This window comes from Psychrobacillus antarcticus (genome assembly GCF_029533155.1).
In the GTDB taxonomy this organism is placed as follows: domain Bacteria; phylum Bacillota; class Bacilli; order Bacillales_A; family Planococcaceae; genus Psychrobacillus; species Psychrobacillus antarcticus.
Genome location: NZ_JAIZDB010000006.1, coordinates 115,343 through 230,685 on the forward strand (window position 1 = coordinate 115,343; position 115,343 = coordinate 230,685).

At 37.0% G+C, this 115,343-nt stretch carries 118 protein-coding genes, 1 pseudogene, 1 riboswitch and 1 other annotated feature (1 of these 121 cut by a window edge); of the genes and pseudogenes, 44 read left to right on the forward strand and 75 right to left on the reverse strand.

Features of this window, described 5'->3' with window-relative positions:
* Positions 1-921 carry the 5' portion of an AMP-binding protein gene (locus tag LDK52_RS04640; protein WP_407081782.1) on the reverse strand. The gene continues 711 nt to the left of window position 1, outside the view, so the window shows 921 of its 1,632 coding nt (coding positions 1-921); the start codon lies at positions 919-921; its stop codon lies beyond the left edge, outside the window.
* Between the two features lie 171 nt (positions 922-1,092).
* Here LDK52_RS04640 and nhaC point away from each other — a divergent pair, with 171 nt between their 5' ends.
* Genes nhaC through LDK52_RS04655 form a run of 3 tightly spaced genes read left to right on the forward strand, consistent with a single transcriptional unit; the run spans position 1,093 to position 3,989 of the window.
* Positions 1,093-2,472 (forward strand): Na+/H+ antiporter NhaC, encoded by a 1,380-nt coding sequence (nhaC, locus tag LDK52_RS04645; protein WP_277584780.1) that lies wholly within the window; start codon positions 1,093-1,095, stop codon positions 2,470-2,472.
* A gap of 52 nt (positions 2,473-2,524) precedes the next feature.
* Positions 2,525-3,688: a class I SAM-dependent methyltransferase gene (locus tag LDK52_RS04650; RefSeq protein ID WP_277584781.1), complete on the forward strand. Its 1,164-nt coding sequence runs from the start codon at positions 2,525-2,527 to the stop codon at positions 3,686-3,688.
* Positions 3,689-3,725: 37 nt separating this feature from the next.
* Positions 3,726-3,989, forward strand: a complete 264-nt coding sequence (locus tag LDK52_RS04655) for a hypothetical protein (RefSeq protein ID WP_277584782.1) — start codon at positions 3,726-3,728, stop codon at positions 3,987-3,989.
* Positions 3,990-4,038: 49 nt separating this feature from the next.
* Here LDK52_RS04655 and LDK52_RS04660 read toward each other — a convergent pair whose 3' ends face one another.
* Both LDK52_RS04660 and LDK52_RS04665 read right to left on the reverse strand, forming a co-directional pair.
* Positions 4,039-5,331 (reverse strand): ABC transporter permease, encoded by a 1,293-nt coding sequence (locus tag LDK52_RS04660; protein ID WP_277584783.1) that lies wholly within the window; start codon positions 5,329-5,331, stop codon positions 4,039-4,041.
* On the reverse strand, positions 5,331-6,020 hold the full coding sequence (locus tag LDK52_RS04665; RefSeq protein ID WP_277584784.1) for an ABC transporter ATP-binding protein: 690 nt from the start codon (positions 6,018-6,020) through the stop codon (positions 5,331-5,333). Before LDK52_RS04665 ends, LDK52_RS04660 begins: the two co-directional genes overlap by 1 nt.
* 244 nt (positions 6,021-6,264) lie before the next feature.
* Here LDK52_RS04665 and LDK52_RS04670 point away from each other — a divergent pair, with 244 nt between their 5' ends.
* From LDK52_RS04670 to rsiV, 3 genes are read left to right on the forward strand one after another with little or no spacing between them, the layout of a single operon-like run.
* Positions 6,265-6,762, forward strand: a complete 498-nt coding sequence (locus tag LDK52_RS04670) for an RNA polymerase sigma factor (RefSeq protein ID WP_277584785.1) — start codon at positions 6,265-6,267, stop codon at positions 6,760-6,762.
* On the forward strand, positions 6,759-6,905 hold the full coding sequence (locus LDK52_RS04675; RefSeq protein WP_277584786.1) for a hypothetical protein: 147 nt from the start codon (positions 6,759-6,761) through the stop codon (positions 6,903-6,905). Before LDK52_RS04670 ends, LDK52_RS04675 begins: the two co-directional genes overlap by 4 nt.
* The gene (rsiV, locus tag LDK52_RS04680; protein ID WP_479687885.1) at positions 6,893-7,615 is read left to right on the forward strand and encodes an anti-sigma-V factor RsiV; all 723 of its coding nucleotides are present in this window, start codon (positions 6,893-6,895) and stop codon (positions 7,613-7,615) included. Before LDK52_RS04675 ends, rsiV begins: the two co-directional genes overlap by 13 nt.
* A 190-nt stretch (positions 7,616-7,805) precedes the next feature.
* Here rsiV and LDK52_RS04685 read toward each other — a convergent pair whose 3' ends face one another.
* The 5 genes from LDK52_RS04685 to LDK52_RS04705 all read right to left on the reverse strand — a co-directional run bounded on the left by LDK52_RS04685 (position 7,806) and on the right by LDK52_RS04705 (position 13,129).
* A complete protein-coding gene (locus LDK52_RS04685; protein ID WP_277584788.1) occupies positions 7,806-8,297 on the reverse strand; it encodes a PCYCGC motif-containing (lipo)protein in 492 nt (163 codons plus the stop codon).
* Positions 8,298-8,343: 46 nt separating this feature from the next.
* Complete coding sequence (fumC, locus tag LDK52_RS04690) at positions 8,344-9,720, reverse strand: class II fumarate hydratase (protein ID WP_277584789.1); 1,377 nt, start codon at positions 9,718-9,720, stop codon at positions 8,344-8,346.
* A 14-nt stretch (positions 9,721-9,734) separates the two neighbouring features.
* Complete coding sequence (locus tag LDK52_RS04695; protein ID WP_277584790.1) at positions 9,735-10,670, reverse strand: HD-GYP domain-containing protein; 936 nt, start codon at positions 10,668-10,670, stop codon at positions 9,735-9,737.
* A 404-nt stretch (positions 10,671-11,074) separates the two neighbouring features.
* Entirely contained in the window at positions 11,075-12,592 is a 1,518-nt protein-coding gene (locus tag LDK52_RS04700) for a flotillin family protein (protein WP_277584791.1), read from the reverse strand.
* A gap of 18 nt (positions 12,593-12,610) precedes the next feature.
* Positions 12,611-13,129 (reverse strand): NfeD family membrane protein, encoded by a 519-nt coding sequence (locus LDK52_RS04705; RefSeq protein WP_277584792.1) that lies wholly within the window; start codon positions 13,127-13,129, stop codon positions 12,611-12,613.
* 292 nt (positions 13,130-13,421) lie between these two features.
* On the opposite strand from LDK52_RS04705, the gene LDK52_RS04710 reads away from it, so the two are divergent.
* Entirely contained in the window at positions 13,422-14,042 is a 621-nt protein-coding gene (locus LDK52_RS04710) for a DUF47 domain-containing protein (protein WP_277584793.1), read from the forward strand.
* A gap of 12 nt (positions 14,043-14,054) precedes the next feature.
* A complete protein-coding gene (locus LDK52_RS04715) occupies positions 14,055-15,053 on the forward strand; it encodes an inorganic phosphate transporter (protein ID WP_277584794.1) in 999 nt (332 codons plus the stop codon).
* 117 nt (positions 15,054-15,170) lie between these two features.
* Here LDK52_RS04715 and LDK52_RS04720 read toward each other — a convergent pair whose 3' ends face one another.
* Positions 15,171-15,803 (reverse strand): pentapeptide repeat-containing protein, encoded by a 633-nt coding sequence (locus tag LDK52_RS04720; RefSeq protein ID WP_277584795.1) that lies wholly within the window; start codon positions 15,801-15,803, stop codon positions 15,171-15,173.
* A gap of 105 nt (positions 15,804-15,908) precedes the next feature.
* Between LDK52_RS04720 and LDK52_RS04725 the strand changes: the two genes are divergently transcribed.
* Positions 15,909-18,038 (forward strand): MMPL family transporter, encoded by a 2,130-nt coding sequence (locus tag LDK52_RS04725; protein ID WP_277584796.1) that lies wholly within the window; start codon positions 15,909-15,911, stop codon positions 18,036-18,038.
* Between the two features lie 181 nt (positions 18,039-18,219).
* Here LDK52_RS04725 and LDK52_RS04730 read toward each other — a convergent pair whose 3' ends face one another.
* The 4 genes from LDK52_RS04730 to LDK52_RS04745 all read right to left on the reverse strand — a co-directional run bounded on the left by LDK52_RS04730 (position 18,220) and on the right by LDK52_RS04745 (position 22,095).
* A complete protein-coding gene (locus LDK52_RS04730) occupies positions 18,220-19,068 on the reverse strand; it encodes a YitT family protein (protein WP_277584797.1) in 849 nt (282 codons plus the stop codon).
* Between the two features lie 508 nt (positions 19,069-19,576).
* Positions 19,577-20,251, reverse strand: coding sequence for a serine/threonine protein kinase (locus LDK52_RS04735; RefSeq protein ID WP_277584798.1), 675 nt, complete (start codon positions 20,249-20,251; stop codon positions 19,577-19,579).
* A 139-nt stretch (positions 20,252-20,390) separates the two neighbouring features.
* Positions 20,391-20,996: an alpha/beta hydrolase gene (locus LDK52_RS04740; protein WP_277584799.1), complete on the reverse strand. Its 606-nt coding sequence runs from the start codon at positions 20,994-20,996 to the stop codon at positions 20,391-20,393.
* 70 nt (positions 20,997-21,066) lie between these two features.
* On the reverse strand, positions 21,067-22,095 hold the full coding sequence (locus LDK52_RS04745) for a beta-carotene 15,15'-monooxygenase (protein ID WP_277584800.1): 1,029 nt from the start codon (positions 22,093-22,095) through the stop codon (positions 21,067-21,069).
* Positions 22,096-22,194: 99 nt separating this feature from the next.
* Here LDK52_RS04745 and ade point away from each other — a divergent pair, with 99 nt between their 5' ends.
* Entirely contained in the window at positions 22,195-23,946 is a 1,752-nt protein-coding gene (gene ade, locus LDK52_RS04750) for an adenine deaminase (RefSeq protein ID WP_277584801.1), read from the forward strand.
* Positions 23,947-24,880: 934 nt separating this feature from the next.
* Here ade and LDK52_RS04755 read toward each other — a convergent pair.
* The 5 genes from LDK52_RS04755 to LDK52_RS04775 all read right to left on the reverse strand — a co-directional run bounded on the left by LDK52_RS04755 (position 24,881) and on the right by LDK52_RS04775 (position 28,663).
* Positions 24,881-26,053, reverse strand: coding sequence for an MFS transporter (locus LDK52_RS04755; protein ID WP_277584802.1), 1,173 nt, complete (start codon positions 26,051-26,053; stop codon positions 24,881-24,883).
* Between the two features lie 120 nt (positions 26,054-26,173).
* Complete coding sequence (locus LDK52_RS04760; protein WP_277584803.1) at positions 26,174-26,551, reverse strand: YobA family protein; 378 nt, start codon at positions 26,549-26,551, stop codon at positions 26,174-26,176.
* 13 nt (positions 26,552-26,564) lie between these two features.
* Positions 26,565-27,038 carry a hypothetical protein gene (locus tag LDK52_RS04765; protein WP_277584804.1) on the reverse strand — a complete coding sequence of 158 codons (474 nt, stop codon included), beginning with the start codon at positions 27,036-27,038 and terminating at the stop codon, positions 26,565-26,567.
* A 155-nt stretch (positions 27,039-27,193) separates the two neighbouring features.
* The gene (locus tag LDK52_RS04770) at positions 27,194-28,129 is read right to left on the reverse strand and encodes a dipeptidase (RefSeq protein WP_277584805.1); all 936 of its coding nucleotides are present in this window, start codon (positions 28,127-28,129) and stop codon (positions 27,194-27,196) included.
* Positions 28,130-28,162: 33 nt separating this feature from the next.
* Positions 28,163-28,663 carry a DinB family protein gene (locus LDK52_RS04775; RefSeq protein WP_277584806.1) on the reverse strand — a complete coding sequence of 167 codons (501 nt, stop codon included), beginning with the start codon at positions 28,661-28,663 and terminating at the stop codon, positions 28,163-28,165.
* A 140-nt stretch (positions 28,664-28,803) separates the two neighbouring features.
* Here LDK52_RS04775 and LDK52_RS04780 point away from each other — a divergent pair, with 140 nt between their 5' ends.
* On the forward strand, positions 28,804-29,178 hold the full coding sequence (locus tag LDK52_RS04780) for a nucleotide excision repair endonuclease (RefSeq protein WP_277584807.1): 375 nt from the start codon (positions 28,804-28,806) through the stop codon (positions 29,176-29,178).
* A gap of 128 nt (positions 29,179-29,306) precedes the next feature.
* On the opposite strand, the gene LDK52_RS04785 is transcribed toward LDK52_RS04780, so the two are convergent.
* The 4 genes from LDK52_RS04785 to LDK52_RS04800 all read right to left on the reverse strand — a co-directional run bounded on the left by LDK52_RS04785 (position 29,307) and on the right by LDK52_RS04800 (position 32,749).
* Positions 29,307-30,296, reverse strand: a complete 990-nt coding sequence (locus LDK52_RS04785) for an NAD(P)/FAD-dependent oxidoreductase (protein ID WP_277584808.1) — start codon at positions 30,294-30,296, stop codon at positions 29,307-29,309.
* Positions 30,297-30,354: 58 nt separating this feature from the next.
* The gene (locus tag LDK52_RS04790; RefSeq protein WP_277584809.1) at positions 30,355-30,744 is read right to left on the reverse strand and encodes a thiol-disulfide oxidoreductase DCC family protein; all 390 of its coding nucleotides are present in this window, start codon (positions 30,742-30,744) and stop codon (positions 30,355-30,357) included.
* A gap of 1,021 nt (positions 30,745-31,765) precedes the next feature.
* Positions 31,766-32,251, reverse strand: coding sequence for a TraR/DksA C4-type zinc finger protein (locus LDK52_RS04795; RefSeq protein WP_277584810.1), 486 nt, complete (start codon positions 32,249-32,251; stop codon positions 31,766-31,768).
* Positions 32,252-32,290: 39 nt separating this feature from the next.
* Positions 32,291-32,749 carry a DinB family protein gene (locus LDK52_RS04800; protein WP_277584811.1) on the reverse strand — a complete coding sequence of 153 codons (459 nt, stop codon included), beginning with the start codon at positions 32,747-32,749 and terminating at the stop codon, positions 32,291-32,293.
* A gap of 85 nt (positions 32,750-32,834) precedes the next feature.
* Here LDK52_RS04800 and LDK52_RS04805 point away from each other — a divergent pair, with 85 nt between their 5' ends.
* Complete coding sequence (locus tag LDK52_RS04805) at positions 32,835-33,461, forward strand: YfbR-like 5'-deoxynucleotidase (protein WP_277584812.1); 627 nt, start codon at positions 32,835-32,837, stop codon at positions 33,459-33,461.
* Positions 33,462-33,547: 86 nt separating this feature from the next.
* Positions 33,548-34,192 (forward strand): GntR family transcriptional regulator, encoded by a 645-nt coding sequence (locus LDK52_RS04810; protein ID WP_277584813.1) that lies wholly within the window; start codon positions 33,548-33,550, stop codon positions 34,190-34,192.
* Positions 34,193-35,165: 973 nt separating this feature from the next.
* Here the strand turns inward: LDK52_RS04810 and brnQ are convergent.
* The 8 genes from brnQ to LDK52_RS04850 form a co-directional block, all read right to left on the reverse strand.
* Positions 35,166-36,521: a branched-chain amino acid transport system II carrier protein gene (brnQ, locus tag LDK52_RS04815; protein ID WP_277584814.1), complete on the reverse strand. Its 1,356-nt coding sequence runs from the start codon at positions 36,519-36,521 to the stop codon at positions 35,166-35,168.
* Positions 36,522-36,951: 430 nt separating this feature from the next.
* A complete protein-coding gene (locus LDK52_RS04820; RefSeq protein WP_407081785.1) occupies positions 36,952-37,296 on the reverse strand; it encodes a Na+/H+ antiporter subunit G in 345 nt (114 codons plus the stop codon).
* A complete protein-coding gene (locus tag LDK52_RS04825; protein ID WP_277584816.1) occupies positions 37,289-37,573 on the reverse strand; it encodes a Na(+)/H(+) antiporter subunit F1 in 285 nt (94 codons plus the stop codon). The genes LDK52_RS04820 and LDK52_RS04825 overlap by 8 nt, the downstream gene beginning before the upstream one ends.
* On the reverse strand, positions 37,573-38,055 hold the full coding sequence (locus tag LDK52_RS04830) for a Na+/H+ antiporter subunit E (RefSeq protein WP_277584817.1): 483 nt from the start codon (positions 38,053-38,055) through the stop codon (positions 37,573-37,575). Before LDK52_RS04830 ends, LDK52_RS04825 begins: the two co-directional genes overlap by 1 nt.
* Positions 38,056-38,071: 16 nt before the next feature.
* Positions 38,072-39,556, reverse strand: coding sequence for a Na+/H+ antiporter subunit D (locus LDK52_RS04835; protein ID WP_277584818.1), 1,485 nt, complete (start codon positions 39,554-39,556; stop codon positions 38,072-38,074).
* Positions 39,549-39,887 carry a Na(+)/H(+) antiporter subunit C gene (locus tag LDK52_RS04840; protein WP_277584819.1) on the reverse strand — a complete coding sequence of 113 codons (339 nt, stop codon included), beginning with the start codon at positions 39,885-39,887 and terminating at the stop codon, positions 39,549-39,551. Before LDK52_RS04840 ends, LDK52_RS04835 begins: the two co-directional genes overlap by 8 nt.
* A 3-nt stretch (positions 39,888-39,890) precedes the next feature.
* Positions 39,891-40,316 carry a Na(+)/H(+) antiporter subunit B gene (locus LDK52_RS04845; protein ID WP_277584820.1) on the reverse strand — a complete coding sequence of 142 codons (426 nt, stop codon included), beginning with the start codon at positions 40,314-40,316 and terminating at the stop codon, positions 39,891-39,893.
* Positions 40,303-42,714: a Na+/H+ antiporter subunit A gene (locus tag LDK52_RS04850; protein ID WP_277584821.1), complete on the reverse strand. Its 2,412-nt coding sequence runs from the start codon at positions 42,712-42,714 to the stop codon at positions 40,303-40,305. The genes LDK52_RS04845 and LDK52_RS04850 overlap by 14 nt, the downstream gene beginning before the upstream one ends.
* Before the next feature lie 343 nt (positions 42,715-43,057).
* On the opposite strand from LDK52_RS04850, the gene LDK52_RS04855 reads away from it, so the two are divergent.
* Positions 43,058-43,741: an adenine nucleotide alpha hydrolase family protein gene (locus LDK52_RS04855; RefSeq protein ID WP_277584822.1), complete on the forward strand. Its 684-nt coding sequence runs from the start codon at positions 43,058-43,060 to the stop codon at positions 43,739-43,741.
* A 725-nt stretch (positions 43,742-44,466) separates the two neighbouring features.
* Here LDK52_RS04855 and LDK52_RS04860 read toward each other — a convergent pair.
* Positions 44,467-45,681, reverse strand: a complete 1,215-nt coding sequence (locus LDK52_RS04860) for an MFS transporter (RefSeq protein ID WP_277584823.1) — start codon at positions 45,679-45,681, stop codon at positions 44,467-44,469.
* A gap of 138 nt (positions 45,682-45,819) precedes the next feature.
* On the opposite strand from LDK52_RS04860, the gene LDK52_RS04865 reads away from it, so the two are divergent.
* Complete coding sequence (locus tag LDK52_RS04865; RefSeq protein WP_277584824.1) at positions 45,820-46,527, forward strand: YetF domain-containing protein; 708 nt, start codon at positions 45,820-45,822, stop codon at positions 46,525-46,527.
* Positions 46,528-46,618: 91 nt separating this feature from the next.
* On the opposite strand, the gene LDK52_RS04870 is transcribed toward LDK52_RS04865, so the two are convergent.
* Both LDK52_RS04870 and nagZ read right to left on the reverse strand, forming a co-directional pair.
* Positions 46,619-47,395: an alpha/beta fold hydrolase gene (locus LDK52_RS04870; protein ID WP_277584825.1), complete on the reverse strand. Its 777-nt coding sequence runs from the start codon at positions 47,393-47,395 to the stop codon at positions 46,619-46,621.
* A 4-nt stretch (positions 47,396-47,399) separates the two neighbouring features.
* Positions 47,400-49,037, reverse strand: coding sequence for a beta-N-acetylhexosaminidase (gene nagZ, locus LDK52_RS04875; RefSeq protein ID WP_277584826.1), 1,638 nt, complete (start codon positions 49,035-49,037; stop codon positions 47,400-47,402).
* Positions 49,038-49,207: 170 nt separating this feature from the next.
* Here nagZ and LDK52_RS04880 point away from each other — a divergent pair, with 170 nt between their 5' ends.
* Positions 49,208-49,363, forward strand: a complete 156-nt coding sequence (locus tag LDK52_RS04880; protein ID WP_277584827.1) for a hypothetical protein — start codon at positions 49,208-49,210, stop codon at positions 49,361-49,363.
* Positions 49,364-49,553: 190 nt separating this feature from the next.
* Here LDK52_RS04880 and LDK52_RS04885 read toward each other — a convergent pair whose 3' ends face one another.
* Both LDK52_RS04885 and LDK52_RS04890 read right to left on the reverse strand, forming a co-directional pair.
* Positions 49,554-50,048, reverse strand: a complete 495-nt coding sequence (locus LDK52_RS04885; RefSeq protein WP_277584828.1) for a cupin domain-containing protein — start codon at positions 50,046-50,048, stop codon at positions 49,554-49,556.
* Complete coding sequence (locus LDK52_RS04890; protein ID WP_277584829.1) at positions 50,045-50,635, reverse strand: histidine phosphatase family protein; 591 nt, start codon at positions 50,633-50,635, stop codon at positions 50,045-50,047. Before LDK52_RS04890 ends, LDK52_RS04885 begins: the two co-directional genes overlap by 4 nt.
* 115 nt (positions 50,636-50,750) lie before the next feature.
* Between LDK52_RS04890 and LDK52_RS04895 the strand changes: the two genes are divergently transcribed.
* Positions 50,751-51,506 carry a MerR family transcriptional regulator gene (locus LDK52_RS04895; protein ID WP_277584830.1) on the forward strand — a complete coding sequence of 252 codons (756 nt, stop codon included), beginning with the start codon at positions 50,751-50,753 and terminating at the stop codon, positions 51,504-51,506.
* 272 nt (positions 51,507-51,778) lie between these two features.
* On the opposite strand, the gene LDK52_RS04900 is transcribed toward LDK52_RS04895, so the two are convergent.
* On the reverse strand, positions 51,779-52,186 hold the full coding sequence (locus tag LDK52_RS04900) for an NUDIX hydrolase (RefSeq protein ID WP_277584831.1): 408 nt from the start codon (positions 52,184-52,186) through the stop codon (positions 51,779-51,781).
* Positions 52,187-52,205: 19 nt separating this feature from the next.
* Positions 52,206-52,535, reverse strand: coding sequence for an MGMT family protein (locus LDK52_RS04905; RefSeq protein WP_277584832.1), 330 nt, complete (start codon positions 52,533-52,535; stop codon positions 52,206-52,208).
* A gap of 150 nt (positions 52,536-52,685) precedes the next feature.
* Here LDK52_RS04905 and LDK52_RS04910 point away from each other — a divergent pair, with 150 nt between their 5' ends.
* Together LDK52_RS04910 and LDK52_RS04915 are read left to right on the forward strand one after the other, a co-directional pair.
* Complete coding sequence (locus LDK52_RS04910; protein WP_090566098.1) at positions 52,686-53,009, forward strand: PadR family transcriptional regulator; 324 nt, start codon at positions 52,686-52,688, stop codon at positions 53,007-53,009.
* The gene (locus tag LDK52_RS04915) at positions 53,002-54,051 is read left to right on the forward strand and encodes a DUF4097 family beta strand repeat-containing protein (protein WP_277584833.1); all 1,050 of its coding nucleotides are present in this window, start codon (positions 53,002-53,004) and stop codon (positions 54,049-54,051) included. The genes LDK52_RS04910 and LDK52_RS04915 overlap by 8 nt, the downstream gene beginning before the upstream one ends.
* 237 nt (positions 54,052-54,288) lie before the next feature.
* On the opposite strand, the gene LDK52_RS04920 is transcribed toward LDK52_RS04915, so the two are convergent.
* Positions 54,289-57,378, reverse strand: a complete 3,090-nt coding sequence (locus tag LDK52_RS04920) for an efflux RND transporter permease subunit (RefSeq protein WP_277584834.1) — start codon at positions 57,376-57,378, stop codon at positions 54,289-54,291.
* A gap of 99 nt (positions 57,379-57,477) precedes the next feature.
* Here LDK52_RS04920 and LDK52_RS04925 point away from each other — a divergent pair, with 99 nt between their 5' ends.
* Positions 57,478-58,320 carry a TetR/AcrR family transcriptional regulator gene (locus tag LDK52_RS04925; protein WP_277584835.1) on the forward strand — a complete coding sequence of 281 codons (843 nt, stop codon included), beginning with the start codon at positions 57,478-57,480 and terminating at the stop codon, positions 58,318-58,320.
* Positions 58,321-58,449: 129 nt separating this feature from the next.
* Positions 58,450-59,022: a hypothetical protein gene (locus tag LDK52_RS04930; protein ID WP_277584836.1), complete on the forward strand. Its 573-nt coding sequence runs from the start codon at positions 58,450-58,452 to the stop codon at positions 59,020-59,022.
* Positions 59,023-59,102: 80 nt separating this feature from the next.
* Here the strand turns inward: LDK52_RS04930 and LDK52_RS04935 are convergent, their stop codons facing one another.
* Entirely contained in the window at positions 59,103-59,954 is an 852-nt protein-coding gene (locus LDK52_RS04935; protein ID WP_277584837.1) for a GNAT family N-acetyltransferase, read from the reverse strand.
* 66 nt (positions 59,955-60,020) lie between these two features.
* Here LDK52_RS04935 and aroD point away from each other — a divergent pair, with 66 nt between their 5' ends.
* On the forward strand, positions 60,021-60,773 hold the full coding sequence (gene aroD, locus LDK52_RS04940; RefSeq protein WP_277584838.1) for a type I 3-dehydroquinate dehydratase: 753 nt from the start codon (positions 60,021-60,023) through the stop codon (positions 60,771-60,773).
* Between the two features lie 96 nt (positions 60,774-60,869).
* On the opposite strand, the gene LDK52_RS04945 is transcribed toward aroD, so the two are convergent.
* The gene (locus tag LDK52_RS04945; protein ID WP_277584839.1) at positions 60,870-61,316 is read right to left on the reverse strand and encodes a GNAT family N-acetyltransferase; all 447 of its coding nucleotides are present in this window, start codon (positions 61,314-61,316) and stop codon (positions 60,870-60,872) included.
* A 98-nt stretch (positions 61,317-61,414) separates the two neighbouring features.
* Positions 61,415-62,824, reverse strand: a complete 1,410-nt coding sequence (locus tag LDK52_RS04950; protein WP_277584840.1) for a stalk domain-containing protein — start codon at positions 62,822-62,824, stop codon at positions 61,415-61,417.
* A 128-nt stretch (positions 62,825-62,952) separates the two neighbouring features.
* Here LDK52_RS04950 and LDK52_RS04955 point away from each other — a divergent pair, with 128 nt between their 5' ends.
* The 3 genes from LDK52_RS04955 to asnB all read left to right on the forward strand — a co-directional run bounded on the left by LDK52_RS04955 (position 62,953) and on the right by asnB (position 67,033).
* Positions 62,953-63,852 (forward strand): ABC transporter ATP-binding protein, encoded by a 900-nt coding sequence (locus tag LDK52_RS04955; protein WP_277584841.1) that lies wholly within the window; start codon positions 62,953-62,955, stop codon positions 63,850-63,852.
* Entirely contained in the window at positions 63,845-65,083 is a 1,239-nt protein-coding gene (locus LDK52_RS04960; protein WP_277584842.1) for an ABC transporter permease, read from the forward strand. Before LDK52_RS04955 ends, LDK52_RS04960 begins: the two co-directional genes overlap by 8 nt.
* Positions 65,084-65,188: 105 nt before the next feature.
* Positions 65,189-67,033 carry an asparagine synthase (glutamine-hydrolyzing) gene (gene asnB, locus LDK52_RS04965; protein ID WP_277584843.1) on the forward strand — a complete coding sequence of 615 codons (1,845 nt, stop codon included), beginning with the start codon at positions 65,189-65,191 and terminating at the stop codon, positions 67,031-67,033.
* A gap of 237 nt (positions 67,034-67,270) precedes the next feature.
* On the opposite strand, the gene LDK52_RS04970 is transcribed toward asnB, so the two are convergent.
* Complete coding sequence (locus LDK52_RS04970) at positions 67,271-68,395, reverse strand: N-acetyldiaminopimelate deacetylase (RefSeq protein ID WP_277584844.1); 1,125 nt, start codon at positions 68,393-68,395, stop codon at positions 67,271-67,273.
* A gap of 11 nt (positions 68,396-68,406) precedes the next feature.
* Entirely contained in the window at positions 68,407-69,120 is a 714-nt protein-coding gene (gene dapD, locus LDK52_RS04975; RefSeq protein WP_277584845.1) for a 2,3,4,5-tetrahydropyridine-2,6-dicarboxylate N-acetyltransferase, read from the reverse strand.
* A gap of 304 nt (positions 69,121-69,424) precedes the next feature.
* On the opposite strand from dapD, the gene LDK52_RS04980 reads away from it, so the two are divergent.
* The 3 genes from LDK52_RS04980 (at position 69,425) to LDK52_RS04990 (ending at position 73,098) form a co-directional block, all read left to right on the forward strand.
* Positions 69,425-70,432, forward strand: a complete 1,008-nt coding sequence (locus tag LDK52_RS04980) for a TAXI family TRAP transporter solute-binding subunit (protein WP_407081786.1) — start codon at positions 69,425-69,427, stop codon at positions 70,430-70,432.
* Between the two features lie 42 nt (positions 70,433-70,474).
* Positions 70,475-72,448 (forward strand): TRAP transporter permease, encoded by a 1,974-nt coding sequence (locus LDK52_RS04985; protein ID WP_277584847.1) that lies wholly within the window; start codon positions 70,475-70,477, stop codon positions 72,446-72,448.
* Positions 72,449-72,678: 230 nt separating this feature from the next.
* A complete protein-coding gene (locus tag LDK52_RS04990) occupies positions 72,679-73,098 on the forward strand; it encodes a DUF4395 domain-containing protein (RefSeq protein ID WP_277584848.1) in 420 nt (139 codons plus the stop codon).
* 39 nt (positions 73,099-73,137) lie between these two features.
* On the opposite strand, the gene LDK52_RS04995 is transcribed toward LDK52_RS04990, so the two are convergent.
* From LDK52_RS04995 to LDK52_RS05020, 6 genes are all read right to left on the reverse strand, one after another.
* Complete coding sequence (locus LDK52_RS04995) at positions 73,138-73,554, reverse strand: hypothetical protein (protein ID WP_277584849.1); 417 nt, start codon at positions 73,552-73,554, stop codon at positions 73,138-73,140.
* Positions 73,551-73,925 (reverse strand): DUF5412 domain-containing protein, encoded by a 375-nt coding sequence (locus tag LDK52_RS05000; RefSeq protein WP_277584850.1) that lies wholly within the window; start codon positions 73,923-73,925, stop codon positions 73,551-73,553. The genes LDK52_RS04995 and LDK52_RS05000 overlap by 4 nt, the downstream gene beginning before the upstream one ends.
* Positions 73,922-74,374 (reverse strand): hypothetical protein, encoded by a 453-nt coding sequence (locus tag LDK52_RS05005; RefSeq protein WP_277584851.1) that lies wholly within the window; start codon positions 74,372-74,374, stop codon positions 73,922-73,924. Before LDK52_RS05005 ends, LDK52_RS05000 begins: the two co-directional genes overlap by 4 nt.
* 115 nt (positions 74,375-74,489) lie before the next feature.
* A complete protein-coding gene (locus LDK52_RS05010) occupies positions 74,490-75,209 on the reverse strand; it encodes a YebC/PmpR family DNA-binding transcriptional regulator (protein ID WP_277584852.1) in 720 nt (239 codons plus the stop codon).
* A gap of 100 nt (positions 75,210-75,309) precedes the next feature.
* Complete coding sequence (locus LDK52_RS05015; protein WP_277584853.1) at positions 75,310-75,738, reverse strand: DUF1801 domain-containing protein; 429 nt, start codon at positions 75,736-75,738, stop codon at positions 75,310-75,312.
* A 23-nt stretch (positions 75,739-75,761) separates the two neighbouring features.
* Positions 75,762-77,348 carry a DUF2339 domain-containing protein gene (locus LDK52_RS05020; RefSeq protein ID WP_277584854.1) on the reverse strand — a complete coding sequence of 529 codons (1,587 nt, stop codon included), beginning with the start codon at positions 77,346-77,348 and terminating at the stop codon, positions 75,762-75,764.
* 222 nt (positions 77,349-77,570) lie between these two features.
* On the opposite strand from LDK52_RS05020, the gene LDK52_RS05025 reads away from it, so the two are divergent.
* Both LDK52_RS05025 and LDK52_RS05030 read left to right on the forward strand, forming a co-directional pair.
* Positions 77,571-77,960: an NUDIX hydrolase gene (locus LDK52_RS05025; RefSeq protein WP_277584855.1), complete on the forward strand. Its 390-nt coding sequence runs from the start codon at positions 77,571-77,573 to the stop codon at positions 77,958-77,960.
* A 74-nt stretch (positions 77,961-78,034) separates the two neighbouring features.
* Entirely contained in the window at positions 78,035-78,898 is an 864-nt protein-coding gene (locus LDK52_RS05030) for an AraC family transcriptional regulator (RefSeq protein WP_277584856.1), read from the forward strand.
* Between the two features lie 54 nt (positions 78,899-78,952).
* On the opposite strand, the pseudogene LDK52_RS05035 reads toward LDK52_RS05030, so the two are convergent.
* Positions 78,953-79,063, reverse strand: a pseudogene (locus LDK52_RS05035) (VOC family protein); the annotation flags it as partial.
* An 84-nt stretch (positions 79,064-79,147) separates the two neighbouring features.
* On the opposite strand from LDK52_RS05035, the gene LDK52_RS05040 reads away from it, so the two are divergent.
* Positions 79,148-79,621, forward strand: a complete 474-nt coding sequence (locus LDK52_RS05040; protein ID WP_277584857.1) for a VanZ family protein — start codon at positions 79,148-79,150, stop codon at positions 79,619-79,621.
* Positions 79,622-79,686: 65 nt separating this feature from the next.
* Here the strand turns inward: LDK52_RS05040 and LDK52_RS05045 are convergent, their stop codons facing one another.
* From LDK52_RS05045 to LDK52_RS05055, 3 genes are read right to left on the reverse strand one after another with little or no spacing between them, the layout of a single operon-like run.
* Positions 79,687-79,980 carry a nucleotide pyrophosphohydrolase gene (locus LDK52_RS05045; protein WP_277584858.1) on the reverse strand — a complete coding sequence of 98 codons (294 nt, stop codon included), beginning with the start codon at positions 79,978-79,980 and terminating at the stop codon, positions 79,687-79,689.
* 1 nt (position 79,981) lies between these two features.
* On the reverse strand, positions 79,982-80,800 hold the full coding sequence (locus LDK52_RS05050) for a class I SAM-dependent methyltransferase (RefSeq protein ID WP_277584859.1): 819 nt from the start codon (positions 80,798-80,800) through the stop codon (positions 79,982-79,984).
* 54 nt (positions 80,801-80,854) lie between these two features.
* Entirely contained in the window at positions 80,855-81,361 is a 507-nt protein-coding gene (locus LDK52_RS05055) for a GNAT family N-acetyltransferase (protein WP_277584860.1), read from the reverse strand.
* A 172-nt stretch (positions 81,362-81,533) separates the two neighbouring features.
* Between LDK52_RS05055 and LDK52_RS05060 the strand changes: the two genes are divergently transcribed.
* Positions 81,534-82,382, forward strand: a complete 849-nt coding sequence (locus LDK52_RS05060) for a DegV family protein (protein WP_277584861.1) — start codon at positions 81,534-81,536, stop codon at positions 82,380-82,382.
* A 10-nt stretch (positions 82,383-82,392) separates the two neighbouring features.
* Here the strand turns inward: LDK52_RS05060 and LDK52_RS05065 are convergent, their stop codons facing one another.
* The 4 genes from LDK52_RS05065 to LDK52_RS05080 form a co-directional block, all read right to left on the reverse strand.
* Positions 82,393-83,142 carry a GNAT family N-acetyltransferase gene (locus LDK52_RS05065; protein WP_277584862.1) on the reverse strand — a complete coding sequence of 250 codons (750 nt, stop codon included), beginning with the start codon at positions 83,140-83,142 and terminating at the stop codon, positions 82,393-82,395.
* Between the two features lie 72 nt (positions 83,143-83,214).
* Positions 83,215-84,417, reverse strand: coding sequence for a threonine--tRNA ligase (gene thrS / locus LDK52_RS05070; RefSeq protein WP_277584863.1), 1,203 nt, complete (start codon positions 84,415-84,417; stop codon positions 83,215-83,217).
* 57 nt (positions 84,418-84,474) lie between these two features.
* Positions 84,475-84,701: a binding site (T-box leader), on the reverse strand.
* A gap of 314 nt (positions 84,702-85,015) precedes the next feature.
* Positions 85,016-86,353 carry an FAD-dependent oxidoreductase gene (locus LDK52_RS05075; RefSeq protein ID WP_277584864.1) on the reverse strand — a complete coding sequence of 446 codons (1,338 nt, stop codon included), beginning with the start codon at positions 86,351-86,353 and terminating at the stop codon, positions 85,016-85,018.
* A 175-nt stretch (positions 86,354-86,528) separates the two neighbouring features.
* The gene (locus tag LDK52_RS05080; RefSeq protein WP_277584865.1) at positions 86,529-88,565 is read right to left on the reverse strand and encodes a catalase; all 2,037 of its coding nucleotides are present in this window, start codon (positions 88,563-88,565) and stop codon (positions 86,529-86,531) included.
* A 160-nt stretch (positions 88,566-88,725) separates the two neighbouring features.
* Positions 88,726-88,826, forward strand: a riboswitch (SAM riboswitch).
* Between the two features lie 99 nt (positions 88,827-88,925).
* On the opposite strand from LDK52_RS05080, the gene LDK52_RS05085 reads away from it, so the two are divergent.
* From LDK52_RS05085 to LDK52_RS05105, 5 genes are all read left to right on the forward strand, one after another.
* Positions 88,926-90,107, forward strand: coding sequence for an acyl-CoA dehydrogenase family protein (locus tag LDK52_RS05085; protein ID WP_277584866.1), 1,182 nt, complete (start codon positions 88,926-88,928; stop codon positions 90,105-90,107).
* 144 nt (positions 90,108-90,251) lie between these two features.
* Positions 90,252-91,109, forward strand: a complete 858-nt coding sequence (locus LDK52_RS05090) for a transporter substrate-binding domain-containing protein (RefSeq protein WP_277584867.1) — start codon at positions 90,252-90,254, stop codon at positions 91,107-91,109.
* 86 nt (positions 91,110-91,195) lie between these two features.
* The gene (locus tag LDK52_RS05095) at positions 91,196-91,903 is read left to right on the forward strand and encodes an amino acid ABC transporter permease (RefSeq protein ID WP_277584868.1); all 708 of its coding nucleotides are present in this window, start codon (positions 91,196-91,198) and stop codon (positions 91,901-91,903) included.
* Between the two features lie 12 nt (positions 91,904-91,915).
* Positions 91,916-92,629 (forward strand): amino acid ABC transporter permease, encoded by a 714-nt coding sequence (locus LDK52_RS05100; RefSeq protein ID WP_277584869.1) that lies wholly within the window; start codon positions 91,916-91,918, stop codon positions 92,627-92,629.
* Positions 92,630-92,642: 13 nt separating this feature from the next.
* Positions 92,643-93,398, forward strand: coding sequence for an amino acid ABC transporter ATP-binding protein (locus LDK52_RS05105; RefSeq protein ID WP_277584870.1), 756 nt, complete (start codon positions 92,643-92,645; stop codon positions 93,396-93,398).
* 60 nt (positions 93,399-93,458) lie between these two features.
* Here LDK52_RS05105 and fabI read toward each other — a convergent pair whose 3' ends face one another.
* The gene (gene fabI / locus LDK52_RS05110) at positions 93,459-94,238 is read right to left on the reverse strand and encodes an enoyl-ACP reductase FabI (RefSeq protein WP_277584871.1); all 780 of its coding nucleotides are present in this window, start codon (positions 94,236-94,238) and stop codon (positions 93,459-93,461) included.
* A gap of 263 nt (positions 94,239-94,501) precedes the next feature.
* Between fabI and LDK52_RS05115 the strand changes: the two genes are divergently transcribed.
* Both LDK52_RS05115 and LDK52_RS05120 read left to right on the forward strand, forming a co-directional pair.
* Positions 94,502-94,825: a PadR family transcriptional regulator gene (locus LDK52_RS05115; RefSeq protein WP_407081783.1), complete on the forward strand. Its 324-nt coding sequence runs from the start codon at positions 94,502-94,504 to the stop codon at positions 94,823-94,825.
* Position 94,826: 1 nt separating this feature from the next.
* Entirely contained in the window at positions 94,827-95,351 is a 525-nt protein-coding gene (locus LDK52_RS05120; RefSeq protein ID WP_277584872.1) for a DUF2812 domain-containing protein, read from the forward strand.
* A 96-nt stretch (positions 95,352-95,447) separates the two neighbouring features.
* On the opposite strand, the gene LDK52_RS05125 is transcribed toward LDK52_RS05120, so the two are convergent.
* The 3 genes from LDK52_RS05125 to LDK52_RS05135 all read right to left on the reverse strand — a co-directional run bounded on the left by LDK52_RS05125 (position 95,448) and on the right by LDK52_RS05135 (position 99,247).
* Positions 95,448-97,160 (reverse strand): GMC family oxidoreductase, encoded by a 1,713-nt coding sequence (locus tag LDK52_RS05125; RefSeq protein ID WP_277584873.1) that lies wholly within the window; start codon positions 97,158-97,160, stop codon positions 95,448-95,450.
* A gap of 23 nt (positions 97,161-97,183) precedes the next feature.
* Positions 97,184-97,924 carry a gluconate 2-dehydrogenase subunit 3 family protein gene (locus LDK52_RS05130; protein WP_277584874.1) on the reverse strand — a complete coding sequence of 247 codons (741 nt, stop codon included), beginning with the start codon at positions 97,922-97,924 and terminating at the stop codon, positions 97,184-97,186.
* A 417-nt stretch (positions 97,925-98,341) separates the two neighbouring features.
* Positions 98,342-99,247 carry a MerR family transcriptional regulator gene (locus LDK52_RS05135; RefSeq protein ID WP_277584875.1) on the reverse strand — a complete coding sequence of 302 codons (906 nt, stop codon included), beginning with the start codon at positions 99,245-99,247 and terminating at the stop codon, positions 98,342-98,344.
* A 154-nt stretch (positions 99,248-99,401) separates the two neighbouring features.
* Between LDK52_RS05135 and LDK52_RS05140 the strand changes: the two genes are divergently transcribed.
* The 4 genes from LDK52_RS05140 to LDK52_RS05155 all read left to right on the forward strand — a co-directional run bounded on the left by LDK52_RS05140 (position 99,402) and on the right by LDK52_RS05155 (position 103,068).
* Positions 99,402-99,851 carry a hypothetical protein gene (locus tag LDK52_RS05140; protein WP_277584876.1) on the forward strand — a complete coding sequence of 150 codons (450 nt, stop codon included), beginning with the start codon at positions 99,402-99,404 and terminating at the stop codon, positions 99,849-99,851.
* A 127-nt stretch (positions 99,852-99,978) separates the two neighbouring features.
* A complete protein-coding gene (locus LDK52_RS05145) occupies positions 99,979-101,049 on the forward strand; it encodes an ABC transporter permease (RefSeq protein WP_277584877.1) in 1,071 nt (356 codons plus the stop codon).
* A 4-nt stretch (positions 101,050-101,053) separates the two neighbouring features.
* Positions 101,054-101,740 (forward strand): ABC transporter ATP-binding protein, encoded by a 687-nt coding sequence (locus LDK52_RS05150; protein ID WP_277584878.1) that lies wholly within the window; start codon positions 101,054-101,056, stop codon positions 101,738-101,740.
* A 152-nt stretch (positions 101,741-101,892) separates the two neighbouring features.
* Entirely contained in the window at positions 101,893-103,068 is a 1,176-nt protein-coding gene (locus LDK52_RS05155) for an aminotransferase class I/II-fold pyridoxal phosphate-dependent enzyme (RefSeq protein ID WP_277584879.1), read from the forward strand.
* Positions 103,069-103,121: 53 nt separating this feature from the next.
* Here LDK52_RS05155 and LDK52_RS05160 read toward each other — a convergent pair whose 3' ends face one another.
* The 6 genes from LDK52_RS05160 to LDK52_RS05185 form a co-directional block, all read right to left on the reverse strand.
* Positions 103,122-104,456, reverse strand: coding sequence for a diguanylate cyclase domain-containing protein (locus LDK52_RS05160; protein WP_277584880.1), 1,335 nt, complete (start codon positions 104,454-104,456; stop codon positions 103,122-103,124).
* A 108-nt stretch (positions 104,457-104,564) separates the two neighbouring features.
* Complete coding sequence (locus tag LDK52_RS05165; RefSeq protein ID WP_277584881.1) at positions 104,565-105,950, reverse strand: MATE family efflux transporter; 1,386 nt, start codon at positions 105,948-105,950, stop codon at positions 104,565-104,567.
* Positions 105,951-106,082: 132 nt separating this feature from the next.
* Entirely contained in the window at positions 106,083-106,433 is a 351-nt protein-coding gene (locus LDK52_RS05170; RefSeq protein ID WP_277584882.1) for a hypothetical protein, read from the reverse strand.
* 94 nt (positions 106,434-106,527) lie between these two features.
* Entirely contained in the window at positions 106,528-107,004 is a 477-nt protein-coding gene (locus LDK52_RS05175; RefSeq protein ID WP_277584883.1) for a glutathione peroxidase, read from the reverse strand.
* A 5-nt stretch (positions 107,005-107,009) separates the two neighbouring features.
* Entirely contained in the window at positions 107,010-107,447 is a 438-nt protein-coding gene (locus LDK52_RS05180) for a MarR family winged helix-turn-helix transcriptional regulator (RefSeq protein ID WP_277584884.1), read from the reverse strand.
* A gap of 23 nt (positions 107,448-107,470) precedes the next feature.
* The gene (locus LDK52_RS05185; protein ID WP_277584885.1) at positions 107,471-107,890 is read right to left on the reverse strand and encodes an organic hydroperoxide resistance protein; all 420 of its coding nucleotides are present in this window, start codon (positions 107,888-107,890) and stop codon (positions 107,471-107,473) included.
* Positions 107,891-108,407: 517 nt separating this feature from the next.
* Between LDK52_RS05185 and LDK52_RS05190 the strand changes: the two genes are divergently transcribed.
* Positions 108,408-108,533 carry a hypothetical protein gene (locus LDK52_RS05190; RefSeq protein WP_277584886.1) on the forward strand — a complete coding sequence of 42 codons (126 nt, stop codon included), beginning with the start codon at positions 108,408-108,410 and terminating at the stop codon, positions 108,531-108,533.
* 169 nt (positions 108,534-108,702) lie between these two features.
* Here LDK52_RS05190 and LDK52_RS05195 read toward each other — a convergent pair whose 3' ends face one another.
* From LDK52_RS05195 to LDK52_RS05230, 8 genes are all read right to left on the reverse strand, one after another.
* A complete protein-coding gene (locus tag LDK52_RS05195; protein WP_277584887.1) occupies positions 108,703-109,224 on the reverse strand; it encodes a tubby C-terminal domain-like protein in 522 nt (173 codons plus the stop codon).
* Positions 109,225-109,375: 151 nt separating this feature from the next.
* A complete protein-coding gene (locus LDK52_RS05200) occupies positions 109,376-110,278 on the reverse strand; it encodes a DMT family transporter (protein ID WP_277584888.1) in 903 nt (300 codons plus the stop codon).
* A 108-nt stretch (positions 110,279-110,386) separates the two neighbouring features.
* The gene (locus tag LDK52_RS05205) at positions 110,387-111,832 is read right to left on the reverse strand and encodes a magnesium transporter CorA family protein (RefSeq protein WP_277584889.1); all 1,446 of its coding nucleotides are present in this window, start codon (positions 111,830-111,832) and stop codon (positions 110,387-110,389) included.
* A gap of 121 nt (positions 111,833-111,953) precedes the next feature.
* The gene (locus LDK52_RS05210; RefSeq protein ID WP_277584890.1) at positions 111,954-112,160 is read right to left on the reverse strand and encodes a hypothetical protein; all 207 of its coding nucleotides are present in this window, start codon (positions 112,158-112,160) and stop codon (positions 111,954-111,956) included.
* 53 nt (positions 112,161-112,213) lie between these two features.
* Positions 112,214-112,681 (reverse strand): YndM family protein, encoded by a 468-nt coding sequence (locus tag LDK52_RS05215; RefSeq protein ID WP_277584891.1) that lies wholly within the window; start codon positions 112,679-112,681, stop codon positions 112,214-112,216.
* Between the two features lie 33 nt (positions 112,682-112,714).
* Positions 112,715-113,650 (reverse strand): cytochrome c oxidase assembly protein, encoded by a 936-nt coding sequence (locus LDK52_RS05220; protein WP_320415339.1) that lies wholly within the window; start codon positions 113,648-113,650, stop codon positions 112,715-112,717.
* A 7-nt stretch (positions 113,651-113,657) separates the two neighbouring features.
* Complete coding sequence (locus LDK52_RS05225; RefSeq protein WP_277584938.1) at positions 113,658-114,137, reverse strand: DUF2243 domain-containing protein; 480 nt, start codon at positions 114,135-114,137, stop codon at positions 113,658-113,660.
* A 139-nt stretch (positions 114,138-114,276) separates the two neighbouring features.
* Complete coding sequence (locus LDK52_RS05230) at positions 114,277-115,323, reverse strand: P-loop NTPase family protein (RefSeq protein ID WP_277584892.1); 1,047 nt, start codon at positions 115,321-115,323, stop codon at positions 114,277-114,279.
* Positions 115,324-115,343: the final 20 nt, after the last annotated feature.

The following is a 115,343-nucleotide window of genomic DNA, read 5'->3' on the forward strand; positions in this document are numbered from 1 at the left end:
AGTTCGTAGCGTAGACAATTCAAACTGTTTAAAGTCTGGATGGTTCAATTCTGCGATGAACATTGTTGGTACCCCGTGTAACGCTGTACATTTTTCGTCCTGAACCATTTGAAGTACTTTTCCTGGATCAAATTGTTCAATAACGACCATTGTCGTCCCATGTATTACGGATGCTATTGTTCCCATGACACAACCAAAGCAATGGAAAAAAGGTACTGGAATACAAAGACGATCTTTTTCCGTCAAAAATATATAGTCTCCTACGAGTTGTCCGTTATTTACTACGTTTTTATGAGAGAGCATGACGCCTTTAGGAAAACCAGTAGTTCCTGATGTATATTGGATATTAATCACATCATCATTTCGAAGTGATCTTAACGCATCCTCTAGTGTATCGTCTGTAATCTCATCTGAATGCGCCAATAACTCTGACCATGTATATATACCCGTATACTCATTCTCACTCATAACAATGACACGTTTAAAATGTGGAAGCTTTTCTGAGTGAATGTTACCTTTTTCGGCTGTCCTTATCTCTGGGCATACTGCTCGAACTATATCTAAATAGGAAGTTCCTTTAAAAGATTCACATAGTATGAGAGTTGTAGCATCTGATTGCTGCAATAAATATGCAAGTTCTTTCTCTTGGTAATTCGTATTCACCGTAACTAATACTGCACCCATTTTGCCTGTTGCGAATTGGCTAAGTAGCCACTCTCTCTTGTTATCCGACCAAATTGCTACATGCTCCCCTTTTTGTATTCCCATACCGATAAAGGCTTTTGCAAGCTCATCTGTTTCTTCGTCAAATTCCTTATACGTTTTTCGAATGCCATGCTCTGGATACACATACGCTTCCACATTGGGAAATTTACTTGCTGTTTCTTTCACAATTTCTCCAACTGTTTTTTCATTTAACAAACCAATCTCCCCTTTGATTGTTTATTATTTTATTTTATCACAAAATTCTGACGTTAAAGACTTTTCGTTTTCTAATTGACAGTTCGTTGAAACCTGGTAAAATCCTAATTACTTTCGCGATTGAAAGCGTTGAATCGTCAAAGTGTAATTATTTAACTAGGAGGATATTTTATGTTTCGAATTTCATCTACAATTACGCCTCCTTTTCGAGAGGCATTATTTCTTATCTTGTTAATAGTTTCTTTGATGGTAGTTTGCATTATAAAATTTGATGCTGTACCACATTTACCAATTTTATTTGCCATTCTACTTTTAATTGGTTATGGGTTATTAAAAAGGGTTCCTTTCGAATCATTAGAAGAAGGACTAATAGAAGGTTCTAAAACTGGGCTCGGCGCAGTTTTCATCTTTTTCTTTATAGGAATTTTAATAAGTAGCTGGATGATTGGCGGTACTATTCCGACGCTTATTTATATAGGATTTCAATTAATTTCACCACATTTTTTCTTTGCAATAGTCTTCTTAGTAACATGCGTTATCGGTCTTGCTATTGGCAGTTCATTAACAACCGTTGCCACAGTAGGTGTTGCTTTTGTTGGTATAGCAAGTGCTATGGATATTTCATTGGCTATTACTGCTGGGGCCATCGTTTCAGGAGCCTTTTTCGGAGATAAGATGTCTCCATTATCAGATACCACGAATCTAGCGTCAGCTATAGTTCGCGTTGATCTGTTTGAACATATACGTAATATGGGGTGGACGACAATCCCAGCATTTTTTATAGCGATAATTGGATATGCATTACTTTCCCCTAACAAAGAAATTCAACAATTAGAGCAAATAAATACAATGAAAGAAGGTCTACTTCAAACTGGTATGGTCCATTGGTATTCATTACTTCCACTGGTTTTGCTCATTGTACTTTCTGCCAAAAAAATGCCTGCTCTGTTAGCACTTGCTCTCACTTCAGCAAGCGCTATAGCTGTAGCTTATTTCCATCAGTTTTTTACAGCAAGTGAAGTATTAAACATCTTATTTAGCGGCTATATATCTCAAACTGGTATAGAAGCGGTTGACTCCTTATTATCTAGAGGTGGAATGACTAGCATGATGTTTACTATCTCCCTAGTCTTACTGGCTTTGAGTATGGGTGGGCTTTTATTTACATTAGGTATAGTGCAAAGTTTACTGCGGAAAATAGAAGGTTTACTAACGAGTGTAGGAAAGGTCATTTCAGCTGCAGCTTTTACAGCTATTGGAGTAAACGTACTAATCGGGGAGCAATACTTGTCCATTTTATTGACAGGCGAAACCTTCCAAGCCCATTTTCAAAAAGTAGGGTTAGCAAACAAAAACCTAGCTCGTGTGATGGAGGATGCAGGTACTGTAGTAAATCCGTTGGTTCCTTGGAGTGTTTGTGGGATTTTCATCACAGATGTTTTATCTGTATCCACAATTGACTACTTGCCGTTCGCATTCTTCTGTTTACTTTGTCCAGTGCTCACTATTTTGTTTGGATTGACCGGCAAAACACTTACTTATAATAAATGAAGTCGATGTGATACACTATTTCAAAGTATATTACTAAAAAGTAGGCGATTTGATGGAATTTCAGGAAATGAAAGAATACTTTCTTCAGCAAATAGGAACGAAGCAGTTAGTCACTGCAACGATTAGTCAACCACGTGCAAAGTCTAATGAAGTGAAACGTGTAAAATTAAAACCGATTGAAATAAAAAATACGTATCATATTCAGTTAGAATACCAGTACGAGCGAATATTGAAGCATGAAAATATTGCATTAGATGCATTTACAGAAAAATTAGATGAACTCTTAGAACAGTTCCGTCAACTGCATATGGATTTCAAAGAGGAAAAAGTACAAGCTCAGCTCACAAAGAAAAACAAAGTTATGTGGAAATCAGAAATAACTGCAGCCACTAAAACAGTAGACCTCTCCCATAACCGGAAAAAGAATTATTTGTTGGATGAGCAAACGCCGTATCCTTTCCTTATCCGTTTAGGCGTGCAGACACCTGATGGAAAAGTCAAAAAACAAAAGTATGACAAATTTAAACAAATCAATCGCTTTATCGAGTTTATAGATGATACGCTTGCCTACTTGCCAAAGGATAAAACCGTTAGAATTCTCGATTTTGGCTCAGGTAAATCTTATTTGACATTCGCATTGTATCATTATTTGAAAATCGAAAAAGGCCTTGATATCCGAGTTACTGGTCTTGATTTGAAAAAGGAAGTCATTGAAGAATGTGCACAAATTGCAAATGATTTAGGATACGATCAGTTAGAGTTTCTAGTAGGAGATATCAATGACTACAATGACGAAACTGCTGTAGATATGGTTGTTACGCTACATGCCTGCGATGTTGCGACAGATATGGCACTTGCAAGGGCTGTAAAATGGGATGCGAGCGTCATTTTGAGTGTACCTTGCTGCCAGCACGAATTAAACACACAGCTAGATGCACCTGGTTTAGACATTATGTTAAAACATGGGCTAATAAAAGAACGTTTTGCTGCTTTAGCAACGGATTCCATAAGAGCAGAGATCTTGAATATGGTCGGGTACGAGTCACAATTAGTCGAGTTTATCGATATGGAAAATACGCCAAAAAACATTTTAATACGTGCCTATAAAACAGGAAAAAAACCTACCGCTGAACAAATGGCAGGATATCAACAATTTAAACAGTTACTAAATGCGAAGCCGTTCTTGGAGAATGAATTGAAAGATTACCTGATTTGAAAACGATTTATATAATACGCGACTGGAGGATTTTATGATGAAAGAACCAACTATCAAAAAAGTAGCTTATGGTATAGCAATGGCCATCGCCATAATCATTGTGCATTTTATCAATGCTCGCGTTTATGCAATGCCTCCTATTTTCGCTTTGTTTTTGGCAATTTTCGTCACATACCTTGGCATCGTATTAATAAATAAATCCAATAATTTTGATCAAACGATTTCTAGGACTAAATATAATTTAATAAACACAGTAGTTGTGCTTGTACTTTTTATCGCTTATTTTAAGATTTCTGGATGAAAAAGTGAGCAAGAAATGTCTTAAGACACTTCTTGCTCACTTTTTTGTTTTATAACTCCTGACGTAATGCTTGAATCACATCAATTTTAGTTGCTTTGCGTGCTGGTCTCCAACCAGAAATCATCGCGACCCCGATACTAATTGCAGACGCTAAAACTACTAGCTGCCAGGGGATTAATGAAAACGTAATAGATAGGTCTTGAAGTCCATCCTCCCCTAATGCAGCTCCAACCACCATCGGCAGTAGCCAGTTAGCTAGGAAGCTTACTGCGTATGAAATAATGACCGCAAGGACAGTACCAATTATTCCAATCCACGCACTTTCCATTAGGAACAATCTTTGAATCAGCTTAGGACTAGCTCCAATTGCTTTCATCACGCCAATTTCGCGTGTTCTTTCGGTTACAGCCATTGTCATGGTATTAAAAATTCCAATAGAGGAGATAAGAATTGCAATGGTTCCAACGAATATTAAACCTATTTTAAAAGCCATAAAGAACACATCGATTTGCTCTAATTGCTCTGATACAGAATAGACGTTATAACCCATATCCTTCAAATCTTTTGTTACTGATTTCACATGCTCCAAACTAGAAGTATAAATTTTAGTTGTTGCGTAAGTAAATTTTTCAGGAATTTGTTCTGCATTCGCTTCATAAACTCCTGTTAATTCCGGTAGCCAAGATTTATCCATTAAAATGCTTTGATCTACTATCCAGTCTTTTGCCGGATTATCCACTACTCCTACTACTGTAAAGTGCCATTGTTCTGGGAATGTAGTATCCGCATCATATGATTGTAATGATAAGGAAACTTTTTTGCCTATAATCGACTTTTCATATCCCTTTGGAAGATCTGCCTCTTCTACCCCTTCCTCAACCTTTGCACGTTCTGTATCTGTCCATAGATTCTGTGCAAAGTGATACCCCACTACTATTTCCGAATTATTTTGAGGCAATCGTCCTTCTGATAATTTAAGATTTGATTGTTCTTCCTCTTTCATATCAGTTAATTGCAAGTTTCCTGATATCGAACGATCGTCTAAATGGAAGCTTGTCATTACATCCATGCTTGTTCTTTGGACGATTGCTCCAATATATGGAACAGATTTAATTTCTTCTAAATTCAATTCTTCGTTTTCCTTCGGGTAAACTTCCACTTCTGTAATTGCTTGATCTTGCAGGATTTCATTGCGCATCGTATCTTGAATACCAAACCCAATAGAAGCTAATACGATTAAAAATGCACAGCCCATCGTTGCGGCAAGAATAGTCATAAATACACGTAATTTGTTTTTCTTAATATGTTGGCGAACAAAGTCGACTTGATCTTTAAATAACATTATCGAACATCTCCCTTCACTAATTCCCCGTCGTGCATTTTAAATGTTCTATGTGCGATGCTTGCCACTTCCGCATCATGCGTGATCATCACAAACGTTACGCCAAGTGTTTGATTTAAATTTTGTATTAATAGTAATATATCTTGCTCAGTTTCAGAATCTAGACTCCCTGTTGGCTCATCTGCAAATAGTATAGGTGGATTGGTAATTAAGGCACGTGCAATACTTACACGCTGTTGCTGTCCCCCAGATAATTCGTTTGGATAATGGTCACCAACCTCTGTTAGTCCTACCTTGTCCATCATTTGCTGAACACTGGCTTTTCTTTGTTTCGGGGATATACCCTTTAGCTTCAAAGGTAGCTCTACATTTTCAATAGCGGTTAACCCAGGCATCAGTTGAAAGTTTTGAAAGATAAAGCCGAAATTATTCAAGCGGAATGCTGCTCTTTCCGTTTCATTTAAATTTGCTGTTTCTTGTCCATTTACTGTAATGGAGCCTTGTTCGGGACTCATAAACCCTGCGATTGTATGAAGTAAAGTTGACTTACCAGAGCCACTCTTCCCTACAATTGCCACGATTTCTCCTTGTTTTACCTCGAACGATAAACCTTTTAACACCGGCACTTTCTTCTCTTTACCTTTTTTCCCTATTAGAAATGTATGATCCACTTGCTTCACTTGTATCATTTATTTACCCTCCTGTTTCTCTACTCCACTCATTGTACCCACCATTTCTTAACATTCTAGAAGTATAAAAATGAAGAAATTCTTAAGATAGATGGAAATGTGTAAGGCGCCAGTGCTTTGGAAGAATGGTGGTAAAGGAGCTTTACCGTTAAAATTAATAAAAGTAAAACTTTTCTGCATTATACCCCGTCTAATGATTAATACGTTCGAACGCTACAGTTAGAAAAAGGAGCATACCCCTGTCATGACAAAATCAGAAAAGTTTCAGCTAGTGGAAAATTATATAGTTGAAAATCAGAACGCCCATTACCGACTTGCATATAGTTATGTAAAAGATAAGGAATTGGCCTTGGACATTATCCAGGAAAGTATTATGAAGGCATTAAAATCAATTGATTCACTGGAGCAAATCCAATATTTGAAAACGTGGTTTTACCGGATATTAATAAATACTTCCATCGACTTTATTCATAAAAACAAACGAATGGTTGTAGTGGAGGATGAAATTTCAGACTTCCATTTACCCTCCAATGAGATGGAAATACCGGATATCGATCTGTATGAAGCTATTGATCATTTAGCACCCAAACAGAAAACACTTATTATTCTTCGTTTTTTTGAGGATATGAAAATAGAAGATATTGCAATGACACTCGGAGTAAACCCAAACACAATTAAAACAAGATTGTATGCAGCTCTTAGGAAACTACGCTCCTTTATGGAAGAGAAGGTGAAAGCATGAGCAAGTTAAATGACTCTAAAAAACAATATGAAGATATAGAAATTCCTGATGAGTTAAAACATATCGTAAGCAAATCCATCCAAGCAGCAAAAAAGGAAGAATCGAAATCTCCATCATTCAAAAGTGGGGAATTGGAATTGTAGCAGCTGCAGCAATCTTCGTAACAAGCGTTAACGTCAGTCCTACACTAGCAGAGTCACTTTCTAAAGTACCTATGCTTGGACAAATCATAAAAGTCGTCACTCTACAAGAACTATCTGAAGAGGTTGGAACATCTAAAGTAGATTTAAAAACACCAAATGTAACAGGCTTAACGAATAAAGGATTAGAAAATAGTTTAAATGAAAAATATGTCGAAGAAAACAAGTTACTTTATGAAGGATTTCAAAAAGAGATGGAGAGTGGAGGAGATCGAGATGTATCTTCTGCGTACAAAGTAGTGACCGATACCGATGACATTCTCTCAATTAATCGTTACGAGGTGAATCCAGGAGGCTCTTCATTCACTACTATGAGAACAGATACGATTGACAAGAAAAATGAAATCCTTATTACATTGCCTAGTCTTTTTAAAGACAACGGATATATAAACGTAGTTTCTAGCTATATCAAGAGTGAAATGTCTAAAGAGATGGAAGCAGATGAAACAATTACTTATTGGATTGCGAGTGATGAAGTATCGGGCTTTGAAGCAATTCGCCCTGATCAAACATTCTCTATTACGGCAGATCACAAACTGACTATTTCCTTCGATAAGTACGAGGTTGCTCTAGGTTCTATGTCTGTCGTTACATTTGAAATACAAACCGATGTCATAAAAGACGAACTAGTCAGCGATTATTATATTAAGTGATTTCAGGATATTCGACCGATTGCAGCAAGGTTTCGACCGATTACTTCTGTTATTCAACCGATTATCTTGCCTATTCGACCGATTATCACTCATATTCGACCGATAACCTTACTTATTCAACCGATTCCTAAAACCATGATACAAAAAAACTGCTCCTTCTCACGAGATTGTGAAAGGAGCAGTTTTTTAGTTATGAAGGCATCGGCGTTTCAGTTGGTTTCGCATAGCCTTCTTTATACATTTCATCGATTGTATTGCGAATTTCTACTAATGACTTTCCTTCTTGTATCATTTGGATGGACGTGACAGCCGTTTCTAGACAGGCTGCACAACGAGTTCCGTGATCATCCCAAACAACTTCACCATTTTCTTTTACTTCATGGACGAAGCAGTTGAAATTACTTTCGTGCCCTGCACTGTCACCACAACCACAATAGCAAGGCATCCATTTAAGCACATCATTTGCTTTAGCTGCGGCTTGATAGACAAGTTTCATATCCTCAGACTGAGTATCTAAAAACGCTGGCAATACATCTGTTGAATCCGTTGTTTCCTGTATATCGGCATTTTCTTGATGATCTAAGTGATCCTCATGTTCTTCATGATTTTCTTGCACAGTTTCCTGTCCACATGCAGACAGAACTAATATACAACTAAATAGAATAAATAATATTTTTTTCATATGAGAAAACAATCCTTTTTACTTAATATGTGTTTGGCTAAAGCGTTTAGATCATATTTTCAGGTCGAACAATTTCATCGAATTTGTCAGCAGTCAGTAGTTCTAACTCGATCGCTGCCTCTTTTAATGTTGTACCATTTTTGTGTGCATGTTTTGCAATTTTAGCTGCATTTTCATACCCGATATATGGGTTCAATGCAGTAACGAGCATTAGTGAGTTATTTACGTGGTGCTTAATCGTATCTAAGTTAGGTTCAATCCCCACTGCGCAATTGTTATTAAAGCTTAGGATTGCATCGCTTAATAATCCAACTGATTGTAAGAAATTATAAATAATCACTGGTTTATATACATTTAATTGATAATTCCCTTGGCTTGCTGCAAAGCTAATCGTTGTATCATTCCCCATTACTTGTGCCACAACCATTGTCATTGCTTCACTTTGGGTTGGGTTTACTTTACCTGGCATAATCGAACTTCCCGGCTCATTTTCAGGAATAGAAAGTTCTCCAATACCAGAACGTGGTCCACTTGCCAGTAAGCGAACATCATTGGCAATTTTCATCAAGTCAGCTGCTAATGCTTTTACTGCACCATGGACATAAACAACATCATCATAACTGGTTAATGAATGGAATTTATTTTTTGCGGATGTAAATTCGATTCCTAGTGCTTTAGAAATTTCTACAGCTACTTGATCGCCAAAGCCTTTCGGTGCATTTAATCCGGTCCCAACAGCTGTTCCACCAATTGCTAGTTCCTTCATCTCTTCTACACTTTGTGTAATCATTTTTGCTGATTTTTCTAGCATTCTATGCCAGCCGCTAAACTCTTGTCCAAGTGAAAGTGGTGTAGCATCCTGTAAATGTGTACGGCCGATTTTTATAATATCCATAAATTGCTCGGATTTTTTTCCTAATGTTTCCTTTAAGACGTCAATTGCTGGTAGCAGTTGGTTCTCTACAGCAAGTACTCCTGCGATATGCAGGGCTGTTGGGAACGTATCATTTGAGCTTTGTGATTTATTTACATCGTCGTTAGGATGAAGACGTTCTTCGCTTCCCTTTTCCTCAAGTAACTGATTCCCTCGATGCGCAATTACTTCATTTACATTCATATTGGATTGAGTACCACTACCTGTTTGCCAAACAACTAATGGAAAATGCGCATCTAGTTTCCCAGCTAGTATTTCATCTGCCGCTTTTGCGATGGCATCTTTTTTTGCTTCTGATAGATTTCCAAGTGAATGACTAACAATTGCTGCAGATTTTTTTAAGAGGGCCAAACCATGCACTACACCAATTGGCATCTTTTCCGTTCCAATTTTAAAGTTTTGTTTCGATCTTTGAGTTTGTGCTCCCCAAAGACTATCTTCTGGAACTTTAATTTCTCCCATAGAGTCATGCTCAATACGATAAGACATTATCCTCGCTCCTTTTAAATCCACTTATTTTGTTTATCTTCCAACATTGCTAAAAATTCATCGACTACCTCTGGGTGAAATTGAGTGCCTTTTCCATCTTTCATCTCTTGAATGGCTTCCTCAGTAGTCATCGCCTTACGGTAGACTCTTTTCGTAGTCATTGCATCAAACGCATCCACTACGGAGACGATAGAAGCTTCTATCGAAATTTGACTTCCTACTAAACCATACGGATATCCTTTTCCATCATACCTTTCATGATGTTCTTCTACAATAAAAGCGGCTTTACGTATTCGTTCTATTGGATGGTTACTCATCATTTCTGCACCTAAAGTTGTATGCATTTTAATGACTTTCCATTCATCGTCTGTTAGTTTGCCCGTTTTGTTCAATATTTCTAAAGGGATTGCTAGCTTACCGATATCATGAAAATACGAACCCATCGATAAAATGGCTACTCCTTGTCGACCCGGTCGCATTCTTTTCCATAGTTCAAGAGAGTAATCACGAATTCGCGAGCAATGATGATAAGTATAGCCGTCCACTTCTTGAATTTGTTTAGCATCTCTTTGAATGATTCCACGCTCTGAAAAGTTTTTCTCAAATTTCGAAGAAGTCATTTCAAACAAAATCTCCACATGTGATTCCGCATTACAAGTAACCACTCCAGCACACTCATTTACATCTATCACATCACCACGTTGCAATATCAACTTTTGACCATCCCTATCTATTTCTAAGACACCATTTAAAATAGTATAACGCTCCACAAAATCAGCAGAAGAATTTGAGTGATAATAAACCCAAGTAGTTGTATTTGGAAACAATGTATACAAAGAGTAAGAAATATTTTCCGCACTTCCGAGATATGTAGTAACCGATTGATCTGTAATTACTCTCGGTAGATATGCTTTCAGACGTATATCCTTTATTTGTTCAAGTGTTAGCATATTTCATCCCCCATACCTATGACAACATTCAGCTTTATCCCGCATTAACGGTCAGTATGACTCCCAATTTGAGGTTTAGCCCCAAGCTACAAAGTATAGTCGGCGGATAACTGACCGTAAAAGCCCGCCGTAGAACATAGACGAAAAGCGCCACGTCGTGTGGCATCGTCTATGTGACTCGCTTCCGCGAGCCTCGGGCCAACAGGATGTTGGTCACTCAGGCATTAACGCATGACCGCGGCGTTATTTGCCTGAGTTCCATTTTCAATCAGTGGGGATGAAGACTATCCCCACTGATTGAAGTTTCACACTTTTTCTGCTTTTATTATACAATTCAAACAACTTAAATGAAACAAAATAAAAAGAACCTATGAATATTTTCATAGGTTCTTTGCCTTAAAATGTTATGGACTTTCATTTACACTTTTTATTTCTTCTGTTAATCGCTCTATACTCGGACGAATATTCCCTTTACCTACATAACTTTCTAGCATTTCCTTCACATCAATACCAGAGGATGCTTTTAGCGTTTCTTGAAGTGTTGACATCAAGTTAGTTGCATAGGAGGTAATTCTGTTAGCTCCCCCACCTTCTCCGCTACCAGTGTCGACAACCGTAATTTTGTCGATATTTGAAAGGGGACTTGCAATTTGTTTTGCGTATTCAGGAAGCATATGAACAATCATATCGAGAACAGCTGCCTGACCATACATTTCAAAAGCTTCTGCTATCTTACGTTTTGCTTCTGCTTCGGCAAGACCTTTCAGTCGAATAACATCAGCCTCCGATTCCCCTTGTGCTCTTAGAGAATCTGCTTTTGCTTGCCCGTCTAATCGAACCTTCTCTGCGTCCGCTTTTGCTTTAGCTTCAATTCGATATTTCTCCGCATCTGCCTCTGCCATCTCACGTGACTTAGAAGCTTCTGCATTTTGCTCAATGGCATAACGATCTGCATCCGCCTTTTTCTTTACCTCAGAGTCATATTGTTTCTCGCGACGTAGAATCTCTTTTTCTTCTAACTCTATTTGTTTTTGACGCTCAATAATTTGAATTTGCATTTCTTGCTCCATAACATCTTGCTTAGAGCGTGCCGTTTCTAGTTCATACGCTTGGTCTGCCCGAGCTTTGGCAATGTCCGACTCGCGACGGTATTCAGCTACCTTTAACTGGTTATCCTTTTCGGATTCAGCAATTTCCGTAGCTCTTTCGATTTCGGCTCTCTGTGCATCTTTGGAAGCTTCTGCCCGTTTGATACGAGTTTCTTTCTCAGCTTCTGCTGTTGCGATATCTGCATCACGCTTAACCTGTGCAATTCTTGGCTTTCCAAGAGAATCCAAATATCCGTTTTTATCTCGTACGTCTTTGATCGTAAATGATACAATGACTAATCCCATTTTTGCTAAGTCCTGAGATGCGACACGTTGTACTTCCTGTGAGAATTTATCTCGATTTTTATAAATTTCCTCTACGGTCATAGAGCCTAAGATAGATCGCAGATGACCTTCTAATACTTCCTTAGCTTGGTTTTCACGGTCATCCTTGGATTTACCTAAAAACTGTTCGGCCGCAGTGGCAATCTCCGAAATAGAGCCTCCAATTTTAATAATTGCCGTTCCGTCCGCCATTACTGGAACACCTTGCTCTGTATATACTTCAGGCGTAGTAACTTCTAATTTACTAGAAAGAAGACTAAGTGGTTTTGCTTGTTGGAATACTGGAAAGATAAATGCCCCTCCACCACGTATAATTTTAATGCGGTTACCAGATTCGTCTGTATGTACATTCTTAGATCCCAAATAACTTCCCGTTACAATTAAAGCTTCATCTGGCCCTACTGTACGATATTTCGTAATAAAAACAGCTAACATAGCAATTATCACAAATACTACTATCCCAATAACAATCAACATTTCTATTTGCATTTCTATTCCCCCTATTGTCTATACTAATGGTACGTACTCTTTTACTAAAAATGTACCTTGATCTACATCTATTATGAGCACCTTTTTGTCATAATCTATTTCTTCATTGTCAAATCCTGTAGCTCTTTTTGAAATGATTCCATTAACTGTTTCAATAATTATTTCTCCAAATCCATTTGCTGGTATCGGGACAATCACTCTCCCAACTAGACCTTGTAGAGATTCGTCGGCGTATGCAGTGGATACCTCTGCAGAAGCAAGCGGAACTAATATAAAAAAGTACAGTAAGAATGTTAATATACTCGAAATAATAAGAGCTACTACAATAACAATTTTCTCGTCCCAATCTGTTAGCTTTAATAAAATAAAGCCCGTTGCACAAATAAAAAGAAGGAAGGAAAGTACCGTTGTCGGGTTAAATATACCGCCGTCCATTCCATCAATTGCATCCGCAAATAATACATACACAATAGTAATTAAACCAATACCAACTAACCCATATAAAAAGACCTGTTCTATTTCACTCACCCCTTTCATCTAGAAATACTTCTTTGTAATATATACGGAATTAATATCAGAAAGTTTCATTTATTCTACTTTTTGTAAAAACTAATTATTTCTTATCTCTGATTAATCATGAATTCTTTATATTCTGTTAAAGCCTTTTAATTTTCGACAAAAAAACGCACTTACGTTCTATTTCCTACATCAAATGTTACAGAATTGTAAATTTGACTAATCTAGAGTAAAAACTGTGTTGATTTAGTTAATTTTTTGTTATGATATTTGAGGAAAAAGTATACATATTAATTAAGTCCAGGAGGCTTTTATGATTAGTTCAAAAAAACCCGATCCATTTTTCGTATCTCTATTAAAAATTGCCGAAAACGTACGTGATAGTGCTCACTACGCAGATGGTTTTCGCATTAATACGGTTGCAGATTTAAAAGAAATCAGTATACATTTAAAAAATTACGAAACCGCAGGAGATACACTAATACATGAATTGATCGTTATGTTAAATAAATCTTTTATGACTCCAATTGAGCGCGAAGATATCCTTGAGCTTGCGATCCGTATGGATGACATTTTAGATGGTATTGATAATTTCACCGCTCATTTAGAAATGTTTTCATTAATCGAGATTGATGAATCTATGCGTACATTTTTAGGGTATATTGTGAAAAGCACCGATGAAATCGTTAAAGCAATGGAGCTTCTAGCGAGTAAGAAACTTTTGAAGATGCATGAACATTCTATTCTTATTAAAGATTATGAAAGAAGATGCGATGAAGTACTACGGTCATCGATTAAACAGTTATTTTTGAACGAAAAGGATCCAATCCGTATTATTCAATTTAAAGACATCTATGAACAACTCGAAGACATCGCAGATTATTGTCAAAACGTAGCAAATACGTTGGAATCAATTATCATGCGAAATGCGTAGGAGTATAAGCTTATGGATACAGTATTTATATTAACCATTCTAGTAGTACTCTTCGCTCTTATATTTGACTTTATTAATGGCTTTCACGATACAGCAAATGCCATTGCCACATCTGTTTCTACAAGAGCATTGAAGCCTAGAGTGGCTGTACTAATGGCAGCAGTTATGAATTTCGTTGGTGCTTTGACTTTTACGGGGGTCGCTAAAACAATCACAAAGGATATTGTAGACCCTTTTGCCCTGCAAAATGGATCACTAATCATTTTAGCTGCATTACTATCCGCAATTATCTGGAACTTAGTTACTTGGTATTATGGCATTCCTTCCAGTTCATCTCATACGTTGATTGGCTCTATCGCTGGAGCAGCCGTGTCATCTGCTGGATTCGCTATTCTAAACTGGGAAGGCTTCATTAAAATCCTTCAAGCATTACTCATTTCACCATTCTTAGCACTAGCTATAGGATTCTTAATGATGTCATTATTTAAGGTTTTATTTAAAAATGGAAGTTTATATGGGACAAACAAGAAGTTCCGTATATTCCAAATTGGTACGGCAGCCCTTCAATCCTTCACTCATGGTACGAATGATGCGCAAAAAGCAATGGGTATTATTACAATGGCTTTAATCGCAGCAGAATGGCAAACAAATGACGATATTCAATTATGGGTTCGTATAGCTGCAGCTACTGCAATGGGTCTTGGTACTTCTATTGGTGGATATAAAATCATTAAAACCGTTGGTGGTAAAATTATGAAAATACGTCCTATTAACGGGGCAGCAGCTGACTTGTCTTCTGCATTGATCATTTTCGGTGCTACTACTATTCATTTACCAGTTTCTACTACACATGTTATTTCTTCTGCTATTATGGGGGTTGGATCCGCTCAACGTGTGAAAGGGGTTAAATGGGGAGTTGCTCAGAAAATTGTCATAACATGGATTATCACTTTACCAATTTCAGCAGTTATGGCCGGCGTTATTTTCCAAGTACTGAATTTATTATTCTAATAAAGAGAATGATCCCCTGTCTTTTCGGACAAGGGATCATTCTCTTATTTATTGGTGCTCTCTCGCATAGCATCCGCTGCCTCTCGTATGGAAGCCAAGTTGTCTCGTATAACCAACTTACTCTTTAATCTTTAAACCTAGTGATTTCGCAAAGCCAATTGCTTGTTCTACAGAGACCGTACAATCTTGCATTCGATCTAATGATACGGTTAGTTGTTCATACGTATTTGAGCTTAAGTCGATTCCATTTAAAGCAGTGCCTGTGAAATTCGCTTCGTTTAATTCACAGCCTTCAAAATTTACTTTATCGAATGTGGCCTCTATAAAATCCGCACGGTTGAATGTGGTTTTAGTGAACGAGACTTTTTTCAATTTAGAAAAACTCAAACTGACATAGTTCGCGACCGTATCGACTACTTTCACCTCAGTCATCCTACTTTGGGATATATTGGCTCCTACTAGCTTCGAATGCTGAATTTCTACGCGATGGAATACTGCGTTTACAAAATCGACATTGGAAAGATCACATTTTTCAAAAATACAATCAACAAACTCAACTTGTTGAAAACGGACACCTTCCATAGAAATATCCCGAAAATGAATTTGATCAAATACAATTTTATCTTCTTGTTCTTCATCTAACTCTAAACTTGTAACCATTCCATCTGAAACATAATAATCCTCTAATAGTGCTTTTCGGACATCAAGTTCTTGCAATGATTTTGATATTTTCGGTGCTGCTATCTTCAATCGAATCCCTCCTGTGGAATTGCTACTCATATTCTATCATTATATTAGTATTTAATACTCACTTTGTTTTACAATGAAACTAGGTTTTATTTGAGGAGGAATTTCATGACAGGTTTGTCTAAAATAGTGACACGTCACTATAAAGTGATTTTGGGTATTTGGTTACTGTTATTTGCAGTGTTAGCTGTATTAGCTATTCGTTTGCCCGGTCTATTAGAGGGCGATGGATTTAGTACAGATGGCGAACACGCAGAAGTGATGGATGAATTAACGAAAACATTTGATTTCCCAGCAGAGTCTCTATTTGTCGTCTTTGATCAAACATCCAATAGTACTATTGAAGAAACGTTACAGGAGATAGAACAACTGGACCTAGCAGAATCCATTTCATCCCCTTTAGAGGATAACTCCTTATTTAAGGATGATGTAGCCTACGCCATGCTTCACTTCGACTCCGATACTGATATGTCAATCGTGGTTGATGACATCAGAGAAGCGATTGATGGAGAGCAAGGCGTTACGTTAACCGGTGGTGCGGCTATTAACAAAGACATTAATAGTGCTAGTCAAAAAGACTTAGCAAGCGCAGAGGCAATTGGCTTACCGATAGCTATTGTCATATTATTGCTCGCTTTCGGTAGTGTCGTTGCAGCCTTTATTCCACTTGCAATTGGAATAGTAACAGTCGTGTCCGCTTTCGGAGTGATGACTCTATTTAGTGGGTCGATGGACTTGTCGATTTTTGTTATGAACATTATCCCGATGCTTGGATTAGCATTGAGTATTGATTTTGCTCTGTTATTCATCAATCGCTATAAAGAGGAAATAGCAAAACATTCAATAGCAGAGTCTATACAAACTACTATTCAAACGGCTGGGCGCTCCATCATATTCTCCGCAATATGTGTATTTATAGGTTTAGGGGCAATGTTAGTCATGCAAGTAGAGATATTCCAAAACATTGCACTTGGCGGAATGCTCGTCGTGACAATTGCTGTATTAGCCTCTATTACATTGCTACCCGCTCTACTCATGCTTTTAAAGAATCGCATAAACAAATGGACTATTATTCGTGTAAAACCTGGTGCTACTACTAGATGGCGAAACTTCGCGTCTTTTGTCATGAAACGTCCCGTGACATTGATACTTGTGGCACTTATAGTATTAGGAATAGGAATTATTCCAGTGAAGAATATGGAATTGACTATTCCTCAAGTAGATTCCCTACCAGAATCTTATGATTCTAGACAAGCGTATGAACTGATGGATCAAGCATTTAGCCTAGGAAAGCAATCAACTGTATATATGATTGCAGAGCGGTCAGATGGGTGGGATAATACCGCTGGCTTAGACGACATAAAGAACATAGAAGATAAGTTACTCGCAGATAATGATGTCCTGTCAGTTGATACTATTTTCACAGCAAGTGAGATCCCAACCGTAGAACAATGGGAACAAAGCCTAATGGTACCAGAAGTGGTTGCTCAACTAACACCTTTAATAGATACATTTATTCAAAATAATAAACTACTAGTACCAGTGACCTTAAATTTAAACGGTTCTTCCGATGAGGCACAAAATTGGGTAAGAGAATGGTCTGAAAAAGATTTAGGTGTCGACTTTAAGCTAGGAGGTCAACCTAAATTCAACCAAGAAATCTTCGATGAGATATTCGACAAAGTAGGATGGTTACTAGCCATTATTTTAGGTTCCACCTTTATCATTCTCATGTTTGCATTCCGTTCTATTTTAATACCATTAAAAGCAATTATGATGAATATCATTGGTCTAGCTTCCACTTTCGGAATTCTCGTTTATATATTTCAATACGGACACTTCGGAATTGAAGAAACAACAATTGCATTAATTATCCCTGTTATTGTGTTTAGTCTCGTATTTGGATTAAGTATGGACTATGAGGTGTTTTTAATCTCCCGTATACAAGAGGAATATTTAAAACACCAAAATAATACATTGGCAACGGTTGATGGGTTGACTTCGACGAGTAAGGTTATTACTTCTGCAGCATTAATCATGATTGTTATTACGGGAGCCTTTGCATTTACAGACGTAATGCCCGTCAAGCAAATAGGTGTTGGTATAGCAATTGCAGTAGCGATTGATGCATCTATTATTAGATTATTGCTAGTCCCTAGTTTGATGAAGCTATTCGGCAAATGGAACTGGTGGCTTCCTTTTAGAAAAGGACCTTATAAAGCGAAGAAGCTACATTAATAATTCTATTGAGTTTTATTCCTTAGTTTTTAATGCTGTTATATTCTGCGCTAACTTAATGAATTAAACACCTTCGAAGCTGGAGGTGTTTTTTTATGGTTGCTTAGTTCGGAACGCTAATGCCTTCAAACTGGTATCAGGGTAAATCAAGATTCTCTAGCTCTTCTTCAGTAGAGTAGAATTAATATTGCCGCATCTCTACTACACCATTAATTGCTACGAAAGCATTCAAGTCGATTGCCTTAATGAGTGTTCTAAGTTCAGGTTCTTCCAATCTATTAATAACACAGAACACTACCTCAACACGTTCATTGGAAAGTCCTCTTTCACCAACTACATATGTCACACCCCGTCCTAAACGTGTTTGAATTGCGTCACCAATTTTTCGTGAATTGTTACTAATAATCATAATATTTTTAGATTCGTCAAAGCCTGCTTGCACCAGGTCTATTACCTTCATAGCTATAAAGTAAGCTATAGCCGAACATAAAGCACCCCTTAATCCATAAACTAGCATGGCGAATGAGAATATTAAGACATTAATACTCAAGATAACTTCCCCCACTGATAATGGGAATTTCTTTGCAATTAGGATAGCTAAAATTTCAGTACCGTCTAAAGCACCACCTTTTCGTAAAACAATACCAACCCCTAAACCAATCATAATACCGCCTAATACTGCAACTAACATCGTATCTCCAGAAATAATAGTTGGAATGTGATGCATTAAGGAAGTCGCAATTGACAATGCAGTTATACCAATTATTGAACTAAATGCGAATGACTTTCCCAGTTCCCTATATCCTATAAATACGAATGGAATATTTAAAATAAATAGGAATAGACTTAATGAGAATCCTGTTAAATGAGAGAACAAGATAGATATACCAGTAATTCCACCATCAATTATATTGTTTGGAATCAGTACCGCTTCTAAACCGATAGCTGTAATAAGTGCTCCCATAATAATAAACAAAACACGACTCATTCTTTCAAACTTACTGATAGTCTGTCCATTTTTTACTTCCAATTTTGCTATCTCCTTTTATCACTTTCTGTTGAACATCATAGATTGGCATTTTTGCAAATCCTTTATATATATATGTTTTATAAACGACCTGTTATGCAGTTTCCTCCTACATATGAAATGTAAAATATAATAACTAACAAATATCTATACAACAAAAATAAACCCGACAACTAACTCCGAAAGAGTTATGATAGACGAATTTGAACTAGTGAGAATAGTAAAAGTCCACTAGGCTATTTATTGATGCCATGTGGACTTTTTTGTTGTTTCTTCCTATAATTTTCATTGCACAAAGACTAATCTTAGAAACGAATCAAAAATCAACTCTTCTTTCTTAAACCATTCGAGTTTGACAAATCAAGGTTACATGATTTCACCCTAGGATTTAGTCGTAATAAGAGTTCCTAATCATTTTAAGATATAGTTTTATTTGATGTTCACAATCTACTCCCAATTGAGTTCAAGCAGCTGAATTCTTGCACAAATGTTCTGAATGGAGCTAGCCCGCCTATTTTTTATATAAAATTTTCAAAATAGTTTTTGTAAAAACCTCATATGTAGAGGATTTCTTATCCCGCTGGTTATACCACTTTCGAATCGTTTCTACTAACCAAAAAGGAACAGAATTCCCATCTATTAAATGATAGTATTGCTCATATCCCTTTTTTAGATGCTCCCACCGAAAATCATTACCTGGTAGTATGTATTCAGAGATATCAATTATTTTTGCTCTTCCGTTTTGTAGTAAAATATTTTTCAAATGGATATCACGTGGGTTAAGACCCTTACTGCGAACATATTCTCTTGCATCCTCTACATCATTTACAACCTGTTCCGGAATGTGAATACCTTGCAGAATGCAGTCAAAAAGAGTTTTTCCTTCCTCGTAACTTAAAACGAGGTATTCGTCGTATGAAGCAAAACATATTGAAAAGAAAGGTGAATCACCTAAAATACGGTAAACATTTGCTTCAACTTTTACTTTGTTTACTTTGTCCTTGGCATATAATTTAAATGCATAAGCTGGAACGGAAAGAGATTGAAATACGCCTGCATCTGTCCCGACACCTATACATTTCAAATCATCAGCATCACCACTTATAGTTACAGGCTCGTTATTTGGATTTGAAAATACTTTAATTTTGGAAAGAGAATCAATAGCTTTGTCCCAGTCTCTTACCATATAAGCTCTCCCCTCTTTAACGTTTTAATGACTTATAATAAGAATTCTATATAGTCATTAACAAAATTTAGATTATTATTCTTTTTACTCATTTTTAAATTATAAAGCCAAGCAGAACAATAATTTCTGCTTGGCTTTATTAAAATTTCGATTGATACCATCGTTTAGCAGCTTGCACTTCATCTTGTGTTAATTGGTGACCATAAGAATGCCAGTATAGCTCTACCTCTGCTCCCGCTCCTTGCAATAAGTCCTGTAGCTCCACTGATTCTGCAGCAGGACACATTTGATCATTCTTACCCGCTCCGATGAACACAGGAGTTTTCGACATACCTGGTAATTCCACTCCACGTCTAGGAACCATTGGGTGATGTAAAATTGCACCTTTTAATACATTTTCATATTCAAATAAAAGATTTCCTGCGATATTGGCACCATTCGAGTAACCAACCGCTATTACATTATCTCGGTCAAATTCATATTTTACCGCAGCCTCATCGATGAAATTTTTCAATTCTTCTGTTCTAAGCTGTAAATCTCCTAGATCAAAGACCCCTTCTGCTAAACGTTTAAAAAATCGCGGCATTCCATTTTCTAAAACATTTCCTCGCACACTTAAAATATTTGCTGCTGCATCTATTTCTTTACCAAGACCTACTAAATCATGCTCATTTCCACCTGTTCCGTGTAACAGTAATAACGTTGGTTTGGAAGAATCCTCGCCCTTATAAAAAACATGGTTCATGTTATAACTTCCTCTCAATTATCTTGAATTTGAGATAATTATAACGTATGCTTTTTTTAAGGTCAACTGATTAGCGCTCTCCCTCATTTAAAAGAATTAACTTTAACTTCTCTGGCTCATCAACCCGAATAGCAAATTCTGTTATGCTTTTTTTCGCGCCCATGAACATTGTCGCCTCAACTGGTCTACTGAGGTAAATAACCGCTTGGGGTTCAACAGATTCAAAATCTTTATAAGCAAATAATATCGTATTCTTATTCGAAGCTTTTATATCCCATTTTATCTCCTTAATCCCTTGCAGAGGCATGACAATTCGGGAGGTAAGACCTCGTGAAATATATAGTTTTCCATTTTTAATTTCCAAAGGATGTAATTTCATAATTTGAATTTCTGCCATAAAGAAGAACAACGAATAGATATTAAATATTAACAGAACGATTGATAGTACAAGTGATTTATCGTGTAACCACCAATGGATTCCAATTGTCTCAATTAGAATTGAATGAATTATCATCATATGGAAGGCTATTGCACTAGTTTTTTTATGCATAGTTACAACACCTTCATGATTAGGAGCTTTCTTCTTCCATGTAAAAAATGCATAATAAATCATTAGAAATTCGGACATCACTATCCGAATTAATATATTTTTAGTCACTACTTTTTCAACCGAAGGAAGTAAGCTATATAGTGCTCCCTCATTCATTTCCTTCATGTTAAATCGAATTTTGGGTATTTTCCAAATGACTAAAAAGATTAAGGCAATTTCTGCAACTATTAAAAGTATCTCTATTACAATACCAGCGTAAAGTATTCCAGTAAACGGAGCGAACAATTCGTTAGGTATAAGTATTCTTGCTATAATTAGACTTGCCACAGTTATTCCAATTGTTTGCTTGATAGATAATTTAAAGGCTGCATACATTAAAAGTGGGGCGATAATAGCGAAATCAATTAGCGACCCTACTACAGCACCAGTATTTAGTTGCAGCGATAAATAGTCCTGTACAGATGATTGATAGATTATAAAGTTGGTGGAAAGAACTAGGAAAAGTAATGCAATTGCTATATTTGCATACTTGGTTTTACGATATACCATAAAATTTCCTCCTTTATGTATCTTCCCTAATTATAACTACCCGCTTTTAATATATACCAGTATATTATGCAAAACTATCCAAAAAAGGAGCACAATTAAATGTCTATAGAAAAAGAGCAACTGGAGAAACGGATTCTTGTTTCTCAACAAAAACAATCCGCAGATTTTATCCTTCGAAATGCTACTGTTGCAGATGTATATTCACTAAGATGGATAAAGGCTGACATAGTGGTTTCAGATGGCATGATTGTTGCAATAGATGCTACAGGAAATTATGAAGCATTGCACGAAGAAGATGCAGAAGGAAAGTATGTCATTCCCGGATTAATTGACGGACATATTCATATAGAGTCATCCATGGTAACTCCTGCCGAATTTAGTCGTATATTACTCCCACACGGTATTACAACCGTTATTACGGACCCACATGAGATAGCAAATGTAGCTGGATCGGATGGAATTCAATTTATGCTGGATGATGCAACAAATTGCGAAATGGATATTCATGTGATGCTTCCATCCAGTGTTCCTGCTACACCCATGGAGCATGCAGGTGCCATTCTTCACGCAAGTGACTTGCAGCCCTTCCTTGAAAATGATGCAGTTCTAGGGCTTGCAGAAGTAATGGACTTCCCTGCTGTGCTATCTGCGGAGTCTAATATGATGGACAAACTAAAAATGGCCATGGACGCGAGAGTAATAATTGATGGTCATGGCTCTGGGCTTAACTCGGAGCAAATCAGAGGATACCGCGCAGCAGGTATTCAAACAGATCATGAGTGCGTCACAGCTGAAGAGGCATTGGACAGAGTTTTTCAAGGAATGTACGTCTTAATGAGAGAAGGCTCTGCAGCAAAAAATGTACTCGATTTACTACCTGCCGTTAATCCCCATAACGCTCGCCGATTCTTATTTTGTACAGATGACAAGCATTTAGATGAGCTTCTCGAGGAAGGTAGTATTAATCACGCTATCCGCCTAGCTATAAAAGAAGGAATGGAGCCTCTCCAAGCCATTCAGTTAGCGACACTTAACGCAGCTGAATGTTACCAATTAACTAATAAAGGCGCACTTGCACCTGGTTTTATAGCCGATTTCTTACTAGTTGAAAGCTTAGAAGATTTAAAAGCTATTGCCGTTTGGAAAAATGGAATTAAGGTAGCACAACATCAAGAAATGCTTATAAAAGAATACAATAAACAGGAACCATCTATTCACCTAACTAATACTATGAAACTGCCTAATTTATTTCCAGACTCTTTTGCCATTCCTTTTACCAATGACGGCACAGCTAATGTTATGGAGATTGTACCAAACCAAATTACTACGAAGAAAAAAGTAATGAAAGTCCCAGTAGTAAACGGCCTATTCACAACAAGTGTTGAGCATGATTTGCTTAAGCTTGCAGTTATTGAACGCCATCACTTACTGGGAACAATGGGACTTGGAATTGTCCATGGTTTCGGTTTAAAGCAAGGTGCTATTGCAACTACTATCGCACATGACTCACATAACCTCATTATCTTAGGAACGAACGATGAGGATATGTTAAAAGCTAGCCAGGAATTAGAACGAATTAAAGGAGGTTTCGCGATCGTCCAAGATGGACAGGTACTCGCCTCCCTTGCTTTACCTATTGCAGGTTTAATGACAAATCGTCCTGCTAAAGAAACTGCACTGGAATTAAAGAAACTGCATGAAGCACTTCATATACTTCATCCAGATTTGGATTTCCACTTGTTCTTAACTTTATCTTTTATCAGTCTTCCGGTAATTCCAGAACTAAAGCTGACAGATAGTGGATTATTCGATGTCGTCGAGTTCAAACATATCCCGATTCAAATAGATTAAGGTTTCCGATTAAACATAAGAAAAACCATGCATAAAGTCGGCCGATCCTTTTAGTTCAAAACCTGTTTCTATCGTTTTCAAAGGGCTTTGGACAGACGTTTTGCTATATGATTACCGAGTGAATTTTTAGTGATGCTAGTAGGTTGTGACTTCCGTCACAACCTACTAGCATCACTTTTTTCGGTAATCTTATGGCGTTTGTCTGCCCGCCACCCTTCCATAACTCTTAGAAACAGGTAAGTGCATTTTTGGATAACTAGAGAAAAGATACTTTCCTATTCGAAAAAAGGCTAGATGAGTACAGTCTAAGTGCGCGACATCGTGGTGCTCCTGCGCAAAGCTCGTCGCAAAATAAAAAAACATTTCGCAGCGACTGCCTGACCCGCATCGTGCGGGTCCGATGATGCAATTTCGTTCGCAATTTCGCTTCTTTATTAGTGAACACTTACTATTTTTCTTATTTCCACTAGATGAAAGAAAATCTACCTTTTCATCCTTCATTACAGAATAGTATTTCTAATTTAGCAGATGGTTTTATCCCTATATTAACTTTGACTACTCATATCATCTAAGCAATTGGCTATGCTCTATCTTATAGTTGAGTACTACTCACTTAGTTGATTGGAGTGAAAGGTGGCGACTCCGGCGGGATGAGTGAGACAGATGAGCTATCACAACGACGCGCTTGCGACAGTGATAGCTCATCGCTCACCCCACGGAGGCCCACAGGAAGTGGGTTATGCAATCGTTGCCGCAGGACGCGGCGAACTTAGATTGCCTTCCTTTTGAGAGGTGGCGCTCTTAGCCTTTGTATCCCACCTGAAACGGAAATCAGTAGTATTATTCATTCTTTTCACCATAAACACAGTGTACACGGTACATTTTTATATACTTATCTTTCAAAAGAAGCTGCTCCATCTAGGAGCAGCTTCTCTTAAGTTATTTGCTTCGTACCCTTCCAGATGATAGAACCAATAGTTGTAATTACTAATACAACTAGGCCTAATACGAACGGATAAATAATATTCACATCATATAAAGTACCTGCAAGCAATGGTCCCAATACATTCCCTATACTCATATAAGCATTGTTCATACCCATTGCGAATCCTTGCTCTTTTCCAGCTAACTTAGAGATTAATGTTGTCAGCACTGGACGTAAAATAGAAGTCGACAGGAAAATGATCATCGTTATGACAAAGAAAAAGGCATAGCTTGATATTAAAATCGAAAGAAGGAAGCCAAATGCGGCAACACCTAAAAAGATTCTCAAAACATTTGCTTCCCCGAATCTCCGAACGACTTTATCCACCACGAACACTTGAATAATTACACTTACGATTCCAGTTGCGGTGATCATCCATGCAATATCCTGCGGAGAAGCACCAAACTGATCATCTACAAACAAACCTAACACCGATTCATAAGCAAGTAATCCAAAGCTCATCACTAAGGTTATAACAAGTGGGATGAAGTATGGTTTTTTAAATGATTGAGCAATCTCTTTTGCCATCGATTCTGATTTGTTCTCTGATGCTGATGCATCTGATGGTTTGCTTTCTTTCAATACTAGGGTAGAAAAGATTACTGCTACAACTCCAACTAAAGCAGAAATTAGGAGTGGCATTTTCAAACCAAATTCCGCCAAAAACCCACCAATCCCTGGTCCTACTACTATACCTAAGGACATTGCAGCAGATATTAAACTATTTCCTTTAGCACGTTGTTCTATAGAAGTAATATCAGCCACATATGCGAAAATAGCAGGCACCAATAACGCAGCTCCAACTCCACCAATCGCACGTGAAACATACAAAACGCCGATGGAATTCGAGAAATAAAATACAAACATGGATAATGCAAGTCCGCTTAGACCCGCTATAATCATAATTCTTCTTCCGTACTTATCAGCCCATTTACCAGAAATCGGAGACATGACAAGCTGTGCTCCAGCAAATATAGAAATCATTAGACCTGCTGCTATTCCACCTTGATCGATAGATTTTAAATAAGCTGGTAATATAGGAATAACAATTCCAAAACTCGCAATAGCAATAAACATATTAATCATTAATATAGATAATTTCTTTCGTTGATCCTTCGTCATCTCATACCTCTTTCTTCCATCGTACTTATACATAAGCAATAGATTAACATGATTTATCCTCAAAAAACAACAAAGCTACCTTTCACCTATGAAAACTGGTGGAAGATAGCCTCGTTTTGTTTACTCATTAAGCTTTTCAATAGTCCTAGCAGTACCTTTAGCGGGATATGATTCTTCAAGAGTAATATATCCAACCTTCACTTCATCATATAACTTTAATCGACTACGCTGATCCATGGCCAAAGAAAACCATGTCGCATCTTTACCAACTTCTAGTGCATCTTCTACTGACATATTTTTTGCATCATCAAGCGATAACCCACCAATTACTAAGATAGAGGTATCTTGAATATCGATAATCATTCCCTCAGTATAACTTGTTGGTTGTTGCGGTTGATTTGGATTATCTTCAAAAAACTGCATAATAAAATAAAAGCTCGCACCAATCGCTATTAATAGAATAGCAAGCACTATTCCTACCGTATACTTCCCTCTCATAGTAGGGACCCCCTTATCTGTTGCTGTCTAGGCGGAAGCCTTCTGCTAGCAGATAAGTTTTTGCTTCACTATATGATCCAAAGCTTTCTTCTAAGTTATACCCATGATAGATATTCCACAAAGTATCTTCTTGTAATAATGTTAGCTGGGAATCTTCTTTGTTTTTCCAAACTTCTTCAATTTCTTTATCTTGAAACTCTTCTTCCTCCGTTGCAAGATAGGCAATTGAATCTTTAATAATCGCTCGAAGTTCATTTGCTGAAGCTTCACGAATATTTAACAGTCCTTTTTCGTCTGCTGTCTCGTATTGGGGAAGATCTCCTACATAAACAAAGCCATTTCCATTTGGATGAAGATGGTAAACTACAGTTGTTTTTTCATATAAGCTCTTTTCGTAATGATAATTTACTCGTTTCATCGATACCTCTTTACGAGTAAGCTCCGTAAATTCTTGTATAATTGCTTCTTTTTCTTCAAATGTTAGCATCTAATTCCTCTTTCTGTACGTTTTTTCATTTACCTATTATAGCATACTCTTTACCCTCTTCGGGTCCACCATTCCGCTAAAATAACGAAACAAACAACTACTGCGATAACTACTGCAAAAAACCAACCTGGTAAGCTCCCCAAATTTAAGCCTCCTTACTGAATGCGTGTCACGAATCGTTCGAAATTCTGTGATGTGAACCCTGTGACTTCCTCTGTTGTATAGCTTTCTAATAATTTCTTTACTATATTTTGTGTTTTGGATGCATCCTCCAAACCTAAAACAAATTCACTAATCCCATCGAAGTCAGACCCTAAACCTATAAGATGCTTACCACCAAGAGAAACGATATGTTCTATATGTTTCACCAAGTCCTGTATTTCTACTGACTGTTTTGTACCATCTATAAACGGTGGATAATAGACAACATGGATAGGGCTATTTTTAGCGATAAGCGCATTTATTTGTTTGTCAGTTAAGTTTCTTGAAGAGTCACATAGTGCTCTAGTATTAGAATGACTAGCCATCAGCCATTTTGCTTGAGGTAGAACATCCCAAAAAGATTGCTCACTTAAATGCGAGACATCAACAATTATATTTTGCTCGTTTAACAAGGACACGACTTCTTCTCCAAATGGGGTTAACCCGCTACCAGATTCTTCGAAAGACCCATCTGCAACTTTGTTTGCCCCATTCCAAGTAAGACCTACCAATTTCACCCCATGAGATAAAAGCAGCTTCAGCTTATTTATGTCCCCGCCTATCATATCTAGTCCTTCGATGGATAAGACCGCTCCAATTTGACCGGCTTGTAATGTTTCAAGTTGTCCCCACTCATATATAGGGATTATATTATCATTCTTCGCTACTATTTCTGTATGGAAAAACTCAATTTGACGAATTGCCTCCAAGAATAATTGTTCCTTTGGAAAGCCTTCCGAAACAAATACAGCAAACACTTGAAGTGCTACCTCTCCAGCCTCTAATGCTTTCTTACTCGCCTGTAGTTTAGATGAGTCAGCAAATGAGATCGAATCCTCCGCTTTCGCTAATTTGTAAAGTACATCACAGTGCAAATCATAAACTTTCATTTTATCCTCCTAAAGTTTTGAACAGTTAGCTCATCATTCTGGCGCTTCTTCACCAAATGCCAGCCATTCGTCCTTCGATGGTCCGTACATTCCTGGAACCGGTAATCCAGCTTGGCGCATAAGTATCGTCATCTGCCCACGGTGATGGATTTGATGATAGATCAAGGTTTGCAATACTGTCGCAACTGTCCATAGTTCCCCGTACATATCTTTTTCTTCTAAAAGACTTTCGTTCGTCCATTGCCCTTTCATAGCCTTAACAATAGAATCACTAGACTCTCTATATGCCTCCACCATTTCTTTAATCGTTAATGGCTGGGCAGCTTCATGTGGAGTTGCAGAAAACTGCAATCCAGTTCTTCCTATCATTTCATCTATACTTATAACGATATGCCACGCAATCATACCAAGGGTACGACCGTCTTCGGACACTCTTTGTTGTAGTGACTCATCTGTCAAAGCTTCTAAACATTTTAGAGTTAAATCACTCTCATGCTGCCAATCAATTAAAAAATCTTCGAAGTTTTTAACCATATTCTTCCCTCCAAATAGTATTATGCCATTAATTTCGTCACTAGTTTTAAATATTCCTGCAACAGCAAAATACCTTTCGAATAGATATTGCAGTTCTGTTCTGATATACTAAAGGATAGACAATAAGAGGACGTGAGCGAATGATTAAAATTGAATTACCAAAACCAACTGTAACCATCACCCAGCGTGAACAAGTACTAAAAGAAGGCGAATTAGAAATCCCAGCAATTCACGGATTCATCGACTTTCATCAACTACCGCGTGATAAAGGTGGCATATTCTTTTTCTATAATAAGAATAATGAACTTTTATTCGTTGGTAAAGCACGTAAAATTAGACAACGTATTAAAAAACACTTTGAAGACAATGTATCACCGATGATTAAACATCGTGATGAAGTATACAAAATCAGTGTTTGTATCGTAGAAGAGGCAATGGATCGTGAAATTTACGAAACATATGCGATCAACACACAAAAAGCGAAATACAATATTGACAAAGCATTTTTTAGATAAGTTGAAATCCCATGTTCTCCTAAAAGAGGACATGGGATTTTTTCTGTCTAGCTCCAGCGCCTGAGTCGCTTCAGGACCGCACTATGCGGGTCAGTCAGTCTTCCAAAACATAGGCTCTTGTGCTATTCTTATTTCACTTCTTCAAAAATACTCGTGCTGTGCTTTGGTTGTACGCGCGCTTTTGGATCTATGAATGCTTTAATATGACTAATAGCAATTGGAACCTCGCCAAATCCTACAGCAATCAGTTTTACCTTTCCATCATGCGTACATACATCGCCTGCAGCATATATTCCTTCTACGCTTGTTTCCATTTTTTCATTGACAATTACTGAGTTTTTCTCCATTTCCAGACCCCAATCTTTTAAAGGCCCAAGAGAAGCAACATTTCCATAGTTCACTATTACATGGTCTGCTGCAATTTTTTCTTCTACTTTATCTTTGCCTACAATCACAACTTCTTGAATCTTTTCGCCATCGCCAATGACTTCTTTTATAGCAAATGGTGTTTTGACTTGTACAGTCGACTTTTGAAGCTGTTGAACGGTCATTTCATGTGCAGTAAATTCTCTACGATGGCAGATGGTCACTTTCGAAGCAATATCCTCTAACATTAAAGACCAGTCGAGTGCAGAGTCTCCTCCACCTAATACAAGTACTTCAGAATTTCTGAAATGCTCTAAATTCTTTACGTTATAATGAAGGTTTTTGCCTACATACTGGGCAACTCCTGGAACATTTAACTTACGTGGTTGGAATGAGCCAATACCAGAAGTAAGTAGAATCGTTTTAGAATAATGCACACTTTTATCCGTTGTTAGGGCAAAGTAATCTGGCAGTTTTTCAAGTGCTATTGCTGTTTCCTCTAGACAAATAGTCGGATTACTGTATGCGGCCTGTTCTTCTAAATTCGCGACTAAATCTTTCGCTAAAATTTTCGGTAGTCCACCAATATCATAAATATATTTATCAGGATACAGTTCCATCAATTGTCCGCCTAGTTGTGGAAGGCTATCGATAATCTTCACCTTTAGATCACGTAATCCACCATAAAACGAAGCGAACAATCCTGTTGGACCTCCACCAATAATCGTTACATCATATAATTCACTATCCATACTGCTTCACCTCTTAATTGTGTATATTATTTGATATGTATCATACAACGATACATCGTTACAAAAATCTATTTCTTATCTCAGGAGATGGAATCATACAGCTATCTTTTTTTCCAAACCATGCATAACGATTTTTTGCTATTACTTTGTATACTACATCACGTATAGGTTTAGGAATTACTTTTAGCACATGTAAAAAGCTCCAAGGCCTATTTAAATGTTTGCTAATATGAAGTGCAGCGTCCGAAGCATTATACACGTTATGTTGGTCAATAACTAATATACTATCCATATTATTAGGGATATCATACTGACGTTTAAGCTTTTCCCCAATATCACTTTGCTGGGCCGCAAATTGAAAATAGCCGTTCGGATCTCGTTTAATAATAAAGTGCACACTTGCATCACAAAAATTGCATTCTCCATCGAACAAAATGATAGCCGGCATAGGATTTCACTCCTTTTTTCTAGTGTACTATAATCACTTCTGAAAAGCGCTTAATTAGCTCTCTAATTGTTGTTTCATATAGGTTTAATGCAAGACAAAAAAAGATGCCCGGTCCATTAGGATCTAAACCTGTTTCTACTGTTTTCGAAGGGCTTTGGACAGACTTATTGCTATATAATTACCGTTTGATTTTTTAAAGATGCTGGTCGTGACTGAAGTCACGACCAGCATCTTTTTTCTCGGCTATCTATGGCTATTAACTGTCCGTCGCCCTTCTACAACTTTTAGAAACGGGTTAGTGCATTTTTTGTTAACTAGAGAAAAGCTACTTCCCTATTCCTTGAGGCTAGATGATGACAGTCTAAGAGCGCGACATCGTGGTGCTCCTGCGCAAGGCTCGTCGCAAAATAAAAAAACATTTCGCAACGACTGCCTGACCCGCATCGTGCGGGCCTGAAGATGCAATTTCGTTCGCTATTCCGCTTCTTTATTGGGGTGACACTTACTATTTTTCTTTATTTCCACTAGTAAAAAAGGAAATCTACTATCTTCATCCTTCCTTTCACAATTTCATTCCTACATTCAACAGACGGTTTTATCCCCACATTAACTCCTACTACTCTTCTTATCTAAGCGAGAGTCTAGGCAATATCCCCTAGTTTAGTACTACTCATTTAATTGATTGGAGTGAAAGTGGCGACTCCTGTGGGAACAGCAAATGTTTTCTGCACCGATAGCGAAGCGACAGGTGCACGAGCTGAAAGCCCGCAGGAAAGACGTTGGTCAAACTTTATTTGACCAACGTCTTTGCGACGAGTAACCGCAGGAGCATATGTTTTCGTAGTGACGAGGAGATTGAAGCCGTGCCCACGGAAAGCGTCCACTGAAACTCAAATCAATAGTATCAATCATTCTTAAAAACCCTGTAAAACTGGTGTTCATGCTGTATTTTTATATACTTTCTTATCTTTCAAAAAAAGATGTCAATAAGTTCATTTGAACTTATTGACATCCCTTTAATTCATTGTTTATCTGAAGGTGTATCAGAAGAACCAACCTCTTCTAGTATTTCAAAGCTGTTGGAATAATCACGAAGTCTTTCGTCTTCATCCTCTACTGGCTGATCGGTATTAGAATTTAAAAGCGACTCTTCTACTGGACGAATATCTTTATCAACCTCTTGATGAGCATGTTCTACACATGTTAAAGTGGTCGGAACAGCTTCCAAACGAGCTAATGGAATTTCTTCTCCACATTCCATACATTTCCCGTATGTTCCTTCCTTAATAGCAGTTAATGCTTTTTCAATATCCACCATTTCTTCATCAAAATGTCTATTTAGTGCCAGTCGAGTATGTTGATCGGTTAGATCAGTCGCATTATCAGCAGGGTGATTGTCATAATTGGATAGCTCAGTTGTCTCAAACTCTTCTTTATTTTGCTTCTGGTTCTCCAGCTCTTTAAAACGCATTTCTAATGTATTTTTTAATTTATCATATTTTGTCATTTAAATTCCTCCTTGGGTTACTTAAGGATTACCCAAAAATCAGCGAAATAAAACAACTTGCACATCTCTCTTTAATATTAGCAAATAGGAATATAACTGCACACGATGATGGACTAAGTGATTCATAATTTGCAGAAACCACTCTCCCTCGCGATACTCACTCCCCCAATAAGTTGTAAATTCCTTTGAGAGTGTTTCTTCCGTCAGTTGCTCTAAGTGCAAAATAACCTTCTGGATACCTTCCAAAAATTGTTCTTTAGCATCTCGTATATTAACTGGTTGACTTTCCCCATAGTATATTTGCATTTGATTTGCGTTATATCCTCGATATATATGTAGATCAGCTTGAGGAATTTGAGCAAGATGCACACAAATATCCCAAATAGTCATTTTGTTTTCAATTGGACGTTTAGAAAGTAACGTTTCGTCTATATAATCTAATAGATGTATAGTTGTATCTGAGATGTAAGTTAATTGGTTGATCATGGAGGGAATCATTTTACTTCTCCTTTAATTCAGAGTGTTTTAGTATGGTATTTTTTGTTTTTCCGGTATGATTAATATATTAAGGGAGTGGTTGTTAATGGGTATACATAAATTTTTTATGAGCATGAACGATTTAGAGAGAATTATCAGATGTCCTGGACGCTTTAAATTTGAAGAGCATAATGTTGCAGCACACTCATGGAAAGTTTCTCAATACGCTATGTTTTTTGCGACACTAGAAGAGAATAATGGTGCAACGATTAATTGGAAATCACTTTACGAAAAAACAATTAACCATGACTTTGCAGAAATTTTTATCGGTGACATTAAAACACCAGTTAAGCACGCGTCACCCGAACTTAAACAAATGCTAACGCATGTAGAAGAAAAAATGATGGAAAAGTTCATATTAGATGAGATTCCAAAAGAATTTCAGCCTGTATTTTTTGACCGCATGAAAGAAGGAAAAGACGATACTATTGAAGGCCGTTTGCTTGAGCTAGCGGACAAATTGGATCAAGTATATGAAGCTTTCGCTGAATTACAGCGTGGAAACACGGATAAAGAATTTGTAAATATGTATGAAACCGCTTTAAGAAAAATTCTTCATATTCCATTAAAAACCAGTATAAACTATTTTAGGGAGGTAATTTTGCAGGAAATTATGCAGGAACAATCCGTTATTGATGTGAAATCTATTACCGTTCAGTTACTTGTAGAATAAATTCTCCATTTTTATGCGATATATTGTATAATATGTTGTATAATATTGTGGAACTATTAAGATAATTGAAAGGAGGGATTCATTTCATGCCTATTCCAGTTAATCACACTAAGCCTGTTCGTACAACCGCTAAGCTACACGCTTTTAACCAGCTACAGCAATGGATTATCGACGGTACTTTACAACCGGATGAGAAGTTAAATGATATAGAGCTCGCAAAGGCTCTGGGGGTTAGTAGAACACCTATTAGAGAATCCTTACAACTTTTGGAGTCTCAGGGCTTCGTAACTATGCAACCAGGGAGAGCTACGCAAGTTACACCCGTAGAGAAAGAGGATATTAATAATCTCTTGCCGCCATTGTCCGTTTTGCAAGCGCTCGCAGCCGAGCTTGCGAGTCCTTTTATGGATGAAGAGGTTCTAAGTCTATTAGAAGAAAAGAATAGGGAGTTTGCCGAGGCCCTACAAAAAAAAGAATTTACCACCGCTCTAAGAGTAGACGAAGAGTTTCATCAAGTCATTGTAGACACGGCCAATAATCCATACATACACTCCATGGTAGAAATGCTTCAAGCACATGTACGTAGATTGTTTTATTATGAAAAAATTGTTTTACGAGAATATTCTGTTGAGCAACATGATAATCTAATTCGCGCATTCCGTGAAAAAAATACCAAGGAACTAGCAGAAGTAATGCGAGCAAACTGGATTTATACAATAGAAGAGTTTTAAAAATAGAAATAGTATAAGTGTTTAAGAGGATGTAAGAAAAACCGGGCAAAAAAACACCCGGTCCTCTAGGATCTAAAACTATTTCTACTGTTTTCGAAGGGCTTTGTACAGATTTATTGCTATATAATTACCATTTGATTTTTTAAAGATGCTGGTCGTGACTGAAGTCACGACCAGCATCTTTTTTTCTCGGTAATCTTATGGCTATTAACTGTCCGTCGCCCTTCTACAACTTTTAGAAACGGGTTAGTTCATTTTTTGGGTAACTAGAGAAAAGATACTATCCTAATAATAGAGGATAGATGATGACAGTCTAACTACGCGACATCTTGGTGCTCCTGCGCAAAGCTCGTCGCAAAATAAAAAAACATTTCGCAACGACTGCCTGACCCGCATCGTGCGGGCCTGAAGATGCAATTTCGTTCGCTATTTCGCTTCTTTATTGGGTAGACACTTACTATTTTTCATTATTTCCACTAGTAAAAAAGAAAATCTACTATATTCATCTTTCATTACACAATTTCATTCCTACATTCAACAGACGGTTTGATCCTCACATTAACTCCTACTACTCTTCTTATCTAAGCGAGAGTCTATGCAATATCCCCTAGTTTAGTACTACTCATTTAATTGATTGGAGTGAAAGTGGCGACTCCTGTGGGAACAGCAAATGTTTTTTGCACCGATAGCGAAGCGACAGGTGCACGAGATGAAAGCCCCGCAGGAACTGTTTGAAAGGGACAAAGGCTAAGAGTGCCACATCGTGTGGCAACGCCTTCGTGACCAACATCCTGTTGGCCCGAGGAGTTTGAAGCCGTGCCCACGGAAAGCGTCCACTGAAACGCAAATCAGTAGTATTATTCTTTCTTTCACCAATAAACACTGTGTACACTGTACATTTATATATATACTTTCTTTTAAAAAAGTGACCAGGAGAGTTGTTGTTCACAAACTTCCTGGCCACCTTTTTTCATTAAACTGATTTTACTTCTGTTTTTTCAAATCTCGCAATTATTCCTGTTACAAGCGTTACTATTATAAACGGTACTAACCATCCTAAACCTACACTATAAAAAGGTAATACATTCTCGTAAAAACTAACGATTGGTTGTAACCAGTCGTAATATCCAATTTCCAATGAACCGCAAAGAGCTTTAAAGCCATCCACAATACTTATTAAGAATGTCACGAACATTACACTAACGTATACAACTCTTGCATGATTAAACAGTGGTGATAAGAAAGTTAAGAAGATCAATACAATAGCTAGTGGATACAACAACATTAATACCGGAATGGAATACGTAATAATATTAGCTAATCCAAAGTTTGCAATGAAACAAGTAAATACACTAAAGAAAACAACAAATGCTTTATAACTAATCTTTGGCATTAACGTGTGGAAGTATTCGCCACATGCAGTAGTTAAACCAATACTTGTTGTTAGACAAGCTAAGAAAATGATAACAGATAAAAGTATAGCTCCAAATGATCCGAAATAATGTTCTGATGCAGCACTTAATACAGGACCACCATTGTCAAATATTCCATATAGGTTCACACTAGTAGCACCCAAGTAGCCAATCCCAGCATAAATTAAACCTAAGAATAAAACAGCAATTCCGCCTGATTTCGCTGTAGCAACTAAAATTCCCTTAGTCGATGTCACACCCATAGAACGAATTGCTTGAATTACGATAATACCAAATACTAAGGAAGCTAATGCATCCATCGTATTATAACCTTCTGTAAACCCAGTCATAAAGGCATTCGTTACATAGCTGCCTTGTGGTTCTTCAAAGCCTCCCATTGGCTTAAAAATGACAAATATTAATAAGAAGAATAATCCTATAATAATTCCAGGAGAAAGATATTTCCCAACATTATCCACCATTTTAGATGGATTCAATGATAGCAATAACGTGAGCCCAAAGAACAGAATCGTAAATATTAACAACCCAACTTGTGCATAATCCTGATTCATAAATGGCAGAACTCCAATTTCAAATGAAACTGCACCTGTCCTTGGTAAAGCAAAAAATGGTCCTATTGTTAAGTAAAGCACTGAGGTAAAGATTACAGCAAAGACAGGATGTACTCTACTAGAAAGCTCCTGTAAATTTTTACTTCCCGAGAATCCAATAGCTAGGGTACCTAAAAATGGCAACCCAATTCCAGTTATTAAAAAACCAATGACTGCTATCCAAACTTGCGTTCCTGCATTTTGTCCTAAACTTGCTGGAAAGATTAAATTCCCCGCACCAAAAAACAATGCAAATAGCATAACTCCAATCACTAAATGATTAGAGAATGATAATTTAGTCTTCATTTTGTTGTTCCTCCTGTGATTTAAGAAATAATCATTTCTTGTATTTTCTTGGTGTTTGTTATGATGCTATACAAAAGAATTTTTCTAATCACGGCTGTATGCAATATATCAAAGTTGATAATACTATGGAATTTAGCAGAATGCAATATATTAGAAGCAATTAATTGAACATTTCTTTTATTTTCACAAATAGAATTAATTAAATTGTCATATTTTCAAATAATAGCGTTAAGCTTAAATCTCTTGTGCTTTATAGGATATCTAACATTCCTTCTAGTTAATATAGTGTATCCTCCGTTCATATCTTTTAACAAAAATTACCATAATAAATAACTAGAAATTTTGCACGAAATCCTATGTCTCCGTTTTTTTAAAAATCTAAAAAAGCTATACAATCGGAGAACTCTCCAATCGTATAGCTTTTCGTTTATTATTTATCCTCAGGAAATAATACTTCCTTTAGAGCATCATCAGAGGAATTTTCAGTAAGCTTCACTTTCGAACGATACGCTGCACGTGTTAGTAAGTGCCCCGAGACAGGGGCAGTTAAAAATACAAATAATATACCTAGTATAAGACGCACGCTTATAAAGTCTTCGCTTACCCAAAAATATATAAAGGCTCCAGAGAGGGACAACAGTACTGCTACCGTTGAGCTTTTTGTAGCAGCATGTGAACGTGTATAGACATCTGGTAGACGAATAATACCGAAGGCACTAATCACACTCATGACACTTCCTAAAAAAATGACAACTACAGCAACGAACTCAATCATCTGACTTATGCTCAATAATAGTCCCCCTTTCGATATACTTGGAGATGGCAATTGTACTTATAAAAGCAAGTATACCTAGTATAAGAATGGCCTCTAAAAACGCCTTCGTCTTCAAGACGATTGAAATAATTGCAATCATTGATATGAGGTTAACACCAATCATATCTAACGCTACTGCTCGGTCCGGCATCGAAGGTCCTTTAATGATTCGAAAAAGTGCAATGGCAACAGAAATAGCAAATAGTGTTAGAGAAGCCAACAGGATTTTTTCAATCATTAGCGGGTCACCTCCATAATTGCTTTTTCAAATTTAGTAATCGACCGCATTACATCGGCTTTAGATTGCTCTATATCCATTGCGTGAATATAAAACATATCTCCTTCTGGGTTTACTTCCATCACAACAGAACCTGGGGTTAACGTTAATAACATTGCTAATGTGGTAATTTCCCAGTCACCCTTAAGCTCTGTTTTATAGGTGAAAATTCCTGGCTTTAGGTCCCAGTGAGGATTTAATATTTGTTTACTTATCAGTAGACTCGACTGGGCTAATTCTGATATAAATATGAAAAGCAGTTTAATAATGGATAATAATCTTCTCAAATAAAACTGAGTTCCAAAAAAACGATGCATTAAGAAAATGATGAAGATTCCTACGATGAAACCACTAAAAAATGTCGTCATCTTTAGTTCATCTTCGTCTTGTAATGTTGTCCACAAGAATGCAATGAATAAGTTTAATAAAAATTGTGCAGGCATATTCTCACCTCTCCCATCACTTATTTCCTCCCATTACTGCATCAATATATACAGATGGATTAGATAAGGTATGAGCTGCATCCGTAACATAAACGGATATAAACTCTGCCCCTAGCCCTAAAGAAACCGTTGCGATTCCAAATAAAACAATTGGGATAATCATCCCCAGTTTCATCGGCTTTTCATCTTCTAGACTAATAATAGTTTCCCCAAATATAGTATTTAAAAAAATACGTAGAAGCGAATATAACACAACAATACTAGAGATAAAAGCCAGCGCCAGTAATACATAAGACCCAGATTCAATTGCACCTTGTCCAACTAATATTTTCCCTACAAATCCACTTAACGGTGGGATACCTGCTAACGAGCAGGTTACCAGAAAGAACATCCACCCAAATAGAGGATAATTTCGTATTAGTCCACTCATTTCATCTATTTTTGACTTTCCAGTTAAGTAAATCATCGTACCAGCTAGTAAAAATAACATTGCTTTTGCAATCATGTCATGAACTACATAGTATATAGATCCTGCAATGGAGGTTTCAGTGCCAATAGCAAGACCAATCATTATAAAACCAATAGCTATTAACACATTATAAGAGACGATTAACCGGATATCCTTAAAGGCAATGGCCCCCATACATCCAGCAATTAGCGTTATTCCCGCCATAATTCCGATTAATGTCTGAGATATTAACGGCTCGTGGTAGAATATCAGCGTAAATGTACGGAAAAGCGCATATATCCCGACCTTTGTAAGTAACGCTCCAAACAATGCGGCAACTGCAGTTGGTGGGACGGAATAGGAACCAGGGAGCCAAAAGAATAGCAACAACCCAGCTTTTAAACTAAACACGAGTAAAAACAAAATACTAATTGTAGTAAGTAACGGACCCTGTCCTACCTCCGCCACTCTTTCTGATATATGAGCCATATTTAAAGTACCTACAGTACCATATAAAAAGGCAAGGGCTACCAAGAAGAACCATGAAGCAAGAACATTTATCACTACATACTTAATCGATTCCCTCAACTGCGGTTTGGTCCCCCCTGATGTTATTAATACATATGAAGCTAATAACATTACTTCGAAACAAACAAACAGGTTAAATAGATCTCCCGTTAAAAACGACCCATTAACTCCTGCAACTAAAAATAACACAAATGGATAGAAGTACATTTTTTCATGCTTTTCTCCAATAGAAGAAAATGCATGAATTAGGCAGATAGCGGTTACTATGCTTGCTGTGAGCACGAGTAACATCGCAAAGGAATCTGCAACAAAAAGTATTCCAAAGGGAGGTTCCCATCCTCCAAAGTCTAATCGTATAATTCCATGTGTTTGAACTCTATTTAAGATAAATATACTTATCCCTGCAATGCCAATCATCGTTATTAAACTAATTACACGCTGTAACTTCACATATGGTCGTAAAAATACCAATACAACCCCTACCATTATTGGAATGATTAACGGTAAAACAATTAAATTATTCATCTCTTGCCCCTCTCAATTCATCGAGATCATCCGTACCAACATCCTGATAAGTACGGTAGGCTAGCACGAGTATGAAAGCTGTCACAGCAAAGCTAATCACGATTGCAGTTAAGATTAGTGCCTGTGGTAAAGCGTCTGCATAAGGAGCATCTGCTTCCTTTAACAAGGGAACATTCCCTTTTTTTAAGTCTCCCATGGTTAATATGAGCAAATGGACGGCATGTGAAAACACAGCGGTCCCTAAGATTATTCGAATTATATTTCTCGAGAGGATTAGATAAGTGGCGACAGCAACTAAAATCCCTATTAACATAATGATTAATGTTTCCATTCGTTATCCACCATCCTCACTTATGCTTAAAATAATCGTTACTAATACACCGACAACCGTTAAAGCTACACCCGCTTCAAATATAGTCACCGTCGTCAGTTCCGTTTCTCCAAAAATCGGTAAATCAAAATAGGCAAAGGTTTGAGACATAAATGGAACTCCAAATATGATGGATCCAAAGCCTGTGGATGTAGCTAATAATACTCCAGTAGCTGCAACATATTTAAAATCTAACGGAAGACTCTTTTTTACCGTTTCAATATCCGTAGACAAATATAGTAAGACAATTGCACTTGCTAGAACTAATCCACCTATAAATCCTCCACCTGGTGTATTATGACCCGAAAGAAATAAATACACACCAAATGTCAAAATGATAAATACAACAAACCTACTAATTGTTCGGAGTATGACATCATTGATCTTCAATGTTTTCATCCTCCTTTTTTACTCTTAGCTTAATCATCGAATACACACCTAAACCCGCTATAAATAGGACAACCACTTCGAGCATCGTATCGAATCCACGGAAATCACCCAATATAGCGTTTACAATATTTGCTCCTCCAGCTAATTCATAAGCATCTTCAAAGTAACTAGAAATTGGATCATATAGATTGAAATCTACTACTGACAATCCTACTATCACAACTACTAAACCAACAGCAACCGATATTATCCCATTGATTAATTTTGTTCCTTTTGAAAGCTTTTCTTTCTTCCAATCCGGTAAATGAGAAAAAGCCAACAAGAATAATACAGTTGTTACAGATTCCACGACTAACTGGGTTAACGCTAAATCTGGAGCCCGAAAAATAACAAAGAAGATGGCGATAGAGTACCCTAATACCCCATTCAATAATGTCGCTGTAATACGTGACTTCGCAAACAGCATGGATAATGCCGCAACCGCCATAATAGCAACTAAACATACTTCATATACTCGGAATGATGCATTTGTCGAAATATCAAACGAAAACGCTTTGAAATATAACAAGTAACCTCCTACGGTCACTATGAAGAATATAAAAATATATAGTAAATAATGCCGTAATAGTCCGTTCATATAACGATTAGTTACAAGGTTTGATTTACTTACCGAAGAAGCTAGAAAATTAAAATAAAGTACATTAAATGTGAAACGGGAAGAAAACAATCCATAGATTGGTTTCCATAATTTAAGGAATTTAAATAGAATAGCACCAACTATAATAACCGCAATCGTCATGAGTAATTCAGGTTTTATCCCATGCCAAGCCGATATTTTTGGTGTTAAATCTGCTGCATCCCCAAAGGTTGGATAAATACTACTCATTGCTGGTTGTAAGATATATTGACCTAATAGATTCGGAAAGAAGAATATTCCAACTACTAACGCTACAAGAATCATTGGAGATATTAACATTCCAATAGGAGCTTCATGAATAGGTTTATCCAATTTCTCCTGCTGAGGTTTACCAAGAAATGCTTTAAAAATGATAATCATACAGTAAACAAATGTGAATATACTAGCGATCCAAGCTACAACTGGAAAGATAAGTCCTAATGATGGTAAAGAAAAAATGTCTACTTCCATAATATGTACAGTTGCTGCAAAGAACATTTCCTTACTAAGAAATCCATTGAACGGTGGTAAGCCGGCCATCGATAAACTTCCTATTAAAGCAATCGTAAATGTAAATGGCATGAGTGTCATTAATCCACCAAGTCTTCGAACGTCCCTTGTTCCTAACTCGTGATCCAGAATTCCAACGACCATAAACAATGCACCTTTAAAGGTGGAATGATTAATCAAGTGAAATAAAGCAGCAAATGTAGCTTGAGTGTAGAGGACTGAATCAGCCGAATAGCCAAACTGCAATGCAATCGATCCTAAACCAAGTAAACTCATAATAAGTCCTAGTTGACTAATAGTAGAAAAAGCTAATAATGCTTTCAGATCTGTTTGTTTCACAGCATTAAAAGAACCCCAAAATAGCGTAATCATACCGACCATACTTACTACCCAAAACCATACTTCATCGGCTCCAAAAACTGGCGTGAAGCGCGCCACCAAATATATACCCGCCTTTACCATCGTCGCAGAGTGTAAATAAGCACTTACAGGGGTTGGTGCCTCCATAGCATCAGGCAGCCAAATATGAAAAGGAAATTGTGCGGATTTTGTAAATGCCCCTAACAATATTAAAATCATTGCAGGAATGAACAAATCGTGGTCGCTAAACTCACTTACACTTGCAATTATTTCTCTAATACTGAATGAACCAGTCATCGTATGTAGCATTATGAAGCCAACTAACATAGCGATTCCACCACTTACAGTAATGAGCATAGCTTTTTGTGCACCCTGTCTAGAAGCTTTTCGATGATTCCAAAAGGCGATTAACAGGAATGAAGAAACACTCGTTAATTCCCAAAAGACATATAGCACCATTAAGTTATCGGAAAAAACAACTCCAAGCATGGCACCCATAAATAATAGTAAATAACAATAAAAATGCTGTAAGGACTCTTTAGATGAAAGATAAAAAATGGAATATAAAATAACTAAACTTCCAACGCCTGTGATTAGTAGAGCAAAGATCATACTTAGGCCATCCAAGTACGTAGTGAAGTTAAAGTCTAATGAGGGAATCCATTCATATGTATGGACATACGTTTTACCACTTGCTAACGAGGGAATTAGCCTAGCAAGTAGGACAAACAAAACAACAGGTACAATTAATACAATCCAACCAAGGTGAACTTTTTTAAATCGCCTGTATGAAAAAGGAATGAGGGCAGCTACGATAAATGGTATTAATATAACTAAATTTATAGAAAACAAATTTCAACCTCCTATTGGTTAAGTAAGAATTAAGATTGGGTATAATAAAGGTAAATTACTTTTTCAAAATATAGACTTGACTATCCTAACAACTAGTAGCATAATAGGGTTCCATATGAGCCCCTTCAAAATTCACTAGAATTTAGGATATATAACTTGCTTATGTTTATAGCAAGTGCATATTATGTAAGGAACCATAGTAGTTGTACTACTCTACATGCATTAATAATTATACATGAAAGCAGGGTGCCACGCACTTTTAGCGTTTTGAAGCATATCGTTATTCAACAGAAACTTATACAAAAATAGATAGAACAAGACAAAAGAAGAGGTGTATACAACCGTGAAACGCGTAAAAGGTCGAATGGATGAGAGTATACTCGTCTGTGTATACTACGGACCAAATGGTGAGCGACTAATTAGAAGAGGACATAAAATGGCCAGCATGCTAGATTGTCCATTATATATACTAACAGTTGATCCACTGCCATATGATGCATTCGATGCTGAGAAATCCGGGTATATAGAACATTGGAAAGCTTTAGCAGAAGAGTTAGAGGTTGAAGAGTTTATTATCCGTGATAACGAAAAACTTCCCTCTCCAAAAGTTATTCAAGAAGTTGCCCATGGATTAAATATAACTCAAATTATTATAGGACAAACTGCACAAAGTAGATGGGAAGAAATAACAAAGGGCTCGTTCATGAATGTCTTATTGAAAGAAATTCCTTTCGTCGACTTCCACGTTGTTTCGGTTGCCCGCTACATCAAAGATGAAGAAGATGGCATCTTCGAAAAAGGAGTCCGTGCTTATTTAGTGACAGATGGAGATTCTTATAAAGTTTCTTTCACTTGTGCAAAAAACATGTGCCAAGAAGGTATTTTCTTCAAAGAAATTGGAACTGATTTTGAAAATGGTATTTTCAAATTTATGCATAACAACAAAATGCACCAAGTTCATATACAAGAAAACCTTGTTACTGATCCAAACCAAGTTCCCGATAGTTGCAGCTTAAAAGCAAGATAAGAAAAACCTGTCTCTATCGTTTTCAAAGTGCTTTGGACAGACGTTTCGCTATATGATTACCGTTTGATTTTTAAAAGAGGCTGGTCGTGACTAACGTCACGACCAGCCTCTTTTTCACGGTAATCTTACGGCTTTTGACTGTCCGTCGCCCTCCTACAACTTTTAGAAACAGGTTAGTTCGTTTTTGGATAACTAGAGAAAAGATACTATCCTAATAATAGAGGAGAGATGGTGCTCCTGCGCAAAGCTCGCCGCAAAATAAAAAACATTTCGCAACGACTGCCTGATCCGCATCGTGCGGGCCTGAAGATTCAATTTCGTTCGCTCTTTTGCTTCCTTATTTAGGGAGCATTTACTACTTCTCTTTAATTCCACTAGATAATAAAAAAATCTACTATCTTCCTACTTCCTTACAGAATAGTATCCCTAATTAAAAAGACGTTATTATCCCGGTTCTAACTTGGACTACTCTTATCATCTGAGCGAGAGCTAACAGTCATTCTTATCACGCAGTACTACTCACATAATTGATTTCAGTGAAAGATGGCGACTCCGGCGGGATGAGTGAGACAGATGAGGATATCACAGCGACGCGCTAACGACGGTGATAGACCACTCACCCCGCGAAAAGCGTCCGCATGTAACGGAAATCAGTAGGATTATTCATTCTTTAAAGTTCTGTAATACCAATATGTTAATATACTTTTTTGTTGCTCAATTCCACCTTAATTGGACATCATTATTTTTCGATCCTTCGGTAGTGCCAAAGCTACTAACCCTATTATAGGTAGTGTAGATACGACAATCATCGTTGTGTAAATGCCTATGTAATCCATTAATATTCCGATTACTACCGCTCCTATTGCCCCCATGCCGAATGCTAAACCAACAGTTAACCCAGCCATCGTCCCAATTTTACTTGGTACAAGCTCTTGCGCATAAACGACAGTTACCGAGAAGCTTAGCATGATGAAAAACCCTATCGCTATAAGCAACATTATAATCGCCCAAATAGGCATATACGGCAACAATAGACTTAATGGTATAGGAACCGCCATCGATAATATAATAACATTTCGTCTTCCCATTCGATCCGCCATTGGTCCCCCAAATAATGTACCCACCGCTCCTAATGCTAGGAAGATAAAGATAATTAACTGCCCTTCCTTATTAGTCATTCCATAGTTCTCCATCAAATGAAAAATATAAAAATTGGTCATATTAGTCACATAAAAAGAGCGTGCGAAAATTACTACCATTAACAAAGTTAAAGCCACACCAATTTGTTTTTTAGTTAGAGCAGGAAGTGAAGAAAGAAGTGTTCTCTTTCTATTAGAAAGTTTCTCTGCCTCCAACTGCTTTTTATACCATGCAGAAATTTTTGACAAAAGAAATATTCCCAGCGCTGCAACGACTAAAAAAAGTGCCGCTCCTTTTTGACCTAAAGGTACTAATATAAATGCACTTATGAGCGGCGCAAGTGCTTGTCCAGAATTTCCTCCTACTTGATAAATCGATTGGGAGAGACCTCGCTTAGAACCCGCTGCCATAAAGGAAACACGTGAACCTTCAGGGTGAAATACGGCCGAACCCAATCCTAAAAAGATGACCGATACGAGAATCAACCAATATTGCGGAGCAAAGGCTAATCCTGCCATTCCGATGAAGGAACTCATCATACCGAACGGTAATGCATAAGGCATAGGCTTTTTATCGCTTATAAACCCTACAACTGGTTGGAGAACAGATGCCACAATATTTAATACAAATGAGATGAGCCCTAATTGGGTAAAAGTAAGGCCAAGTTCCAATTTCAATACAGGAAACATAGCAGGAATTACAGCCTGCAGCGTATCATTGAATAGATGACAAACACCTATCGCGAACATTATAGGATATACAGGGTTGCCCATTTTATGAATAGGGTTCAACTTGGACATATTTTCACATTCTTTCTCAATATTCACTAATAAATTTATTATAGCTCAAATTCGATAAATTAATTATAAATGAATGGAATAGTAACAAAATTCAAGGTAACACTAAGTATTATGTCTAGCATGAAATGAGGTTATAATATGGAAACCTTTTTCGAAATGAACTTTTGGGAAATGATATTGAGAACTACGCTGTCTTTTGGGGCATTACTTGTATTAGCAAGACTATTAGGAAAGAAACAATTGAGCCAACTAACATTTTTCCACTATATTACTGGCATAACAGTAGGATCCATCGCAGCTGAGATTGCCTCTCAAAAGGAAACACCTTTTCTTGATGGATTCATTTCACTTATTTGGTGGACAGTTCTCGTAATGTTAATGAGTTATATATCATTGAAATTTCCTACCATTAGAACATGGATAGATGATGAACCTACCATTATTATTAAAGACGGGGAAATCAGTACGAAATCTTTAAAATCAGCACGTTTACACATGGATGATGTATTAATGATGCTTAGAGAGCAGTCTATTTTTTCTATCCAAGATGTGCATTATGCAGTTCTTGAAACAAACGGTGAATTAAGCGTGATGAAAAAGGCAGGGTTGCAGGAAGCCACAAAACAAGATGTGAAGGTGCCGATTGTCCTTCCTTTGTTCATGCCCTCTGAGATAATAGCTGACGGCAAAATTGTTAAAAAGAACCTAGAAGAATTAGACTTAACTGAAGAATGGGTTATGAAGAAACTAAGAAAACATGGAGTTGAATCGGTTAGTGAGGTATTTTATGCACAATTACAAACTAATGGCTCGTTGTATATTAGCCTAAGAGATAATGGAATTTAACAAGTAAACAACCCAAACTATCAGCAACTCCCGACCAAACAAAAGCTGCGACAAAATGTGACATAATCACTTTTTGTCGCAGCTTTTATATTTATGCTCTATTTAAATAAGCAAGAATGGCATTACTCAGTTCTTCGGGTTCCTCATACATACTCATATGACCTGCTCCCTTAATAACTACTTGTTGGATATTTTCTCCACTTGCTGTAAAAGTCTTGTCAGGTGAAATAAGTTGGTCACTCTCGCCTGCTATTAAAAGTACTGGTAGCTCTGTATCCTCCAAAACACTCGTACGATCCTTTCTGTCTTTCATCGCATGAAGTGCATTTTTAGCACCTTGAGGGAGTACTTCATATCCAATCTCTTTAACTTCCTCCACCGATTGTTTATGACTTTCTACATTATCTGGAGCAAATAGCTTAGGAACTAAAGAATCGATGAATGGATGAATTCCATCTCTGTCTATTTTTTCAGCAGACGCAATCCTTCCATCCTTAGCTTCTTTTGAATCAGCAAATCCTGTGGAATGAATCAATGAGAAGCCATTTAAATAGTGGCTATAGCTCTCTGCGAACGCAAGTGTTATATAGCCTCCTAGTGAGTGGCCAAACATCGTTACTTTCTCTATTTTCAGTTCTTCTAGGAAGTCCTTTATAACTAATGCATATTGGTCAATTTCCTGCACACTATCTTGTCCTTCTGACCCTCCATGACCAGGAAGATCGATCGCAATTACTCTGTAGTTCTCGGAAAGCTTAGGCATTACTTTATTCCAATAGTCGGAGCTTCCACAAAATCCATGAATAAGTAGTAGTACTTCTCCTTGACCTTCATCCTTATAAACAATGTTAGTATTAGCAACTTTCATGATATCATCCCCCTAATGTTTCATTAATTAATTCGTTTAGCTCCTGTATGTCTACCCTATCTTGTTGTTGATTACTCAGATTATATTTCTTTTTTATCGAGAGAATTCGTTTCACACTTTCATCGATTCGTTGTTCGGTTATTTCTCCAGCTTCTATTGCATGGAGAATTGCATCTTTTGCCTTTTTAATATTGGCGTAGTCACGAGCTACTAACACTATGTCATTACCTGCCTTTACTGCAGATACGGCTGCTTCACTTATCTCAGTTGTATTTAAGATCGCTTTCATCGTCATGTCATCTGTTATGATAATTCCTTCATAATCTAGTTGTTCCCGCAATAAACCAGAAATAATTTTCTCGGATACGGAAGCCGGATAGGTAGAGTCAATTTTTGGAAGCAAAATATGTCCTATCATAATTACCTCTGCACCTTGCTCTATCGCTTGGATAAAAGGTATTAGCTCGAGGGCATGTAAATCCTTTAAACTCTTTTGAATTATTGGAAGCTCTTTGTGGGAATCGACTGCAGTATCGCCATGACCAGGAAAATGCTTTACAACTGGGATGACATGTTCACTACGTATACCTTCCATTGTCTGTAAACCTAACTCACTTACTATCTGCGCATCAGTTCCAAAAGATCGGTCTCCAATAACCGGATTTTCCGGGTTGCTATTTATATCCATAACAGGAGCAAAATCCAAGTTAAAGCCAAATGCACTTAGTTCTTTTCCTAATAGTTTTCCGATATCATAAGAAAGAGATGGGTCATTTCGTTTTCCTAGATCTTCATTTGCTGGTAGCTTAGTTAATCCCGGTAGCCTTGAAACTCTCCCACCTTCTTCATCGACACCCAAGAATAACGGAACTTTATTATTCGTATTTTCTTCTTTTATAGCATTTAATAAGGCAACAGATTGATTGCCATCCTTTAAGTTGTCCTTGAAGAAAATAATACCCCCGACTTGATCAGTTGAAATTATTTTCTTCGTTTCATCTGTCACGACAGTCCCCTTTATCCCTGCAAAAATCATTTGTCCGACCTTTTCTTCTAGGCTTAAATCGGATAAGGAGACTCCTTCTTCTTCCAATTCCGTGAAAACAGAAATGTGATGAACTCTTGGATTTGGTTTTTCTTCTGTCGGCTTAGGCAATATCCATTTGAATTGAAGGTCCTTTGTGACGTTATATATAAGTATCGTTTGATCGACTTGGTCATCTTGATAACTTTTAATTTTATCTGGTTCTCCTTCAATGGATATAATATCCTCGAGATAAATTTGTTGAATTTCGGCTGAACTGGAGCGTATGTCGACTACAACATCAGATTGATGACCAATTGTAACTTGGTTCGATAGAAATTCTTCATAAATGACACTAGCATTCTCCCCTTTTTCCTCTGGCACTCCCCATAATTCATGTACTTTTTGGATTGTTGTTTCACCTACGATAAAGGGGGAATTAATCGTTTGTCCCTGCTCCGCTAGTTCAAACAAGAGGGATACAAAGGATTCTGTATTAGAAGACACTTCTTCCGCCACTTCCTCCGGTACACTTCCATCTTCCTTAGATTCTTTGAGCATTACAACTATAGCAATTAATAAAAATAATATAAGAAGCATTAATACTTTCTTCGTCATCATAAAACCTCCCAAACAAATGATGAGCTTATCCCTAACTTCCATAAACCTAACCAATATCCCTTTAATTTAAATAAAATATAGGCGTTATATTTGTACTATCTCTACTTTTCAAATATAGTACTAGGTGAACAAAGGTATTCTTTAGAAAAAGGAAAAGAGGAAAAGTTATGTCCAATAAAGATGATTTGATATGCGATATAGAAACTGGAATTTGCGGTCCTGCAGGAGAAGGTAATTCTGTTATTGAACTAATTGACTTAACGACACTATCTCCTAAAAAGGATTCTGATTCAGTTTCAAAGCAAACAGAAAAAGATAAATAGAACGACCAAAATTAAACTAGAATGATTATTGTTAGATTCTCTTTTTCCGGTAATCTTATGATGCTTCCCCCAAAAATACAGGAAGCTCCCGAAGATACAATTTCGAGAGCTTTTTCGCTGCTTTGTTGGGTGTATGCTACTTATTTTTTAGCTTATTCCTACTTTTTGGGGAATGGTGGCTTCCCTCTCCTCATTCAGACTCTGGCAATATTTCATAAGCCATTTTACATATAATTTCTTTATGTTGAGGATAATCATGTATCAGTTCCTTTTGCGTAAAGAGTTCAAAATCCTCGTATTCGAATCCCGGTGCTACCATACAGCCGACTAGTGAAAATGCTCCCCCCTCATTAACGGATGACCCAAAAATAGTATTCTTGGGTACCAGCACTTGAGGAACTTCTCCATTTTCAATATTTAATCCTAGCTTATGTTCAACATAGTTACCTTTCTCATCGATAACATGTACCAAAAGTGAGCTACCATCATGGAAATACCAGAGCTCATCCGATTTCAATCTATGAAAATGGGACACATCCGCAGCACCTAATAGAAAATAGATACTCGTATACAATTTTTTATTTCCGCTATGGTTCTTGGAAGTATAACTACTCTGAAAGTACCCTCCTTCTGAATGAGGCTCTAACCCTAAATTTTTTATATAGTAGGAAGCATCTCTCATCATTGCACTTCCTTCACTTCTAAATGCTTCATACAATTAAATAAATGACAAATATTTTCATTTTCTTGGAGTTCCACAATTGTCACTGAAGTGTTGCCGATATCGCGTGAAAATTCTCCTTTAGGAACAAGTACATTTAATAACCTACTGATGAAGCCTCCATGACTTACGACAAGAACTCTTTTCCCGAAATGTCTTTGCTTTACCTCTTCTATAAAGGACATTCCACGAGAAATAATAGCATCTTCCGGCTCAAAGCCAATATCCCGGTTTCTCCAATCCGGACCCCATTTAGCAATTCGTTCGTCTTCAGTAGTTCCTTCTATGATACCTCCACCAATTTCCCTTAGGCGTTTGTCTTGTATAAAGTTGACTCCCGTATACTTCTCTGCAATAATTTCAGCCGTTTTCTTCGCGCGGATGAGTGGGCTTGTATAGATTACGTCCCATTCCTCGAACTGCATTCTCTTTGCTGCTCGCTCCGCCATTTGAATTCCTTCTTCATCTAGAGGCACATCTGTATTCCCCTGTGCTCTTCCTTCTTTATTCCACGCAGTGACACCATGTCTAACAAACCCTACCGTTGTCATGTGAATTCCCCCTTACTTATCCTTTCATTATAATCAAAGAAAAATAATTGAACAATTATCACTTGACCTTGACGTTACGTAAAGGTTTACACTGAATATATTAGGAGGTGATGAAGTGGAATACACGGTACAAAAGCTAGGTCAGCTTGCTGGTATCAGTACACGGACGCTTCGATATTACGATGAGATTGGTCTACTCAAACCCGCTCACATCAATTCATCTGGGTATCGTATTTACGGCGCCGCTGAAGTAGATCGTCTACAGCAAATAATGTTTTACCGCGAGCTGGGAGTAAATTTAGATAGTATTAAAGATATGATGACTTCGCCAACATTCGACGGAACCAAGGCACTTCGGGATCATCGTGAAAAACTGCTCGAAAAACGAGCACAACTAGATGCACTTATCAACAATGTGGATAAGTCAATCAGCCAAACAGAAAGGAAGATGAGCATGTCGGATAAAGAAAAATTTGAAGGTTTCAAACAAATACTTGTCGATAACAATGAGCAGAAATACGGAAAAGAAATTCGCCAAAAATATGGTGAAGATACTGTGAATGCATCCAATGCAAAAGTAAAGGGTATGACAGAAGAACAGTATGCGGACGTGCAGAAATTAGAGGACCAACTGTTTATCAACTTAAAAGCAGCTATGGAAACCGGGGACCCTGCTGGAGAACTAGCTCAACAAGCAGCAGATTTGCATAAACAATGGCTTTGCTTTTACTGGGATCATTACTCCAAAGAAGCTCATGCTGGTCTTGCTGAAATGTATGCCGCTGATGAACGCTTCACCGCTTATTATGACAAAGTACAGCCAGGAGCAACTGAATTCTTACGAGATGCGATTATTATTTATATAAAGTGAAACTTCAATCAGCGGGTCTCTTCATCCCCCACTGTTTGAAACTGAACTCAGGCAAATAACGCCGCATCTTGCGGCAATGCCTGAGTGACCAACAACCTGTTAGCCCGAACCAATCGGGCTAACAGGTTGTTGCTTCTTGCTCCAAGCATTAAAGTAGGAGTATTTCCGCCCGCTTGTATAAACCAAAATCACTCTCGTATGGGAGTGGCTCTCTCGTATAGCTCAAGTTCTCTCGATAATGCAGGACAAATAACAAGACGGTTCATGACCTTCTAGTTTTTTAATACGTTCTCGATTATGTGGATATCCTCTGGATAAGCCAAATCTAACGTTTGGATTTCCTCCAGTGACTTCCAACCAATTTCATGAATAAATTCATCTGGGTCCTGAAGTGTTATTTCTCCACTTATTATTTCTACTAGAAAATAGTCCACATCGTAGGAGATGCCTTGTTCACTGATATCGCCACTTTTATTATGTATTTTTTCCATCGTTTTCACTATGAGTCCAGTTACCTCACTGAATTCTCTTATACAGCATTCCTCTAATGTTTCTCCTTCTTCAAGCGTCCCCGACGGAACAGTCCATTTCTTATCTTCTCCTGGTGCTGCTTGGAGTACCATTAACACTTGCTTTTGTTCATTTACACAAATCCCTGCTGCACCTTTCCAACTAAACATCAGCATCCACTCCCTCTCTTTATATCCATTCTTCCTCTACGACTTGAAGATCATACAGTGACTTTCTCAAATCTACACGATCCCCCGTAAGGAACTGGACCCCTTCTGCTTCTAGTATTGCTTTTTGTGAGTATGCCGATTCTTCATCAGCTATCACAATTTCTCCCTTCGCATTAATCACACGATGCCATGGCAGATTATACTTAGCACTCATAGAATGTAAAACTCGAACTACTTGTCTTGCTCCTCTAGGACTTCCTGCAACTTTTGCAATTTGTCCATAGGTCATTACTTTCCCAGACGGGATGGACTTTATAATTTGAATTACTCTTTCAGTAAAAGGGTTCATCACTCAACTTCCTTTCATTCCTTTCATTATAACTGACAATTTATATAAATATAATTATATTGATTCAGTACCTTGCATAAGATAATACTGTATGATATATTCTATCCAAGGTACTGTTCATTGATTAGTAGCGAAAGGAGGAAATAAAAGATGAATATTCAATTTAAAAAAGGCGTCTTAAATTTATGTGTGCTTGTTTTATTGGATAAGCAAGATCGTTACGGGTATGAGTTAGTCCAAAAAATATCCGATCAGATCTCCATTTCGGAAGGATCCGTCTATCCATTATTAAGACGATTGACAAAGGAAGGATATTTTACTACCTATTTGCAGGAGTCCACAGAAGGACCCCCTCGTAAATACTACAAGCTAACGGATTTAGGTCGGTCCTACTTACATGAACAACTAAAAGAATGGAAAAGCTTCACAACTGGTGTAAACAATCTAATCGAAGAGGGTGTAAAAAATGACTGAACAACAATTTTTAAACGAATTAGAACTTGCTTTGACGAGGCTTCCCGCTGAGGAGAGAAATGATATTCTTTCTGACATTAAAGAGTATTTCTCCAATGGGCGGGAAGACGGAAAATCAGATAGTGAAATTGCAGCCTCCTTAGGTTCACCAAAAGAAATTGCTGAGGAGCTTTCGGAAAACCAAATTCACATTCCAGATAAAATTACATCGAGCAATAAAATCATTAAAGTACCCCATGCAAATTTCTCGAATGTAATGATGGATATCGACTTTGGTTCATTACACGTGACCTCTTCAGATACTGAGGAAGCATCTATCGAGTTAGTTGGTGAAAACGACAAGTTACAATTGACAGCTGAAGTAGTAAACGACACCTTATCGATTCGGTTAAAAACCAAAAAGTATAAATTTTTTAGTTTCATATTCTTAATAAAACAACTAAGAGTAAACGTTGCTCTACCTAAAAAACTGTATACGACTGTAATTATGAAAACCGATAACGGTCGTATTCGTGCAGAAAAAATACTAGGGAAAAATATTAAGATAACATCAGATAACGGGAGTATTGGACTGAAAGAATTTGCTGCGACCATTCTAGAAGTAGAAACGGACAATGGGCGTATTGAAATGGAGAAAATTCAAGCTGATAAACTTACCGCTGAAACGGATAACGGCAGAATAGAACTTCAAAATATTGATGCGGAGCAAGTTCACACGGAGACCGATAACGGCAGAATTATTATGCAATATGTTAACGGCAGTATTACAGGAAAAACAGATAATGGCAGAATCGAGCTATTAACTACTAGCTTGGATCGAATGATTGATTTGGAAACGGATAACGGAAGTATATTAGTAGAAACGGAAACAGATCCTACAAATGTATCGATTCATACAAAAGTGGATTTCGGCAAAATAAGTGTGTTCGGCGAAAAAAATTCTCGCACTGTATTTGGTATAGGCGCAAACAAAGTACGCCTTTCTTCAGATAACGGGAAAATAACAGTAGAAAAGAAAAGCAAAACACCTGTTTTCGATTAAAATAAAGAGGAGAATTTGTGACTGTTGTCATGAACTCCTCTTTCTTTATATTCTGGTATTTTTTTACTATTACAACTACCATGTTCATTTTTCCAACTTAACCGCTCAAAATTCCAACTAAAGACATTTTTCAGGCTTTCACATGGGTTTACTTCCTCTTTTTGGCCGCCGTATCACAAAAAGAGCCCTTCCAGACGTCAAATGTCTGAAAGGACTCTAAGTTGAGCGCTTTTCTTGTTAGTTTTCTTCTATTTCTTTACGGTTTTTCTTGAACAGTTTTGATAAGATTTCATAAACGATTGGTACAACTATTAACGTTAATAACGTTGAACTTGTTAGACCACCGATTACTGTAATACCAAGACCTTTCGAGATTAAACCGCCACCACCTGAACCAACAGCTAATGGTATCAATGCACCAATCGTTGCGATTGCAGTCATTAGAATTGGCCGTAAACGAGTTACTCCTGCTTCCAGAACTGCTTCACGCATGCTCATGCCATCACGTTCCATATGGATGATTCGGTCTACTAGTACAATCGCATTTGTGACTACGATACCGATTAACATGAGCATCCCCATCATAACCGATACAGAAATTGTTTCTCCTGCGATCCATAAACCAACGAACGATCCGATTATCGCAAATGGTAAAGAGAACAGGATAGCAAATGGTGCTACACCTTCACGGAATGTTACAACTAAGATAAAGTAAACGATTGCGATAGCCGCAAGCATTGCTATACCAAGCTGCGTAAATGTTTCTGTCATGTCAGCTGCTACACCAGCTACACCAACTTCAACTCCTTTAGGTAAGTCTAATTTATCAATTGCTTCATCTACTTCAGATGTTGCAACTGAAATGTCATCCCCAAGGATTGTTCCAGAAACTGTCGCATAATACTCCCCTTTACTACGTGCAAGCGTATTTAGTGTTGTTCCTTCTTCAACTGTTACCAGCTCAGAAAGAGGCATTGTCGTACCTAATGCTGTAGGTACTTCTGTAGCTAAAATATCATCAACAGATTTCGGTTGTTCCGCTTTTTCTTGCTGAACAATCACGTCTAATGTATTTCCTTCTTTTTCAACTGTCGTCAATACTTCTTGTGTAGCATAAGGACTTAACATCATAACAATCTGACCTGTCGTTAAACCATACTGAAGTAATTCATCTTGCTCTACTTTGAATGTATATTCTACGAAGGCATCCTCAGTACTAGAAGAAACGTCTTCTAGGCCGTCATTGTCACTCATTACATCTTCTACCATTTTTACAGCTTCGTTTAGTTTGTCTAAATCTTCACTGTAGAATGTGTAGCTAACTTCATTTGAAGACATGGACATAGCGGAGAAGTTTTGAGTCTTCCACTCGCCCGTTTGTTCTATATTAAAGATGTACTCTTCAATTTCTTCGCGAGCTCCTGGGAAATCTTCCATTTCTGGATCAAAGATTAGGTACATTAATGCACCACCTGCTCCGCCACCCATCATCGCTGCTGCTGGATCAACACTATCGCTATCCGTTACGGACAATTGAAGAATATCAATATCTTTATGTTTTAATAACTCTTCTTCTACTACAGCAATATTTGCTAATGTGTCATCTTTTAACTCACCAGCTTCTGGTGTATATGTTAAATACATAACTTTTTCTTCTTCACTCCCTAAGAAGCTAAAGCCAATTAATGGCGTTAAAGCTAAACTACCCGCCAATAAAACAATAGATACAATAGAAGTAATTACTTTATGGTTAAGCGTCCATTCTAATATGCGCTTATAACCTTTAGCCAGTTTACCAGCCTCTTTGTGATTACTTTCTTTCTTTTCACCATATAACTTCTTCTTAAATAGGTAATGAGACAATGCCGGAACGATTGTAACAGCCACTATCAATGATGCCCCAAGTGCAAAAGTCATTGTAAGTGCGAATGGCAAGAACAATTCTCCGACCATACCTCCAACAAATAGTAATGGTGCAAATACTGCAACCGTAACTAAAGTAGATGATAGTATGGGTTTGAACATTTCTAAAGTCGCTTCACGTACTAGCGCACGGCCTGATAACTTTTCATCTTTTAAATGAATACGACGATAAATATTTTCTACTACGACAATGGAGTCATCTATTACTCGCCCTATGGCAACTGTAATAGCTCCAAGGGTCATAATATTCAACGTGATATCCATCCAGTTCAATAATAGTAATGCCATGAAAATAGATACCGGAATTGATATGATCGAAATAATGGTTGATTTTATATCACGTAAGAACAATAATATGATTAATACAGCAATCAAACCACCAAATAATGCTTTTTCAATCATCGTAAAGACGGACTCTTCAATTGGCTCACCTTGATCTAGTGAAACATCAATAACAAGACCATCGATATTTTGTTGCTCTTCTTTAATCAATTCTTTCACACTATTAACAACATCAACTGTATTAGCTTCTTGCCCTTTAACAATTTGAATAGAAATAGCATCTTCCCCATTTGTGCGTGATACAGATTGAACTCTACCTACTTCCTCAATAGTAGCAATATCACTAAGTTTCACAAATGGAGATGGATTTGTTGCTGATGGTGTTACAGGAATTAGCATTTCCTTTAGTTCTTCTGATGTCATGAACTTGCCATCTACTGAAACAGCTTCTTCACCTTCTTCAAATTCATAAAGACCTAATGAAACTGCTAAGTCGCTAGCCTGAATCATTTGTTTTACATCATCTTCTGTTAAACCAAGCTCAGCCATTTTCTCTTCGTTATACGTAAGCCGAACTTCCTCAATATGCTGTCCTGCAATAGTTGCAGAAGCTACTCCATCGATTTTCTCCATTTTAGGAACTAAAAGCTCTGAAACTGTAGATGTTAACTCCACAATATCTTCTGTCATACTACTAACACTTAACGCCACAACAGGCATCATATTCAAGCTAATAGCAGTCACAATTGGCTCCTGTGCACCTTCCGGTAATTTTACAGCCTCTAATGCAGATTTCAAAGTACGATTTGCTTCGGCCATATCCTCCCCATACTCATATTCCACTTGAATACTTGCCATATTCGCATTGGAATTAGAAAAAACAGATTTTACTCCTGGAAGGTTTTCTACTACTTTTTCTAAAGGCATGGATACATCTTCCATGACTTGCTCAGGTGTTGCACCTGGATAAACATCCATTACCATTAAATAAGGAATTGAAATATCCGGAATTGTTTCCATATTCATTCGTGTTCCCGAATAAATACCGGACACTGTGATAATAATTGTAAGTAACCATACTGCTAATTTATTATGAAGAACAAAATTGACTAAACCTTTCACTCTTACACCTACCCTTAATTGACTTTAATTTCTCAATTACTTATAATAATGACTTATTAGTCAGTTGTCAATAATATGAACTAGGAGCGATAGGTTTAAATGGGTAAAAAACAACTAATCATGGAAAAAGCAATAGAGCTTTTTGCACAACAAGGATTTGAACTAACCTCTGTCCAACAAATCACAGAACACTGCGGTATCTCTAAAGGTGCATTCTATTTGTCATTTAAGTCTAAAGATGAATTAATATTAGCAATAATAGACCAATTTATGAGTCAAATGATTTCAGATACTGACTACCAGGTCACAAACACACAAGAAGATGAAAGAACATTATATAAATTTTACTTTACGATATTTAAATCCTCTCAAAAGCATTCAAATTTCGCTAAAATTTTGATGAAAGAACAGTCACAATCATTCAATAAGGAGCTTGGTATTAAGTTCAGGTATTATGATCGGTTACTAGAGAAAATTATCCTAACTATGATGGAGAGGTTATTCGGGGAAAAGATTGAAAATACGAAGCATGATTTAGTTTATTGTATTAAAGGTTTCATTAGTATTTATTCGGAATTAATTTTATTCAATGATGTGCCTGTAAATTTGGATCTGCTCGCACAATCCTTAGTAGAAAAAACAAACTTACTTGCTTCACAAATTACAATTCCTTTCGTCACCGAAGAAATATTCCAACTAAAACGGTTAACTAATGACGAAGTAACAATTGAACAACTGCTGGCTATTTTAGACCAATGCTTAAATGAAGCAGAGGAGCCACTTGAAAAAGAATCACTTAGCTTATTAAAACAACATTTATTAGAGCCCTCCCTAAGTCCAGCTTTAGTAGAAGGTCTTTTAAAAAATGTTCATGACTATTCTAATTGCAAATGGGTTGCCTTTTTGCTTCGGAATTATTTTGAGTTAAGCTCTGATAAATAATTTGGATGATTTCCGTTCTAGTTAAGCGAGGACAACCCTTCTTTTTCAATGGCAATTATTTCAAGGTTCATTTTACACAAATCGGGTATTTTATACACAACATTCCTTATATTAGAGAGTTGTGATAAAATGTTTGGATTTTCGGATTTACTTTCTTTAATAATTTCAGCTTTTATCATCTTGCCCATTGTTGTATTTCTACGAGAAACCGGTTACTTGATAGTGAGTGGTATTTTCGGTGTAAAGAACCCTAGACTGACAATTGGCTCCGGCCCTCGAATTTTCAAGTTTTGGATATTTGATATTCGAAAACACTATCATCTATTTAGTTGGTTTTCCTATGATTCGCTAAAAAGGGAAAGTAAGCTTGCATATATATGTATTTACGCAGGTCCTATCCTCATGAATATTTCGGTATCTCTACTATTAAATACATTATTAGCAAACGGTCTGTTAGAGGAATATAAAACATTTTGGGATCGTTTTGTGTTTTATGGCTTTTATTATGTTGTGTTTGATATTATACCGATGAGAACTATAAACGGCATGCCAAACAATGGAATGATTATTTATGAAATGATTCGCTACGGAAAACGGACTGATTGGAACCACGAACCTTTTATTCAAAAAACTACGGATATTGAAGAGGAATACCAAGAAATTCATGAAGAAATAAAGGATAAGAATAAAGAGAAAATATAATAGGGAAATTCTAATAGCTAGATGAAGTGCGCTACTATGCCATATTCTTCATCTAGCTCTTTTAATAGGGAATCCTTTTGCTATAATTTTTCTAGTTTCAAATGAACAGAATCTATCAGCTTCTTATAGCCTATTTCCTGATATATTTTGTTCGAAGTTGGATTAAGCATATCTGTATATAGTACACAAAACTTAAACTCCTTCAATAACTCTTTACTCACTGCAGCTACCATTGTTCGTCCATACCCTTTTCTTCGTTTTTCTGCCGGTGTAAAAACAAGAGAAACTGTAACTCCATTTGCTGTTGGTCTAGCCTTTTTCATCATAGATACAACTTCCCCTTTGTTTTCCCACAGGAAGACTTCCTTTGCATCTAACATAGCTTTCACACGTTTTTTTATTTCTACTGGAGCTGTAGTTGGTAGCCCAGTATCATGCTCAAACTGCCCGAACCATTTTTCTATAAGTAGTGCGTCGTTAGACGTTGCATAACGCCATGAGTCTGTGCTCATTTCTAGTGATTCCTCTACCTTGTCCAATCTATAGAGCCCTTGATCCATTATTAAAGAGTAGCTTCCACCTGTTCTTTCTTGCCACTTGTTTGCAAACAGAATAGCCCATTCCTTTACACTGATTATTGATTCTACTGGAACAGCTTGATTGATTAATTCGGTTATACATAAGTCCGTGCAAGTAGCTAGTTGATTTTCATCGACAAATATTATATTTAGAGGATGTGGAGGAGTCATTTGAAAAATTGCTAATAATTGACCGTTTTCTTCAATAGTAGCCATATATGGATTTTCGTAAGCACCGACCTTTATTCTCTCGAGAACACCAAGAAATAAACTGAACTTATCCTCATTTTCTTTCAAAAAAGGTGTTACTCTAATGGCAAATCTCTCTACACTTTCATAATGCTGAAAATTCATATAATTGACCACCTTTCATCTTTGTATGTTAATATAACCTAAAACACTGTGGGAGTGGATACTTTTATGCAAATTGTTTCAATTAGGGATGTTCATATAGGAAAAGGTGTACCCAAAGTTATTGTTCCACTTATGGGAACAACGCTAAAAGAGCTCCTTTTCGAAATAAAAACAATTAAACGATTAAACTTAGATATTGTTGAATGGCGCGCAGATTTGTTAGAGGATATTGAAGATTTAACGAAAGTAAAACAAACACTTTCTGTCCTTCGAGAAGAGCTATACCCAATCCCGCTATTATTCACTTTTAGAACACATCGTGAGGGTGGCAATAAAACCATAGAAGATTCATACTACGAGACCCTTCTTGTGGAAGTAATGAAAACAAAAGAAATTGACTTGCTAGATGTAGAGTTGTTCTCACCAAAAGTGATGGAAATTATGGAGAGCGCGAAAGAAAATGACGTTGTGATCATTATGTCTAATCATGATTTTGACAAGACTCCAGCCAAGGAAGAAATCATATGGAGACTTAAGAGAATGCAAGAGTTAGGTGCACATATACCTAAAATCGCAGTAATGCCGAACAACCCATCTGATGTTCTGACATTGCTAGATGCCACGTATACCATGCAATCTGTATATGCAGACCGTCCAATTATCACCATGTCTATGGCTGCTACAGGAGCAATCAGTCGATTAGCCGGGGAGATTTTCGGTTCAGTAGCAACGTTTGGTGCTGGAGTATCTTCATCGGCACCTGGTCAAATTCCGGCAAGTGATCTTAAATATATTTTAGAATTACTACATACCAAATAAGAAAAAACAAAGGCACCTAGTAACTCAGAAAAGCGGCAGGTACTCCAATTGCGACGATATTTCGCATGAGCTGTTGCCGCTAATTTGAATTCTCCATTATAGTATTTGGGCTAGTCGAATCTTATCCACACATAGGATGCCATTTTCGATGATTTCCTCATTATAGCGACCCGAGAAAAAGTCGATGTCCACTCCGATAATTCGAAATCCACATTTTTGATAGAGAGCTAGCTGATCTATACTGGAATTACCGGTACCAACTTCCATTACATTATATCCTTGTTCCTTTGCCTTGTTAACAGCGTTCATTACAAGTGCTTTTCCAAAGCCTTTACCTTGGTGTTGCTCTATCACCGCTATATTAACGAGTTCTACTGTTTCTGGTCTCGTCGGCAGCAATACAAATACACCAACTATCTCTCCATCTACCTCACCAATGTAGCATTCCCCTCGTTCTAGGTATTGTTTGATAAACTTTTCAGAAGGGTCTGCTAGCAACAATAATTCTAACGGATACTCTTCTTTTATTTGTCTTATTTCCATAGATTATTTCCCCCCTTCTTTAGCTCATCTCAAATACAACGATACCTACATAATATTAATCCCCATCCTTCTCCACTAGAAAAGGATGGGGTTTATGTTTATTTTAATATATCGAGAATTTCTTCTGAAACATACGTTTTCTTATCTTTTACTATCGGTTTTTCTGAAAATAATTGCAAACTTTTATTGTAACTATAAACTTTCATATTACGAAAGATTTGGAAAGAGCTGTTACCTTTTGTGAGTGTTACTAACTTTTGCGTAGGGACAGTATAATCTTTCACTTCATACCCCAGATATTCTGCTACTTGATGGAGCGGAATCATTTTTACCCCATTTTGTATATAATGATCATCATTAATAATTTGTTTCAGTTCGGGTGAAAGGTAATTTACAGCAACAATTTTCGTTGGAACTGTTTGAGCTGGAATACTTTTTGTAGCAGTATTATAAAAAATAATTAGCTCTTTTCCCTCTAAATCCTCCTGAGTTATTACTTCTCCTTTTTCATTACGTATGTCAGTCTCTTTGGAAATGTTCAATTGGAGCTCTTGATCTAAACTAATCAGGTTATGGTCAAACTTAGCTACTTTCACAAAATTGAATTTTTCTTTGTCTTGAACAACGACAATCTCCGGAGTTATTCTTGCTGGATAAATCAAAATCATTGGCTTATTTTTGTCGTAGAAAGCTTCTATTTTCTGGCCTTTTTTAAAGGATTCTTTTTTAAATGGCTCTGCATTTGTCCCTTTAAAAAGAAGGACATTATTATCTAGTGGGAAGATAGTCGTGATTGGTTCATCCCCTTCTGTCACAACTGTAAGTTCAATCTGATTTTTATCGTTTGTTATCTCTGTTATGACACCTGAAAATTTCATGAAGTTTGAAGCATCTTCAGTTTCCACAGGTGAAATTGCTACTATTTTAGTGGGAGTTGTTTGAGCTGGAATGCTTTTTGTAGCCATCGTATAGAATACAATAAGCTCTTTTCCACTTAAATCTTGTCGTTCTATTTTATCTCCCTTCGTATTTTCTAGAATCGTTTTATTATCCACTTTCAAATTTAATTCATTATCTAAACTACGCAGTTCCTCATCAAACTTTCCTACTTTAACCGAACCGAATGTTTTATCGTCATGGATAACAACTAATTCGGGTGAAATTTGTGCTGGATAGATAGTAATCATCGGTTTATCTTTAGCATAATAGGCATCAATTTGTCTGCCTTTTTGTAACGCCGTTTTATCCATCTTTTTCGTTGATCCACTGCTGTATAACATTGTTTCGTTCGTTACTTTGTAAAAAGTAATTTGCGGCTCTTTACCAGTTGTTTCTACCGTTAATGTGGTAGTATCTTCTTTTGTTTCCACATTAGTTATAATTCCAGATGCTTTTATAAAGTTCGTTGTTCCTACTTTTACATCGTCATTTTGTGCTGAGACTGATCCTTGGCTCCATATTAGCCCTAAAGTTAAAATTATTACGATAACTCCACAAATTTTCTTCATCGAATCTCTCCTCTTTTTACTTCTCTATCCATTTGACGGGCTTATTTGAAAAACGTTACATTTTTTTGAAACATTCTTAATTTTGTTTCGTATAAAGGGAAAAGAGAAAAATAGATAGGAGTTTGAATATGACTTTAGCAATCAATCAAGTAACTAAGAGATATCAAGATTTCGTCGCTGTTAATGGTTTGTCCTTTACAATTGAAAAAGGAGAAATCTTTGGATTGATCGGGCAGAATGGTGCTGGTAAAACAACTACATTTCGCATGATTTTAGACTTACAGGAGACAACTGAAGGTAGTATTACGTGGAATGGGCAGCATATAAATTCAATAAATCGTGATATTCTAGGCTATTTACCAGAGGAGCGCGGCATCTTCCCTGCTATGACGGTGGAAGACCAACTATACTTTTTCGGGGAGCTTAGAGGTAAGCGTAGAAAAGATCTAAAAAAAGAAGTCGATTATTGGATTAATCGTTTTGAATTAGAGGATAAGCGAAAGGCAAAAGCAGAAACCTTATCCAAAGGAAACCAACAAAAAGTTCAATTAATCGCAAGCTTTATACATGAGCCGGAGTTTCTTATTCTAGATGAGCCATTTAGTGGATTGGATCCAGTAAATATGGATTTACTAAAACAAGCTATTCTAGACTTGAAGCATAAAGGAACAACCATTTTGTTTTCTAGTCATCAAATGGATAATGTAGAAGAACTTTGCGATCATTTATGCCTATTAAAACGCGGAGCTTCCTTATTTACAGGAAGTTTATTGGATATAAAAAAACAATACGGAAAAATAAAATTAACCATTCGTACAGAAATTCCAAAGGAGGTTCTAGCAGGATTGCATGGTGTAAGAGATATTCAAATTGGTAGAGATCATTATATATTAACACTAGAGGATGAATCGTATGCGCAGTCTATCTTTGACTATGTATCTAATGGGAAATATATAGAGAAATTCAGTTTGGATTATTTATCATTAGAGGAAATTTTCAAGGATAAGGTAGGTGGCACGCATGTCTAAGTTTTGGTTATTAGTTAAGCAGCTATACGTTCAAAAAGTAAAAGCAAAATCATTTATATTTTCACTCTTATTGTATGTTGCGGTGATCAGTGGTTTTATGTTCTGGACTGATATTAAAGAAGCATTTTTCCAGGAAGAGGCTCTACAAATTGCGCTTATTAACGAAACAGATGCTGAAATCGAAGCTCTATTTGAATCGACTAGTGATATACAATTTTCCTTCCCTACAGATGGGGTTGAAAAGGTAGAGAAACAAGTGATCAATGGAGACTTTGCAGCTGCAATTTTCGTAAAGGATCAAGACAATTCGCTGGCAGCAGAAATTGCCGCCTTTGAACCACTGACATTTAATGATCAGCAAAGCCTTTCTTCCACTCTGCAATATGCGGGGAAAATATATGAAGTGCAACAACTAAACTTAACAGCGGAGCAAGCAGATAAAATTCTTCAATCCGAAACGACAATAACGATGAAAAATCTTGATGAGCAATCTGCCTCAAGTAAAAGTGAAGATGAGAAAGCTGCAGGATTGGGCGCTTCCTTTTTAGTAGGATTTCTAATTTATTCATTTGTTATGACATTTTTATCGATGATTACAACGGATGTTGCTTCTGAAAAAGGATCACGTGTTTTAGAGGTCCTACTAGCAAGCGTAAAACCATCTACTCATTTTATGGCAAAGTTAACTGGATCATTTCTTTTAGCATTGACACAAATCGGAGGATTATTAATCGTTCAAGGATTGTTATTTGCGCTGATTGACGGTGGCTCAAAATGGGTTGTTGTCCAGGATATTGCCAACGAATTATCCTTTGTATTTATCGGATACTCAGTAGCGTTTTTATTGTTAACAATCATTTTAAACTTAATACTCGGGGCATTATTGGGGTCTTTAGTATCCAAGGTGGAGGAATCGAGTCAGGCTATGATGCCAGCGATGATGGTTGGAATGATCGGATTCTACGTTTTAATCTCAGGAATGGCAAGTCCTGATACGATGTTGATAAAAGTATTCTCTTATATTCCATTCACATCTGGTATGGTAATGCCACTTCGAATTGGGGCAACAGACATTGGATCATTTGAACCGATGCTGTCCATGGCTATTCTAATTGTGACGGTAATTCTTCTATTCCTATTAAGCTTATCCTTCTACAAACGAAGTGTTTTAACATACAGTAGTGGGGGAATAATTCAAAAAATTAAGACCGTACTAAAAGTAACAACTTAATATAATAACATTGAAATAATCGCGAAGGTATCTACCTTTGCGATTGTTTTTTTGTACAATTTTTGATTTCTTGCATAAAATAATGAATGAAAGAAGGGATGCATAATGTGTGGAATTACCGGTTGGATTCATTTTCAAAGGGATTTGAGAAACCAATTGTCAGTGGTTGCGAAAATGACGGAAACCTTGAAGAAGCGTGGCCCAGACGACGATAATATTTGGAGTTCTCCGCACGCTGTATTTGGACATCGCCGTCTAACAGTGGTAGATCCTGTTGGTGGAAAACAACCAATGACTAAAAACTATCAATCAAATGAGTATACACTTACGTATAATGGCGAGCTATACAATACGGAGGATCTCAGAAAAGAGTTATTAAAACGGGGTCATTCCTTCTCCGGTCATTCAGATACCGAGGTTTTATTGACCTCCTATATGGAATGGAAAGAAAAATGTGTTGACTATTTTAACGGTATATTTGCATTTGCTATTTGGGATGAATTAGAACAGAAATTGTTTGTAGCACGAGATCGTCTGGGAGTTAAACCACTTTTTTATACCGAAAGCAATGGAGGCTTCCTATTTGCTTCTGAGCAAAAGTCGCTTTTTGCACATCCTGCCATTTCTCCAATCATCAATAGAGAGGGCATTGCCGAGATTATTGGATTAGGACCATCTCGTACTCCCGGTTCTGGAGTGTACAAGGACATAAATGAATTACGCCCAGCCCACGCATTAAGTTTAACTAGCAACGGACTTCGGATTTGGCGTTATTGGAATGTAGAAAGCAAGGAGCACACAGATTCTTTAGACGAAACAATCGAACAAGTTCGCTTCCTAGTAACCGATGCTGTAGAAAGACAACTTGTTTCAGACGTACCTCTTTGCACATTCCTTTCAGGTGGTTTGGATTCTAGTGTTATTACATCAATTGCCGCCAAATCCTATGAACAGAATTCTAAATCCCCACTACACACATACTCCATAGACTATCAAGACAATGACCAACATTTTCAAGGTAATGTCTTCCAGCCTTCAAACGACCTCCCTTGGATACAAAAAGTTACAAACCATTTAGATACGAAACATCATTTTTCTATTATTACCCAACAAAAACTAGCTGAATATTTAAGAGAAGCTGTTCACGTTCGAGACCTTCCTGGCATGGCAGATATCGATTCTTCTTTATTATGGTTCTGCAGAGAAATCAAACAGGACTTTACGGTAGGTTTATCTGGAGAATGTGCGGATGAAATATTTGGTGGCTACCCATGGTTTCACCAAATAGGAAACGCCGAAAAAGGATTTCCTTGGATACGATCTACTAGTGAGCGCTTCCAGTTATTGAATGATAGTTGGCAAAATAAATTAAATATTGAAGAATATGTACAAAATGCATACGACACTACTTTAGCTGAAACTCCTCTTTTGGAGGGGGAATCAGAAATTGACGCAAAAAGACGCGCATTATTTTATATGAATATGACTTGGTTTATGACGACCTTGTTAGATAGGAAGGATCGTATGAGTATGGGGGCTAGCCTAGAGGTGCGTGTACCCTTTGCGGACCATCGTCTGGTAGAGTATGCATGGAATATTCCATGGGAATACAAGATGGTCGGCAATCAGGAAAAAGGCATATTACGAAAGGCATTTGAAGGCAGTCTGCCATATGATGTACTTTATCGTAAAAAGAGTCCATACCCAAAAACACATAATCCTGTTTATACAGCTATTATAAGTAATTTGTTGAAAGAGCAATTACAAGACAAAAACTCCATTCTACACGAACTGTTCCAAAAGCAACGCTTAGCCGATCTTGTCGAATCCAACGGAGAAGCATTTAAAGTACCATGGTTTGGCCAGTTAATGTCTGGACCACAACTTCTAGCATATTTAGTGCAGATGCATATTTGGTTTAAGGAATGTAATGTTCAGTTGGTGGATTAATATTCTCTATCGCATAACTGCAATGCATGCTGTAAGGTAGAAAACATAGAAGTATTTGGATGGATTACCACTCCGCAAGTAAATCATCATCTAGAGCAAGTAAACTAGTAGCAAGCGCTAGTAACTGATAGAGCTAAGCGAGTAAATTCCTGATGAACGCTAGTAACAGACATACGAGCGCCAGTAACTGAAACCAAAAAGGATTTACTCTGTTTACCCTGAGTAAATCCTTTTATTTTAGTTTGAAATTTCCCGAAAATATGAATCTATAAAAGGAACAAGATAGGCAATCACCGCTTCATCAGGACTAAGCTTTGGATGATGCAGTCCATACGATGAGTTAACGCCAGCCCAAAATAAAAGCCCTGGTATTTCTTGTAGGAAGTAGCCAAAGTCCTCGCCAGTCATAGCTGCATCACATAAAATGGCAGTAGTTGCTGGATGTGCTTTAGCTAATGCCAAAAACTCTTCTGCAAGTACTCCATTATTTTTTACTTGATAATAGGAGGAACCGTAGTCTATATGAATGACACATTCAAAAGCAATTTCTGTTGCTCGACAAAATGCCTCGATTTTCTCTTTAATAATCGTCATTGTTCCTGCATCCATTGTACGAATAGTACCCTCTAAGCGAGCATGACCAGAAATTATATTTTGTACAGTTCCAGAGGTGAACTTCCCAATCGTAAGAACGGCGGGATCCATTGGATTAACAGAACGACTTACAATTGTCTGCAGTTGCAATAATAATGTAGCTGCTGCAACAGACATATCTCTAGCTTGATGTGGGAATGCTGCATGCCCCTCCCTGCCAATTACGTCGATAAACAATTCAGATGTATTGGCAAACAGTAAACCTGGACGAGTAGCTACCGTGCCTACAGGATATTGTGGTGCTATATGAAAGGCAAATATTTTATCGGGCATCAAAGCTGGTTGCTCTTCCTTCAGCCATTCACGCATTGGAAGAGCACCACCAGGACTTTCCTCTGCCGGTTGAAACAGAATAACTACATGATCTTTTATAGGATTCTTTACTAGATTCCTTAGTAAACCTAGTGCCACTGTCATATGCACATCATGTCCACAGGCATGCATTTTCCCAGGATGACTGGATTCGAATGGAAGTCCAGTCACCTCTGTTATCGGTAGACCGTCTATGTCCGTTCTCCAACCGATCGTTTGTGTTGGTTCAGTGCCCTCTATTCTCACAACGATACCTGTTTTCCAAATAGTAATTGTCAGTCTATCCTGCGGAAGCGCACGAATTTGTTCCAATAAGTAACTTTGTGTTTTTACTTCTTCAAAACCTAATTCAGGTATGCGATGTAAATCTCTCCGAATATCTTGTAAGGTTTTCATCTGCCACCAACTTACAACTGACGCAATTCTTGCATGATTTCCGTTTTCGATCTTGTTTGATCATCTATTTCTTTAATGACTTTTGCAGGTGCTCCTACAGCTACCGTATATGGAGGAATATCCTTCGTAACGATAGCACCAGCAGCTACAACTGCACCTTTACCAACTCTACATCCTTCAAGTATTACAGCATTTGCACCAATCAGTACATCATCTTCAATAATTACAGGAGTTGCAGAAGGTGGCTCAATTACGCCCGCTAGTACTGCACCAGCACCGATATGACAATTTTTCCCTACAGTCGCACGTCCACCTAGAACTGCACCCATATCAATCATCGTACCTTCTCCAATAACTGCACCAATATTAATAAGTGCACCCATCATAATAACACTATTATCGCCGATACTAACTTGATCACGAATAACAGCACCTGGCTCGATACGTGCATTTATTCCCTTCAAGTCTAGAAGTGGTATAGCAGAGTTACGACTTTCATTTTCTACTACTATATCTTCGATTTGGTTTTTATTTTTATTAATAACAGGTTCGATTTCAGACCATTCTCCAAATAATACTAGCGAATTTCCTTCACCAAATACTTTTGTTTGTTCTCCGAAAGAAATCTGATCTATCCCGTTCCCTTTTATATATACTTTTACTTGCGTTGATTTCTTTGCGTGTTGAATATATGAAATAATTTCATGTGCATCTAATTGTTTCATTTTCCCATTCCTCCTCAAATATGTACTTATTCTACAGGAAAATTTATTGAAATTCACGAATTAATATTCATTTTTTCAAAATTTAATCGTAATATTTTTCTTGGAAAATTTATACTAATTAATTAATCTAATGCAGATTTCACCATTTATTATCAAATTAACAGAAAATACAGAGAATTTGTTGTAAATTACCACATTAGTAATATAATAATAGTAATCTTCTATTATTAAGTACTACCAATTTCAGCATGTGAATTATTATTGTAAGTACTTTCAAATGAGTGGGAGAAATAATTATTTTGGGGTGAGAAAGTTGAAGAAAAATCAATTCAGGTTTTTGGCTTTACTTCTCGGAACGATAATAATACTCGCAGCTTGTAGTGAGAGCAAAAAGAATATTGCAATTGGCCCTCCCGCCAGTGAAACAAATTCGGTTTCTAAGATTATCTTGGACGCCTATGGTCTCGGTGAAGATGACTATAATGAGCATCAAGAAGGATTTGGAGATGCGGCTGATGGTGTTCAGGACGGAAACATAGACATTTCAATCGGAATTCTAGGGCTTCCTGCAGCAAGTATTGAAAGCTTACAAGCCTCGGCTGGTGACGTTGTTATGATTAGCCTTACTGATGATGCCATCAAGCACATTGAAGCAAATAGCGGATATAGACATCACACAATTCCTAAAGACACATACGATTTTCTCGATTCTGATATCGAAACAGTAACTGCATATGCAATCCTCATGGCTAGTACGGATACAATTGATGAAGAACTTGGTTATAATCTAACAAAAATTATGATTGAAAAAGCAAGTGAAAATACACATGCTCAAGCGAAACAAATGACCTTAGAAAATGCGCTTCTTGGTTCCGAAGGACTTCCTATCCACCCCGGAGCTAAACGTTATTACGAGGAACAGGGCTTAACAGTAGACAACCCAGTTGCTAAACTTAGTGCAGATGGAAGTGATTCTAAGAGCGAATTCATCCTAGGTACCGGTAGTCAAGGGGGCACTTACTATCCACTAGGTGGGGAAATGGCGAGCATTTGGAATAAGAATATAGATAATTTTAACGTAACAAATACTGAAACTGGAGCATCTGTTGAAAACTTATCTAGTATTCGGGATGGACATATGGATCTAGGGATGACAGTACATGTACCAGCATTACAAGCAATAAATGGTGAGGCTGCATTCGAAGGACACCAAGTTCCAAATACCGCTTTTATAGGCCATATTTATCCTGAAGTTATCCAAATTGTTACACGAGAAGGTTCTGGTATAAAAAGCTTTGATGACTTGAAATAAAACTTCTAGTTTAAGTCGATGAAATTAAAGTGAGGTGGGAAAATGCAAGTTCAGCAACCTATCAGCGCACAGGAAGTCTTAGAAAAATACGATAAAGAGAATCAGTTTCGCACAAATATTGGTAAATGGGCATGGGTTGTCACATTTTTAGGTGTGTCTCTCACCGTGTTCCATCTTTACACAGCCTATTTTGGTACTCTCCCCTCTCAGAAGCAGGGGGCTGTACATCTAGGAACTGCACTTGGTGTTATATTTCTTTTGTACCCATTTAAAAAAGGGATGCTAAAAGTACAAAAAAGAATACCCTGGTATGATATTTTATTAGCTTTCTTGGCAATGTATGTAACCTATCATAAGATTTTTTTCTATGAATCGATTCTGCAGAGCCGTGTTTCAGGATACAATACCCTTGATATAATCATTTCCATACTAGGTATACTGCTAGTGCTCGAAGCTACACGAAGGACAGTTGGTCTACCAATTGTAGTAGTAGCATCTGTAGCAATTCTCTATGCAATTTATGGGAATTTTGTTCCTACACAAATTCTTTCACACCCAGGTTTTTCGGTTGATCGAACAGCAACTGCTCTTTGGTATAAGGAAAGTGGTATATTCGGTACACCAATTCAGATCTCAGCAAAGTTTATTTTCCTCTTCTTGTTTTTTGGCGTAATGCTTGTACAAACAAATATCGGAAAATTCTTTAATGACCTAGCATTTGCTTTAACCGGTCGCTATACAGGTGGAACGGCGAAAACTGCCGTTGTAGCAAGTGCATTACAAGGAACTGTATCCGGTAGTTCTGTCGGTAACACTGTTGCAACCGGATCATTTACGATTCCAATGATGAAGAATGCAGGGTTTAAACCTGAATTTGCAGGTGCAACCGAAGCAGCCGCATCTACCGGTGGACAAATTATGCCACCAATGATGGGGGCGGCAGCATTTATCATGATGGAATACCTGGGGGTTTCCTATGGAACCATTATGCTGGCAGCGCTTATTCCAGCTATTCTTTATTTCACAGGAATTTTCATTGGGACACACTTTGAGGCAAAGAAATTAAAAATACATGGTTTACCAAAATCTCAATTACCATCCTTTCGAAAACTGATGAAAAAAAATTGGTTTATGCTACTTCCTCTAATTGTTATCATAGCAACGATTATGTACGGTTTCACGCCACAACGAGCTGCTCTTTTTGGAATCATTGCAGCATTTTTAGTTAGCCTTGTTCGCAAAGAAACAAGAATGTCATTCAGAAAAACAGTACACGTTCTAGAACAGGGTGCGAGAGTAGCACTTCCCGTCATAGCTGCGGTCGCAACAGCAGGTGTCATTGCAGGTGTTGTTAGTATGACTGGGCTTGGTTCAAAATTTGCAGCAGGCGTAATTGAACTTTCGAACGGTTATTTAATACTTGCTCTAATTTTCACGATGATTGCCTGCTTAGTTCTAGGAATGGGGCTACCTACAACAGCAAATTACGTTGTGACAGCAACAATAGCGGCTCCCGTGCTCATCAATGAGTTCGGAGTGGCGCCAATAGCTGCCCATATGTTCGTCTTCTATTTTGGAATTGCCGCCGACATAACTCCTCCAGTATGCTTAGCCGCATATGCAGGGGCTGGGATAGCAGGTGCAAATCCTTTTAAGACTGGAGTGATAGCTGTGAAATTAGCAATTGCTGCGTTTATCGTCCCATTTATTTTCATTTACAATCCAATTTTAGTTATGGTAGACATCGAACCGGGAATGTTAGTATTCTCAGTTGTTGCTGCACTAATAGGTATGGTCGCTGTCAGCAGTTCGATGATTGGATATTTTATTCGAAACTCAAGACTTTGGGAAAGATTTATTCTTTTCGCTGCAGGTATCATGCTTATCTTACCGGAAATTACTACCACTTTAATTGGTATCGTATTAGTTGTAGCCATCTGGTTCATTCAAAATCGTCGATCAGATGATGAATATGAATCCAAAAGTTTATCAGGTAGCATTACTACGACAAATTAATGGGAATATGCTAGAGCATAATTTAATGAGTTAATTATAAATGAATTATTGAAATTTAGAAGGCAGCTCCTATCAATGGAGCTGCTTTTTTGTTGATATTCCAAGTTCTGTCGTTTCAAATCGTACCTTGTCAATTTCCCAGGAAATATGTCAGACCGTGTTCTTCTATTTACTTTTCATGGATATCACCCTATAATAAAGTAAATCCAATAAGAAAAGTAGGTTTTAAAGTGAAAACAATTCCGAAACCACTTGTAATGGTTAATCAGTGGACAATTGTTTTATCTGTAATCATTGCACTTCTAACTCAATCAGCGTGGATATTGCTTATTCCGTTAGTTGCAAATTTATCCAGTTTATTAACCGGTTTTCATCCAATACTAGTTGTGGCCAAAAGGTTTTTATCTAAACCTGCCAATCAATATATACAAGAAGACTATCCCCAACTTCGATTCAATCAGTGGTTGGCAGTTGGCTTTTTGTTAATAGCTAGCATTAGCTCTTTACTAAGCTGGTCTCTATTATTTAATGTTGCAGCCATTATGGTCGGCCTTGCAGCATCCATCGCATTAGCAGGATTTTGCATCGGTTGCTTCGTCCGTTTCCAATTCCAACAATGGAACTATCGTAGAAAAAAATCAGCAGCATAATTTGAAAGACAGTCTTTCCATGAAAATTGGAAAGGCTATTTATTTGTCTTCAAATTCAAAGACATCTTTTAATATACTTGTTCCTTCTTTGTCTAATCTCCCGAAAGAATCGCCTTCAATAATCGTAGAATTACCATTAATTTCAAACCAAATATAATATTCCAATAAACGCTCAGGCATATTTACGTCATCCTGAAGAAAAAGAACTGCTTTTACATCCTCTTTCCTCGCCATTTGTGGTTTGACATTTCTTTCCCACTCAATCCGATCGAATGCTTGGCTTAATTCATCAACTGTATTCAAATCACCAATAATTACTTCATTTGCATAATTACCATCTTCAGTCACCTTAAAAACATCTACTCTTGTCAACATTTCTATTGTTTCATTTTCAGTACATCCCATTAACAATATAATAAATACCATCGTGAAACTACTAACTATTTTTTTCATCATTTCCTCCTAAAATCATATTTTTCCTTTGGGACATTTAAAGTGTGATCATTGATAATTACAGTATCATTATCCACCCAAGAAATTTCTGCATCTTCTTCTCTATAATTCCAATATATATTTTTGATTTTCCCATTTTTTTCATTAAAAACAAGTTCACCACGAACTGCATAGGAAGTAGTAGAACCCCCATTTGTAACATAAGCTTTTAACGTAAATTTCCCATCTGGTGATGATTCCTCCGCAAGAAACTCTCCTTTTGGCAGATTTTCCATACTTATGAAAAATGTATACACAAAGATTCCTAGTAGAACTAGTGTCAATGTAACAGGTATGCTTATTACAAGGAGAGTAACTTTTAGAGTTCTTTTCATCCTTCACTCCTATTCCCATAATAATTAGTTCTTACAATGGAAATAATAACCAGAAAAATTGCTCCAATGAAAGCTAGAGTAATAACATTATTTATTCCATATTTGTTACTGGCGTACTCTCCATCTCTTTTAGCCTTAATATATGTTCCATCGTCCTCCTGTGTAGCAATTGCCTCGTCAGTACTTATCCCTTGAATGGAATAATATTTAGTACCTTTTGGATAGGCATTTGAGAAATTGCCAGAGTACGTTCCTTCCCTATCCGAATACTTCGTTACATGACCAATTTCCTTTTCCACCTCATCGACTTGTTCATCTGTAACCACATAAACGTAGTCATCCCAAACAACGAATGCATAAGCCCAGTCTGCTAACGACTTAATTGGAAATAAAATAGATAAAAAAAGAATAAAGACAATACCAACACCGAATATTTTTTTATTATTCAATTAATAAGCACCCCTTGAAACATTGGACGTTTTAACCCAATTTCTGTTCCATTTACTTACAAAAAAAAAAGCTGCTCCAAAGTAGAAAACTACTTTGAAACAACCTCTATTTCTACTATTCCCCTAAATCTACATTGTGGTAGACTTGTTGAACATCCTCTAAATCTTCAATTGCATCGATCATTTTTTCGAATTGTACTTGAGCGTCTGCATCTAATGCAATATCATTTTGAGCAAGCATTGTTAGTTCTGCTACTGTAAAGTCAGTGACTCCTGAAGCTCTTAGTGCTTCCTGTACAGCATGGAATTGATCCGGATCTGCATAAACGATTACTGCATCTTCTTCTTCTAAAATGTCACGAGCATCAACGTCCGCTTCCATCAAGATTTCTAGTACATCATCCGCAGTTTTTCCTTCTAAACCAATAACAGCAGTTGCATCAAACATATACGCTACTGAACCACTAACACCCATATTACCGCCATTTTTACCAAATGCGGCACGTACATCGGATGCAGTACGGTTTACGTTATTTGTCAGTGCATCCACAATTACCATAGAACCGCTTGGTCCAAAACCTTCATAACGAAGTTCATCAAAGCTTTCCTCGGATCCACCTTTTGCTTTCTCGATTGCTTTATCAATAATATGCTTTGGCACACTGTATGTTTTTGCACGTTCCAATACTACTTTAAGCGCTTGGTTAGAAGTAGGATCAGGCTCACCTTGTCTTGCAGCAACATATATTTCACGACCAAATTTCGCATAAATGCGGCTAGTATTAGCGTCTTTGGAAGCTTTCTTTTCTTTAATATTATTCCACTTACGACCCATAAGTCCCACTCTCTTTCGCTAAGCTAAATTTTATACTGTAACATTATACATGAAACCCTTATAAACTAGCAAAATAAATACAGTAACTTCCATTAATATACTATTGATTTGGATACAGTTCTTGTAGAAAAGCAATAGACTGTATAATCATTTCCTTTAGAACATCTACATCTATATCTTCTACTTTATTTATATATACGCATGATTTTCCTACAGTATATTTTCCAAAGCGTTTGAGCGTTTCTTCTCGCGTTGTATCTCCTGTTGCAAAATATAAACTAATCTTTGCCTTTCTTGGTGAGAAACCCACTAAAGGTGCATCTCCTTCGTGACCTGAAGCATATTTATAATGATAAGTCCCAAAACCAATAATGCTAGGTCCCCACATTTTAGCTTCATAGCCTGAGGTCTGCTCAAAAATTTCTAAAAGCTTGTAGGCGTCCTCACGTTTCTTCAGATGATCGACTGCCTCTACAAATTCAATTACATTAGCATCTGTCTCTTTCGTCTTAGTTTCGTATTTAGCCACTTTTCACTGTCCCCTTTCGATCACTACTTTTTATAATAGACCCTTGAAACGAGTAGTCCAACGACTCCTAGAACTATAAATAAGAATGCCTTAATAGCTACAGACACAAATGAAATATCGAACAGTATGATTTTCGCTAACGTCACAAACAGAATACTTACACCGACGTACTTACCTTGAGGCAATGAAAAACGACTAAATACCATAAATAATATAGCTACCACAATCCAAAACGAACTAGTTATGACTCGCTCCGTATTGCTGCCACTAATCCCTGAAACTAAGGTAGCTATCATATGTAGGTAGTATAAAATCATAATCGCCACAAAAGATACACTGATATTTAAAACCGATTTATCTATAAAGGTTCTTGTCAGCAAATAAATTCCATACACTGTACCTACTAAAAATACTATCCAGTGTAGCATTTCCCATGATACCCAGCCCGTAATAGAAAAAGATAGAACATAGTAGACAGCCACGACATAACTAGTAATCAAAAGAATTAGGTGTAATGTATGTTTGAACTTTTTATAAACGAAGAAGTATATAAAGCTCAATCCAATAATACCTTCAAATAGTAAATTATCTATTTGAAGCTGCATTATATTTAGCAATACAACCGATCCATTCGCGATAAAAATAGGTGCACGAATCGAATCCTTTTGATATACATAATAACAAATTCCATAGATGAGCATTATGATTGTCATTATAACTGTCGCTTCATTATCCGTGAATTCTACACGAACCCATAAAACAGTTAATAGCATAATAGAAAATAGTGTATACGCTTGTTCTTTTAGCATCTGCTTTGTTTTTATTAAACTAACGAGTAATGAAAAATGTTGCACGAATATGGGAAGCATTGCAATCCATTTATATGTGTCAGGTACATTTGTAAACATAAAGAATACTACTATTGCTATCTGTAAGAAGATAACCGAAATATAATATAAAGCCTTATAGGAATATTTAATGGCAATCCATAGGAATACTGTGAAAAGAACTGTTTCATATAATGAAAATAAGGGAATATTTGGAGAAGTACTCTTTATCAAAAATGGAACAAATACGCCCCCAACTATAGCAACAATTCCAATTCCTTGTGAACGGTATTTATAGGTTAGAAATACCCCTATTGCAATCCAAATAATATTCAAAATGAAAGCTACTGTTGGTCCAGATATATTATACAGCTGGTGCATTGCAAAAGTGGTCAACATTAAAACAGGAATAGACCCACCAAGCAGCATATGCCCTAAATTCTTGCGACTTTTTTTCATTTGCCATATCCCTAATGCGATTAAAACAAAACCAACAACATAACCAATGATTACTTTTACGGTTGGTTGTAAAAAACCGTAATCCGAAACTGCTTTGAATCCCCAAATTATTCCCATTATAAATACAACAATAAATAAGGGAGGTAGTATTTTCTGAAAAATTAGTGCATCCCATTCTACAGGCTGTTTCACTTGTTGTTGCTGCTGTATGATAGGCCGCTCCGGCTGAGAGATATTCGGCTTCGTATGTAGTTGTTCTTCTAAAAATTGAACCCGTTCTTCTAATTGCTCTATTCTCTTTTCAAGAAGTTCACTCTTCTCCATTAAATCCCACCTTTTCTATACACTCTTCTCATACTATTAGACAAATATTGAAAATATCCTTTAAACTGCATGGATGTTTGTTTCATTTTCCTATTATTGCTTCAAAATATTCTCACTGTTGGGTATTCAAAATTTCTTTTTTATCATCCCTTTTCATATCTTCTTTTCCATCTTTCCATATATAATAAAAGATAACTTAGTTTCCATAGGATGGTGAGAAAAATGAGAGATCGTGGAGCAACTATCATTATAGAAAACGGCCAAGTAGCACTCATTAAACGAACGAAACCTCATATGACCTATTACGTGTTCCCGGGAGGAGGACTAGAAAAAGGTGAAACACCAGAGCAAGCGGCGATTCGTGAAACATTTGAAGAGATTGGCGTACACGTAAGAATCCAGCGTCCTTTTAAAATTCTAGAACAAAGCGGCACTCAACACTTTTTTCTTGCAGATATAATCGGTGGACAGTTCGGGCCAGGAATCGGTGAAGAATATACGCGTCCATCTTCCGAAAGAGGCGGCTACGAACCTATATGGTTAGATATAAAAGATTTGTCGTCTCTGGATGTACGTCCTAAAGAAATTACCGAACTAATTACAGACGACTAGCAGTCCAATAACCGCACAGAATGACAGGACTGCCTCTATGTTTTCCACTAAGATACATATAAGGAGTGGAGCCAATGGGATGGGTTGAGTCGATTCAGCAAGCAATAAGCTATATAGAGGATCATTTACTAGAGGATTTATCGATGGAACAAATTGCTAAGGAAGCAAATTCTTCTGTTTTCCATTTTCAACGGACGTTTTCCATCCTAACGGATACGTCCCTCGGAGACTACATTCGAAGAAGGCGCCTAACTTTAGCTGCGCAAGAATTGCTAAATACGGACAATAAAATAATCGATATCTCCTACAAATACGGCTATGACACTCCTGAATCCTTCACAAAAGCATTCCGTAAGCAAAACGGGATAACGCCTAGTGAAGCAAGAAAAAGTATAGGGAAAATAATTTCCTATAACCGCCTGATCATTCAGGTAAATTTGAAGGGGGCAGAACCGATGAAGTATAAAATTGTAGAGAAAGAAAGCTTTCAGGCTGTCGGAGTGAAAAGAATATATAACTGCAAGAATGGAGATAATACACGGGGTATTCCTTTGTTTTGGGATGATGTACATGCAGATGGTACAAATGATTTGTTGTTCCAATTAAACAATGGAGAAATTGAAGGGGTACTCGGGGTTTGCGTTGCAGATGCGGCATATCAAGAAAACAGCTTAATTGAGTATTGGATAGCAGCTGATCATGTAGGCGAAGTCCCAGAAAACTTAGCAGCTATTACAATCCCTGCATCTAAGTGGGTAGTGTTCGAGGTACATGGCCCGATGCCAAATGCTATGCAGAATACATGGAAACAAATATATGCCGAGTGGTTTCCGTCCAATCCGTATGAACCTGCAGGAACACCGGAACTGGAAGTATATTTCGATGACAATCCTTCTAGCGAAAATTATTACTCAGAAATTTGGATACCAATTAAATAACAGTAAAACCCGAGGTGCACGATGTCCCTTGGGCTTTCATATATAACCGCAGTATTATTTTAAATTAAGTTGCCACGAAATACCAAACTTATCTTGAACCCAACCATTTTTTTGACTGAATCCATAATTTCCTATTGGCATTAAAGCTTGTCCACCATCTAGTAGGAGATTACCATCGCCATCACTCTAACAAGTACAATAGTTTTCCCACTGCATGAAAATTCGTCATTTTTATGCTAATCTCAGTATATGAAAAAACTTATACCTCTTTTACTATTACTTGTTGTTGTATTTTTAGCATCAGGGCAAACAGCTGAACAACAATCTATGCAGGATATCTTAAAGGATTGGCTCCCAAACAAACCATTCGAATCTTTTCTCAGCCTTTTTCAAGTTCCATACTGGGGTATTCTTGTTTCTGTGGAAGAGCGTGGATATTATGCTTTTGTAGAGTTTTTAATACGAAAAGGAACCCATTTCATTTATTTTGGAATCATTGCTTTAGCGATTTATATTGCATTACCTAGATTTAAGTATCGGAAGGTTACAGCGGTCGTGATCACTATGCTTCTCGCTATTGCCGATGAATTTAGACAATCTTTGACAAGTGGTCGTACGGCTTCTTTCCAAGATGTACTATTAGATACATCTGGGGCAATTGCTGCACTATTGTTCATGTCCTTTATTCAATGGTTTAAGCATAGAAAAAACGTTGACCGATAAAAGGCCAACGTTTTTTTCTTGAAAATAATATGTATACTAAAGGGATATCTCCTTGCCACACCCTATCACTCCTTGGGATATTTCAATGCATTTTTCTTCATTTTTTGCTGTGCCGCTTCTTTCAAGTCAATCCCAAGAACATCAGCAAATTGGAGGAGATAAATGAATACATCCGCTGCTTCGTCAGCAATTGCTTGTTTGTCTTTTTTTATCGCATCCTCTGCACTAGCCCATTGAAAATGCTCTAAAAGTTCACTTGCTTCTAAAGAAATTGAAATAGCTAGGCTACGAGCATCATGATTTCCTCCCCAACCTCGTTCATCTCGGAATTCCTTAATTTCTTCTGTTAATTGTTTCATATTATTCTCCAGCCTTTGCTATAAATGCATACGTGTTCATCGATGGGACTTTACTTTGATTTCTTACGTCTTCTAATAGATACATTTCTGATTGTATTAAAGCTTTATATTTAGCTGGTAAGTGGCTATCTGATTCAATTAACTCTTTGTAATCAGTTAATGTAGCGTCTATTTCCCATTTGCCATCTTGAAGATGAGTAGAGTCGATCGTTTTTTCCGATATTATTTCCCAACTAGCATTTCCTGCAATTTGTTGAATGTCTTTTGGTGTAAATAATGTTCGAACATTGGATAGACTACTTTCTGCAAAACATTCATACTGGGCTTGAATGAGTACCGATAAGAAATGAGGGAGTTGCTCATCTGTCTGAACTCTCGTGTCCCATTCAGCAAAACATAATATGTTTGTCCATTTTTTGATTTTCTTTAATATTTCAAGGAATTCCTCCGGTGATTTTAAGTACCAAGAACAATGAGACAGTACAATATAATCAAAATATTTTTCTGGGAAATCGACTTCAGCACTAAGTATATCCATTTCAAAGTCTACCTTAATACGATTTCCCAAGGATGAGTTCTTCAAAAAGTTAATGGAATCTCCAAGAGTAACTGGGCTACCATAGTCAGGAGGAGCTATATCTATTCCATGAACAAATCCTGTCTCTCCAACTATGTGAGCCAAAACTGCGGTTGTGTCTCCTTGCCCACAGCCAATCTCCAACACTTTGGTCCCAGCTTTAATATTCCAAAAATCTACTAACTTTAGTCGATGCTCCGTTTGTACTGTCTGAATAGTTGAATCAAATTCATTCTTCGGCATGCAATTTACAATTTCTTCGATAATATGTGTATTTATTTCAATTCCTCCTCATGCTCATTTCAAAATTAACGACATATGATGTTCTTCGTAATAAGTATCCCCAACTTTTAATGCCATCTCTTCTGTTCCAAATACAACAAATCCTAATTTATGATACAAATTCTTTGCTATATCATTACTTGATACTACGCAGAGATTTATCTTTTCAATTTCGTGACTATCTTTCGCTTGGTCAATCGCCAATTCCATTAAGGACTTACCTATACCTTTTCCTCTGCCAGCTAGACTAACATACATTGCGAAGATGTTGGCACGATGCTTCATCTTCAAGCTACTCTCCTGTGTAAGAGTGACCATTCCGATTAATTTATATTGATCGAATGCCCCAAACGTATAATTCCCTTTTACTTTTAAATTTCCTTTTACTCGTTCAATTGGATTGTCCCTTTGAATTGCTTCTTCGTAGCTAGTACCAAAAGCTTCTGGACTATTTTGCAATGCTTCTAATCTTAACTCCCAATATGCACTCGCATCTTCAGCTACTAATCTTCTAAATTCCAATCTAATACCTCCTCACTCTTCTTCTCATCATAATCTACTCTCCTAACTAATTATGTTCAAAATATGAACTAGATTCCGAAATATCGACAAAACATGACATCTAACACTATTGCTAGTATTAAGTCTGCTGTACAGTAGCGCTAAGAGAAATACAAAAAGGAGCCCTAAAATTATGGACAAAAAAGTCGCTTGGATTACTGATACTGCCGCTTTATTGGATCCAACTTTCATTGAAAAACATAATATATATGTCCTTCCCTTAAATATCGTATTTGAAGATGGTGCTTTTAAAGAAACAATTGATATGACACATGAAGAATTTTATGACAAGCTACGCACGGCAACAGTTCATCCAAAAACTTCACAGCCTCCAATCGGTGAGATGGTGCAATTATATGAAGAGTTAAAAGCAAAAGGATACGACTGTGCCGTTGCTGTTCACGTATCCAGTGAGTTATCAGGAACCTATAATAGCTCACAAACTGCTTCGAAAATGGCAAATTTTAAAGTGTATTCGATTGACTCTAAAATAGGATCTTATCCAATGGTCAAAATGTTAGAAGTCGGCAAGCAAATGATAGAAGCAAATCACGACGTAGAGAAAGTTGTTGCTCATATTGAAAATATGACTAATAACTCCGAATTATCCTTTATACCATCTAGCTTAACTCAACTTCATAAAAGTGGTCGTGTATCAGGCACCCAAGCTTTTCTAAGTAATCTTCTAAACATAAAAGTTGTCATTTCTTTCGATAACGCAAAAGTAGTGATGAAAGAAAAGGTTCGTGCAAATAAGAGAGCCAAGACATATGTAATGAACTTGCTGCGCAATGATATGAAAATATCCAAGGTTCCAGAGGTTGCCGTTATTAACTGCAATAATACGACTGATGCTAGAACGTGGAAAGAAGAATTGCTACAGGAATTCCCTAAACTAAAAGTGATTGTTCTTCCTCTTAGTGCATGTGTGGGCGTACATGCCGGAGAAGGAACAACTGGACTTAGCTGGGTTAGATATTAATGAGTTTGTGCTACTGCACAAACTCTTTTTTTAATAAGGAGCAAATTGCCTCATCACAAAAGCGTCCTTTTTCAAACGCAGATTTTCGAAAAGTTCCTTCATAAACAAAACCAGCTTTTTCTAGCGTTTTTTTAGATGCTCTATTATCAGGAGCAAAGAGAGCTTCAATACGATTTAAATCCATTAACTCGAAACCGTAACCTAAAATGGGCTGTAACACCTCTATCATAATGCCTTTACGCCAAAACTCTGGTGCCACTTCAAAACCAATCTCTGCTTTATAATGTTTCTTTTCCCAATTGTGATATCCACAACTACCGATAATCTTATTCTCTTCCTTCGTAGCAATTCCCCAGCGAATCCCCTCTTTTTTTAGATATTTCTTTTGCCAATTCCCTATTAATACCTTTGCTTCTTTAACGTCTTTAAATGTGTCCAAATCATAATACTTCGTAACCTCATCCTTTGAAAAGTAATGAAAAACCTCTTTTGCATCACTAATTTCAATTGGGCGCAATATAAATCGTTCTGTTTCTAATGTTGGAAATCTTTTTTTATGATTATCATGGATAAGTAAAGCTACAAATTGAGCAATTGCTATTACACCAGCTAATATACTGAAAATAATACTGACCCAGACATAATTGGCAATTTCTCCATTTCCAATTGGACCCACCCTCGGCTGATACATTGAATATATTCCCCATGCATTTCCAGCGATAATAGCGAATCCCGCAAACAATAACATCCATTTTGCCATTATATGACCTCCATAGAGTTTCATTCGTTACATGTAGCCGAAAATCCTTTTAGAATGACAACATTTAATATTTCACTCTTTCTTGTCCTCTTTTAACTTCTCTATAAATGCTGAAACACTCATATCTCCCAAAACACCTACTTTATGTTGTCGAACAGAAACTGCACTATTTTCCATTTCATTATCCCCAATAATGAGCATATACGGATGTTTTTGCATTGCAGCTTCACGAATTTTTAACCCAATTTTCTCTACCCGGTTATCTATCTCGACTCGATACCCTTCTTGCTCAAGTTGCCACTTTACGTTCTCTGCATACTCTTTATGCGCATCGGCAATTGGCAATATTTTGACTTGAATTGGGGATAACCACAGCGGAAAGCTACCTTGAAAATGCTCTAAAAGAATGGCTATGAATCGTTCGATGGATCCGTAAATCGCCCGATGAATCATAATCGGTTGTCGTAATTGATTGTCCTCATCGATATACTTACAGCCAAACTTTTCAGGCATTTGAAAGTCCAACTGAACAGTTCCACATTGCCAACTACGCCCCGAGGCATCTAATATATGAAAATCAATTTTTGGACCATAAAATGCTCCATCTCCCTCATTTATCTGGTATTCAACCTGCTTTTGCTGAAGAACTGTTTCAAGCGCTTGCTCCGCTTTATCCCAAATGTCTACTGACCCCATATAGTTTTCTGGACGAGTTGATAGCTCTACTTTATAGATAAAGCCAAATTCTGAGTAAAATTCATCTACAAGATCTAGCACCTTCGCTATTTCACTTTCAATCTGCTCCTCCAAAACAAATAGATGGGCATCATCTTGAGTGAATGCTCTAACTCGTAATAATCCATTCAACGATCCAGAAAGCTCATGACGATGAACTAACCCTAGCTCGGCATATCGAATCGGTAGCTCTCGGTAGCTTCTTCGTTTACTATTAAAAATTAAAACGGCCCCAGGACAATTCATTGGTTTAATTGCATATTTTTGATCATCCACATCTGCAAAATACATATTTTCATGGTAGTGATCCCAATGCCCTGACTTTTCCCAGAGCTCCTGTTTCATCATAATGGGAGTTTTAATCTCTTGGTATCCTGCTCGATGATGCTTTACTCTCCATAGGTTTTCAAGTTCATTTCGCAATATCATTCCTTTTGGTAGATAAAACGGCATTCCTGGTGCTTCCTCCATCGACATAAACAATTCTAATTGTTGCCCTAAATTTTGATGACTTACTCTTTCTTCCGCTTTCACTGACATATTAATTCCTCCATTTACTAATTTTTTTCCTAACAAAAAAGACCACACCCATCCCAGTAAAGGGACGAGTGTGGTCGTGGTTCCACCCTAATTTGCAACACAAAAAAATCTGTTGCGCTCATACAAGATAACGGTTTCCCGATTATGGATAATTACATAAATGTGTTCCCCATAATTGCTCCAAGGTGGTAAATCATTTGCATTTCTTTAAGGGCTTTCAGTCGGCGACCCCATTCTCTGATAAGAAAGTGAAAAACAATTCATATCCTTTTCTTCGCTTGAATATTAAATTTATATACAAAAAGACCACACCCATCCCGGTAAAGGGACGAGTGTGGTCGTGGTTCCACCCTAATTTGCAACACAAAAACGTTGCGCTCTTATAAGATAACGGTTTCCCGATTATGGTTAGTTACCAAAAGGCGTTCCCCATAATTGCTCCAAGGTGGTAAACCATTCGTTTTCCTTTAAGGGCTTTCAGTCGGTGACCCCATTCTCTAATAAGAAAATTATAAATGATTCATATCCTTTTCTTCGCTTGTTACTTTTATTTTTCTTAGTATATGCAACAAACTTCAAATAGTCAAACATTAATTTTTTATTTTTCCGTAGTGATGCGCTTCGCCATTTGTTGCAGGGGATCCCAAACTCCATTAAACGGAGGGGCATATGCGAGATCAAGATCCAATAACTCGGAAAAGGTCATATAGTGATAGAGTGCAGTTGCTAATACATCAATCCTTTTATCTACACCATTTCCTCCAATAATCTGACCACCTATGAGTTGTTGGTTATCCTTACGATAAATCAGCTTCATATGCATCGTTTCTTTGCCAGGATAATAACCTGCGATGTCTGTCGCTTCCTGAGTATGCACATCATAGGAAATACCAAGCTGTTTCGCTTCTTTCTCAGACAAACCAGTTCTTCCGAGAGCCAAATCAAAAAATTTCATGATGGATGTGCCAACGATTCCTTTAAACTCAGTAGGTTGACCTAGCATATTTAATCCAGCCATTCGCCCTTGTTTATTAGCAGTTGTTCCTAAAGGAATATAATCATTCAGTTGTTTAATACGATGAAAATGAGTGGCACAATCTCCTGCCGCGTAAATATTGTCCAAATTCGTTTCTAAATGATCATTTACTACAATTGCTCCATTCTGATGCAATTGTATGCTAGTCCCCTCTAAAAATCCCGTTGTAGGTTTAACTCCTACGGCTATTAAAACTAAGTCGGTTGGGTAACTTCCTTTATCTGTCTTCACATTGTTTACTCGCGTATCTCCCGTGAAAGATTGAACCTCTTCATTTAATATCACTTCCACATGATGTTCCTTTGCATGCTCATGTATAAAACATGCTATATCTTGATCAAATATACCTGCAAGCTGATCTCCTCTTTGGATAATGCGTACTTTTTTTCCAATACTCACAAAGTTTTCAGCCATTTCTAATCCGATATATCCTCCGCCAATTATAGTAACCTGTTGAACATTTTCTAAATCGGCAATTATCGCCTCTGTATTTGGAATCGTTTTAATCGTATGAATACCTAACAAATGATTTCCATCCAAATCAGGGATAACCGGGGTAGCACCAGTTGCAATAAGTAAACGGTCATAATTTAATATAAAATTATCTCTCGTTTGCAGAATGTTCCCTGACACTGTTTTATTGTTAGGATCTACATGTGTCACTTCATATCCAGTTTTTGCATCAATACCGTATTTACTACGGAACATTTCTACACTTCGTGCTATAACGTCTGTCGAAGATGCTACTTGTTTACCTACTACATAGGGCAAACCACACTGTCCATAGGAATAAATATGTCCTTTTTCCAATGTCGTAATTCTAGCATCCGGATCATTACGTACAATTTCCATTGCCGCACTCATCCCTGCAGCGTCTCCACCGATTATTACGTAGTGCATGAAGTTTCCTCCTTTGACTTTCCTTATTACTCTTTCTATATTCAACGATAACTTCCCTTCAAGTATTAGTGAATAGTTATGTTTGTTATACGCTTAAAATTTTCTTTTATTTCCTTCACTATCTTATTCTATATAAAAAAGCATGCCCTAATAGGACTTGCCCAAAATAATTTGTTTATACTGCTCGGTTCCAGAAACGATGTGCAGCAATGGCATTCAAGAAACTGTCTACAAAGCTTTTACCAGTTTCTTTAGAAAGAACACCAGCTTGACCAGTGAAGTGCAGATTATCAACTAGTTGCTCTCCACTAAATGTAGCACCAATCGGTTTGAAATGTGCATAAGCTTCCTTAATGAAATAAGATGCCTCTTTTTCAAACATGGCCGTTTTACCATGTGAGCTTGCTACATATACTGCATCAAATAATACAGAATCCGCGGTTAGGAAAGTATGGTCAACTGGTAGCATCGTTCCATCCGCTCCAATTACTGATCCATGATGATCACTCACTATTTCTGGCATTGTTCCACCTGCTTTTAAGTCTGCAAGAATCTCAGCTAAATCCTCTTCAAATCCTTCTCCAACTAAAACAGCAATTTTTCGTGTTTGTGGTTTCATAACAGTATTCAACTGACTAAGTGCTGGAGAAGACTTAGTATTAGTGGCAGTACTTACTCCTTGAACTACAAGTCCTAAGTTTTCCGCTACCTTACTCGCTAAATCCAAATCTACTTGTGTGAACATCTCTAGTACTTGTTGACGAACAGTGAGTTCTTTACATTTACCAAGTTCGAAGCTAAATGCACTGACAATATGTTCTTTTTCTGGGCTACTCATACTATTCCAGAATAATGTAGCTTGGGAGAAATGGTCTTTAAAGCTCTCACTTCGCGCCCGAACTTTTCGAGCATCTATTTTTTCCTGGAAATGCGTATACCCACCTTCTGCTTCACTAACAGGTGTTGGGGTATTCCCCGCAAGAGAGTTTTTATGATAACTCACTCTGCCTACATTAATCGATTGTCTACCATACCCGTCACGTTGATTGTTATGGAATGGGCAAACTGGTCTGTTTATCGGAAGCTCATGGAAATTAGGTCCTCCAAGACGTATTAATTGTGTATCTGTATAGGAGAATAATCGCCCTTGAAGTAGAGGATCATTTGAGAAGTCTATTCCTGGCACAACGCTTCCTGGATGGAATGCTACTTGCTCGGTTTCGGCAAATACATTATCTACGTTGCGATTTAACGTCATCTTCCCGAATATTTTAACTGGAATTTCTTCCTCTGGCCAAAGTTTAGTAGGATCTAAAATATCAAAATCAAATTTAAATTCATCTTCCTCTGCAATTAGTTGGACTCCAAATTCATACTCTGGAAAATCACCATTATCAATCGCATCATATAAGTCACGACGATGGAAATCTGGATCTTTCCCATTTATTTTTTGCGCTTCATCCCATACAACTGAATGGGTACCAAGTAACGGTTTCCAATGGAATTTCACAAAATGGGATTTGCCAGCCTCGTTAATGAAACGGAATGTATTTACACCGAACCCTTCCATCATACGGAAGCTACGTGGAATTGCACGGTCAGACATAGCCCACATTATCATATGTGCTGTCTCCTGATTGTTGGCAACAAAATCCCAAAACGTATCATGAGCAGTAGCTGCTTGCGGAATTTCATTATGTGGCTCTGGTTTTAAAGCATGCACCAAGTCCGGAAACTTAATAGCATCTTGAATGAAAAAGACAGGAATATTATTTGCTACTAAATCATAATTTCCTTCTTCCGTATAAAACTTCGTTGCAAATCCTCGTGCATCTCGTGCTAATTCCCCAGAACCACGCGAACCCGCTACAGTAGAAAACCTTACAAAAACAGGCGTCTTGGTGCCAGGTGTTTGTAGAAATTTCGCTTTCGTAAACTCACTTGCTGACTCATATACTTCAAATTCTCCGTGAGCACCATAACCTCTAGCATGTACTACACGTTCTGGAATACGTTCATGATCAAAATGCGTCATTTTTTCACGAAAATGGAAATCTTCTAGCAAAGTAGGGCCTCGTTCTCCTGCTTTCAGAGAGAATTCATCCTCGGATACTTTTAACCCTTGATTTGTAGTCATTGCTTGTCCTTGATCGTCCACACGGAATTCTTCTAATTGTTCATCTTTGCTATTTCCAGTTACTTTCTTATCCAAACAAACTCCTCCTCTATTTATATATACAATATTGTTAATACCCAAAATGATTTTCCAAAAACCTATAAATAAAATACAATTTTAATTCCTATTAAAACAATATGAATTACTATTGACTTCATCTAGATGAAGTAGTACGATTATTTAAATAACTCCATACTACTTATTAAGAGATGCTGAGGGACTGATCCGTTGATGCTTCAGAAACACCCAATATGAAGGTTTGGCGCTACTTCCAGCAAGATACTTGAGAGATAAGTGAACATAAAACTACTTATTTTTTTCTCGAAAGGGTTTTTTATTTACCTTAAATACCAACTTAACTTATTGGAATAACTTAAATTGAAGGAGACGACATTTGTGAATAATTTATATATCAAAACAGAAAAACAGCAGCAATGGATTGATCGGTTATATGAGTTAGAAGATAGATTCAAAAGTAAATCTGCCGAAATTGATGAGCAATCTATTTTCCCGAAAGAAAACGTGGAAGATTTAATCCAACTTGGTTATGCAAGCCTTACGCTTCCCGAATCATATGGCGGTGATGGGTTTTCTGTCTACGATATGGTTCTTTTACAAGAAACACTTGCCAGCTTTGATGCAAATACTGCGTTATCCGTTGGGTGGAGCTTAGGTGTTGTTGGTGAGTTATTCGAAAATAAGCTTTGGACGAAGGAGAAATTAGACTTTTTCGCGGCAGAGGTTTTAAATGGTGCACTTGTAAATCGGTCTGTCAGTGAAGCTCAAACTGGAAGCCCTACGCGTGGAGGTAGACCTGGAACTACTGCTATAAAGAATGGAGATACATGGGTTTTAAATGGTCGGAAGATATTCACAACCGCCTCTCCCGTACTTTCCTACTTTTTAACATCTGCATGGATTGAAGAGAAAGAAAGAATTGGCTTCTTCCTCATTCCACGTGATACAGAAGGTCTTTCTATAGAAGAAACCTGGGATGTTGTATCCATGCGTGGAACTAGTAGTGATGACTTAATACTAAATAATGTAGTTGTACATGAATCGTATTTGGTAGAGCTCCCTCAATTCGCTAGTGGCGGGAAGATTAATGGTTGGCTCTTACATATACCAGCAACCTACCTTGGAATCGCACAGGCCGCAAGAGATTACGCAGTACATTTTGCCAATACACATTCACCGAATAGCCTAAATGGACCTATAGCACAATTACCAAATGTACAGCAGCTGATTGGAGAAATAGATTTAGAGCTTACGAAGTCTAGACTAGTCATTTACGGAGTTGCTTCTGCCTATGACAATGATTCTTCTAAAGAACTATTATCCAACGAAGTAAGCGTAGCGAAGCATATCGTTACTAATTCAGCAATTACTATTGTCGATAAAGCGATGCGTTTAGTTGGAGCGAAAAGCTTACAAAGAACAAATCCACTACAACGTTATTATAGAGATGTCCGGGCAGGACTTCATAACCCTCCTATGGATGATATGACGATTAAAAAACTAGCACTTTCAGCGTTAGAAGAGGAAAAAGTGAAACTTCAATCAGCAGACCCACGCTGATTATTAGTTGAACCATTCGGGCTTTTACGGGCAGTCGATCTTCCATTTACGTATTTTTACTTTTGTGTCTTGAAACGATAGTCTTACTGCCCGTTAAAGCGGGATAAAAATAAAAACTTAGTGAAACGATAAGGAGAATAAATTATGAATAAGTATTTTAAATTAGCGGCAGTTGGGTTAGCATCTATTACAATTTTAGCGGCATGTGGTTCGGAAGGCGCTTCCACTTCATCAGAAGGTGGAGATGGAGATGTTCGCAAAGTAAAAGTAGCATATGACATGGCATCTAAACCCATTTCTTGGTTAGATGACAGCGGAAATGCCACTGGATATGATGTGGAAGTTATGAAACTAGTAGATGAACTACTTCCAGAATACGAATTTGAATATGTCGGAACTACAAGTGATGATCTATTGATCGGTGTAGAGCAAGGCAAGTTCCAAGTTGGTGTGAAAAATGCATTTTGGACAGAGGAACGCACAGAGAAGTTTATTTTCCCTAAGGAATTCCTAGGTTTAAGTAGTGCAGGTCTCGTATTGAAAAAAGAGAATGAGCATATAAAATCATTAGAGGACTTCGCTACTGCTGGGTACTCTTTAGCACCAATCGCAGCAAACAATGCACAGTATACAGTTATCGATGAATATAACAAAGCAAACCCCGATAATCCAGTTAAACTAGACGCTGGAGATGCATTTACAGTTGACGTAGTCCAATGGGTAAATGAAGGTCGCGTTGATGGTGGAGTAATTATTGAAGGACCATTCCAAAAACAAGTATTAGATGAAACTGGTCCTTATTACAACTTAAAAGATGAAGTTGTTTACAATGAATTTGCAGTCATTAAAACATGGCCTTTATTCAATAAAAAAGAGCAAGAATTTGCAGACGCATATGACAAAGCTATTAAACAATTACATGAAGAAAAGAAAACAAACGAACTTAGCACTGAATTCTACAGTCGCGATCTTTTTGAAGTGTTAGGGAATGTAGAAAGATAATACCGAATACCGAATTCCTATCAAGGCTGTCTAGCGTAGGATGCGCTGGCAGCCTTTCAAAATTTTATAGGGGGAATAATGCGTAAATGGAAAAGTACTTTGATATATCATACATTTGGAATTCATTACCGGTATTACTTCCATTTTTAAGAGTAACTTTCATGGTTGCGGGCTTATCCATTATTTTCGGCACTTTCTTCGGGTTAATACTTGCGGTTATGAAACTTGGAAAGAGTAAAGTTGCTCAAAAAATAGCCAATTTCTATACAACGGTTTTAAGATGTACTCCATCAATCGTGCTATTGTTTTTAGTGTATTACGGTGTACCTGCCTTAGCCGATAATTTCGGGTTATATTTACATGATTTAAATACAGCAGTGTTTGTAGTTATTACGTTTACCCTACAATTCGCGGCTATTATGTCAGAGGTTATTAGATCTGCCTATGAGTCCATTGAAAAAGGGCAATTTGAAGCGGCTGTTAGCGTTGGTTTAAGCCCCCTTCAAGCATATAGACGAATTATTTTCCCACAAGCACTTGTTGTCGGTCTTCCTAACTTCGGAAATGGCCTTATCGCATTACTTCAAGAAGGTTCTCTTGCTTACACGATTGGCTTAATCGATATTGTTGGTAAAGCCAATTTAATCATTGCAGCAAACTACAATACGCATGCCTTAGAAATCTTCATCGCTCTTGCAGTTGTTTATTGGGTTATATCCATACTAATAGAAAAATTCTTTGGAAAGCTTGAAAAAGTCTTTAGCAAAGGAAAGCAAACAATTAACACGAATTGAGGAGTGTAAATAATGTCGGAAGGTTTAAATTATACGTTTTTAATCGATACATTTTTCATCGCATTATCCGGTGTGCCTATTACGCTTCTCGTTACAATTGTAGCTTTGCTTTTTGCGCTACCATTAGGCTTTTTATTGGCTTTAACACGCATCAATCAAGTACCCATATTAAACTGGTTCTCCAGAATATATGTTTCCTTTGTAAGAGGGACACCGATTATTATACAAATTTTCATCGTTTATGCAAGCGTACCCTTAATACTTTCCCTATTTTTCGAAAAATATAATATCAATATAAATGTCTATAATATCAACCCTATTTGGTACGCTTTTATCGTATTCTCTTTCAGCACTACTGCTATATTAATAGAAGTATTTAGATCGGCTCTAAGCACCGTCAACAAAGGACAACTCGAGGCAGCTCAATCAGTTGGTCTTTCGAATTTCCAAGCATACCGTCGAATCGTTATACCTCAGGCGCTAGTCGTGGCAATGCCTAATATTTGTACAGCTACCGTGAATCTAATAAAAGCTACATCACTCGGATATGCTATGTCCTTACAGGAAATCACATTGAAGGCGAAAGTAGCAGCAAACGTAGGGTATAACTATGTGGAAGCTTATATAGATATTTTCCTTGTATATATTATTCTGTGTAGCCTTGTCGAATACGGATTCAAATTATATGAAAAACGCCTACGCAGATACAAATATGTGAGCGCTTAAGGAGGATTATCGAATGTTAAAGATCAAGGATATTCATAAATCATTTGGAAAAAATGAGATATTAAAGGGAGTCGACCTTTCTATTGATAAAGGAGATGTAGTAGTCATTCTGGGTCCTAGTGGTTCTGGGAAAACGACACTACTACGCTGCATCAATTTCTTAGAAACAGCTGATAGTGGCAAAGCAACTTTTGGCGATTTACAAGTAGATTTGCATGACGCATCTAAAAAAGATATCCATACCATCCGACAAAAAACAGCTTTCGTATTTCAAAATTATAATTTATTTAATAATAAAACAGCGATAGAAAACGTCACGGAGGGTCTCATCATTGGTCGTAAAATACCTAAAGCGGAGGCTAATAATATTGGTAAAAAAGCACTAGACAAAGTAGGTTTATCGGACAAATATGATTCCTATCCGAGTCTGCTTTCGGGGGGTCAGCAACAACGTGTTGGAATTGCACGAGCAGTAGCGTTAAACCCCGATATTATTCTATTTGATGAACCAACCTCTGCATTAGACCCAGAATTAGTTGGTGAAGTACTAACAGTCATGAAAAATATTGCCAATGAAGGTACTACTATGTTAGTAGTTACACATGAAATGTCCTTTGCAAAGGATGTCGCTAATCGAGTTATCTTTATGGATGGCGGAGTGGTAGTCGAAGAAGGTACCCCACATGATATTTTCGTAAGTCCAAAAGAAGAGCGCACAAAGAAGTTCTTAAAACGCGTGTTACCAGAGGATTACACATTTTATATTTAGGAAAATAAAAAGCGACGGAAAATGAAAATCATTTTCCGTCGCTTTTTTATGAATATCAATTTAGCCCATAATATTATAGCCAGAATCCACGAAGATGACCTCACCTGTTACACCACTGGATAAATTACTTAATAGCGCAACCGTCATATCGCCAACTTCTTGCTGAGTCACATTACGTTTTAATGGGGACTTTTCTTCAATTTGGTGCAAAATTGTATTGAAAGAAGATATTCCTTTAGCCGCAAGTGTTCTTACTGCTCCAGCAGAAACAGCATTTATGCGAACATTATTTTTCCCTAAGTCCAAAGCTAAATACTTAACAGATGCTTCTAGAGATGCTTTAGCGATCCCCATTACATTATATCCCTCTAGTACACGTTCAGCCCCTAAATAGGTCATTGTTACAATAGATCCGCCTTCGGTCATAAGAGGGGTTGCTTCTCTAGCCGCAGCAATAAGCGAATAAGCACTTGTATCTTGGGCAAAAGCATAGCCTTCTCTTGAAGTTTGTAAAAAATCACCTTTTAAATCTTCTGCATGTGCAAAAGCAACAGAGTGAACTAAGCCATGAATCACTCCAACATCTTGTCCAATTTTTTGGAACGCAGTCTTCATACTATCATCACTATTTACATCACATTCTACTATTAGTTTTGCCTCTAAATTATTATCTTTTAATAACTTTTCTATTTTTCCTAGCGAACGTTCTTTACGGTATGTAAAGATGACATTTGCACCCACTTCAAATAGTGATTTCGCTACTCCCCATGCAAGGCTACGCTCATTTGCAACACCCATAACAACAATATTTTTATCCTTTAATTGAATTAAGTCTCTCATAAGTCCCTCCAAATTATTATCGTCATATATTATACCTGTTATTAGTACCTGGTTATTATTTCAATCATACCATAAACTCTCCTATTTGTAATAAAATCATTTTTTTTATTACAAAATTAACTGGATTAATATCGCAAATAAATAGGCTAATTGGGGATACATAGAAATTTGACAAGTATATCGGTTGCTGATATATTTTAAATAATTATATATCGGATAACGATATAACGTAAGGTGATATGTTTTGAAAGGAGAAATATATTTTGGCTGAGAGCAGCGAACACCAACCTTTAACAGAGGCCGTTTATTATATCCTGTTGGCACTTCATACACCAATGCATGGATATGCGATTATGCAATTTACAAAAGAAATCAGCAATGGACGGATGAATTTGGGGCCTGGAACTTTATATGGAGCTATTAAGACGATGCTAGAAAAAAGATGGATTCAAGCCGTTGAAACAGAAGCAGACAGCCGAAAAAAGGAATATGAAGTGACACTCATCGGTAAACAAGTCGTGCAGAATGAAATGGAACGGTTGCAAGAGCTCGTGAAGAATGGCAAACACATAACAAGGGGTGAGTAGGTTGGAGATAACGAAACTAAGACTTTTCATCAATTATGAAAAAGAAGAGCAATGGCTGAACAAAATGGCTGCCGAGGGACTAAATCTCAGCAGTTATAAATTTGGACGCTATACTTTCGAGGAAGGACCTCCAGGAGAATATATCTACAGGCTCGAATTATTGAAAGGCGAGCCAACAGATGAACAATCTAGAGATTACTTAGCCTTTATGGAAGATTACGGAGTCGAATGTGTGGATACCTACATGAACTGGGCATTTTTCCGAAAAAAATCAACAGAAGGTCCGTTTGAAATTTATTCGGATTTCGATTCTATAATTGGTCATTATAAGAGAGTCACTTATTTATTGGGTACTGTTGGAGTGGTAAACCTTTTCATTGCATTGTTTAATGTTACTTTATCGCAATATAATATGTATCTATCTATTGTAAACTTTATCATCTTTGTTCTCTTCATACCGATTCTCCTGTCGTATATACGGAAAATTAATGATTTGAAAAAAGAACAGGCTCTCTATGAAAAATAAACTTCCGTTCAAAAAACCAACTACTTTAGAAATAATAGTTGGTTTCTTTATATTATGGAATTCTGACATTTTAATCACACTTAAGCTCAATACATATTAAACGAGTGAACCTCCCGATTTACTATATTTAATAATCCCTTCAGCACTGCGATAGGCTAGAGCTGCTACCGTTCCAGTAGGATTGTAACCGCCATTATGTGGAAAATTCCCTGCCCCTATTACAAACAAGTTCTCTGCATCCCAATGTTGTAAAAATGGATTTACTACACTATTTTCTGGACTAGCCCCCATAATAGTCCCACCCGTATTATGAGTCGTCTGATAACCTACAATATCATAATCAGTTATTGGCGCTTTTCCTTCTACCGTTTTTGCTCCCATTTCCTTCATGATATTTACAGTTTTTTCTGTAATAAACTTATGCAATGCTCTATCCTGATCTGTAAAATTATAGGTCATTTGTAAGAGTGGAAGACCATAGACATCCTTATATTTAGTGTCTAGGGATAGATAGTTCTCCTTATGGGGCATCGATGCACCCTGAGTTCCGATTGATAAAGACCGTGTATAATTGTAGATAGAATTTTTCTTAAACTCTGCTCCCCAAGTTGGTGTCCCTTGTTGTATTGGATTTGTTTCAATAGGTCTATATCCAGTTTGAGTTATGGAAATACTACCACCATGTATAAAATCTAAGTCGCTATGATCAAAATTATCTGCGTTAAAGTCATCAATTGTCATTCCAAGGGCTCCAGCCCCCATAAAGGTGTTCATTTGTTCTTCAAAGTATCCATTTGCACCAGGTAATATTTGATAACAATAATTTTTACCAAGCGTACCCTTTCCAGTTTCTGGGTCATATTGTTCACCAATATTAGATACCATAAGTAACTTGGCGTTATTCATAACGTAGCTTGCTAAAACAACTACTTCAGCTTCTTGGATAAACTCTTCTCCAGACTCAGTGTCCAAATACTTTACACCAGACACCTTATTTCCACTTTTTATGACCTCTACAACATTTGCATGAAACTTTGTCTCAAAATTACCGGTTTTGGTTGCGGTCGGAATAACGGTTATTTCGGGCGATGTTTTTGCTCCATATTCACAGCCAAATCGTTCACAAAAACCACAGTATTGACAAGCATTTATGACTTCTCCATCGGGATTTGTGTAGGGTTCTGATAAATTAGCAGATGGGAGCATAAAAGGCGAATATCCTAGTGATTTAGTTGCGCCTTCAAATTTCTTCAAAATAGGAGTTCTTTTCATAGGAGGAGTAGGGAAATCCTGCGCTCTCTTCCCCCAAAAAGGATTTTTATCTTCCCCAGAAATTCCAGCGGTCTGATCATATTTATAGAAATAAGGTTCCAATTCATCATAGGTAACGCCCCAGTCTTGAAGTAAATAATCACTAGATAATTTATTGGGACCATATTTTTCATCTGTCATCGTTTTAATTTGAAAATCATATGGATAAAATCTCCATGTATGTCCATTCCAATGTGTTCCCGAACCCCCAAGCCCATCACCGAGTAGGAATGAGCTCATCTGTCTCATAGGTAATGCAGGCATTTTTCGATTATTTCGAATGGTAATCGTCTCTTTTGCTACGTCCTGCATTAATTCGTAACGAATAGCATATCGATATTCGTCATGTATTTGCTGAAAGTCCTCTGTACCGCGTTTCCTTCCTCTTTCTAAACCAATTACCTTCAAACCAGCTTTTGCACATTCAGCTGCGATGATTCCTCCGGTCCAACCCAAACCAACGACAACCACGTCAACTTTTGCTAATGTTGTAGCCATAAATTTTATCCCTCTACTTTCCTTTACATTCCACCAAGTGGTTGTGGCTCAATTTTTTGGAACTTTTCCTTATCAATTACGTTAATATAGGACATTTGGTGACCAGGAAACTCTTTCATCTTCCAGCCATCCATATTTCGATTTCCACCATACATTGGATCTGCATAAGCACCCTCCAATGTCGCCGTGCGAATTAGACGGAAGAAAAATGCGGAAGTAACTCCTGTCATGGGAATTTCATCATTTTGAAAAGCTGTTAATATTTCATCCATTTGCTCTGCTTCTATACTAGAAAACCCTTTTTTAAATCGTTTGTTCGCTTCTTCATCCAATACGGCAATTCCCTGTCTAAAAATAGACGCTCTTGTCAATCGACTCTGATAACCTTGAGTTTTAGCACCTACAGCAAACGGTCCTTGCATGTATTCTTTCGTATTACTTCCATATTGTCCCGCCAGCTGGCGATCAATAAAATAAGGGACGCCTAATTCTATTGCCCCCGGCCCTATATCATCCTTTGGAAAGATACGTTCCGTTGCATTCGAGATTACATTAAATTCTCTTTGATTTTGAAAGAACTGAAATCCCCCATTAGTGCCCATTTCATGATTAGTATTGCCTGTATCAGATACATGCTGATCATCCTTATCGACATTTAACCCAACTAACCCACCTATTAACCCGCCACCTATTAATGCACCAGTTGCAATTCCTGTCGTTTTAAGAAAGTCTCTTCTTGAATAGTTTTTTGGTTTTTCTGTCATTTGCATTGACTCCTTCAAGATAATGTTCTTACTAGGAACTTCTTACAAAAGGATATACAAATCTATCTATTTCTAATCAGTTGATACGGAGTTAGTTCTAAAAATTTTTCAAAACATAAATGAGTCTAATGACCATACTTTTCAATGCAACAAAAAACCGGACAAAAAGATGCCCGGTCCTTGAAGCCCCGCAGGAACCTTTGAAAGGGACAAAGGCTAAGAGCGCCACATCGCGATCGCAACGCCTTCGTGACCAACATCCTGTTAGCCCGAGGAGATTGAAGCCGTGCCCACGGAAATCAATAGGATGATTCATTTTTTAGAGTTCTGTAAAACCAGTGTTCATACTGTATTTTTATATACTTTTTTAATCCTCAAAAAAGCTATTAGCTCTCCATTAAGAGCTAATAGCTTTTGTCATTTTGTATTGATAATTTGTTCCAAATCTTTGCTTATGTGAATGGATTTTAGTTTCTTTTCTTTTAAATACAGATGTGAACCCATACCACCTAAATAGAATGTAGTTTGTTCCTGTTCACTTGCAAATTGATCGAGTCGCCGGATTAGTTTAGAATCCTTTTCAAAAGGCAGTGTGGTTGACGCTGACAGCAACACTATTTTAGGCTTTAACTTTTGGACTAGTGATTCTATTGCACCTGGAGCTGGCGAAGCACCTATTAACACAGTTTTCCAACCCCTCAGCATGAACTGAAGCAATACGATATGCATGGGTAGCTCATGATGTTCATCCGGTAAACAAGCACCAATAACTAACGGCGCATCATCCCTTATCTGAAACGTTTTTCTTATTTGTATCAAGTAGTCACGAACACTCATACTAGATACTGCCTCTTGGTACTCATCCCACTCATCTCTTTCCCATCTGCCCCCTACTTCATGCAGGAAAGGAATAATCACTTTACTTATAAATACTTCTAACCCTAATTGATGGTAGGCTTGCTGTAATATGAGGTTTAGTTCAACCTCGTCACAATGACTGCCCTTTTCGAGTAACTGAATCACATAATCGTTAAAATTTCTGAATTCCGGTTGATCTGCTATAAAAAAAGATTCTACATTTTCAGGTTCTTTTTTTATCATTTCTACCGCTTGTTTAATAGAAAACCCTTTTTCTGAAAGTGTCTTTACTTTTAATAGTGCATTTACATCCTTTTCTCTATATACTCTATATCCATTTTCTAATCGTTCAGGTTGTACAATTTCATAACGTTCTTCCCATTTACGGATAACTTGTTTAGACAAACCAGTGACATCTGAAACCTGCTGAATCGTAAATATTCCAGTACTACGTGTTTGACTCATATACGTTACCCCCTCTCATTGACACTAATTAATATCCATTAATAATGTTGGTATGCTACATTATATTTAAAAATAGTATAACATTCAACATACGAACATTATACAATCATTTGACGAAGATGGTTTAGATTTTTTTGATAGGATGTGATAAAAAGTGAAGTTAAACGATAAATTTTTCTTAAAAGTTACACTAGATGGGATTATTACAGGCTTAGCATTAACTTTATTTTTCAAAGCTATTCAACTCGGGACTGGCTATAAGGTCTATACATTACTTTTGAACGTTGATTATTTACCAATATTAAAAGGGTTTAAATTTCCAGAAATAGTGGAAGTTCTATTTCATTTAATAGTGTCCATAGCACTTGCCGTAATTTTAGTACTGATAATACAACAGCTTCAAATAATATCTAACATTAAAATTATCGCCATATGTATGCTAACTTGCTTCATCATTGGGGCTCTCTACTTTCCAACAACTCTTTTATCAGATAGAACTCCACCCATTACTAGTATTCCATCACTAGTTTATTGGATAATAGGACATCTTTTGTATGGTTTCATTCTGGGTGTTTTATTGTCAAACAAGCACTCGAGCAGATAACCTCGTGCATAATGAGGTTATTTTTTATTTTGTATAATTAATTTAATAAAGATTATACAAACATTAGACGACAGGATTTTTTTATGTTATGCTTCTATTATCAAATTCACTAACAGGATGTGACCTTATGTTTTTAGCATGGAATGAAATTAAAAAGAATAAGCTTCGCTTTACATTAATCATGGGAGTACTGATGTTAGTATCCTATTTAGTATTTTTCTTATCAGGGTTAGCAACAGGATTAGCTAGCTTAAATAGAGAAGCGGTAGACAAATGGGATGCAACTGCAATTGTTCTAACCGAAGAATCAGATAAAAGTTTACCGCAATCTTCTCTTACCAATGAGGAAGTTGATGCTTTTAAAGACAACGAAACTGCTATTCTAGGACAATTAAATGCAATTGCCACAAATGGCGATGCCAAACAAAATATTTCTTTATTTGGTATAGATCCCGAGGAATTTATCATGCCTGATGTAACAGAAGGAGAAAAATTTGCAGGAATCAATGAAGTAATTGCAAGCGATACCCTAAAAGAAGATGGATTTGAACTAGGCGACGAACTTGAACTATCTTCTACTGAAGAAAAATTAACGATTGTAGGTTTTACAGATAGTGCACGTTTCAACGCTGCTCCAGTTCTTTACGGCGAATTAGCTACTTTCCAAAAAGTTAAGTTTGGCGAAGGTGTCGCAGAAGATGAAACACAAATAAATGGGATTGTTATTCGTGGAGATGACTTGTCTTCTATCACTACCTCCAATGAAGATTTGGAAGTAATTGAAGTAGAAACATTTATAGAAAACCTACCAGGATATACAGAGCAAGCCTTAACATTGAACTTTATGATCTATTTCTTGTTTGCTATTTCTTCTGTCATTGTAGCAATCTTTCTATATGTATTAACAGTTCAAAAGATTAGTATGTTCGGAGTTATGAAAGCACAAGGTATTTCTAACGGCTATTTATCTCGTTCCGTAATTGCACAAACATTTTTATTGGCATTCATTGGGGTAGTTGTTGGTTTTGCTCTAACACTCATTTCAGGTGCATTCTTACCAGCTGCAGTTCCTGTATCCTTTGATATTCCAACTATGATTATTTACGGGGTTATCCTAATAATCGTTGCTATCCTTGGAGCTGTATTCTCGGTGTTAACAATCGTAAAAATTGATCCGCTTAAAGCGATAGGAGGTTAATAATTTGGCTATTTTAGAACTTAATAACGTAAAAAAATCGTTCGGCACTGGACATAAACAAGTGGACGCTTTAAAAGAAACAAACTTTTCCGCTGAGGCCGGCGAGTTAATAGCAGTCATTGGTCCTTCAGGATCAGGTAAAAGTACTTTTTTAACGATTGCAGGAGGACTACAAACTCCTACAAGTGGTGGTATTTTAGTAAATAATCAGGATCTTGCTGATTTAAATGAAAAACAACGATCAAAAATTAGACTAAAAGAAATTGGATTTATCTTGCAAGCATCAAATCTTATACCTTTTTTAAATGTCGATAATCAAATGAAACTATTAGATAATGTAAAAAAAGATAATATGACAAAAGATGAATTGAATGCTTTATACGAAAATCTTGGCATTAAAGATTTACGAAAAAAATACCCTGCTGATTTATCTGGTGGGGAACGCCAACGTGTTGCAATCGCTAAAGCCTTATATAGCAAACCTTCCATACTCCTAGCAGATGAGCCTACTGCTTCGTTAGATTCTGAGAAAGCTTATGAAGTAATGGAACTATTAAAAAAAGAAACGAAACAAAATAAAACTACAACAATCGTCGTGACCCATGATACTCGCCTAATTGAGTATTGTGACAAAGTTTATGAAATGACTGATGGTGTACTAGAATTGAAGGAAAAACCTTCAAAAAATTAATATAATTTGAACCCTACGAATTTATGTTTAAACTCGTAGGTTTTTTTGTTTTCCGTCATTTGTGATATATTGTATACATGTTTTCTCACAATTTTATTAAAAATTATGATATCATAAAACATAAAATTTCATTTGCGTTAGGAGTGCTCGTATTGAAAGTTCAACCATCTACAAAAATGTCCTTATTTGAAAAAGCGATTTTTGGTGATTTGAAAGCCGCTGCAGCTGTCAAGCAAGCTCAAGGCTTTGAATTATATGACTTAAGCTTAGGTAGTCCTGACCTTCCACCAGATGAACGTGTAAGAAAAGTATTGTCAGATTTAAGCTATGCAACTGATACATATGGTTATATGCTTTCGGGAACTACACGCTTTAATGAGGCCGTTGCAGATTATTATAAACGTCGCTCCAATGTTGTATTGGATCCAAAGACACAGATTGTTCAAACGATGGGTTCACAAGAAGGACTTGTCCATCTTCCAATTGCCTTTTGTGATGTAGGTGATATTATCCTTACAACAAATCCGGGTTATGTAGCCTATGATGCAGGTATAAAACTTGCTGGTGCTGCACCCTATTATATGGAGTTATTAGAAGAAAACAGGTTTTTACCTGATTTAGATGCAATACCCGAAGAAATTGCGATGAAGGCAAAACTAATGATATTAAATTTACCTGGAAACCCAGTTCCGGCTATGCCTGATCCTATTTTCTTTGAAAAAGTCGTTGCCTTTGCCAATAAATACAATGTAATTATTCTACACGATGCGGCTTATTCAGAATTCTATTTTACCGGAGATTCACCAAGTAGCTTCCTATCTACACCAGGAGCCTTAGAAGTAGGGATGGAGATTAACTCTTTATCAAAATCCTTTAGCCTAGCTGGTACACGAATTGCTTATATTGCTGGAAATGCAGAGATGATCGATATTATGAAGCAGCTAAAGTCTAATTTAGATTTTGGGATTTACGGTCCGATTCAAGAAGCTGGTATTGTTGCCTTAAACCATGCAGAGGAAATAACAGATCATTTACGCAAGGTATTTTCAGAAAGACACGATTTCCTCAAAAATGCATTAACTGATCTTGGCTGGAAAGTTGCTCCTTCTACTGGTGGAATGTTTGTTTGGGCAAAATATCCATATGAGATGAATGACAAGGATTTCGTCTTTGAAGTAATTGATCAAACCGGTGTAGTGATGGTACCAGGAACCGTTTTCGGATCCGCTGGAGCAGGTTATGTTCGCGTTGCATTAGTACAGGATATTGATGTATTGCGACAAGCAGTGGAACAATTGAAGAAGTTAAAAGTACTTACTATTTGCTAAATATTATAGTTAAAAAGCAATCTCTAGTCTATTTCTGGACTAAAGACTGCTTTTTAATTGGAGCGATTAAAACCGACTAGATTTTTACCAGCATTTTTAGCATCATACATAGCCCTGTCAGCTTCTCTAAAAACTGATGTAGTTGTAGATCCGTTTAAAGAGGATAACGCAATCCCAATACTCGCAGTAATATTCAATACGTGACCATTGATTGACCATGGAGCAATGATCGCTTGCTGAATACCTTCTGCTTTTTCCACGATCTGATCTTCCTTATGAATATTCGCTATTAAAGCGATAAACTCATCTCCCCCTAGCCTTGCTACAAAGTCTAGAGGATCTAATGCGCTACTCAACCTATTAGCCAATTCTTGAATAACATCGTCTCCAGTTTCATGTCCAAAATTATCGTTGATTTGTTTAAATTCATCAATGTCAATAAGGATAACTGCAAAGACTTCACCTGTTTTTTCTTCTAGTTCTATAACTTCCTGAAGTCTACTTTTGAAAAAACGTCTGTTAGGTAGCCCTGTTAAAGAATCATGGTAGGCAAAATATTGTAATTTTTCTTCATTCTCTTTTTGTAACGAAATATCACGTGCAATTAATAGCATATATTTAAACTTTCCGTTTTCAGAGAATACTGGAGTGCCATTTATTTCCGTCCAAATCCACCCTTTCTTTAAATGCATTGCTTTTAGCTGGACTTTGTATGGATTTTTGTTATGAATTGATTCGTTGAAAAGTTTTTCCAAATTCGCTATGTCATCCGGATGTATATTATAAAAAGAGTGCTTCTCCCCAACTTGTTGGTTGTCATATTCAAATATTTCTTTACTAGAAGGTGAAACATATAAGTACTCCTGCTTATCATTCATTAAAAAAATTACGTCTTGTATATTTTCTGCTATAATTTGAAATTTTTCTTCACTATCAATATATTTACTAGCAAGTTTATCTAGTTCTCTCATATCTTTTATCACAACGAAAATACCTGTTCGACTTCCTTTTAACATAATGGGAGTTAGCTTCACTAGGCATCCAATCGGAGACCCTAATTTGTCCAAAAAATTAAAACGATAATCTCTCAGTTCCCCACTCAACGCTAGCGTAAAACATTCTTTTGCATCTTCTTGGTCTTTTGGTTCTACAAAGTCGATAAAGATGTTGCCTATCAGTTCCTCCACAGAATAACCACTCAATTGTTGCAACGCTAGATTTCCACTAATAATATATCCTTCCAAATCAAGCTTAAATATAGCATCAGGATTATTATCGAACAAAGATCTATATTCGGATTCTGTCGCTGTTAACTGATTTCGGCTTTTTTCATTTTCTATTTCAGAATTCGTAAGCGCTTTCATCAATGATAACTGTTCCTTCCCCATGTTCATTCACCTCATTTAACTTAAGTAGTTTATTATTTATATTTAAACATACACGACCAAGCTTTGCGAGTAAAAAAAAGACCAAAAGTGAACTAGACAGGAATCTGCCTAGTTATCTCTTAGTCCATCTTCCTTACCAGTAGGATGTACAAGTGCAAACCTTTCCCAGCGCCTACTTTTCCATCTGAAGAACATAATTGTAGCGCGAGTCCATTCATCTGCAGCTATTGCTAGCCAAACACCAACTAAACCTAAATCCAGTACAAAAACCAAAAAGTATCCTAAAGGCAAACTCATCAATACCATAGACAAGGCTCCTATAAATACCGGGAAAGTTGCATCCCCTGCAGCGCGTAAGGAATTGATAATGACAATATTTAACGTACGTCCGGTTTCTAATAGAAAACTTAGTAATAATACAGATGCACCTATCTCAATAATTTCCTTATTGTCTGTGAATAGTCCCATTAAAGGATAACGTAGAATTATTACGACCGTTACCATTGTTACCGTAAAAATTATAGCCCACTTCAGACTAAACCATACCGATTTATATGCTTCGTCTTTTTCATTTGCCCCTACAAATCGTCCGACAATAATAGCAGTTCCCATTCCAATTGCAATAGCAAATAAGTAAGTGAACATCGATATATTCACAGCGTATTGCCTTGCCGCCAATGATTCAGCTCCTAAATAGGTAACATAGTATAAGAATACGATTTGACAGCCTTGGTATAAAATCTGTTCAAATGCAGAAGGAAGACCAATCCGTAAAATCTTTGTCACATATTCTTTAGTTAGAGTAAAGTAATAATGAACCTTCACACGATACTCCATCACCTGATAAAGCAGCCAGAAGAATACTAGCATTGCTATAAAACGACTTAGAACGGATGAAATAGCTGCACCTTGAACCCCTAACTCTGGAAATCCAAATTTCCCAAAAATCAACGCATAGTTCCCAATTACGTGGAAAATATTCATCCCAAGCGAAACAAACATTGTCTGTTTTGTATACCCGTGTACACGGATAATAGCTGCCAGTGCATTAATAATCGCCTGTAAAAAAATAGCCCCGCCGACAATCGTCAAATATTGATGCGCATGAACTAACACATCTCCTTGCAGATTCATAGCAATCATCATACGCTTTGAGAAGAGAATAAACCCAATACTTAGGACGACTCCCACACATAAGTTTAATGTCACTGCTAAACCTGAAATCTTCGATGCCTCTTCAAATCGTTTCGAACCTAGATACTGAGAGACGACAATTGCTGCTCCATTTCCGACAACTTCTAAAACTAAGATAGCTATATGAATATACTGATTTGCCGCTCCTACTCCTGATACCGCATCATCTGAAAGCGCACTGAGCATAAATGTATCCGCAATCCCCATTAACATAAACAAAAATACTTCTAAAAATATGGGCCAAGTCAATGTGAACAAATTTAACTTTTCGCCTAAATTGTTTTTTTTAGTGACTATCACTGTAATTCCTTCTTTATCATGATATTTTCAATAAGAAGAATCTTACCATAGAAAATGTATTTTTCCTATAGGTTAATAGGGAAATGAAAACACGTTTGACTATTGGAGCGGCAGTCAAACGTGCACTTTATGCTATTCTATTTCTACATGCTTATGAATGTATTCCTTGATCTCTGGAATAGATAACTCTATTTCATATGTCATAAGGTTATCCTTCACATATGCTAGCTTGTTTCGCTCCACAGCATCGGATTGAATGTGTAATACATTATCTATATACAATATTCCTTCATTAGTAATCATTCGGTCATGGTCACTCAACAAGCCCTGTTCGTTTAGTATCCTTTGAATGCTAGTCAAATTATCTCCTAGTGCTGTTGTTAAAACTTCCCCTAGCTCATTTGCATTTTCATCATTTTTCTCTAAGAAGTTACAAACATAATACGCGAGAAGTATTTGTTCCTTTTCCGCTAATTTCCCCATTATTTCTCCCCATTTCATCTTTTTACCTATTATTCCTTTTTTCTATACTGTTTAAACATAAAAAGTTAAATGGAGTCTAGCAGGATTTTGTGGTTTATTCAGAAACGACTTTTGCGATGTCTTCTTTTATCGATTCCGGGCTATCAGTTGGTGCATATCTTTTTATAATTTTACCGTTTTTATCGACAAGAAATTTAGTGAAATTCCATTTAATACTTTTCGATAAGATGCCTTTACTGTTCGTAGTTAAATATTGGAAAAGTGGGTGTGCCTCTTTGCCATTCAGCTTAGTCATTTCATGCATAGGGAAGGTTACCCCATAGCTCATTCGACATGCTTGCTCGGCCTCTTCTGCGTTACTTAACTCTTGTTTAAATTGGTTCGAAGGGAAACCTAATACAACAAGACCATCTTCTTTATACTCGCTATATATTTTTTCAAGACCATCAAATTGACCGCTTAGTCCACATTTAGTTGCTGTGTTTACGATAAGCATCGGCTTTCCCTTATACTCATTTAATTCGTATTCTTGGCCATCGGATTTTTTCACTTTAATATCATAAATACTCATACTTCTCATTCCTCCAGTTCATTTAGAAATAGGTTTAACTCTTTTAAATTGGCCATTAAAGTCTCTGAGTTTATATCTAAATAATTGCAGCTTGTAATTTTATTGATAATTGCTTGTTCGATTAGTTTCTCTTCTTTTATAGCCTTTTCGGTCAAAGAAATAACGAATGCTCGTTTATCTTTATCAGATTGTTGTTTGTTAAGCCACCCATTGCCGATCATCCGGTTGATAATAGGATTTAACGTTCCAATACCAAGTCCTAATTTGTTTCCGATGTCCTTTACCAACAAGTTATTCTGTTCCCATAGCGTAAGTAATACTAGATATTGCGAGAATGTTAAATGGAATGGCTCCAAAGTTCGTGCATACAACTTGGAAAAATTACTAGACGCCTTGTAAACCTCAAAGCATAGCTGTTGTTCCAATTTGGAAGGATTGTTCATAAAAATCACACCTAAAAATTAATTTATTTTACGATTATTTCTACATCTATTGAGTTCTTAACTGCTTTAGAATAAGGGCAATATTCATGCGCCTTTTGTACATATTTTTCTTTTAAATCATCGTCTATTCCGAAAATCTCGACTTCTAGCTTAGCAGCTAATTTCACCCCACCGTTTTCTTTGTCGGTGATCAATGAAATAGTAGCAGTAACTTCGCTTTTCTCTACTTTTACTTTATCATGTTCCAACACAAGTTCCAATGCACTATTAAAGCAAGAGCTGTAGCCTGCAGCGAAAAGCTGTTCTGGGTTTGATGCAGTAGTTGCTTCTCCACCTAATGCTTGTGGTTTAGCAATGTCCAAATAAAATATATTGTCTAATGAATGTCCCTCACCTTGTCGCCCACCTGTGTTTACAATTGTTGTTTCGTATAACGTTTTCATAATATAATCCCCCCTACCGTTTTAATCGTGTACGATCTAATTAATAGAATAAACTATATCGCACACGATGTAAAATGATAAGCATTAGAAAAGTCGGGGAAAAGGACGTCCGCTCCTTTAAAAATAATAATGTAGATATGCCATTGATTTCCGCTCCGATCGGACGCTTTCCGAGGGCACGGCTTCAGCCCGCGCTATTCCCACTGGAGACGCCGCTCTGCGCTCCAATCAACTAGACCCACTTTATATGATTGGATAATTCGCTATAAAACTACCTAAATATATGTGTTTTATCTTGAAATTAGTAAGAATGACAGTGATTCCTATCAAAGTAAATCCACTTTTTTTCTTTTCTAATAAAATAGTATCCCTAACCAAGCGGACAGTTTTATCCCTACATTAACTTGGATTACTCTTATAATCTAAGCGAAAGTCTATGCAATATCTTAAAGTTTAGTACTACTCACTTAATTGATTGGAGTGTAAGGTGGCGACTTCTGCGGGATGAGTGAGACAGATGAGATATCACAGCGACGCGCTAGCAACGGTGATAGCTCATCACTCACCCCGCGGAGGCCCACAGGATGTGGGTTATGCAATCGTTGCCGCAGGACGCGGCGAACTTAGATTGCCTTCCCTTTGAGACGCGGCGCACTTAGCCTTTGTACCCCACCTGGAACGGAAATCACTGGCAGTATTTATCCATTCCTTAAAGTTCTGGAAAAACAGAGTTCATGCTGTATTTTTATATACTTGCTTATCTATAAAAAAGTGTATGTAATTTTCAATAGAAAACCATACACACTTTTTACTTAAGACCCTATAAACAACGCACACTGACTAATTGCGATAAAAAATGCTACATTATTTATAGGAGAATTATCATTCACTTCAAGTTGAATTTTAAACACCTCAGCAAGATCTGCTTTCCACCTTGCAATTTCGTTGTCCATATAGACATATTTAGACCAATCTTCCATTTCTTTTTCCAATTTAATCTGTAAATAACCATCTGAAATGAGTAAATCTGGAACGAGCTCTTTCCACTTGTCATACGCAACTATGTATTTCTTCTCATCAACATAGTCAAAAGCTTCAAAATACACTTTTCCTTTACGGGATACTTTTTTACACCTGCATAGTAACTCATCATTTGTATTGTAAACGTTATACCAAACAAAGTAGCGATAATCCAACGTTTTATCTAATCGCTTCTTAATACTATTGGAATAATACCGTTGAAATATATAAACAATTTCCGCTTCCTCGTTAAAAACATAGGTTTTCGGAGTCTCCGCAATATTAATAGGTTGTTCGTATGTATAGATAGCCAATTTCATCCCTCCTGTAAAAAATATTACATAAACCGACTAAATTATTTCCCGGGAAACGAATTTTCACTACTCTTTCATGTTTTAATGGGTTTCGTCCAATTAATACTTCCCGGAAAATAGGAATGTCAAAAACTAGACTCGTTAGTATTGTCTAGTTTTTTTGTATTTTACTTTTAGGATACCTTTTCATTTGCTGCAGGATAAATAAAAACACTCCAACGAGCACTAGAATTCCTCCAACAATTTGCCAGCCTACCAGTCGCTCTCCTAAGAAAATAGCAGCAAGGATAGTTGCCCCTACCGGCTCTCCTAAAATACTCATAGATATCGTTGTGGCAGTTACATAATTCATCAACCAATTGTTAATCAAGTGAGAAATTGTCGGCACAATTGCTAACAACACAAAAATTCCCCATTCTTTTGAATCATACCCTCCCATTGCAACGCCTGTCAGCAAATTATAAACAACGAGTGCGATGGCGGCAAACCCAAAAACAGTGAAACTATAAATCCAATGTGAAACCTTTCTCACCGCTTTTTGCCCAATTAATAAATAACCGACAACCGCAATAACACTGAGAAATGAAAGAATATCTCCAAGAATTGCATTTCTACTCAATCCAAAATCTCCCCATCCAACCATCACTGCTCCTATAACTGCAATACCCATTGTCATCAGTGCCGATTTTGTTGTTCTCTCTTTAAATAAAATGACACCACCAATTAAGGCGATTATAGGTTGGAGTGCAAGAATGATTGTTGAACTGGCAACTGTTGTCAATTTTAAAGAACCAAACCAGAGGGCAAAATGCAGTGCTAAAAATAGACCTGCGACAAATAGCAGTAGCCATTCTTTGTTTGCAATTTTTTTAAACTCTGCCCGTTTAAACCACACGACTGGCAGTAATAACAGGGTTGCTAAAATCATTCGATACATGCTTAATATAGTAGCGGGTGCATGAGACCACTTCACAAAAATGGCCGCAAACGAAATCGCTATAATGGAAATGATTAATGGTAATACAATTGATTTGGATGTATTTGCTTGATTCACTTATTTACCCCGTTCTATTAATTTTCTAGCTTATAAACTAATCTTAATATACTGGATATAGCTTAAAATTGGAAATACAAATAACTTCTCATCTATTGATAAGAAGTTTTAGGACTGATCTCTTTTCCACTTTCTATATCTATCATAAGTTCTTTTACCACCTGTGTAACCGATTAAAGCAATAGCTAGTGCTATTCCCGTTAACGCTGTAATAAGTGCTATCCATTCAAAAAAGGAATATCCAGGCACCTTAGCCCAATCTGTTTTCCCCTTCCAATCGTCAATAACCAGGTTCATCCCATAAATACCAGAAACCACCGTAAAAATAGTAAGCATAAATAACAATGAATTATGTCGTTTGTTCGATTGGTTGTCTTGAGCACGGTATAGGTCATTTACAGTTTGGTTCACTTCATTGAAAAGATCTTGTAGACGGAATACTTCTCGTAACTGCTGCGTTAGCTCTTTTCCTTCCGCTCTAGCAGAAACCTCTTCAAAATAATAGCGTGAATAGAATTTTGATATGAGTTCTATTAACTCCTCCACATATCTTTTATCCTTCGCCCAACTAACTTCACTATGCTCATAAGAAACCTTTAACAGCATAATTTTATAGTAATAATGAAGCATTAAATTATAATAATGCACACTCATAAATTGAGAAGTCTCTTCCTTTAATTTATCTTTTTTCTTATTAGTAAGAGTTGCCTGCGTATGCTCTGATGAAATGGTATATGTATACGGTGCCCAACGATCATGAATACGTCTTTGAACATATCGCTTTACAAAATCGGAATTAGAGCTGGAGATAAATTCCTTTCCATTTGTATCCTTTCCATCTAAATGCGCCAAACGAAACAAATGATCATCTGTAATTTCAGATTTTTCATTGGCAATTAAATATAGAGAACTATGCATTCGCTCATCTTCAAAATAAGGAAGACTCCCATAATAACCAGCTAACTTTTCATCGTGGATGATAAACGGTTTTAAAGGCTTACATAAAAAATCAAACACGAGCTCGTTTGTGGTTTCGAACACTATATTTTTATGGTGAATTTTAGAACCTTTATCGAAAGCAAGCTTAGGCTCGAGCACTCGAAAATGAGCGATGTGGTCTAATATGTTCGTCAATGTCTCCTGATCTTGATCCATTGCAGCACGTATGGTGATAATACCTATTCCAAAAGGACATAAAGTAATATCCACACTGTTAATGATAAAGTTGAGTTTATGGTCATTCACTTCATATGTAAAGAATTCTTCTACTACTTTGGAATAACGCAAAAACCCTCTATTATTTGTATGAATAGGGAATAATTTATCCTCAATGAACGGCAAAAAGAACTGATCTAATTCCTCATGTGCGATTTTTATATTATCTCCATAATATTTGTCTTGTAGTTCTTCTTTGTCTAAAGTGAAAAAGGTGAATTGATGCTTTTCTAGCTCTTCCATAAGTTCTTTCCGATCTTTCTCTCGAAAAGAAAATGGAAATAGATAGGTCATATATGCATCAGTCACAACCAAAGGCCGAATCACTAAACTATCCATTGCATTCACCTACTTTATGTATTATTCTTATTTACCTTATTTGTACGATTCATAAACCCAAAAATACAGTCATTCCTAAAGTGGACTGGACTTTAGGAATGACTGTATTAGAAGCTAATTATTACTTAAGGTTATTATTGTTGTTGTTATTGTTGTTTCGGTTATTATTTCGTTCGTTTTGGTTGTTTTTTTTGTTTTGTTCGTTTTGGTTTTGCTTGTTTAAATTGTCAAAGTTGAAATCCTCACCGAACTCAGCTGGATTATTTTGGTTGTTGTTATTGCGGTTATTATTGTTGTTATTATTATTTCGGTTATTATTGTTTCCCATGACTGCTCACCTCCTTGACCATATTAGAATGGTTCAAATGGTGAATTATATACTTAATCTTTTAACTTTTTATTAATGTTTTTCTCTTTTCCCTGATTAGTTAGAGAATTGATATCCACCTCTTTTGCAAATTCAGCTTGCAGGTTCGTTCGATTGTAATAATACCTTGCATTTTTATCGGGGATAGATTGACTCGGTTCGATGTGCATATATCGGTGTAAAAAGAATTCTCCTACCATCAATAACAATGCAGAGCTAAAAGCGGCTGCCCCTAGAGCTACCGGTTGCTTGTATATATAAGATCCCAAAAAGCAAATAACCACAAGAGCAATGACAAAATCACTTATTGTTGCCCACACATTCCCTATTTTAGGTAATAAAAAGACATCTCCTACATATCCCACTACCGTAAGAACCACACTAGTAATGAGCATGTCTGAAATAGATACATCATAAAAAACACTTAAAGCAACCCATAACACCGCAGTTATCATGACAAACTTCATTAAAAAAGCTTTCATATATATGCGTTTTCAACCCCTTCCTATAAAGATTTATCTTTTTTTAGTTGAAGTTTGTGCTTTAGACTGTTGTCTTGCAAACCATTCATTTAGTTCACGATAACTCATGCCTGCATTTGCATTTAATCGTTTAACTTCCTCAATATCTGTTCCAACTACAGTAAATTTTTTATCATTATTTATAGTAAACGCTTCCTTTCCATTAATGAATATAGGGCTACTTTTTTTGTACCATTGATAAAACAGTATTGAAACTAGCCCTACTTCCACAGTGTCCCCACCGTAGTACATAATCATGCTACCTAGTTCTGCTTGATCTTTTGCAACCCCAATTGGAGGATTAGCATAAATATATTTAGATAAGACCGAATGACCTGCTAAAGCAAAAAGAAAGACAACTGAACGATATAAATAACTTTTTCTTATAGGTGTCAAATCAACATAAATGATGGAAATTGTAAATACATACCCAGCTAGGAAAATATGGACATGAATAATTACATATAGGAGCATATTTTCGTGCATCATAGGAAACAAATCGGTTGTGTAAAGCATCCACAAGCCACCAACATTTAATAGGGATGCAATAATAGGGTGCTGAACAAAATGAAGAGGACGACTACGTAAAATTGCAGTTAGCCTCCTTGCGATATGTACATTAATCGTTCGCAATAAAAGCGTTATTGGGGCACCTAATGCCATTAAAAGCGGCGCGACCATTCCCAGTAATACATGGCCAATCATATGAGCAGAAAAATTCGTGTGCGCTAAATTTGAAATAGGACCAATTAGCGAAAGTATTGCACATAGGATTCCGAAGCTCCACACAACAATTCGGTACACTGGCCATGACCTTTTCTTTCGATTGGACAGACCTACTGCCACTAGATAAAAAACGAATAACAATATAAAGGGAAACGCTATTAAAATCTGGAGACTAGCTGCTGAATAGTGGTCGTGAGTATGCACCTGAAAGTCAGCCCCCTCGTTCATGGTTTGTCTGATAGATCAAAATAGCTCCAACCAGAATCATTAAAGCAGCTAAAATATTCCACCCTAAATCATATGGGAGAATGTCAACACCGTAACGGATTTGATGTAAACGCATCCATTTATGTTGAATGATTCCGTCATACAGTTGAAAAACACCTGCACCCAAAAGGATTCCACCGACCCATCTTTTCAACCAAAATGCATGCCGTCTATGAAGGTCTGCTAGTAGAAATGATGCTCCAATCGTAGCTATAAAGCTAAACGCATGAAAAAGCCCATCCGATACAAGTCCAATATCAGTTGTTGATTTATCGTAAAAGTGATGCCAGTGAAGAAGCTGATGGAAAGCTACTTCGTCTATAAATGCCACAATTCCAAGTCCAAACAAAATGCCAGTCCACATATTCTGTTTGGCATATGCTCTTTTATGTGGGTTTTGCTTATAATCAGTGGAAGCATACATGGAAGTCGTCATTAATAACACCCTTTCTAAGTCAGCTTCTCCTTTTGAGAAAGGATTTAAACAGCGATATAACCACGATATAAATATACTTAATAAAAAAACAACCGAAATAGTTTCAGTTGTTTTCCTTCGATTTGGATTAAACTATGCTTCCAACGTATTTCAAGTTATCTACTGATTGTTCATCCGCCTTGCCATCTAAAATATATTCGACATCTTGTAGTGTTTGGGATAGTGAAACCTCTTGTCCGGCTTGGCCTGTAATGGACTCAGCAACATAAAAAGGTTGTGTAAAATAGGCTTCTAATCTTTCTCCACGTTCGTAAGTTTCCAATTCATTACTTCGAATTTTATCTAATCCGTGGACAACAACCAATGACCGAAGCTCTTTATACCGTCTAAGTAATTTCTGCGCTCGCTGCCTTAAGTTAAAGTGACGTTGATCCACGTCCACTCCTTCTAAAAGGGAAGAAGTAGAGTATATAGGTTGAATTGCAGGATATAAATGACGCGCTGCAAGGTCTGCATCCAATTGCCAAACAGTTTCTAACGGACCAAAAGGAATATCCTCATCCACGACTTCTCCAGAAAGGTCCAATAGTATAGTGGTGACGTTTTTAATTCCCTCAGTAATCATTTTTTCCTGGAGATCTAATAACTGACCAGAAACTACATAACTCTTATCTGTTATCAACAGGATATCCCCAGAAATTTCGGATAACTTTGAAAATGTCTCTTCGATGGATTCTGTTAAATAATTCGCAAACCCAGTAATACCATCTGTTTCAAGTTCATCTCTACGTTTTTGAGGAAATAAAAATACCGTCGTATAAATACTATCCTTAAACCTGTGCATAAGTTCTGCAAGAATAACTAACTGCCCCATTCCAGGTCGTGCAACTAAACCCGTAGTCCCCTCTTTCACTAATGGTGCAAAAAAATCTAATGCTTTAATTTTTGTTTCAATCATATTCAGCTTCTCCCCCCGTATGATTAATTCATCCACTGTACAATTAGCTAAAGAAGCTAGACCTACAAGGGTCCTAACCTCCGCTTTTCCCAAATCAATTTTTCCAGTACATAAATTCGAGACAGTCGCCGGTCTAATCCCTATAGATTTCGCAGCTGTCGTCAAATTGGGCACCTTCCTTCTTAATAATGCAACATTCAATCGTATATCTTCCATACTACCCCTCCTTCGTTACT

What these genes read in the sequence shown, in the direction of transcription:
- LDK52_RS05160 (WP_277584880.1), bottom strand. Translation starts at nt 104,456, where the DNA reads ATGGGGAAGGAACAGTTATCATTGATGAAAGCGCTTACGAATTCTGAA.
- LDK52_RS04880 (WP_277584827.1), top strand. Translation starts at nt 49,208, where the DNA reads ATGTCCAATAAAGATGATTTGATATGCGATATAGAAACTGGAATTTGC.
- ade (WP_277584801.1), top strand. Translation starts at nt 22,195, where the DNA reads ATGTCTATAGAAAAAGAGCAACTGGAGAAACGGATTCTTGTTTCTCAA.
- LDK52_RS04890 (WP_277584829.1), bottom strand. Translation starts at nt 50,635, where the DNA reads ATGACAACGGTAGGGTTTGTTAGACATGGTGTCACTGCGTGGAATAAA.
- LDK52_RS04830 (WP_277584817.1), bottom strand. Translation starts at nt 38,055, where the DNA reads ATGCCTGCACAATTTTTATTAAACTTATTCATTGCATTCTTGTGGACA.
- LDK52_RS05040 (WP_277584857.1), top strand. Translation starts at nt 79,148, where the DNA reads ATGAAAAAACTTATACCTCTTTTACTATTACTTGTTGTTGTATTTTTA.
- LDK52_RS04655 (WP_277584782.1), top strand. Translation starts at nt 3,726, where the DNA reads ATGAAAGAACCAACTATCAAAAAAGTAGCTTATGGTATAGCAATGGCC.
- LDK52_RS04985 (WP_277584847.1), top strand. Translation starts at nt 70,475, where the DNA reads ATGCAAGTTCAGCAACCTATCAGCGCACAGGAAGTCTTAGAAAAATAC.
- LDK52_RS04760 (WP_277584803.1), bottom strand. Translation starts at nt 26,551, where the DNA reads ATGAGAGGGAAGTATACGGTAGGAATAGTGCTTGCTATTCTATTAATA.
- LDK52_RS05075 (WP_277584864.1), bottom strand. Translation starts at nt 86,353, where the DNA reads ATGCACTACGTAATAATCGGTGGAGACGCTGCAGGGATGAGTGCGGCA.
- LDK52_RS04755 (WP_277584802.1), bottom strand. Translation starts at nt 26,053, where the DNA reads ATGACGAAGGATCAACGAAAGAAATTATCTATATTAATGATTAATATG.
- LDK52_RS05125 (WP_277584873.1), bottom strand. Translation starts at nt 97,160, where the DNA reads ATGGCTACAACATTAGCAAAAGTTGACGTGGTTGTCGTTGGTTTGGGT.
- LDK52_RS04705 (WP_277584792.1), bottom strand. Translation starts at nt 13,129, where the DNA reads ATGAAAGGGGTGAGTGAAATAGAACAGGTCTTTTTATATGGGTTAGTT.
- dapD (WP_277584845.1), bottom strand. Translation starts at nt 69,120, where the DNA reads ATGAAACAATTAGATGCACATGAAATTATTTCATATATTCAACACGCA.
- LDK52_RS05175 (WP_277584883.1), bottom strand. Translation starts at nt 107,004, where the DNA reads ATGAGTATTTATGATATTAAAGTGAAAAAATCCGATGGCCAAGAATAC.
- LDK52_RS05090 (WP_277584867.1), top strand. Translation starts at nt 90,252, where the DNA reads ATGAATAAGTATTTTAAATTAGCGGCAGTTGGGTTAGCATCTATTACA.
- fumC (WP_277584789.1), bottom strand. Translation starts at nt 9,720, where the DNA reads ATGTCTTATCGTATTGAGCATGACTCTATGGGAGAAATTAAAGTTCCA.
- LDK52_RS04735 (WP_277584798.1), bottom strand. Translation starts at nt 20,251, where the DNA reads ATGGTAAGAGACTGGGACAAAGCTATTGATTCTCTTTCCAAAATTAAA.
- LDK52_RS05130 (WP_277584874.1), bottom strand. Translation starts at nt 97,924, where the DNA reads ATGACAGAAAAACCAAAAAACTATTCAAGAAGAGACTTTCTTAAAACG.
- LDK52_RS04960 (WP_277584842.1), top strand. Translation starts at nt 63,845, where the DNA reads ATGTCTAAGTTTTGGTTATTAGTTAAGCAGCTATACGTTCAAAAAGTA.
- LDK52_RS05190 (WP_277584886.1), top strand. Translation starts at nt 108,408, where the DNA reads ATGAGATATCACAGCGACGCGCTAGCAACGGTGATAGCTCATCACTCA.
- LDK52_RS04770 (WP_277584805.1), bottom strand. Translation starts at nt 28,129, where the DNA reads ATGAAAGTTTATGATTTGCACTGTGATGTACTTTACAAATTAGCGAAA.
- LDK52_RS04675 (WP_277584786.1), top strand. Translation starts at nt 6,759, where the DNA reads ATGAGCAAGTTAAATGACTCTAAAAAACAATATGAAGATATAGAAATT.
- LDK52_RS04710 (WP_277584793.1), top strand. Translation starts at nt 13,422, where the DNA reads ATGATTAGTTCAAAAAAACCCGATCCATTTTTCGTATCTCTATTAAAA.
- LDK52_RS04970 (WP_277584844.1), bottom strand. Translation starts at nt 68,395, where the DNA reads ATGAAAACCTTACAAGATATTCGGAGAGATTTACATCGCATACCTGAA.
- LDK52_RS05000 (WP_277584850.1), bottom strand. Translation starts at nt 73,925, where the DNA reads ATGAAAAGAACTCTAAAAGTTACTCTCCTTGTAATAAGCATACCTGTT.
- brnQ (WP_277584814.1), bottom strand. Translation starts at nt 36,521, where the DNA reads ATGAAGACTAAATTATCATTCTCTAATCATTTAGTGATTGGAGTTATG.
- LDK52_RS05095 (WP_277584868.1), top strand. Translation starts at nt 91,196, where the DNA reads ATGGAAAAGTACTTTGATATATCATACATTTGGAATTCATTACCGGTA.
- LDK52_RS04935 (WP_277584837.1), bottom strand. Translation starts at nt 59,954, where the DNA reads ATGAATTTTCAGCATTATGAAAGTGTAGAGAGATTTGCCATTAGAGTA.
- LDK52_RS05060 (WP_277584861.1), top strand. Translation starts at nt 81,534, where the DNA reads ATGGACAAAAAAGTCGCTTGGATTACTGATACTGCCGCTTTATTGGAT.
- LDK52_RS04915 (WP_277584833.1), top strand. Translation starts at nt 53,002, where the DNA reads ATGACTGAACAACAATTTTTAAACGAATTAGAACTTGCTTTGACGAGG.
- LDK52_RS04745 (WP_277584800.1), bottom strand. Translation starts at nt 22,095, where the DNA reads ATGGTATATCGTAAAACCAAGTATGCAAATATAGCAATTGCATTACTT.
- LDK52_RS05180 (WP_277584884.1), bottom strand. Translation starts at nt 107,447, where the DNA reads ATGAACAATCCTTCCAAATTGGAACAACAGCTATGCTTTGAGGTTTAC.
- LDK52_RS04795 (WP_277584810.1), bottom strand. Translation starts at nt 32,251, where the DNA reads ATGACAAAATATGATAAATTAAAAAATACATTAGAAATGCGTTTTAAA.
- LDK52_RS05205 (WP_277584889.1), bottom strand. Translation starts at nt 111,832, where the DNA reads ATGGATAGTTTAGTGATTCGGCCTTTGGTTGTGACTGATGCATATATG.
- LDK52_RS05135 (WP_277584875.1), bottom strand. Translation starts at nt 99,247, where the DNA reads ATGAGTCAAACACGTAGTACTGGAATATTTACGATTCAGCAGGTTTCA.
- LDK52_RS04860 (WP_277584823.1), bottom strand. Translation starts at nt 45,681, where the DNA reads ATGTCCAAGTTGAACCCTATTCATAAAATGGGCAACCCTGTATATCCT.
- LDK52_RS04670 (WP_277584785.1), top strand. Translation starts at nt 6,265, where the DNA reads ATGACAAAATCAGAAAAGTTTCAGCTAGTGGAAAATTATATAGTTGAA.
- LDK52_RS05210 (WP_277584890.1), bottom strand. Translation starts at nt 112,160, where the DNA reads ATGGGAAACAATAATAACCGAAATAATAATAACAACAATAATAACCGC.
- LDK52_RS05045 (WP_277584858.1), bottom strand. Translation starts at nt 79,980, where the DNA reads ATGAAACAATTAACAGAAGAAATTAAGGAATTCCGAGATGAACGAGGT.
- LDK52_RS05025 (WP_277584855.1), top strand. Translation starts at nt 77,571, where the DNA reads ATGAGAGATCGTGGAGCAACTATCATTATAGAAAACGGCCAAGTAGCA.
- LDK52_RS04715 (WP_277584794.1), top strand. Translation starts at nt 14,055, where the DNA reads ATGGATACAGTATTTATATTAACCATTCTAGTAGTACTCTTCGCTCTT.
- LDK52_RS05010 (WP_277584852.1), bottom strand. Translation starts at nt 75,209, where the DNA reads ATGGGTCGTAAGTGGAATAATATTAAAGAAAAGAAAGCTTCCAAAGAC.
- LDK52_RS05215 (WP_277584891.1), bottom strand. Translation starts at nt 112,681, where the DNA reads ATGAAAGCTTTTTTAATGAAGTTTGTCATGATAACTGCGGTGTTATGG.
- LDK52_RS04870 (WP_277584825.1), bottom strand. Translation starts at nt 47,395, where the DNA reads ATGAAAGTTGCTAATACTAACATTGTTTATAAGGATGAAGGTCAAGGA.
- LDK52_RS04665 (WP_277584784.1), bottom strand. Translation starts at nt 6,020, where the DNA reads ATGATACAAGTGAAGCAAGTGGATCATACATTTCTAATAGGGAAAAAA.
- LDK52_RS04945 (WP_277584839.1), bottom strand. Translation starts at nt 61,316, where the DNA reads ATGGAAATAAGACAAATAAAAGAAGAGTATCCGTTAGAATTATTGTTG.
- LDK52_RS04765 (WP_277584804.1), bottom strand. Translation starts at nt 27,038, where the DNA reads ATGCTAACATTTGAAGAAAAAGAAGCAATTATACAAGAATTTACGGAG.
- fabI (WP_277584871.1), bottom strand. Translation starts at nt 94,238, where the DNA reads ATGAGAGACTTAATTCAATTAAAGGATAAAAATATTGTTGTTATGGGT.
- LDK52_RS04925 (WP_277584835.1), top strand. Translation starts at nt 57,478, where the DNA reads ATGGGTAAAAAACAACTAATCATGGAAAAAGCAATAGAGCTTTTTGCA.
- nagZ (WP_277584826.1), bottom strand. Translation starts at nt 49,037, where the DNA reads ATGACGAAGAAAGTATTAATGCTTCTTATATTATTTTTATTAATTGCT.
- LDK52_RS04785 (WP_277584808.1), bottom strand. Translation starts at nt 30,296, where the DNA reads ATGGATAGTGAATTATATGATGTAACGATTATTGGTGGAGGTCCAACA.
- LDK52_RS04685 (WP_277584788.1), bottom strand. Translation starts at nt 8,297, where the DNA reads ATGAAAAAAATATTATTTATTCTATTTAGTTGTATATTAGTTCTGTCT.
- LDK52_RS04695 (WP_277584790.1), bottom strand. Translation starts at nt 10,670, where the DNA reads ATGCTAACACTTGAACAAATAAAGGATATACGTCTGAAAGCATATCTA.
- LDK52_RS05030 (WP_277584856.1), top strand. Translation starts at nt 78,035, where the DNA reads ATGGGATGGGTTGAGTCGATTCAGCAAGCAATAAGCTATATAGAGGAT.
- LDK52_RS05170 (WP_277584882.1), bottom strand. Translation starts at nt 106,433, where the DNA reads ATGGGGAAATTAGCGGAAAAGGAACAAATACTTCTCGCGTATTATGTT.
- thrS (WP_277584863.1), bottom strand. Translation starts at nt 84,417, where the DNA reads ATGTCAGTGAAAGCGGAAGAAAGAGTAAGTCATCAAAATTTAGGGCAA.
- LDK52_RS04740 (WP_277584799.1), bottom strand. Translation starts at nt 20,996, where the DNA reads ATGAACCATGTTTTTTATAAGGGCGAGGATTCTTCCAAACCAACGTTA.
- LDK52_RS04820 (WP_407081785.1), bottom strand. Translation starts at nt 37,296, where the DNA reads ATGATTGAGTTCGTTGCTGTAGTTGTCATTTTTTTAGGAAGTGTCATG.
- nhaC (WP_277584780.1), top strand. Translation starts at nt 1,093, where the DNA reads ATGTTTCGAATTTCATCTACAATTACGCCTCCTTTTCGAGAGGCATTA.
- LDK52_RS05100 (WP_277584869.1), top strand. Translation starts at nt 91,916, where the DNA reads ATGTCGGAAGGTTTAAATTATACGTTTTTAATCGATACATTTTTCATC.
- LDK52_RS05225 (WP_277584938.1), bottom strand. Translation starts at nt 114,137, where the DNA reads ATGTATGCTTCCACTGATTATAAGCAAAACCCACATAAAAGAGCATAT.
- LDK52_RS04905 (WP_277584832.1), bottom strand. Translation starts at nt 52,535, where the DNA reads ATGAACCCTTTTACTGAAAGAGTAATTCAAATTATAAAGTCCATCCCG.
- LDK52_RS04725 (WP_277584796.1), top strand. Translation starts at nt 15,909, where the DNA reads ATGACAGGTTTGTCTAAAATAGTGACACGTCACTATAAAGTGATTTTG.
- LDK52_RS05020 (WP_277584854.1), bottom strand. Translation starts at nt 77,348, where the DNA reads ATGGAGAAGAGTGAACTTCTTGAAAAGAGAATAGAGCAATTAGAAGAA.
- LDK52_RS04900 (WP_277584831.1), bottom strand. Translation starts at nt 52,186, where the DNA reads ATGTTTAGTTGGAAAGGTGCAGCAGGGATTTGTGTAAATGAACAAAAG.
- LDK52_RS04910 (WP_090566098.1), top strand. Translation starts at nt 52,686, where the DNA reads ATGAATATTCAATTTAAAAAAGGCGTCTTAAATTTATGTGTGCTTGTT.
- LDK52_RS05145 (WP_277584877.1), top strand. Translation starts at nt 99,979, where the DNA reads ATGTTTTTAGCATGGAATGAAATTAAAAAGAATAAGCTTCGCTTTACA.
- LDK52_RS05065 (WP_277584862.1), bottom strand. Translation starts at nt 83,142, where the DNA reads ATGGCAAAATGGATGTTATTGTTTGCGGGATTCGCTATTATCGCTGGA.
- LDK52_RS04930 (WP_277584836.1), top strand. Translation starts at nt 58,450, where the DNA reads ATGTTTGGATTTTCGGATTTACTTTCTTTAATAATTTCAGCTTTTATC.
- LDK52_RS04835 (WP_277584818.1), bottom strand. Translation starts at nt 39,556, where the DNA reads ATGAATAATTTAATTGTTTTACCGTTAATCATTCCAATAATGGTAGGG.
- LDK52_RS05185 (WP_277584885.1), bottom strand. Translation starts at nt 107,890, where the DNA reads ATGAAAACGTTATACGAAACAACAATTGTAAACACAGGTGGGCGACAA.
- LDK52_RS05050 (WP_277584859.1), bottom strand. Translation starts at nt 80,800, where the DNA reads ATGCCGAAGAATGAATTTGATTCAACTATTCAGACAGTACAAACGGAG.
- LDK52_RS04790 (WP_277584809.1), bottom strand. Translation starts at nt 30,744, where the DNA reads ATGCCGGCTATCATTTTGTTCGATGGAGAATGCAATTTTTGTGATGCA.
- LDK52_RS04800 (WP_277584811.1), bottom strand. Translation starts at nt 32,749, where the DNA reads ATGATTCCCTCCATGATCAACCAATTAACTTACATCTCAGATACAACT.
- LDK52_RS04865 (WP_277584824.1), top strand. Translation starts at nt 45,820, where the DNA reads ATGGAAACCTTTTTCGAAATGAACTTTTGGGAAATGATATTGAGAACT.
- aroD (WP_277584838.1), top strand. Translation starts at nt 60,021, where the DNA reads ATGCAAATTGTTTCAATTAGGGATGTTCATATAGGAAAAGGTGTACCC.
- LDK52_RS04825 (WP_277584816.1), bottom strand. Translation starts at nt 37,573, where the DNA reads ATGATTGAAAAAATCCTGTTGGCTTCTCTAACACTATTTGCTATTTCT.
- LDK52_RS05105 (WP_277584870.1), top strand. Translation starts at nt 92,643, where the DNA reads ATGTTAAAGATCAAGGATATTCATAAATCATTTGGAAAAAATGAGATA.
- LDK52_RS04775 (WP_277584806.1), bottom strand. Translation starts at nt 28,663, where the DNA reads ATGGTTAAAAACTTCGAAGATTTTTTAATTGATTGGCAGCATGAGAGT.
- LDK52_RS04950 (WP_277584840.1), bottom strand. Translation starts at nt 62,824, where the DNA reads ATGAAGAAAATTTGTGGAGTTATCGTAATAATTTTAACTTTAGGGCTA.
- LDK52_RS04995 (WP_277584849.1), bottom strand. Translation starts at nt 73,554, where the DNA reads ATGATGAAAAAAATAGTTAGTAGTTTCACGATGGTATTTATTATATTG.
- LDK52_RS04700 (WP_277584791.1), bottom strand. Translation starts at nt 12,592, where the DNA reads ATGCAAATAGAAATGTTGATTGTTATTGGGATAGTAGTATTTGTGATA.
- LDK52_RS04955 (WP_277584841.1), top strand. Translation starts at nt 62,953, where the DNA reads ATGACTTTAGCAATCAATCAAGTAACTAAGAGATATCAAGATTTCGTC.
- asnB (WP_277584843.1), top strand. Translation starts at nt 65,189, where the DNA reads ATGTGTGGAATTACCGGTTGGATTCATTTTCAAAGGGATTTGAGAAAC.
- LDK52_RS05230 (WP_277584892.1), bottom strand. Translation starts at nt 115,323, where the DNA reads ATGGAAGATATACGATTGAATGTTGCATTATTAAGAAGGAAGGTGCCC.
- LDK52_RS04885 (WP_277584828.1), bottom strand. Translation starts at nt 50,048, where the DNA reads ATGATGAGAGATGCTTCCTACTATATAAAAAATTTAGGGTTAGAGCCT.
- LDK52_RS04650 (WP_277584781.1), top strand. Translation starts at nt 2,525, where the DNA reads ATGGAATTTCAGGAAATGAAAGAATACTTTCTTCAGCAAATAGGAACG.
- LDK52_RS04840 (WP_277584819.1), bottom strand. Translation starts at nt 39,887, where the DNA reads ATGGAAACATTAATCATTATGTTAATAGGGATTTTAGTTGCTGTCGCC.
- LDK52_RS04805 (WP_277584812.1), top strand. Translation starts at nt 32,835, where the DNA reads ATGGGTATACATAAATTTTTTATGAGCATGAACGATTTAGAGAGAATT.
- LDK52_RS04780 (WP_277584807.1), top strand. Translation starts at nt 28,804, where the DNA reads ATGATTAAAATTGAATTACCAAAACCAACTGTAACCATCACCCAGCGT.
- LDK52_RS04660 (WP_277584783.1), bottom strand. Translation starts at nt 5,331, where the DNA reads ATGTTATTTAAAGATCAAGTCGACTTTGTTCGCCAACATATTAAGAAA.
- LDK52_RS04810 (WP_277584813.1), top strand. Translation starts at nt 33,548, where the DNA reads ATGCCTATTCCAGTTAATCACACTAAGCCTGTTCGTACAACCGCTAAG.